The organism is Grimontia sp. AD028, assembly GCF_000973155.1.
GTDB classification, from domain to species: Bacteria; Pseudomonadota; Gammaproteobacteria; order Enterobacterales; family Vibrionaceae; genus Enterovibrio; species Enterovibrio indicus.
Window position 1 is genome coordinate 1 of the sequence record NZ_LASY01000031.1, and the last position, 85,029, is coordinate 85,029.

Genomic DNA, 85,029 nt, shown 5'->3' on the forward strand with positions numbered 1-85,029 from the left:
GGGCTTTGTTTGGATTGGCACGTTAGGTAGATTTCGCGTTATCCAATGTATGGACAGTGACATGGAACTTTTCATTACCTGGCATGCGGCCGCTGGCGATACCTGTTTCAATAAACCCAACAGATTGATAGAAATTTAGCGCAGTAATATTCCCTTTTAACACTTCAATTGAGAAAGTACGTGCAGGTGAGCCAATCACGGCATTGACCAATGCTTTGCCGACACCACGACGATAAGCTGTGGGATCAACGTACAACCACGCGATCTCTTCATCATCATGTGCGATAAACCCGACAACCTGATCATTATCCTCTGCAACCAGTAGGCGATAATCAAAGAGGTCTTCGTTTTTTGCAGCGATTTCCAGTGGTATGAAAGCATCTTCAAGTGATGCCCCTCGAAGCTCATCCAGGCGAGCCAAGTCATGAATCTCGCAAAGGCGAGACCAATCGTTTTCCGAATATTCCCGAACTATCATGTGTTTTATCAAGTTTCCAATTAATGCCGAGGTGCCGCACAAAAACAGTTTTTGTAGTCTTGCCAGCATGGAAGGAAGGGGCTTTATAGCACCGTTTTATCGGTGCTCTGTGAGATGGCGTGCCAAAATGCGACTAAGTGAGTGCTTTCTGTTTAAGACCGTACTATCTGCTTGGGGATAGACGTGGAAGCAAATCTAGCTCCGCGTTTTCGGTTTGAATTGTTTGATGGAGCGCTTGCTGTTGCTGCGACGGTTGGCTTTCTTGTCGCGAGGCGGACGTTTGCGCTCGCTGTTGATGCCTTCTGTTGCAGGTTGGTCAGTCACTGGGAATCCTTCAAGCGAAAGCAGTTCCAATGGTCTTCCTGTTAATTTGCGAATAGCGTTCAGGGCATCAGTTTCGCCATGGCAAACCAAAGAGAGCGCCAGACCATTTTCGCCAGCACGGGCGGTACGGCCAACGCGGTGAACATAGACAGGCGCGTTCGGTGGTAAATCAGCATTGATCACCACAGGCAGCGCGTCGATATGAATGCCGCGGGAAAGCAGGTCAGTAGAAACCAGAACGTTCACTTTCTTGGCTTTAAAAGCGGCCAGAGTTTGTTCGCGTGCCGTTTGATCTTTATCGCCATGAAGCGCCGCCACTGACATTCCAGCTTTGGTGAGTTTCTTCGCCAGAGCATCGGCATTACCGCGTTCACCGACAAACACCAATACCTGCTTCCAGCCATGTTGTTTGATCAGCGAAATCAACGCCTGCGCTTTACTGCCTTTGTTGACGAGATAAAGGCGTTCTTCAATCTCTTCCACCACACTGTTTTTCTGGTGTGCTTCTATTCGCACAGGCTTAAAGAGCATAGACGCGGCGGCAGACTCCAGTGCTTGCGGCATAGTGGCTGAAAACAGGAGAGTTTGTCGCTTCGCTGGCAGCGCAGAAATCAGGCGCTGAACGTCAGGCCAGAAACCCATTTCCAAGAGGCGGTCAGCTTCATCAAGCGCCCAGAGTTTTAAAGCGTGAAGTGATACTTCTTCCTTGTCGATGAAATCGAGTAAACGGCCCGGGGTTGCAACCACCAACTGCGGTTTGTTTGCCAGCTCAGCAAGTTGGATTTCTGGCGCGACGCCGCCACACAGCATCACGGTTCTAATGCCCATTGTCGTGGCAATATCCCCAATCACTTTGGTGACCTGAGCGGCCAGTTCACGGGTTGGAACCAGTACGAGTGCCTGAATGTCTCTCTGGTCTGGGTCGATGCGGTCGAGCATCGGCAGACCGAAGGCCAGTGTTTTTCCGCTGCCTGTTTGTGCAAGGGCAATCACATCGCTGCCTTTCCGTGTAACTGGAATGGCTTTTTCCTGAATCAGGGTTGGGGATGACAGCGCTTCAGGCAGCGCAGCCAGCAAAGTAGGGGAGAGGTTAAAGGATGAAAAAGTCATGGGTGGTCACAATGTGATGGAAAAGGTGGCGAAGTCTACCAGTCAGTCTATGAAAATTGTACGAAAAGCGTTTTGATTTTGCCGCTCAGAAAGTGGGAAAAGAGAAAAGCAGGCATTGGAAAAAGTGAAAATGCCAGCTTTGTGGCAAAGCGCTGTCGGTAAAAATGGACTATTTGCTCTCAGGATTAGACCTCAATAGGACGTCTTTTGCCCCTTTTTCAAAGAGGAATGTATCCAAAACGTGGTAATAACTATCAAGAAATTCCTTGTTCTCCACATGGCTTCACTTAGTTAATGTTTCTCTTAGGTTTTGTAATAATTGAATTTTTTATGATGTATAATTTTCTCCATGTTTGAAACTATCAAGCAAGTGCGATGCTATTGCTCGAGGTAATCGGAATGACGATGGAAGTAGACATCCTTTCCCAGATATCACAACGCTTTGACGCTTTGCGAGATGCTGGCGTTGGTGGACGTGATTTCCATGCAGTTGGCCGTCACCCACAAACGACGTTCGCGTGACAAGCTCAGAAGACTAAAACTTGCGTTAGATTCTTACCGGGGCGGCGGAGACAGGCAACCTTTGGGAGACTAAGGCCAAACACTGAGACCACTATGAGATACGACAGTGTAATTAAGGGTGCGACGATCATTGATGGCCAGAACCAGCCTCCTTATGTGGCTGACGTGGCGATCATTGATGATGAAATTGTGGCGATAGGCCAGCTTGATACTTCCAACGCAGACGTGATCGTCAATGCTCGCGGACTGGTGCTCAGCCCCGGCTTTATTGATGTGCATACGCATGATGACACCAATGTGATCCGTATGCCTGAATGTATCCCCAAGATCTCCCAGGGCGTGACGACAACGATTGTGGGCAACTGTGGGATCAGTGCATCTCCGGCGGTACTGAAAGCAGCACCACCCGATCCGATGAATCTGCTCGGGGAACAAAAAGACTTCAAGTATCCAACGTTTGCCAGCTATGTTGAGGCTGTTAATCACGCTCAACCTGCCGTGAACGTGGCGGCGTTGGTGGGACATACCACGTTGCGGAACAACGTGATGGATGACCTTTACCGTACCGCCACACCTGACGAAATTGACGCGATGAAAAAAGCGCTTAGGCAAGCGCTTGATGATGGAGCGTTGGGGTTAAGCACTGGCCTTGCCTATGCCAGTGCCAAGAGCTGTGAAGAAAGCGAAGTACTGGCGTTAACGCAAGAGCTTTCGCGGGTCAATGCTATCTACACGACTCACCTGCGCACTGAGTTTGAAGGTATTTTGGATGCAATGGATGAAGCCTTTCGTGTTGGCATGGCAGCAAAAGTCCCAGTGGTGATTTCTCATCTTAAATGTGCAGGAGCAGGCAACTGGGGACGCACCGTTGAAGTCCTGAAAAAAATGGATAAGGCTCGCCAAGCACAGGATGTCGGCTGTGACTGTTATCCCTATACGGCAAGCTCCTCCACGCTTGATTTAAAGCAGGTGACTGATGAATATCCCATCTTTATCACCTGGTCTGATCCCCATCCTGAATTGGCAGGGCAGATGCTCTCCCACATTGCTGATGATCTCAATCTCAGCCTGATGGAAACTGCCAAGAAGCTTCAGCCTGCAGGCGCGGTATACCACAACATGGATGCTCAAGATGTGGAACGCGTTCTTCAGTACCCTCTCACCATGATTGGTTCGGATGGGCTGCCAAATGATCCTCACCCTCACCCTCGATTGTGGGGGGCGTTTCCCAGAGTTCTTGGCTATTACTGCCGAGAGCGGAAACTGTTTCCGCTCTCGACGGCCATTCACAAAATGACAGGCTTGTCAGCGCAGCGGTTCAATCTCACCAAACGTGGCGAAATCAAAGTGGGTTACTTTGCTGATTTGGTGTTATTCAACCCGGACGAAATTATTGATACCGCCAATTTTCATCAACCCAAGCAGGTTGCAAAAGGCATTCAGACTGTCTGGGTCAACGGAAAAATCAGTTACCAACTATCAACAGAGGTTCAGGGACGACATGGCCGTTTTCTGCGGCGCAAAATTACCGAACCCGCTAACAACCAAATAATGGAGATGAATTCATGACAATTAAAAGATATGGCGCAGAAGGCGGCACGGGTACTGGTGGGCAACATCTGCCTTTTTCCCGAGCGACTGAAGCGGGTGGTTTTCTTTATGTGTCCGGCCAAACCCCGATGATAGATGGCGAAGTGGTGGAAGGCGGTATTGTTGACCAATCCCGTTTGGCTATTCAGAACTGTGTCGACATCATGGAAGAGGCGGGTTACACACTGGCTGATGTGGTGCACGTGAAAGTGGTACTGACAGACTCGCGCTATTTCCAGTCTTTCAATAAAGTCTTTAGAGAGTTCTTTGGTGAACATCCTCCTGCACGTATCTGTATGGTGTGTGATCTGGTGGTAGATGTGAAAGTCGAAGTCGATGTGACCTGCTACCGAGCAGATCGCGCCTGACCTGATACCGTGCCGAGTCAATGGAAATGAATAAGCAAAGTTATCACGTTGTACTGGTGGGTGAATGTATGGTGGAGCTCAGTGGAGAGCCACTTTCGCGATCCTATGGCGGCGATACCCTCAATACTGCGCTCTACCTAAGCCGCCTGTTGTCAAAGGATCAAGTGACAGTCAGCTACGCCACTGCACTCGGTGAAGACGCCATTAGCGATGAGATGCAGCAAAACTGGCAGAGTGAAGGGATCGCGACCGGACTGGTTTCACGTCTACCCGGAAAAATGCCGGGATTATATCTCGTGGAAACAGACCCTCAGGGTGAGCGTACGTTTCACTATTGGCGCAGTGACAGTGCTGCTAAACGCTATTTTGATGATATTTCTCCGCTTGAGAAAATCATCAAAGGTGAAGGGTTGGATCTGCTGTACTTCAGCGGTATCAGCGTTGCTATTCTACCCATTGAGGGTCGAAATAAACTTCTGTCACTCATCCACGAAGCCCGGCGTCAGGGTACAACCATAGTGTTTGATAACAACTATCGTCCCCGGCTTTGGCAAGGCGGAGACGTTCAGGACTGGTATGGCGAGTGCTTGCGCGTAACCGATCTGGCTCTCATCACTGAAGATGATGACGAAGCGGTTTGGGGGGATCGGGATATAGTAACCCGCTGCCAAGCTTTTGGTTGTCAAGAAGTGGTGATCAAGCGTGGCGCTGAACCGTGCTCAGTCGTGACGGATTTGCAGAGAGCAGCACCCCAGCAATTTTCCATTGCAGGTGAAAGCGTCGAGCGTGTGGTTGATACCTGCGCGGCGGGAGACTCATTTGCTGCTGGCTACCTGGCAGGATATATCAAGCAATGGCCAATCCCGACAAGGGCCGCGCTGGCACACAAATTAGCCTCTACAGTGATTCAGTATCCCGGTGCGGTGATAGAAAAATCCGCCATGCCAGATACATCAGTATTCAAATGAACATAAATAGGACATTTTCAGGAGCCCACCTGTGAGCACAACAATCTTTAATGAACTGGCGAAATATAAAGTCGTACCGGTTATTCAAATTGATGACATCAAACATGCTGAACCTTTAGCAAAAGCGCTGGTAGAAAATGGCCTTCCGGTTGCGGAAGTGACCTTCCGTACTGACGCAGCAGCCGAAGCCATCAAAATCATGCGTGAAAGCCAGCCAGATTTGCTGGTGGGCGCGGGCACTGTGCTTACCGCAAAACAAGCGGATGATGCGCTGGCCGCGGGGGCCTTGTTTGCAGTCGCACCGGGCTTAAACCCGAACACGGTGAAACACTGTCAGGAGATTGGTCTTCCTATGGTGTCTGGGGTCAACAACCCAAGCCAAATCGAACAGGCGCTGGAACTGGGAATGAACTTTGTGAAGTTTTTCCCTGCCGAAGCCTCAGGTGGTGTTGCGATGGTGAAAGCGCTGTTAGCGCCTTACCGTGATATTCAGATGATGCCAACAGGTGGGATCAGCCCCAAAAACGTCAAAGATTACCTAAGTATTGATCGTGTGGTTTGTTGCGGTGGGACCTGGATGGTGCCGGGGTCGTTGATGAAAGAGGGCGATTGGGATGGACTCGGTAGGCTAATCAGTGAAGCTGTTGCTTTGGTTGAGTAAGCTGCTATGTAACGCTCAAAAATGCCAGCTACACTCATCTGTTGACTTGGGTAGCTGGCATTTTCCGTTTGATTTCTCCAACCACTATTTATCTGACCAGACGGCAAACTCATTGCCGCTTGGTTCGGTAAAATGAAAACGCCTGCCACCCGGGAAATCGAAAATCGGCTTCACAATCTTGCCGCCAGTCTGCTTCACATTGATTTCTGTTTGCTCCAAAGACTCACTGTAAAACACCAATAGTGCCCCGCCGTTTGAGGTCTCTGAGCACATCTCCGCGCGGAAGAATCCGCCATCCAAACCTTCGTCAGAAAAGGCGGTGTAATCAGGGCCGTAATCGGTGAAGGTCCAGCCAAAGGCTTCAGAGAAAAAGGATTTGGTGGCTAACAGGTCGCGGGCGGGAAATTCAACGTAGTTCAGTTTACCGTGTTGGTTCATTGGCGCACTCCAAGGTCGTCAGAAACGCGACCATGTCTGGCCGCGCAGCCATTCAAGATGATTGACACCATCCTAAATCAAGGCGGCTAAGTGCTTTGAGATCAAAGGCAACTTCCTGAAAACAAACTGTCTTAAAGCGTAATCAAAATGCCATGCGGTGAAGTGGGTTACATTCGACTTTGAGTTGTTTCCTTTGTTGCACCTGAATCTGAAGGTTCGAAGAATTGACGAAAAGTGAAGGCATATTCTGACTCGCCGTGTTCGCGTAAATGTTCCAGCCTCTCTTTTGCTTCTTCCAGCGAAGGGATATGTCCTTCCGGAATCCACCACATCACAAAGTTGTGTGAGCTTGGCTTTTCAAACCATTCATTGCGGCGCTTCATGATGTCGACATGATGGGTTTTAAACATGAACTGTTTGAGTGCATCGGCTGATTCCCAAACAGAGAGGTTAATCAGGGTATTAGGGTTACCAAACAGGCGGTAGCTGAGCACCTTGCTGTAGGAGTCTTTGAAGCGCCACACATACCCACGAAACGATTCCGCAGTCGCATTGACTGAGGGAATGTTATCGACAAAGTCCTTCAAAAGTGGGTCGTCGATATTGGCTTTTGCAAACGAAATATTTAGCTCGGCTAGGTGCATTCCATTCTCCTGATTGGGTATATCGACCCTCCCACAGATAATTACACGAGAGAAGGGCCAGCTTGGCGATGCGAGGAGTGCGTCTCACTCTCTCAGTTATGTGGAAGTTACCAGACATGGAAATGCGGGTATTGAACAAAATTTCACCTCTATCACCTAACTGCCATGCGAGCGTCATTGAAGTGAAACCTAAAGTCGTAAAGGTAGCGTCCCAGAATTTGGTGATAGGTTTATAAAGGAGTTTCCCCATGCGTAAGCAGCGCAACCTACTCGTTTCTGTGTTGGCACTGTCAGTCAGCGCGGGTTTGCATGCCGCAGAGCAATCTTCATTCCAGCGTATTAGCGCGGTATCGACGGCAAACAACATCCCACCGGGCGTAGAAAAAAGTCACGAAACCTCAGCGGAAATCATTGCTGTCAGTGAAGACGGCAACACATTGGTTTACACCGATAGTCCGTTGAAAGGCGTGGGGATGCTGGATATCACCAACCCGAAAAAACCAACAGGGAAAGGCTTTGTTTCACTGAATGGTGAGCCAACCTCGATTGACGTTTTGGGTGACACCTTTGTCACCGGCGTGAATACCTCAGAAAGTTACACTCAGCCGTCTGGCTATCTTGAACAGCGAAATCTGACCACAGGTGTTCGCATAGAAAAGTGCGAACTTGGTGGCCAGCCGGACTCTGTTGCCGTGGCAAAAGATGGCAGCTTCGTCGCTGTGGCGATTGAAAATGAGCGTGATGAAGACTTGAACGATGGTGTGCTTCCACAATTCCCAGCCGGCCACCTTGCGCTGGTTCCTGTTAGAAACGGCAAGCTTGCTTGTGAGGCTCAGAAAAAAGTCGCGATGACAGGCTTGGCCAACATTGCGCCAGAAGATCCAGAGCCAGAATTTGTGGATATCAACAGCCTTGGTGAAATCGTGGTTACCCTGCAAGAGAACAACCACTTGGTGATTGTGGATGGCAAACAAGGAGAAGTGATAGCACACTTCCCTGCCGGTGCTGTTGACCTGGAAAACGTCGACTTGGATGAAGAACGTGCACTGACCTTTGATGGCACCCAGAAGAACCGTAAGCGTGAACCCGATGCGGTGAAATGGCTGGATGACGAGCGCTTTGTCATTGCCAATGAAGGTGACTACGAAGGCGGTTCGCGCGGCTTTACCATCTTTAACAAGCAAGGCGACGTGCTGTTTGAGTCGGGCCTTGATCTGGAATACCGCATCGCAATGGCGGGTCACTACCCGGAAAAACGCTCTGGTAACAAAGGCGCAGAGCCGGAAGGCTTGGAAGTCGGCACGTATAACGGTCAGCAATACATTTTCGTGTTGTCTGAGCGTGGTTCTGTCGTCGGCGTATACCGCGACACAGGTAAAGCGCCGGAGTTTGTTCAGCTGTTGCCTTCTGGCATTGCACCGGAATCTGCCGTTGCGATTCCACAGCGTGGTCTGCTGGCGACGGCCAACGAGAAAGATCTGATTGAAGATGGCGGCGTGCGTGCTCATGTGATGCTTTATCAGATTGGCAGCGAAGAACCCTCTTACCCACAAATTGAATCTGTGATGGTTGATGGCAAGCCCATTGGTTGGGGGGCGTTGTCAGGTCTGGTAGCGGATCCAAGCAACGAAAACACCCTGTACGCCGTGAACGACAGTTTCTATAAAGCGCAGCCTTCGATTTTTGTGGTCGATGCTTCTTCCATGCCAGCTAAAATCACAACGCGTATTCCTGTGATGAAAGACGGCAAACCAGCGAAGAAACTGGACTTGGAAGGGATTACTACAGATGGCAAAGGTGGTTTCTGGTTAGCGTCTGAAGGGCGCACTGACAAAGAGATCCCACACGCTCTGTATCGTACTGATGCCAATGGCAACATCGTAGAAATGGTCGAATTCCCAGCTGAATTGCTGGCAGTGGAAAAACGCTATGGTTCAGAAGGCATCACCCGTGTAGGCGACAACCTCTGGATTGCGATTCAGCGTAGCTGGAAAGATGACCCTGAAAACACCGTAAAGCTGGTGCAATACAACACCAAAACTGGCGAGTGGAAAGCGGTGCGCTACCCCACAGAGCCAGCGGAAAATGGCTGGGTAGGTTTGTCTGAAATTACTGTCTACGAAGGCGCGCTTTACATCATTGAGCGTGATAACCAAATCGGTGACGCGGCGAAAGTGAAGCAACTGACCCGTGTGTTACTGGCTGATGCCAAACCCGCCGCATTGGGCGGTGAACTGCCATTGGTGAGTAAAGAAGTGGTTTATGACTTCATTCCAGATCTAAAAGCGCAGGGTGGTTTCGTGACGGATAAAATTGAAGGCTTTGCGATCACCAAAGACGGTAAAGCGTTCGCTGTTACCGACAATGATGGTGTCGATGACAGCAGCGGTGAGACCTTCTTCTTCCCGCTATCCAAAGATGGAAAGGCGCTGGATTTTGCGACCTTGCGTCCTTAACTTGATGATATAAATAAAAACGCCGGCTTGATGCCGGCGTTTTTGCTTTAGAGTGCCAACCGATAATTCAACAAATCGAGGTGTTGCCCCTGAATCAAAGCTGCGTTTAGTGCTTTGCTTTGGTAAACAAACCCAGCGCTCTCTAGCACTTTGATGGAGGCTTGGTTACCCGAAGACACTTTTCCCACTACATAGTCCACTTCGAGTAGCTCACTACACACTTCCACTAATGCCAGTAATGCGCGCTTGGCGATGCCTTTGCCCAAATACTCCTCACAGACGCGATAGCCAATCTCAGCATGATCATCGTATATGGTATGGATATTGGCTCTGGCAACGATTTTGTCGCCCTCGTAAATCACATACATAAGATGGGTTTCGGTGCTTTGGTTTTCTACCAGTTCACGAGTGGCATCGGTGAGCCCAGCCAGATTGAAATAGCCCGAGGGCCTTGGCGGAATGAATTGCTCAAACCACGTTTTGTTACGGCACTCGAAATCCAGCAGTGCTTGGCAATCATTTAGGCTGAGAGGTGATAGGGAAACCGTTTCCATCTAGCGGGTAAGTGTCCTTGTTTACATTGTAAATTGTTAGAAAGGCTGCTCAGTGAACCGACTCATGAGCTTCCAGTGTCCGGATGCATATTTGGTGGTCTGTTTAGAGCCTGTGTTCAGCCAGAAATAATGACGGTTAAACATCATTTTCGGGTGGTAACCTGGCTGGGTTGAAGCCAGTGGATACTGTCGGCCAAAACTGCTTTTTTGGGTCGCTTCCAGCACATACTCTTTGCCATTTAAGAACAACACTACCCAGGCATGACCACCACCGTCATAAGTACCGACCGCCACGCGCGCGTCATACCCTGCTTCTATCAACCAGTCTGCCAGCAAGATAGCGTGGTCCTCACAATCCCCGGAAGGATAGTAGTAAGACTGTTTGCTTGACTGCCAGATCTCCATCAAGCCGCCATATTGTTCGTGGTCATACTGATAGGTTTTCTTTCTGGCGATCACCAGCATGGGCATCATAGGGTTATCAATTTTGAATGGCAGATAACCTTCGAGGTAGCTGTGTGCCAGATGAAAGTTGCCTTTGATATCCGGTGCCAGTGCGGTGAAAGGCTGGTTATTGGTGTTGTACGTGTAGAAGCCGTTATTTCCCTTTAAAGATTCGCGCCAACGTGCGATTTCCGTATGGGGAATTCTCTCTTTGGTGTCCAGCAAGGTGATAACACCATTGCTCCCGTCAAAATCAATCTCAGCCGGTGTAAGTGCGCTGGTGGATGTGGTTATCTGCTTTTCAGTGATACTCGGAACATCTGGCAGTTTTGCCTTTTTCTCTTCAAGCAGGCTGGCTATCACCGCCAATACAAACATCAGCGGCGCATAAAACTTCAGGTTCATGGCTTAACTGCGAAAACCGAACGCGACGATAACAGCGACGAAAATGAGGATGGTTGATGCAAAAAGTGAAACCGCCACATTGCCCTTCTTCATTTCCTCTTCTATATCCACATTCTTCAGTAGTTTCTTGTCCACCCACAACAGGGCGTAAACGCCAACCAGTAAAGAAATGATGGTGTAAATGAGGTTGATGGAAAGGTTGAGAATTGAAGCGAAAAAGAACTCGCTGCCCATAGTTGCACTCCTTGCATAGGGTAAGTTTCGGCTTCTGCCGTATATGTTGATAGTACTGTTTTTGTCGCCATGATTCGATGCAAATACTTGGGAAAGCGAGTCTTATCAAACCTTACAAAAATGTATAGTTCGCGAAAAGTTGGCGAAAGCCCCTTTGGTTAGAGTATCCATGTCGACAGGGAAATGTCCTTGTCCACCGATACCAATAACGAGGATGACACCATGAAAAAGACAATGATTTTTAAGCCTGCTGCTATTTCTGCTGTATTGGGTCTGAGCGCCATGATGGCGGTAGGCACTGCAAACGCGGGTGACGCACCAAAGTCACTGAATGAAGATGCAGTCAGCCTGGTTCAGGCGGTTGAGATTGCCAAAAACGCCACTGGCGGCGTGGTGTTAGAAGCTGAACGCGACGTAGAAATGGGCCAAGCGGTATACGAGATTGAGCTGGCAAGTGAAACCGGCGAAGAAATCAAAACCGTGGTGAACGCGACGACAGGAGAAGTGATCCTGACGAAAACCCGTCGCGACCATGACGACCACCACGATGACGATGATGTCGAAGACGCTATCTGGCTGTCAGGCATCAAAGACGGGACTTACCTGTCACTGGAACAAGCGCTGATGCAGGCGGAAACCCAGGTAGGCGGTAAAGCGTGGAGCATTGAGCAAGATGACCACCGCGGCCAGCCTTCTTATGAAGTAGAGCTTCTGGATGCAAATGGCAAACGCGTTGAAACCCGCATCAATGCGATGGCTTCTAAATAAGCCCGCTCCAAAGGTCAACAGACCTTAAAACGTCATTATCGAATTTATCTGTAGGGGCGATGTCGTCCCTGATTGGAGGTACACATGAGCGACGAAAACAAAAACACATCAATGTGGCAACGCGCAAAAGAGATGGTGAAACGTGTTGTTCAAGAGGCACCTATGGCAATTCTGGGTGTTGTGAGTTTCTCACTACTATTTATGCTGGGACTGGTTACACTGGGAATCAGTTTGATGGCAGGGGTTGCCGCCATCATTATGGCAAAATGGCAACAACGCCAGATGTATAACGACATCGCCAACCCGACAGATAAGAGAAACGACGAAGAACCGATTGCGGCTGTGTAAGCCGCAATGTTATCCGAACAGAGAGAGCCCCTATGCGCGTGTTGTTGGTCGAGGACGATACCAGCCTCAGTAGTTTTGTAGAAAAAGGCCTGCGTGAAGCAGGCCATCAGGTTGAAGTCACCGACAATGGTAAGCATGCGCTCACGCTTTGTATGGCAGAAAGCTACGACGTGGCGATTGTCGATCGTATGTTGCCGGGGCTGGATGGCCTCTCTTTGGTCAAAGCGCTGCGCGCGGCTCAGGTCGGCACGCCGATCCTTTTTCTGACCGCCCTAGGCGGTGTAGACGATCGCGTGCAGGGCTTGGAAGCGGGTGGTGATGATTACCTCACCAAGCCTTTCGCGTTTTCTGAGCTGTTGGCTCGCGTCACCGCGCTTTCCCGCCGTTCTGTGTTGAAGTCCACCGAAGCCAGCCCTGAAATCAATTATGGCGACGTGGTGCTGAACCTGTTTGAGCATTCCGCCACCCGTCAGGGGCAGCCACTCGATTTACAGCCGAAAGAGTTCCGTATTCTGGAGCTGTTCCTCCGCCACCCTGGGAGAGTGATCACCCGTACCATGCTGCTTGAACACGTGTGGGATATTCATTTCGACCCGCAAACCAGTGTGGTGGAAACCCACATCAGCCGTCTTCGCAACAAGCTCGAAAAGCCATTTGGCGATACGCTGATCCAGACCGTCCGTGGTGTGGGCTACAAGCTTGAACAAAAAGGCGGTGAGGCGAAATGAAAGCCAGAGTGACGGACTTTTTCCATCGCCACTTTTCCAAGCGCAAACTGTTGTCGGTGTTGCCGTCATGGATGAAAAGCTCTGCTACCCAGCAAGGTTTGATGTTTGGTGGCGTGTCGATTATCAGTCTGGTACTGATGGCAACCGTGACTTTCTTCTATGTCGAGCATGAACTGAAAGATCAAAACCGCGAGATAGTGAAAGAGTCCCAACAGCTAGCTACCGGTCACCATAAAAAAGTAGATGATGACCCGATTGAAGATGACGAGATTCTTGCGGTGCTGGCGTCTGGTTTTGTGCTTGCTGGCGTACTGGTGTCGATTTTCACCGTTGCTTTGGTTATTGCGATGAGCCGTATCAGCCAAAAACGCATCAATCGCATCGAAAGCGTGCTCAATGCGGCGGCTGAGGGCGATCTTTCCGCTCGGACCGACGTGAAATACACACACAACGATTTGGCGCGCATTTCAGTTTCTGTCGATGACATGCTGTCACGGCTGGAAGGCTCGGTGGCGGCAATGAGCGACATCTCTGCCAACATCGCTCACGAGCTAAAAACACCGATTACCCGCTTGCGCCATAACCTGCTGACACTGCGGGAAGACGCCGATCGTGTTGAGCCAAACCTCGATGACGCTTTTATCGAGGAACTCGATAGAGCACTGGAAGATTCGCAGCGTTTGGCCTCTATTTTTGATGCATTGCTGCGGATATCCCAGATTGAGTCCGGTGCACGCCGAAGCCGCTTTATGGCGCTTGACCTGAATAATGTTATCGAGACAGTGGCAGAGATTTATGTCGATGTCGCCGAAGATGCAGAGATGACGCTGACGGTAGAGAAGCCTGACTCACCACTGATGATTCAAGGCGATCGAGAGCTGCTTATCCAGCAGGTAGCTAACTTGATTGAGAACGCGCTGCGTTATTGTCCAGCGGGTAGTCAAATCCAGCTTCGCTGCGGTGAAAATCCGGAAAACGGCAATGTGTGGCTCGAAGTGAGCGATAATGGCCCCGGCATCTCTGATGAAGAAAAAGAGCGCGTGTTCGAGCGTTTATACCGTGTCGACAAAAGCCGCACCGATGGTGGCCTTGGTCTAGGGTTGTCCTTGGCAAAAGCCGTGGCTGGTTTGCATTACGGCCATATTGAGCTGTTTGATGCAGAACCGGGGTTGGGCGTCAGGGTAGCTATCCCGGTTCGCTAGGGTTAATTAAACGCACTATTAGATTGTTTTTATTAATAAAGAAAGTGGGAGGTGTATAGGTTCGGGAATAATAATTCTTAAACTGTCACCTTTCTTTTTATATGAAACAGATTTCATTTTTCTTTTATTTAATCAAAGTAATTCAATTGGATATTTCTTTGGCGATTGTTTAATCCGGGTCTCATTTATTTCTACGACACCTTCAATTCTCACTTGTGAGAATTGAAGGTGTCGATTGTTGATATGTTCTACTCAATGCCAGAATAACGAAATGCTTCTCTGGTTAGGCGGTTTAATTCGCTTTCTTTCATTTGGTTATGAACAACGGTGATGCGTCCGAGGTAAATTAAAGGCACTTCAGAAGCCCTGCCTTCGAGGTGAAATTTAATGGCTTCAGCGGTGGCCACACCCAGATCATCGCTCATCCGCATTGGCGTCGCATCTAACTCACCCGCCCGAATTTTTTCGATCTCTTTTGCGGTGCCACCCCAGCCCGTCACATAAATGTCAGACAATCTGTCTGCTTCACCAAGCGCTTCAACAGCCCCCATGGTCATGGCGGTATTGGCATTGTGTATCATCGATACTTCGGGAAAATTATTGAGTACCAATCGCACACCGTCAGCCCCTCCGAGTTTCTGATATTGGCCAAAGTGTTCGTAGATATTGCGCCAGTTACCTTTCCGCTGTACGCAGTCGATAAACCCTTGAGAACGTTGGGTATCTGTAATGCCAGGAATACCTCGGTTGGCAGCAAATTCCACCTCTTTGCCCACGTGCTTTATCACATGGTCGCAAAGTACATCAGCGCCCATGGCACTCGAAAAGTCGAACCAGGCGTCAGGCTGATGGGTCCATGTGCTGTCTGGGGTATGGAACGCCCAAATGAAGGTTTTGAACTTGTCCGACGCCGAGAGTTTCTGGATGTTGTCCGCCTGTAAGTCCAGCTCGGAAGGGCCGAAAATCACGAAGTCATACGGCGGCTCAGCATTAAGCACTTGATCTGTATATTGCGATTGCAATGAGTGCTCGATTTGCTTTGAGGGGTACTCATGAACCTCATAGGGTAGTTTTAAGTCCAGTAAGCGTTTGGTCATCGCTTTGAAATTTTTCACCCAAAAATCAGAGATGTCTGCACTCGGGTAAATAACTGCAATACGCATAGGTTTGCTTAATTTTTCTATATTCGTCGGTAATGGTGGTTCACTAACGGTTTTCTGAAATGTTTTAAGTTTTTCATTATTCGAATTATTTAGGTTTTCTTTAGATGAAACTGAAAAAGACATCACCCATAAAGCAAAAACCAGGCCTGCCACTATACTTCTTTTCATTTTCCTTCCTTGTGGTTTACCAACTGGAAAAACTCTATTAACATGCTTATTAATGATACATGAGAATTATAAATCGGACTGGTTTCATTCTTTGAGTGCTTATATTTTTTCCCGATTCAAGACTTTTATCATCTTTTTCTTCGCTACAACGTGTTCTGCCGAAACGATCACAGCGTACTACGTTGCTTATGCGCAGGAAAAAGTGAGAAGAGCGATATCTGAGAATGCTGTCTGGCGTGGCCCTACGACCGGCCCAAGTATCGTGAGCGACAAAAACATTATTTTCGTTGCTTCTGACTTGAGAAATGGTGGGGTGTACGGCGTTGGGAAAGGGATGTCTGAAGCCATTTCCAATATCGACTGGCACCTTAGGTTTATTGATGGGTTTGGCTCAGAGGTTCGACAAGGAGCAGCCATCAAGAAAGCCATCAGTTTCAAACCGGATGCGATTGTGCTCGGTGGCATCGACGCCCAGCATCACAAAGACGTTCTTAAGATAGCCAAGAGCCAAGGGATCGTGGTGATTGGTTGGCATGCAACCGAGTTAGCAGGTGGGAACAGCGAACTGGGTCTTTTCATGAACGTCACTACAGATCCGCTCGCTGTTGCGGAGATTGCCGCCATGCTGGCTATCGTCAACTCCAAAGGGCGTGCAAAAACCCTGATATTCACAGACCCCAACTATAAAATTGCCACCATCAAAGCGAACGCCATGGCGGACACCATCCGGCGTTGTGCAAACTGTGAAGTTTTGGAGGTCAACGCGCTGCCGCTGGATAAAATTGCCGAGCAGATGCCAGTAACGTTTGAAGGCCTTTGGAAGAAATATGGCGCAGATATTACGCACATCCTCGCCATCAACGACCTCTATATTGACTACGTTATCCCTTCGCTAGAAACAAACGTTGAACAGCAAATTCATATACCGCAGAACATCTCTGCCGGTGACGGAAGCCGTGCGGCCTATAAGCGCATCAATAATGGCAGCTTCCAGTTAGCAACAGTTCCAGAGCCTCTCTACTTGCATGGTTGGCAGATCACGGATGAACTGAACCGCGCATTCAACCAACTTCCCCCGAGTGGATATTCCGCGCCTGTACACATGGTGACACCAGATAATGTAAGTGAATTGATTGGCAAGCAAGAACGTGGTGTGTACGACCCGAAAAATGGCTACCGCGATGCCTACCTCAAGATATGGAAGCCATGATGAATCTGAACAATACCAGCATTACCCAAAGGCTTATCATCTCAAGCCTCATCTCTCTCCTGATGGTGAGCTTCGCTGTTCTGATCGTCATTCGTTCCCTGTTCTATGTCGAATCCACGCTGAAAACAGAAACTTCCCGTCACGTTTCTGAGCTGATTGTGAACTCCGAAATCAGTCGTCGCGTCTTTGCATTGACCTCACGGGTCAAGCTATTGGAACAAACCTTCCTGTACAGTGAAACTGCGCTCTCTGAAGAAGCGTTTAACATTGATTTCCAACTGCAAAGGCTAAGAGATCTCTCTACGAATCAGGATTTTTCCTATCAAATAGATGCGTTCATCGACAACTTCCACCGCTTTCTCGGCAGCTCTCTGGCGCTGAACCGGATCCTAAAACAGACCAAAACCATTGATGCGACCTTGGCCGATCAACTCGACGCGCTTGAGGTGGCAGTGGCAGCGAGCAAGTTAGAACACCTCGGCGAAGAAGAGGTGACTATCTACAACAACGAGCTCGATATTATCGCCATGCTTCGTGAGTCATTTCTGATGGTTGGCAAAATGTTGGGGGATATTCATAGCCGCATTACGCCCGAAACCGAAAAAGTGCTGCTCATAGAGGCTGAAAAGGAGCTGGATATTCTTCAGCTTCATCTGGAAAACGTGGACATATCCACCATGGCAGTCCGAACGCAGAAAATCGCAATTAAGCGGACCTTAGAGCGATACCATGCGACGCTCAGGAAAATCCGCGCCAACCTGGACCAGCGTTGGATTGTGATGGCGGCACTTGTTCAGGCTCAGGCAGGTTTGCTTGAAATGGTGGAAAGCACGGAATCCCGTGTGCAGGAGCAAACCTTACAGCTCACCACCCAGTTAGAAGATGTGATCACTGAGTCTCGCTTCAACGCTATCATCATTAGTCTGTTGGCATTTTTGTTCTCTGTACTGCTGGTTAATCACGTTGTCAGCAGACATATCCAGAAGCCTTTGGACGATCTTAAAGATGGATTCGATCGCTTGGTTTCCCATGGAACCAAACGGCCCATTGATTTGGGACGTACGGATGAGTGGGGGCATATTGAGAATGCCTACAACAACATGGCAGCGAGATTGTCTGAGGCTTATCAGGCCATTACCGAAGAGAAAAAAAACTTCGACTTTCTTGCCCATCATGACCCGTTGACCCGCCTGGCGAATAGATTACTTGCGACGAAAGAGCTGCGTAACCAAATCGCTGACTCCAAGGAGAATGGCACCAAATTCCTGCTTCTTTATCTGGATATTGATGAATTCAAAACCATTAATGACTCCCTGGGACATGCCGCGGGAGACAATTTGCTGGTTAACGTGGCGGAGAAATTGACCAGATTGATTGGTGATTCCGGCTTTGTCGCCCGCATGGGGGGTGATGAGTTTATGATCCTCATTCCTAACACTCACTTAGAGCAAGGGAAGCTCATCGCGCAGCGAATTAATAAGGCAATTAAGCAGCCTTACTACATTGAAAAAAATACAATTTTTGTATCAACCAGTATCGGTATCTGTGAGTTCCCTGACCACGGACATGATGGTGAAACACTGATCCGGAATGCAGATACAGCGATGTATTACGCGAAACGCAATGGTCGCGACAGTTACCGTATTTATACGGATGAAATGACCACAGAAGTGAACGACATCATCGAAACCAACCGCGGTTTAAACCATGCGGTTCGTCGAGATGAACTGACTGTTTTTTTCCAACCCAAAGTGAACTTAGCATCCGGCAATATTGTTGGTGCAGAAGCTTTGGTGCGGTGGAAGCATCCTAAACTGGGCTTGCTTCCGCCGTCTGCTTTCATGGAAGTCGCAGAGAAATCTGATCTGGTTGTCGACATCGACAAATGGGTGTTTAGCAAGGTAGCCAGATTGGTCACAGAGTGGAAAAACGCGGGTATCGACACGTCAAGTATCCTTATCTCCGTTAACTTCTCCGCAAGAATGTTCTACATGACAGATTTGGCAGAGCAACTGCAAAAAATCCTCGATAAGACAGATTGCGAGCCGAGTCAGCTGATTTTGGAAATCACGGAACGCGACATGATGCGGGACTTTGAAACCTGCGTCAGGACAATCGAAACCCTGCACGCCAAAGGCTACAAAATCGCGATTGATGACTTCGGTACGGGTTACTCCTCGCTCTCTGTGCTTAAAAATCTGTCCGCCGATTACATCAAGCTCGACCGGAGCTTCATCAAAGACGTTCATTCATCATCGTCGGACTATGAAATCACCAAAGCGATTCTCCAACTGGCTAAAGTGCTGGATTTATCCGTGGTGGCAGAAGGGGCAGAAACTCGACCGCATGTCGATACATTGCGTCAGCTTGGGTGTGCTTCGGCTCAAGGCTACTATTTTGCCAAACCGCTGCCCGTTGATGGTTGGCTTGACTACTTGGAGGAAAATAAGCGCAAGACCAGTCAGAGTGACGTTATCAGGCTGAAATCCGTGACATAAAGCCTTGCTATTGGCAGGTATTGAGCGGCCGAATAGTATTACTCCATACATTGTTATGAGGTAGCTTTTTCTCTCGATTCCAACCGATAAACATGATTCATAAAACAGCCCTTCAAGGGCTGTTTCTCGTTGGAGAGGATGAAGATGTATGAGGACTAGCGGACAAATTTCACCAAGTGGGATTTTACCGTGTTAAGGTTTTCAAAGTTCAGCGAGTAACAAGGAGTTTGCGATGATCGCAAGGGAATGGAAAGCGCGGTGTCCAAAGCACCATGAAGAGGGTTTTATCGCTTATCTTTATGAAACCGGAGTGAAAGAAACGTCTGAGACTGAGGGCTTTCAGGGGGCGCAGATCTTCAAGCGCGAGATGGATGGAAATTCAGAAATCACTTTAATCAGCTACTGGAAAGATCTGGAGTGCATTAAGGCCTTTGCGGGTGAAGATATCGGCATTGCCCGTTTGTACCCGGAAGATGAAAAGTACGAACTGAAACCTGACTTTCACGTGTCTCACTATGAAGTAGTTGAAAGTCGTTTAAACCAATAAACAAGATACTCATTAACAATGAAAAAAGCTTCGCCAGAAAAACCGTTGGAAGAGATCTACTTTGCAGGCGGTTGCCTGTGGGGCGTTCAGGAATTTATGCGCCACTTGCCAGGTGTGGTATCCACAGAAGCGGGAAGGGCTAACGGCACCAGCGATTCAACGGCCACACCTTATGATGGTTATACCGAATGTGTGCGAACACAATTCGACCCTTCCACGGTCTCTGTCATGACGCTGATGGAATATTTCTTTGAAATCATCGACCCTTACAGCGTGAACCAGCAAGGCGAAGATGTCGGCGAGAAATACCGCACAGGCATATACAGCAATCATCCTGAGCATTTGACCATTGCCCGTGAATTCATTGCGGCCTGGGAAGATGCGGAAAAAATTGCGGTGGAAGTCTTGCCTCTGAGTAACTATGTGCCGAGTGATGATGAGCATCAAGACAGGCTGACCCGTTTCCCTGATGACTATTGCCATATCCCTCTGGATTTATTACATAAATACAAGAAGAAATAGATTAAAGCCAAGGATGAAGGAATGAACAGAACAATCGCATTAACCCTGACACTTTGTAGCGCCTTGCTGGTGGTGCCTGTGGCTTTGGCAACCGAGCGCGCAGAGTATGGCTGGGAAATGATTGAACAGGGCGCGATGGTGGTGGATGTTCGTACTCCGGGTGAATTCGATGATGGCCACCTGAGTGGCGCGGTGAATTACCCGGTAACAGAGCTGGATAGACACATCCAAAATCTAAATAAAGACACACCGCTGGTGCTGTATTGCCGAAGTGGTGTTCGCTCGGGTGCAGCGTATCAATATCTGCTAAGCAAAGGCTTCACCAATCTGCACAATGCTGGTGGATTCGAAGAGATGAAAAACGCGAAGTAACTGACTTCGCGTTTTTCTGTTAGACAGTCCCTAAAGTACCAGCCTAGATTTTCCCTTCGTTAAAGTCTTTTTGGAAGTAGAGCACCTTCTGCAGATATCGTCTCGCCTCGTCTTTCGGGTGTCGGGTTGTCAGGGCATCATAGACCTGACGCGGAGACTTGCGGTTAAGCTCTACCATCGCCTGTTTGCGATCGTTATGGAAGGTCGCCAGAACACCGCCTGTGCCGCCGTTGTAGGCGGAAATCATGCTGAAGTGCTTGGATGACGCATTCTTTACATCACGCAGATAACGGGTTTTCAGAATGTGCAGATACGCCGTGCCTGTGTCGATGTTATTTGCGGGATCGAACAGGTACTCCTTGGTCGGCATTCCCGGCTTTTTCTTCACCAGATTAAACACATCCGCGCCTGCTGTTTTCGGGATTACCTGCATCAAACCGTACGCGCCCGCATGGCTGACCGCATAAGGGTTGAAGCTGCTTTCGGTTTTGATCACCGCATAAATCAGATCTTCTGGAATGTCGTAACGCTTTGAGGCGTCGCGAACATAGTGTGCGTATTGGTATTCGCGCTGCTCCAAATGGTCTTTCACCATATCAATTTGCACGTAATAAGCTTTGCCGCGTTTGATGGTTTTACTTTGCAGCTTGTTGTCGATGAGGTAATCCGCAAAGCGGTTTGCACGCCATTCCCATTCAATTGATTTGCCTTCCTGATCGACAATCTGACCGAGGAAAAATGGCTTTCCGGTGAGCTCAATATCTTTGTCCGTAAACTGTTCGACGTGCTTCGGATCAGCAGGCATTAATACCGTTTGAACGATGGCTTTTTGCAGCTTCTCCATCGGCTGGCGTTGGGCAACGGTCGAAACGTAGATCTTACCTGCCTCAAAGTCGATGTGCGCACGGGTTTGGTAACCGTCCAGATACTTCACATAGCGGTGTTTGCTGGACTCGACATACTCATCGTCGCCCCAATGCTTTTTCGCTTCTTTAGCAATGTAAGCGAACAGGGCGTTGATTGCCTTTTTGTTGGCATCAGACACGGGTTGACTGGTCACTGGTGGCGGTGTGTTATCGCAGTTGCAGTCCGGGGTTTCGGGCGCTGCCGAGCAGCCAGCAAGCAGAGCCGCTGACAGCAGAAGAATGGCTTTTTTCATAGTGAAGATGGCTGTTCTTTGTTGTTTTTTGTTAGTGAACAAACGGGTGTGAAAACCTGTTTGATACGTCCTACAGGATTTAGGCGACGATGCTATGCCTGAGCTTTAAAAAAGAAAAGAGATTTGTCGGTGTCGATGAAATTAAAGAAAGAAATTTTGCGCTAACACACAAGGTGTTAGCGCGCTTTTTGAGCAGGTTTAGTTGAGTTGTTTGACGATATGTTTCGCGATAGGAAAACAGGATGTCGCTGCTGGTGAGGGGGCGTTGCAAACCACCAAGGCATGCTCGGTCTTGTGGAACAGGAAATCATCAACCAGATCACCATTTTGGTAGACTGCCTGAGCACGAATACCGGAAGGGTAAGAAAGTAAATCCTGATTGGTCAGGGATGGGCAATACTTCTGCACTTCTTTTAAGTATCCCGGTTTCCAGAACCCGTTCCTCAGCTCTTTCATCGCCGATTTGAAGTTGCGGCGAATCACTTTGTAAAAGCCTGCGTATTGCAGCATTTCAACCACGTCAGCCGGAGAGAAAGAAAAACGAGAGTATCCTTCACGGGCAAGACTCAACACCGCATTCGGACCAACGGTGACTGAGCCGTCAATCATCTTAGTCAGGTGGACACCAAGAAATGGCAAGGCAGGATCAGGAATCGGATAAATCAGGCTGCTGATAATGGCATTGTGTTCAGTCGCCAACTGGTAGTAATCGCCCCGAAACGGCACCATTTGGAAATCGGGCGTTTCACCCAGCATACGTACAATGCGGTCTGACATGATGCCTGCGCAGGAAATCAGTTTGCCGGTATGGAAAGTTTGCTCACCTGCCACCACGGTCACGCCATCTTTAGATTCCTGAATATATTCAACGGGATGACCGTAGAACACATCGCCACCTCTCTCCTTGATCATACTTCCGAGTTTTTCGCAGATTTGGCGGTAGCTGACGATGCCTGTTGAAGGGACAAAGATGGCACCAAGCCCACTGATATTTGGCTCTTTTTCCCTAAGCTGTGCGGCGTCCAGCACATCGAATTCCAGTTCGTTGTCAGCCGCCCGGATTTTTAATGCTTCCATGCGCTCAAGTTCAATCTCGCTGGTGGCGACCAGTAGCTTGCCGCACTCTTCGAAAGGGATGTGGTGCTCGGTGCAGAAGGCTTTGATGGCCTGATTCCCTTCTTTGCAAAAGCGGGCTTTCATACTGCCGGGCGTGTAGTAGACACCGGCATGGATAACACCGCTGTTGCGTCCGGTTTGGTGACTGGCGGGTTGGGTTTCTTTTTCGACAACCACGACCCTGGCGTTGGGCTCACGTTGTTGGAGCTCATTGGCCACACTGAGGCCGACGATACCCGCGCCGATGATCAAATAATCACAATTCACCATGTGTCAGTCCCTGCTAATGACGCCTGTGAGAGTGACGATTGAATGATAAATCGACAGCGATGGGAAGATATGTGCTGTGAGTCTGTGACGGGGATAGGGTGTTAACCCGCTGTCTTTCTTTTGCTTAAACCTTCTTTCGCGTGTGTATGCCCCAGCCCCACTTTGGAGGAAGAAATGATCCTGGCGAGGGGAACAGGTTCACCGTATATGTAGCCTTGTGTGTAATCCAGTCCAACTTCCATCACCTGGCGTAGGTCTTCATCAGAATTGACTTTCTGTGCTGCGGTTTTGACTTTGAGCGAGTCGCTGACTTGTTTGATGGATTCAACGATACGCCTGTCGACCTTGCTTGATTTCATCATGGAGATAATGCTGCCATCAATCTTGAGCAAGCTGATATTGAACTTTCGCAGATACCCGAACGACGTCAACTCGGCGCCGAAACTGTCAACGGCGACTTCACAACCCAATTTTCTTAACGAAGAAACAATCTGTTGTGAACGCACGGTATCAATTAATAGGGTGCTCTCTTTTACTTCGATACAAAGTTGTTGGGCGCGTAAGGTACTTTTCTTTATTAGATCTAAGCAATAAATCATGAAGCTGTCGTTGTAGAAGGCACCCGAAGAGATGTTCACCGCGACCGACATGCCGGTTTGTGCCAGTGCAGACGCTTGCGTGACCAGCACCTCATTGAAGACCCAGCGCTCAATGCTGATCAATCGGCCAGTAGGTTCTGCGGCGGCCAGGAATTCCGCGGGTAATAAGAGATCGCCGTCTTCCGTGATCAGCCTGACTAGCAGCTCATGCCAGGTTTGGTCTTCCTGATTGGTAGGAATGATAGGCATGCTTAAAAGACTGAATGAATTCGTAGAGATGGCGGTATCAATACGCTGCAGCAAAAAGTCGCGACGGAAAGAAATGCCGTCGTTAAGTAAGGATGCATCAAAGATTGAAATAGCGTGCTGACTGCCCTCAGAGATCGACTCCAATGCCACCTGCGCTTGATAGATGAGCTGGAACGGTGTGTTGTTTGGGTCGTCTGCTGCGGTCAAACCCATTGAGCATCCTAATGGGTAGGAAAAGTCACCTTGTTGGTACTTCAACGCGCCAATTTTCTCTGCCAGTGTGACCAGAGAATAGCGAGCGTGTTCGACGGATTCATGTTCCAGCAGCATGCCAAATTGGGTATCACTGATTCTGGCAACGCACTGCTTACCCAATGCTTTAATTAAAAGTGCCACCGATTTAATGAGCTGATCACGGATCTGCTCGCCGAAGGCATCTGTCAGAATATCGAGCCCACTGATTTCTATCACCACCAGTGCATGCGGCTCTGTGCCCTTTAAGCTGTCGATGTGGCTTTGTAATCTATGTTCAAACGCGCGTTGGTTTGGCAACTTCGTTAGCGCATCTATCGCTGACTTCTCTTCCAGCCCTGCAATCCTCTCTGCTACCGTCGCTGTTTGATAGTGGAAAGTCAGCACCCAGCCGCTGGGCGCTGCGCCATCAAGGATGACAGGGGTCGCTTCTAAATATACCAACTGTTCCTGATTATGTTCAGTTTGTAGGGTAAAGGTGCCCCTCAAACGGAAGTCTTGGTGGTGGGCCGAGAGTAGGTGTGCAAAGGTGTATTGGTTCTGGCGATCAAAGATATTGAACTGTTCGTCGATGTTAGTACCAACCAGCTCTTCTGAGGAGAAGCCAGTGAAGACAGAAGCATGGCGGTTGATAAAGGTTATCCGAAGCAAAGAATCCAGCGCGACGATGCCATCTGTGACGGACTCCGCTGCCGTGGCTAACAAATGGTTTTCACGTTCGAGTTGTACGTTTTCCCGCTGGATTAAGGTGGTTTCCTGACATAGCCCGACCAAACGGGATCCCGATTCAGAGTGAATGACCCTAGCCAAAATATGATGGTACACCACATGTCCATGCGCGTTTTGTACCTGGATGTTGAAACTGAGTTGATCGTTGTTCATACGGGTGATGTTGAACATAGAATCAAGCTGATGGCGGTCTGAAGGCAGTACTCTTTCCCGCCAAAGAGATGTCGTTATATGCTCGCCATTGTGCAGTTCAAACAAGGCGTACATTTCTTCGTTCCAATAGAGCTGTTCTGTTTGAGGAGTGTATTCCCAAAGGCCAAAATCACACACCTGACCGACCAACTCTGTTTGTTTGGCTGCCATGGTTTCTTGCAGGGACAACGCTCTTTCGTCATCAATGTCGGTAATGGTACCAATCACTTTGGTCGTCATGCCGTGGCTGTCATATTCAATAGGTTGGCAGTTGTCCCTTACCCAGCGATATCGCTCATTATCATCCAACAAGCGGTATTCTATGGCCCCTGAGTGTCCCCCGTTTTGGGTTAACGTATGCTGGTACTCGCGCAGGTCTTCAGGGTGAATACGGGACATCCATTCGTAAAGCCGTTTCACTTCAGTGGCTTTAATGCCAATGGCTTGCTCGGAATTTTCGGAAAGTTGCAGGTATTTAGTGTGGCACTCCATTTCATAGACGGCGGTATGGTTAATGCCGAGGGCGAATTCAAATTTCTTGGACCACATTTTCCGCTCGTCATCAAAGCGCCGGTCTTTATCAATATCCTGCACTTGATAGATGTATTGCTGGGTGTTACCCGTCCATTTGTCCCGGATGATTGAAACGGCAATACGTGTCCAAACGACTTGCTTGTTTTTACGGGTCAGGCGGACTTCTGCTTGGAAGTTACTGATTTTACTTTGAGCAAGGAGTTGGAGCTTTTCATTTGCGGTGTCTTTGTCGCGGTGAAAAACTAACTGGCGGAAGGTTTTGTTTTCCAACTCTTCCCCAGTGTAGCCAATCAGGTCAATGAAGCTTCGATTCGCATTACTCATTTTGCCATCAGGCTGCACCATTACTGTACCGATGACAGAGGACTGCATGGCGTTTGAAAACAACTCTGCGCGCTCATCACTCATTTTTTGAATGTGCAGTAGACGTGCTGATTTCACCGCTAGAATGGCACCCAGTAACATAGCTCCACTGATGGGAAGAAGCAGAGCGGTTGGGTTGGAAGGTTCAACTGAGAGCGATAAATTCTCTCCCGGGTTAACCAAGAGCAAATCCAAGGTAACTGATACGACAAAGGCGGTAAAAAACGCTGAGAGTCTATCTAAGACGGCACCAGCCAATGTTAACGCGATAGCGATAGCAATGAACGGGAAAGCGACATGGGTGAGCAGCCACCCAGAAAGCGCTGCGATAGCGAAGATAGTGAGGACGGTCGTGGGTCGATAAATGCTGGAAGGCAGCTCTTTATCTCGCTGCAGCAAGGTATAGATCAATGGGGTGATGGCGAGAAAACCGATAACATCTCCCAGATACCAAGCCGGAGCAACGACTTCAAAAGGAATGGATAATTCTCGATTGAGTACCCAACCACCGAGCACCGCGCCCGAAATCGGCACTAGGATGACCGTAAATAAAACAAAAAAGCTAAACGCTTTAAGAGAAAGGAAAGGTTCAGCGTATCGACTTATCAGCACCAGAGACAGGCTGCCAAGAATGATGGTCGTGCTGTTTGCGGCTGAGAGTTGAATACTTTGTAGGGGGTCATCACCGAAAATAATATTGGAAAGTAAGATGGCAACAAAAGCAGTGCTAACAAGGGCAAAACGCTGGCTGGGAGGAGCCAGAGCGATCATGGCGATACTGAAACCATTGGTATACCAAATAAACGCGGCGCTGTTGGGTTGGCGTAAAAAATAGATGGCATACAGCGACTCAATCAGACAGCCCAGAAACAACAGCATCACGCGGAGCAAAACCGCATTCTGTGGAAATACGTCCTTAGAAGATGGGGGCGCTGTCGATGGCGTCATTCTGTCATCCGAACCATGAGTCAAAAAAGGAAACTCTCCCTTTCGGCAGGCGCTGACAGCGAAGCCACACCTTAAAGGCAGAGTTGTGTCTCAAAAGTTTAGATGATGTCTCATTGTTGTGCCGAGAAAGGCCGGCTGTTTTACAGCGAGTTATTCGTGATGTTACAGCTCGTTATATTTGACCGCTTTCCCAAAGCACTTCTCGGGTGGGTATTTCTTACGGTTGTGCGCAATCTTTTCATCACAGGCTTTTTCTAAGTCCACGCCACAACGGTCGGCAATACGGATGAGATAAAGTTGAATATCCGCCAGCTCATGCTCAAGCGCCTGACGCTTTTCTGAAGGGAAATTTTCTGCCTGTTCCGGCGTCAGCCACTGAAACAACTCTGCCAGTTCGCCCACTTCGCCGCTCAATGCCATCACCAGATTCTTGGGGTTATGAAATTGCTCCCAATCACGTTCGCGCGCAAATTCGGCCATCTCAGCTTCCAAACGAAGGAATGCACTTTGGGGTTTATCAGTCATTGGGAAACTTCCTTTCAATCAATAGCACTCTAGGGGCAGTAGTGTGTCATGGATTGAAGCACGGGAAAACTGAAGCGTTGGATTGCCTCCGTAGTCACTAAATAACTGGTTTACCTGTCCTATTTTTGTGAAAGCAGGGAATTTATCTGCCCAGTGAAAGCAATGACGCGCTAATCCTGTCTATTCTGTAAGTAGAACCATGGAGCTGGGTACCCACTTTGAATGACATCACCGCCACATTGCTGACGTTTTCCCCTGTGACTCTCTTTTTCGCGGTGATCCTCCTGTCTTATCTACTCGAAGATTTGGCCATTGTGACGGCAAGCGTTGCGGCGTCGCAGGGTGTGATGTCTATCCCTGCCGCACTGGCGGCGATTTTTGTTGGTATCGCGACAGGCGATATCGGCCTGTATGCGCTTGGCTTGTGGGCCCGCCGCTGGAGAAAACTGCGCGGATTTTTACTGACCAAGCCGAGCGTGAGAATGATACGCCGCAAACTGCGTGCCCATGCGTTTGGCAATTTGTTCCTTATTCGTTTTGTGCCGGGTCTAAGGTTTGTGGGTTTTTGCCTCAGCGGTTTTTTCCGCGTGGGGCTGAAGCCATTTTTATCTGCTGTTTTGGTGGCGACCGCGCTCTGGACGGCATTGGTTTTCGCGCTGGTTTACCAGTTGGGCGAAATTGAATGGATTAATAACCACCTCAGTTGGGGGCTTATCCCGGTTGTGGTGCTCTTGCTCATTGCTGTCAACCGCGTTGCAGGGAGCAAGCTGAAGGAGAAAGCCGTTTGCACAGATTAAAGCTGGTGGAAGAGAAAACGTCCCCTGCCTTGCCGGTTAACCATGGCATGCCGCCTCTAGACATGAGCGGCAAGCCGGTGTCGTTTTTTGAATTCTGGCCGGGTTGGGTGTTTTACGCCCCGGTTGCCCTGCAATGGATTTGGAATGGCTTGAAATACCGAAGCTTCGGGTTGCCATTGGTGGCAAACCCCGGGATTGAATTGAGCGGTATGGTGGGTGAGTCCAAGGACGCCATCTTGTCGTTGGCAGGTGAAACCGCCAAACCTTGGATCCTGCCTTACATCATGTGGGAGAAGACGGCAATGCCACCTGAAACACAGGCGCATCAAGCCTTGACGGCTTTGCACCAGGCGGGGCTCGGCTTTCCTGTTGTTGCCAAGCCGGACTTGGGGTGTCGTGGTGCGGGTGTGCGTTTGGTGGAAAACAAAGGTGAGCTGGAAGAATACCTTCGCCTGTTTCCTGACGGTGCCCGTTTAATGCTGCAGGAAAAAGCCCCTTATAACGCCGAAGCCGGTGTGTTTTACGTGCGCTACCCAGGTCAGGAGAAAGGACAGATTTTCTCCATGACGCTCAAATACAACCCGTTTGTGGTGGGTGACGGCGAAAGTAACCTCGCACAGTTAATTGATGAAGATTCGCGCGCCGGAAAACTCTCCCACCTATATCGCTCACGCCACGAAGACAAGCTGGATTTGGTGCTCGCCAAAGGGGAAACCTTCCGCCTTGCGTTTGCCGGTAGTCATTCTCGCGGAGCGATCTTCCGCGATGGACGTGACTATATCAGTGAAGCGCTAGTCGAGCGCTTGGATGAAATTTTTGATGATTTCCCCGGTTATCACTATGGGCGAATTGATTTGAAGTTCCGTGACATCGCGAGCCTGATGCGTGGCGAGGATTTTGTGCTTTTAGAAGTTAATGGTGCCAGCAGTGAAGCCGCCCATATCTGGGATCGTGGTGCGACCATCAAAAGTGCTTTCAGTACCTTGCTGGCGCAGTACCGCATGTTGTTTGAGATAGGCAACCTGCAACGAAAAGCGGGGCATAAAGTGCCTTCGTTGATGGACTTGTATCGAGCGTGGCGCAAGGAAAAAGCGCTGGTGCGTGATTATCCGTCGACCGATTAAAACAAAAAACAATCGAATAAAGCATCGATTTGAGGGGATTCCATGTTAGCAAGAGACTCCAAACCATCACTGAACGCACCTTATGCCGTCGAGGTAGAAGGGGGGCTGGATGTGGCGGCACAGGCGCTTGAGCTTCTTCATCAATTGTCAGATGACCAATACCAGTTCGTTGCTGCGCCTTATTTGCAAAGCTCGATTGGTCAGCATATGCGCCATATTCTGGATGTCTTTCATGCGGCTTCTGCACAGGAAATCGACTATGACGTTCGTCGCCGTGCACATCCTGTCGAAACGGATCGGGAAATAGCGATTTCGGAATGGAGACATCTTTGCGAATGGCTGGAAAGTCTTTCAGAAGCTGATATGGACTCAGCCATCAATGTGCGGCATGAGGTGAGCCTGAACCGTCAGGCAGCGGCCACATCAGCGTCGACGCTGGGTCGCGAACTGGCGTTTGTTTCCAGCCATGCGGTGCACCATTTTGCGCTTATCCGCGTGAGTTTGAGCGTGCAGAAAATCAGTGTGGCAGAAACTTTTGGCCTTGCGCCTGCCACCCTCAGTCATTTTCGTGGAGAACAGTAGATGTGTACTGTCAGTTGGCTGTTGCACGATAACGGTTACGACGTTTTCTTCAACCGTGATGAGCAGAAGGGCCGTGCCATTGCGCGACCACCGGAGCGATTTCGCGAACAAGGCACCGAATTCCTCATGCCTGTAGACCCGGATGGTGGCGGTACTTGGATCGCCACCAACCAACATGGTCTCTCTCTTTGTCTGCTGAATTACTATCAGGGTGATATTCCCGAATTGCCACTTATCAGTCGTGGCTTGTTGGTGAAAATGCTGGCCCCTTCGTCGTCAGTGGCAGATGTCGTCAGCACACTCAATAACCTTCACATGGGCTCTTATGCGCCCTTCACCCTGCTGGTTTTCGCACCGGATTTGAATTCGCACCATGGCCACGTGATTGCTTTCCAGTGGGATGGTCATGTTCTCACGCAGCGACCCAGCGTTGAGCCAATGATTTCCTCTTCCGTGGCATTTCAGGAAGTGATGATTGCAAGGCGTGAAGCTTTCAAAAGCATCATGACTGAACCGCAAACGGTCGAGAAAGCGTGGGCATTTCACCGCAGCCATGTGCCGGAAGCGGGCTACAAATCTGTGTGTATGCACCGGGACGATGCCAACACTGTGAGCTTTACGCACCTCAGCGCCACCCCGGGGGCAACGGAAATGGTGTATGTCGATGGATCACCGTGTGAAAACGTTCCAACGGCGACAGAAACCTTGATTCGAAAAGTGCCAAACATGCGTTTGGTTGCCAGCGAAAAAAGGTGAAATTTTTACCTCCCAGACAGGTTCTTATTTAGCAAGCGAACCTGCCCAAAATAAAAGGAGTGAAAGATGTCTCGCGTACTGTTACTGCTAGCTTTGTTGTTCTCACCACTGACCTTCGCCGCCGATGTTTACACTGGCTTTTTCAGCAGCAAAGCGGTGAGCGGTTATGACACTGTGTCTTTCTTCGATGGCACACCAGTCAAAGGCAAATCAGATTTCAAAACCGAATATCAGGGTGCTGATTGGTTGTTCTCCAGCCAGGAAAACCTCGACAAATTCCTCGCCGACCCAGAGAAGTATGCACCGCAATACGGTGGCTACTGTGCATGGGCAATCGCTGAGAAAGATGATCTAGCGCCGGGTGACCCTGAGTTTTGGACTATCGTCGATAACAAGCTGTACCTGAACTATGACGATTCTGTTCAGAAGGCATGGGAAAAAGACATCCCGGGCTTTATCGATTTGGGTGACAAAAACTGGGCGAAGCGCTAATCCAGCCTGTTAACCGCTAAGAGGAGAGTCATCAATGATCAGTCCCTTTCAGATCCCGAGAAAAACGCCGTTTGGTGTGATTGAAAAAGCGCTGGAGTCCGTGACAGGTCTCCGGGCTTTGGATAAGCACTACCGCCGCCGTCCGGAAGGGATAGATACCGATCATTTTCTCTCCTATACCCTCGATGTGCTCGGCATTGACTACACCGTCTCTGCCGAGGACATGAAGAATATCCCTGCCACTGGCAGCACAGTGGTGGTGGCTAATCACCCGCTCGGTGGTGTCGAAGGGGTGATCCTTGCCAAACTACTACGTCAGGTGCGCCCTGATGTGAAAGTGCTGGCAAACTACTACCTCAAACGTATTCCCGAACTCAGTGACATCTTTATCGGCGTCGATGTGTTTGAAGGGGAGAGTGCGCGTAAGGCGAATTTGAGAGCGTTACGCGAAGCACACCAACATGTCAGCGATGGCGGTTTGCTGCTGATTTTCCCAGCCGGTGAAGTCTCGACCTTTGACGAAGATGGACAGCTCAAAGACAAGGCGTGGAGCCGTTCAGTCGCTGCCTTGGTCAAGAAACACAAAGCGACGGCGTTACCGATTTACATTGGCGGTCAGAACAGCCGCAAATTCTATCGGGCTGGGCGTATTCATCCGCTGCTCCGCACCGCAATGCTGGCGCGAGAACTGCTCAATAAACGGGGCGATGCCATCCCACTTTCCATTGGTGAACCTATCGCGTGGAAAGAGTGTCGTGCATTCGAAAATGACGACGCCCTCGTGAATTATCTGAGGCTCAATACTTATCTGCTTAACCGCGAGCAAGCGGTGACGGCTGTTGAGTTGGAACAGACAGGCGAACCCATCATTGCGCCGCAGTCTGTCGATGCGATAGAACAGGAACTGACAACATTACCAGCGCAAGCAAAACTTCTGTCATCCAATGAGTTTGATGTTTATTGCACGGAAAGTACGCATATTCCGGTGATCCTTCAAGAAATCGGCAGAATGCGTGAGGTGAATTTCCGCGCTGTCGGTGAAGGCACGGGCATGGCTTGTGATATCGACGAATATGATGATTACTACCTGCATCTGTTTATCTGGGATCGGGAAGCGCGGCAAATGGTCGGCGCTTACCGCTTGGGTAAAGTGCAGGAAATTGTGGCTGAGAAAGGGTTGAACGGGCTCTACTCCCGCAGCTTGTTCCAATATGACGAACGTTTTGTAGAAAGCATGGGTAACTCGCTGGAAATGGGCCGTTCGGTGATAGATGAAAAGTACCAGCGAAGCTTGTCAGCCTTACTGCTGCTCTGGAAAGGGATTGCTGCCTATGTGAGCAAACATCCTGATATCACCACCCTGTTTGGCCCGGTCAGCATCAGTAACGATTATCCGCTGACTGCACGTCGTTTGCTGGCAGAGAGCCTGAGCGTGCACCACTACAATGAGGACATTGCGCAGCTGGTGGCACCGACCACACCGCTGGAAACTTCCGCACCTGTACCTTGGCATACTTCAATGCTGGCAGGGCTTGGTGATTTGCAGCTGTTATCGCGAGTGATCAGCCGCATGAGTCAGGGTTTGGGCGTGCCAGTGCTGCTCAGGCAGTACCTTGGTCTGAATGGCAAGCTGGTGTGCTTTAACGTGGATCCTGCATTCAACAATGCGTTGGATGGCCTGATTATGGTGGATTTACGCAATGTGCCTGTGAAGACGCTCGGCAGATATATGGGCAAAGAGCAGGCGCAAATTTATCTCGATTATCATCAGCAATAAAATCGATTTCAAGCCAACAAAAAACGCCGATATCCGGCGCTTTTTGTTTATGGGTATTCGAGAGATTTAGATGCGGACAGCTTTAGAAGCTAAGGCTGGCACCTACGCCAATTGAGCTGGTTTCAGCATTACCTGCATCACGGTAGGTCAGTTCGACTGCAAGACCGGGACCAATGCCAGGGGAAAGATTAATGCCCACAGCACCCAGCAAACCCCAACCATCCTCTTTTTCGGCCATATAGGTGTTGTCGTAGTAGTTGCCGCCGCCGCGTACATAAACATCACCCAAGACGATAGGAATATTCACTTGGAGCGCCAGTGGAATCGACGTAGAGGTGAAGTCCTGATCGACACCGTTTTCATCGGGAATGTCTGCCGTGGTTTCGCCGTAGCCAGTATAGATACTGGTGTAATCATTGATGTGTAGCTTACCGTTAATTGCCCAGAAGTAACCGGTGGCACTGCGACCTTTGTATTTCACATCAGTGATACCCGCATCCGCGCCGACTGAAATAGGCAGGATCAGCGCAGAGGCCGAGGTTGCAAAAAGGGCTGAGCTGAATGCAGCCAGCGTTATCAGTTTCTTGGATTTAGCCATGTGGTCACCCCGTTTAGAAAAGCGCTCACCAGTAGCAAGCTTGCGACAAAGCATATGGAAATCAGTTTAGGAGTGAATCGGTGGTATAGCGGCGGAACTGGGCAGCTTTTGGCAACAAGATCAGATATTTGTGAGCTGTACCCAAACAATCTGCTGCCAGAGTGACAAAAACGGCACCCGGAGGTGCCGCAAACGTGCATTGGTGAGTGTGTGATTAGGCTGCAACCAGTGCTGAAATCACGCCAATCACACCACCGAAAACACCACCCCAGACGACCAGCCAACCCAGGTGCTCGCGGATCATCTTCTGAACGATTTCCTTCACCATTTCCGGTGTCAACTCATCCAGACGTTGCTCGATAACAGACTCGATGTTAGCTGTGATATCGCCCATCATTTCCGGCTGTTCAATTTGGCCTTTCAGCGCTTCACGGAAGTTATCCTGCTGAGTGATGTCGACCACTGAGGTTTTCATTTTCTCTACGAATGGCTGACGCAGTGGTGCCAGTGCTTCCGAACCGCCCATCATGGCAAGCATGCCACCAAATGGACTGTTGTTAATCACTTCTACTAAGCCATCAAACGTTGGATTGAAGTCGATTTGCTCAATCACAGGTTCAAGGTTCAAAGCTGCACCGCCAGACATTTCCTTGTTCAGGAAACGATCAACATTTTCCTGGGTGAAGAACTGATCCATCATCAATGATTTGATGCCAAGCTTGAACGCCTCAAAACGTGCCTGAATAACGCCAGAACCGTAAAGCCCCGGCACCTTTTCAAACAGCATGTGTACAGCCAGCAAGTTGGTCAGTGAACCTGACAGCGCAAATAAACCACCATAAAGTGCCAGTGGCTCTTCAAAGTAGTAACCCGCAGCGAACACGGCTGCTGCGATAAGATTGGTCAAAAAGCTTTTGTTCATTGTTTTTGCTCAATTTGTGTACTTGGAAATGGCGATGATTTTAGTCAAAGCGAGGACAACGAACAATATGGCTTTTCACTCAAAATAGCGGAATGAAGGATTGGCTATCGCGAATCTCGCTAAATACTCGTCTCAGTGCTTCTTGCGAAAAACTGTGCGCGTAGTTCCCCATGCTGACCCGATTGACACCCAGTTGTTGCAGCGCGCCGAACTCTGGCAGAGTCGGTGTACACATCACATTCAGAGGAAGAGCACAGGCATCAACTGCAGCTTTGATGTCTTCCGGCTTCGAGATAAACGGTACAAACAGACCATCAGCGCCTGCATTGGCATAATGCTGCGCCCGCTCAAGCGTTTCTTCCTTCGCGTTATCTAACCCAAGCAAAAACGTATCAGTACGGACATTGATAAACACTTCTCTTCGTTGACTGCCCAACAGCTTGATGACATCCCTAAGTTTCTGTTGGAAATCCACCATGTTTTCGATCTTTCTCTCGCCTGCCAGCACCTTGCTGTCTTCAATGTTGATGCCTTTGACGCCCATCGAGATGAGTGTGCGAATATTCCCGGAAATTTGATCTGTGCTTTCCCCATAGCCAGATTCAATATCCACATTCAGTGGTAGGGTCGAGCATGCAAGAATCCGCCTGACGACGAACAAAAGCTCGTCGAAGGTCATAGTTTCGCCATCTTCATAGCCGAGTGAGTGAGCGATGGCAGCACTGGAGGTGCCAATTGCAGGATATCCTTCCAATTCGGCAGTCTTGGCGCTATTTGCATCCCAGACATTTGCTAATACATAAAGGTGGTCATGAGTGGATAGTTGATAAAAATCCATACGGTACTCCGTTTTTCTGTGTGAAGTTGGGAATACTTTATCGAGTTTATTTCAGGTCTCTGGCTGGAAACGGAACTGAACCCAAATGATTGAAAAATTGGGGTAATCGGTATTGCGAAGTTAGAGACATGGCTCAGAGTTGAAGCTCGAACATTTACCGGATGGATAGGCCGCATCTACACTCATTGCGTTGACTGAATAGATAAAGAACGGACATGCTGCTTCGAACAGGGATTACCTTTTTACTGGCGCTCGCATTGACGGCCTGCAGTGCGGGTAACCGTCCCTTTGAATTTAAAAATCTTGCCAAATCAGACATGGACTTGATCACGGATATTCACATACTAGAAATCCGCGATGCGATACGTGAGCTCACCGTAAAACTCTACAAACGAAACCCAAGAGAGTTGGCTAAGGTGCCAGACATGACGGTTTCTGGACGTCTGGATTCTTTTATGACGGTTCAACGGCCTGAAGGCGGCTATGCAGAGCTGGGTGGATTGGATGGGGTAGATGCGCTTTATCTGGCTTTTTCTGAGGAGTATGAAGGTGATCGGGTATTCGCTTTGATGGTTGGTATCACCGGCATGATCAGCGCCAGTTACAACAATCAGTTGGAGTTCTACCTCCTCGACGATATCGATCAGCAAAAGCTCTATAACAGCGCCCGTAATCTGGAAACGGTAGCTTGGTTGCTCAATACACGAAAAGACATCAATGGTGATTTGATGCTACTGAGCAATGGTATCGCGTTGGATGGGACCCCAAACTACAGCTACGAGCGAGTGTTGGCGAAAATGATCGTGATTCAGGACATGATGGCTAAAATGGTCGCTGACAGTACCAATCGTCATATTAATCAAGTTGTCCATGGTGTGGCATCAATGACATTCTTCCCCATCTGAATTGCCTTCTTTTTGATACAAATATCCCGTAGGGAAACGATTGGTCTCACTCGATTTCAACTGTGAACTGACAATCAGCTTTAACCTTCCCAAACATAAATTGCCCAAAAAGCACCAGTAAAGGTGTAGGCCTTTTACTGCCTCTTTTTAGTGAACGTTTAATATTCTCAATGGTGGCGGCTTGTGATTGGGAGGATGTGCTGCCAGGAAATGGCCGTATTGTTTTTCAGTAGAGGCGTTTCTCTGCCCTTATGTTTTCATTTATCCCCCTTGTTCGTTTACTTCTGGTTCAGGATTGTTCAGTAATCTAACTGCTTATAACCAATTGAATAAGGGAAGAGTAATGATCAATTCATTGAGTGCAGTTGCAGCAGGAGCAGTGTTATTTGCCGGGGGAGCGAGTGAGTGGGTTCACTCCGAAAGTACATCCTCGCTTTCATCTGTAGTGTCATATCAGGCGGTGTCACCGAGCGTTTACCCTTCCAGTCAGGTCAACTTTCAACGAGATATCGAAAGCTGGGTGGGGGTGACTTGTAGGGGTAATGAGCCTCGTGTTTTTTTTGGTCTAACCAAAATGCCCACTCTCGTGATGCATGATGATCCTTTAATTGCCAAAGTGAGATTTGACGATGAAGTTAGACAAATTGTTGTCAGGCAACCAACAAGTGCCCATTACCTGAATCCTGTTGCGAGTGAGCAGGATTACCTTGTTACCAAAATGGCCACGGCCAAGAATGTGTCTTTGGAACTTCAATGGTCAAATGTAGGAAGTGTGGAATATAACTACGTCATGGAAGGCGCTGAGACTTCTATATCAAAGACGATGTCAAACTGTATGGCATGAAGCCACACTATTTAAAGGGACTGGAATGAAGACAAATAGCCCCTAAGGCCTGTTACTCACGCAGTTTCACTTCCCTCTGGCACTCAATATAGAGCGGATGTGTACGATTAGTTCATTAACCCGCAAAGGCTTTAACAAAAAGCCCTGAAGCTGTTGGCTTTCACCAATCTGGTCGGCAAAGTCGTTCAATCCGGTGTAAAGCACCACGGGCAGTTCAGGGCTGTGCTTGCGCGCTTCATTGATAAGCTGTAACCCGGTGAGTTGTGGCATGGCCTGGTCGGTGACCAGAATCTGGTATTTATTAGGCGTTTTCCCTATTTCCCAAAGCGCTTCGCTTGGGTCGCTGAAGGTATCAACCTGCAGACCGAAAATCGGCAGCGTGGCTTTTACCACTTCAAGCATGATTTCTTCATCATCGACGAAGATGACTTTGGGCTGATGAAGATCAGCATCTAGCGGAATGCCAGACGAAACCAGATTCTCGGAATGTATAACGTGGTTTTCTGAGCGTTTGCTGCAGAGCGGAAGGTAGACGGTGAACTCTGTGCCTTCGTTTAGTATGGTTTTAACGCTGATCCCACCTTGGTATCGGCTGATAATTCCATGAACGATGGCCAATCCCATGCCCGTACCTTCACCGTGCGCCCGGGTGGTGAAAAACGGTTCGTAGATATGTTCCAGCACTTTATCAACGATACCTACCCCGTTATCAGTGATAGTGATTTTGGCGAACATGCCCGGTTGTGCCAGCCATTCAGATTCGATGTTTTCTTGAGTCAGTTCAACGGCGGAAACGTCAAATCGGATTTTGCCTTCAAGACCTTGGCAGGCGTGATTTGCGTTGATGAGAAGATTGGTGAGTAACTGATGAATATGGGTGCTGTCGGCATGAATGATCAGGATTTCTTCCGGCAAGGTGAGCGCGAGATTTGAGGTGAAGGCTTTGCTCATTTCCAATGCGCAGGTGACATCCTGACAAAGACGGTTAAGGTCCAGTTCTGTGCGGTCTTCATCCTGTTTCCGACTGAATGTGAGGATCTGCTTTACTAATAATCGCCCACGATCTAATACGTCTTCAAGCTTCTCTAAGTGCTCGCCAACACGCTCGTAAGTTGGGGTGCTTTCCAGTTTAAGCGTGATTAAATCCGCCAGCCCGAAAGCAATCCCCAGCAGGTTATTAAACTCATGGGCAATCCCCCCTGCAAACGCGCCCAGCGCCTCCATTTTTTTGGCTTGCATTAACTGAGCGGCGAGCTGGTGGTTAAGCTCATCACTCTGCTTTTGTCGGGTGATGTCTTTATCAATCCCCACCATGCGCAGCGCCACACCATTTTCATCCCTTTCAACCACTTTGCCGCGATCGAGATTCCAACGGTATTGGCCATTCTTCATCCGAAGCCGGTTTTCATGCTCATGGAGTTCAACTTCACCGTTGATATGAGCCCGCAGTGCTTTCCAGGTAGATTCAACATCATCAGGATGCAGCATAGATTGCCACTGCTCAATGGTGGAGGAGACTTCCTGATTCTCATAACCCAGCGTTTCATACCAGCTGCCAGTCAGGTAGAGCTTGTTCTCTGTGATTTGCCAGTCATAGATACCATCAGATGCAATATCGATGGCGTGTCTGAGTCGTTCGTTCTCGGCTTCAAGTTGAGCGATACGTTTTCGCAGCTCATCGTTTTCAGACATTGTGCGTGTTCACATCACTATAGAAAAAGCTGATGTTGGTGACCTTTTGGTTAACACCCCGGTGAAGGGAAGCAATGGGTTCATCATCGGCCGCTACCACGTCCCAGCAGCGATTGGCCTGATCGTCATCTTCAAAGTACATAGCAACCAGCCCATGTTGCTCTGGAGGTAACAGGTTGTAGCCAGGGTGCGGACGACGGGAGAATGACTGCCAGCCAATGTTGAGTCCCATCTCGTTGAGTTGTTTAGCGTAGGCAACAAATGCCTGTTCAAATTCGCTCTGATCCTGACCGGGTTTGAGCTCATACAATCCGTGCATTGAGACCAAAATAACGTCCTTATTAGTTGTAAATGTGGTGGTTGAAATTTGCATTCCAGCTCATCAGGGTTTTTAACGGCATAGGCTTGGCAATGTAGTAGCCCTGCGCCGAGTCACACCATTCGTGCTGCAAATGTTCATAGATATCGTGGGATTCCACGCCCTCAGCAATGACTTTGAGTTCCATGCGTTTAGCCAAATCAATGCAGGAGCGGACGATGTTGAGAGACTGAGCGTTACTCAACATGGTTTTGGTGAAGGATTTGTCGACCTTCAATTCGGAAAATGGCAGCGTGTGGAATAGAGACAGGGAGGAATACCCCGTGCCGAAATCGTCGAGAGACAGCCCCACGCCTTTAATTCTGAGGTTGACCAAGATATCCAGTACATCCTGACGCCCTTCAAGAAACTCACGCTCAATCAGTTCCAGTGTGATTTGATGGGGCTTTAACTGGGTGCCAGCGATCAGTGAATTAAACCGGAACTGATACTCCGGCGTCACCAACGATGAGGCACTCACGTTGATGGAAATGGATTTGAAATGCGGCAATTGGACAAGTGCTTCGGCATCGCTAGCAACACGGTTAAGTACCCATAAGGAGAGTTTTAGCTTAATTCTGTCTGGCAAATCCGTGTGCAGAAACTGATCGGCACTTAACAGCCCAAGCTCAGGATGATGCCAGCGCAGTAAGCATTCGTAGGAGGTAACAACGCCATCCCTCAGGTTGATTTGTGGCTGATAGAAGACGTCCAGTTGATCATCATCCATAGCTTCTTCTACATCAACCGGATTGACCTTGGCCACTTCCATTTTCTTTTTGTCGGCTTTGCCCTGTTTGGCAAACTCCAGCATGTTCAGCAGTACTCGACGGGTGAAGGGCTTGGAAAGTGAACCGATCACGTTGAAGTCGAGCGATTGGGCAAAGGTAGAGGCGGAATTCAGAATGGATTTGTCGTACCCGCTCAGCAGGATCACGCAGGGCTTGATGCTGAAACTGCTCAGCTCTTTGAGCAAGGCAATGCCGTTTTTATCCGGCATGTGTACATCGAGCAGCAGCACATCATTGGAGGTTGGCGCGGCGAAACGCAGCAGATCCATGCCCCGGTTATAACCTTTAGTGGGATAGCCTGTCTCACACAGCATTTGTGTGATGACATCGGTAAACTCGGTATTATCATCGACGACGTAAACGTTCAAAATCCCATTCCTTGACCCGGGTATGTGGCATCCATCAGTCCAGTAGAGCGCTCTGTTGCCTACCTACTGAAAACCTAACTTTGGAACTAGCTGCAAATATAGAAAATATCGGCGGTGCAGACTGAAAAAGTTGCGCAGGAATCTAAAGAGATTGAATACATTCCACTAATAAATACACAGTCTTTGATGTGAGTCGGTAATTTTAGGCAGTGTTTACAATTTCCTGGGGAAAGTGATACCTATTGATATTTGGTCTGTTTTTGACAAGGCGATAGAGCTTTCTCAGAAATTCTTTATCTTCCTCATCGTTGTCCCAGAAGAAGTGCCCACCTGCCCTGACGGCTCCCCAAATCATGTTGGCGCGCAGGTTATCCACCCCATTTTGGCGCAGCAGTTGGTAGAGGAAATCATCCGCCTGCTCGCGCTCAACCTGATGATTGTAGAACAGCCAGTCATGGACCAATGCTGGCATCATGATGTCTGGGTGAAAGGGCGTAAAAGTAATTTGCCAAGCGACAGCAGGAATGCTGGCGCCGTCGTAACGGAAGTACTTTGGGACAACAATATCGACACCGTCGACTTGTATTTCAAAATCCCAGGTTAGTTCGTATTTGTTCGTCAATGCGCTGGGTTGCAGTCTGGGTTGCTTGAGCATGAGGGGCCTCCAAGTCGCTTCTGGAGGGTATAGGCTAACTAATACACTATTGTGATTGCGTTTAAAGATTGGGAAAAATAGAAAAGAAAAAGGACAGGCAATATGGAGTCAGCTCAAATGAGCATTGCCTGTCCAAAATGCAAATATTTGCATTGAAATAATTTACACCAACTACAAGGAACTTCCATGTCATTTTACTGAGTTACCATCAACGCTGCCTGATGATACCAGTAAAGTAGAGGTGGTAATGTATTGGGTGCATCAATTATTACCAACCTAAAGGCTCGCTACCATAGCCAAAAACGAATTTAAAACTGTTCAATCATTTCGCTGTCATCATGAATAAATCTCTTTGATATTCCGTTTTCCCTAACGAGTAATCCAGATTTATTAACATGATATTTGTGATCAACTTTTTTCCCATTGATCAGTGCACCGATGACTAAAAAGCAGAAATGTGCACCAACCTGACAATCTATTTGATAATTCCCTTTACCTCTATGTTTCAGAGCTTTGGAGACAGTGCCATCCCGATTACTGACTACCGTGACCCGCGATACTGAGGCTACCCTTGCCTCTGTGTCTTCAAAGGTGACTTTCTCGCGTGTCTGTTCTCTTTCTATTCCAAAGTGGGAGTAATAATATCCACCTTGTCGCAATGACGAATTTAAATCCGTCTCTCGAAGATCATTACTATTAACGATACAGGCTGTTAATAATAAGCTCGAAAAAGTTACCGCTAAGCATTTTACTTTTTTCATGGGAAGTCTCCCATTTTGTTAGTGAGTGTAAACACCCTGCTTAATCACATTTTATTATTATTTGGCTCGATAAAAGGAGCCATTCCCCTGATGTTCAATAACCTGCTTGTTGTGCTTATTACAGGTGCAAGTTCAATTTCAGTATTCGTCGAAGACGTGTTTTTGTTTTTCTGATTTAAGCTTTATTCAAGATGCAAAATTTTAAAAGTAAAAATTCACGGAAGGTTGAATAGATGTTAAATAAGTGAAACACAACTGTCGGATTGTTTAATAACTAACGGGCGGGATTCAGTGTTGTCACGCTTTCAGTACGGTGGTTAGCTTAACCTAACTATATGAATACTATAATTAAGTGATGGCTTTTAGTCTGTCAGGCAGTGTGCAAGTAGTGGAGAAGGGAAATCGAAGAAAAAATGATATTTCTGTCTGGGGTTTTTATTATGTAAGGCGGTATTTTTAGACAGAAGAGCTGTGCTTGGCCTGACGACAGGCGACAAATTGGATGAAATCATCAATGACAAGTGGTTTAGCGTAGAAATAGCCTTGCGCATATTCAAAACCTTGATTGAGCAAATAGGTCTCCTGATCCAGCGTTTCGACGCCTTCAGCGATGACATCCATGTTCAGCTTATCTGCAAGGTACTTGACCACATTAAAGATGGCCTTGGCATCGTCATCCCCAGGCAGCACCTGAGTAAACTGGCGGTCAATCTTGATTTGGTCAAAGCCATAGGTGAGCAGGTATTCAAGCGAAGCAAAACCAGTACCGAAATCATCCAGTGAAACCGTCACCCCGGCATTTTTTAGCCAGTTTCGTACCTTGTTGGTAGAATCGGTATTGATCATCTGGGAAGACTCAGTGATTTCGATATCCAGGCTCTGCAGGGGTACATCATTGTCTTCTGAGCAGGAAAGCAGCTCTGCAATAAACCCGTCAGAGGTAAGTTGCTGAGGGGAAACATTGACGCTGAAGCGGAAGTTGTCCGGCAGGTGATCAAGGATCTGGCTGATATCGTAAAAGGCACGTCGCATGATCTCCCGTCCCAGTGCCACAATCAGTCCAGTGCGTTCGGCTTCTTCTACGATATCGACATGGGCGACATTCTGTTGTCTCTCGTTGTGATTCAAACGCAGCAAAGCCTCGCAGCCAATGACCAATCCGGTTTTCATGCTGACTTTGGGTTGGTAATGCAGTGTGAACTCTTTGGTTTCGATAATGCGCTGCAGCGCTTTTCGCACGGCTTCACGGTTGGTTCGTGCCATATCGGCATCTTTATCGTAAAAACGCACACAGCGTCGTCCCGCTTCCTTGGCAATATAAAGGGCGATGTCGGTAGCATGCAGAAGTTGTCTCGGCGTGTGGCCATTTTCAGGGAAAAAGGCGACACCGATAGACGAGGAAATCCACTGGGTGCTGGTGATGTCTTCACGCACAGGTGTATTGAGTAGCGGTGTCAGCAAATCTTCCACGCTCTGCTGGTAACTCTGGGAGGGGATAATACAAACGAATTCATCTCCACCGGTGCGGCTGATGGACGCGTGCGGCAGTTGTTCTCTCAGCGCACGGGCAAATCTTACCAGCAACACATCCCCTTCCTGATGTCCGTTGGCATCGTTATAGCCACCGAAGTCATCAAGGTCGAACGACACCAATGCAAAAGGATGCTCGTGATTACATAGGGTGTTGAGTTCCGAAAGCAAAGCCCGGCGGTTGGAAACATTCGTGAGCGGGTCGATTTCAGACAGGGCTTTGAGTTCGGCTTTGGCACTTTCCAGCTCTCGCATATAGCTGACTGCCTGCTGCACGGAATTGTTGTAGGCATGAACCAGTAAGCCAAATTCGTCGTTTTCGTGGCCGTCTATTTTCAACAGTCTGGCGTTTTTTTGTCGCTCAAGCTTGGCATTCTTATCAATAGAATCAATGATTTTGGAGAGAGGTCGGCCAATCTGATTGTGGAAGAGAATAGTCAGGATGATGGCAATTAGCAGTACTTCTGCCATGGTAGAAAGGCAAATGGTCCACACCAATTCGTAAAATTCGGCCTCAGAGGTGTGGAAGTGCACTGTGCCGACCAGATTCCCTACATGTTGGTCGATAAATTGACTATCGCGGTAGATTTTGAACGTCAGCGGATAGGAGAGAACAACCGTTTCATCGACAGGGAGGACCACACTCAACCACTCAGGAATCAAATCATGATGATGAGGTTGCTCAATGGATGCCACGGCATCGTCATAGTTGTCGAGAATGGCGACAGCCTGAAACAAATGGTCGCCTTCGAAGCCTTTCAGTAGCGAATGCCCTTGCGCAGAATCGAGGTTGAACGCCGCGTAGGCTGCGCCATCGAGGATGTTTTCCAACTGCAGTTTGGCGGCCAGTTCTTTTTCAGTATTGAGGTGGTTGAGCTGAACCGACGCGATAACAACACTGATCACCACACCGCCAATAATGCTCAATAGCATCACTGAAGCGACAAATCGCCTTAGCAGGGGTGCTTTGGTGCCGAACAGCTTTGAGGTCATAAATCCCCGTTATTCTCCGGCGGCTCGACAGCAGCACAAGACAGTGTGAAGGTATGTTCAGGGTCGTCCTTGGAGCAGATTTTATAGAGGGTGCCATCGTTAAGAAGTGTATGGTAAGCCTTGCTCATTCGGTCAATCACGACCTGATCTGACCCTAAGCTGAGAGCGAGATTCAAAATCAGTGGTTTATCTGGATCCCCAAGGTAGAAATACGCTTTCAAATCATCATTGCTGTTTTCGCTGTAGGCATACACAGACCAAAGCCCTGTGGCGTAATCGCACTTACGGTTTTGCAGTAAAGAAAGGTGCTTCGCGGGGCGGGCAATGCCGCCGTTGTCGGTTGGAAGGGCTGATAGCGTTCCCCGCAAGGTGAACAGGTTTTCGTCGGGCTTAAAACCTTTATTTACCAAGTATTGATAGGAGTATGTTTCTAGCTCTGAGCAGACACGGAAATTTTTGGCGTGGTCCAATGAATCCCCTTGCAGTTCAGAGCGGCTTTTTAAGCCTATCAATGAAGAACGTTCGAGTGCGTACAACCGGCCAACCCAGTGGAAGAGATCTTTGCGCTTTTCAGATAAAGCCATGGAGAAGATGGCGACGTTTTTTTCCTTTTGCGCGGTTTTGTAAGCCCGTGCCCAAGGCATGACATCAATGGGTGAATCAAACCCAGCCTCGTCCAAAATGGCTTGAACCATGTCAACCGCACGACCACCAAATTGCCCTTCTTCATCAATGACCTGAAAGGGGGGAAGTGTTTCAGATACCACCCGAAGGGGTTGTTCCGCAAAGGCTACGGCTGCCTGACTAAACAAGCCGAGGGAAACGTAAATTCGTCGCATAATATCCCGTAAATCAATCCATTGGCCGCGAACTAAAATCGCCTCAAACGACCTTTTCAATTTGTGTCAGTGCATCTGGCACACTCGTCTTTACGTGTATATTAAGTAACCTCAAGATGGCTGAGTGTCTTATTTTTGGTACTCGCCAGGACTTTTTTTACGACTCGTTTTAAGTGCGTGTTGCATATGCCTTGTGCGCAAGCCATCCCATACTGAAATTTGGGGAAGAAATGAAATCTATATTGGGGATACCCGTTCTTATTTAGTCCGCCGTTTAGAGGAAGAAATTGATTGAATAAATGGATTTATGCTCTGCTTTCCTGCTATTTAGTTTTCCTGCCTCCTGTCTTAGCGGAGGAGACCATTGGCTTTTCAGATCTGTCCGAATGGCAGGTGAAAGCGTTTAAGAATGAAACCCGATACCGTTTGATTGACGACGCATCGTTTGGTGGAGCTGTACTACACGGGGAAAGTCAGGATGCTGCTTCAGGCTTAATCATGGAAAAGGAAATCGACCTGACGGCAACGCCTTGGATGAGTTGGCAGTGGAAAGTGGATACCTTTCCCACTACGGACAATGAGAAATTGAAAACGCAGGATGACTTCGCCTGGCGGGTTTCGGTGACTGTGGTGCCGGGCATGACGATGATGAGCAGCAGAACCATTGTTTATGTCTGGACACCAAACCAACCGGAAAACAGTTTCTGGCCGAATCCATTTGCGCCAAAACGGTTCAAAATGTTGGCGGCGACCTCGGGTGACAGGAAAAACGAATGGGTCGCGGTTAGCCGGAATGTGCCGGAAGACTTCCAGCGCCTTTTCGGGAAAGACTATAAAACCCTCTCAGTGGTTGCTGTAACATCTGACAGTGACAATTCTCAATCTGAAACCTCCGCCTATATTACGTCGCTGACTTTCTCTGAAACTCCTTAAAAACAGTGTTTTATGGGTGATTTTTAGCACCCGAAAAATCTGTATTTTTTAATGTACACTTTGTAGTTTACTTTTTAAGTTTGCTGAGTATGATATGCGCCTCTTTAGGCTGCTGCGAAAGTATTCTGTGCTTTTCTTCGCCCCTTCCGCATTTGCGCCTCCCATTTTTATCGCTCCTATTCGGGAGCATCTGGAAGCAGAAGTATGTTCTCGTTAAAACGTGTGCTTGCTGGCAGTTTGCTGTTGTGTTCAACCGCGAGCTGGGCGGACTCATTTTCCCTCCCTATCTGGAAAGAAGAGGCCGAAGCATTGGGTTATGTCTTACCAAAACCGTTCGGGTTTGACGTGAGCTATATGAGCCTGGAGCAGGGTATTGCAGTGGATTCAATTGGGTTTGAAGGGTTGGTGGCGAAGGTGCCGGAAATGACAATTCCAACACTGCCTTTTCTTCCTGACATTGTGATTCCGGGTTTCGACGTCCCCATCCCACGCGACATAATCGATATTCAGGCGGCACAGGGAAGACAAAAAAGCGAAGTGCTTTCTGTTCGTGGCGATGTCTGGCTTTTCCCTTTCTTAAATGTATATGGTCTTGTGGGTAAGCTCGAAGGTTATTCAGAAACCAGCGTGACCGTTGGCGTTAAAGGTTTTGATAAGCGCAGCGAGCCCATCGCATTCAGACTTGATTTGGATGGTGATTTGTATGGCGGCGGCATTGTGCTGGCCGGTGGTTACGGGAACTGGTTTGGTCTTGTAGATGCAAGCTACACCAAAACCAACTTGACTGTGATTGACGGTGCGATTGATGCCTATGTGGTGTCACCGCGCGTTGGCTACGACTTTCACTCGAAAGGCGTTCCTATGCGTCTTTGGGCTGGAGCCATGTATCAGGACGTTGAGCAGTCACTGTCAGGCAACCTTTCAAGCCTTGACTTGCCTTCAGGTCTTTCCGGTTTGCTAGGAGCAGTGAATCAAGATGACGAAGGGCGTTTCCATGTCGAACAGCGATTGACGACCCCCTGGAATCCGATCATCGGTATGCAATACCAAATCTCGCCGCATTTATATCTTCTTGGTGAAGCGGGGCTTGGCGATCGCACCAGTGTGTTCTTCTCGATTGATATGCGTTATTGAGGGGAAACATGAAAGCGATGACATCTCTGGCGCTGCTGATGCTGGCATTGCCAACCTTGGCGCAGGCTTCCGAGACTGACCAACAGGATTGGATAGATAAGCTTCTGACAGAACTGGGCTCAAGCGAGAGCATCAATGTCGAAGAGGGCATTGATTGGGGCGTATTGCCGGGGCCATTTGTGAACCCAGAACAAGGCTTTGGTTTCGGTGTGGCCGCTGTGGGTCTGTATGCGCCTTCAGACTGGGTTGAGACCACGCCTTATTCCACTGTGGCGGTGAAATCTTATGTTTCGACCTCAGGCTCCTATGGTCTCGGTGTGGAAAACCGCACCTATTTGAATGGCGATACCCTTCGTTTTTTGGCAGATGGATGGATCAGCCATGCGCCGGGTTATTACTGGGGTATTGGCCGTGATGCGGCGGAGAACAGTGATAACAAAACCAAGCAGCAGGCGCAGATCCTGAAACTGTCTCCGAAGGTGTCTTATCAATTCCTGTCAGAGTCTTACATCACTGTCGGCTGGGATTTTCAGCGCCTGACTCATCAGGAGTCTGATGGGCCGATTTTGTCAGGCTCAGCGCTGGATGACGCCATCAGCAGTGGTGCCGTGATGGCACTGGAGTACGACAGCCGGGATTTCGAACCGAATCCGGAGCGTGGCCGATTGGTCAGCGCCGAGTGGGTGTCTTACCGAGATGCGTTTGGCTCCGATTTCAACTACGACAGATTCACGCTGAACTACCGTGAGTACCAGCGCCTGTCGAAAGACAGCATTCTGGCGTTGGATATATATGGCCAGGGCGTGACAGGTGATGTGCCTTGGTATGCCTATTCCGAGCTTGGCAGCGACAAACGTATGCGCGGCTATTACATCGGTCAGTACCGCGACCGCTATCAGCTTTCCGGGCAGATGGAGTGGCGACACCAATTCAATGCCCGACACGGCATGGTGACTTGGGTGGGTGCGGGCAACATCGCGCCGGATGCGGACGCATTGTTTGATAACAGTTGGTTGCCAACGGCGGGTATTGGTTATCGCTTTGCCTTTAAACCGCGGATTAACGTGCGTTTCGATTTTGGTATCGGCAAAGATAGCAGTGGGTTCTATTTCCACATTAACGAAGCGTTCTAAACAACAATCATGATGGTGAGCTGAGTGAAACCTTTTGGTCGCCGCCTGTTAATGGGTGGTCTTTTTCTGAGTGTCAGCAGTGTGGCATTGGCCAACGCACCTGTGGGTGTTCGCCCTTGCTGCGCCTTCGGTAAAGATTTAAAAGCACAGGTTGGCGGTGTGCCCGTTCCCTTCTTTTCGGTGGGCAACGTGCTGGAAGCAAAAGGTGTTGGCAACCACCAATACAATGATGGTTCGCAAGGGGTTTCCAGCAGTTTGCTGGGGATTGGCGAAGAGCATAATGGGCTTATCTTCACCCAAAAAGGCGGTTTTATTGATACCGCCCATGTGCGTGACACGGCAGATTTCACCTATTACCTGTTCAACGAAATCCGCTATCGCATAGGGACAGACGCAGAGATTCCACTGCCCGCAGAACTTCGCGACCGCGTCATTGTTTTGAAGCGCAACGACGCCCCGTTAAAGGCGCAGGAAAAGCATGAAATCGCGGTGGATATCGCCGGTGTCATGGCATTTCGTCTCGCCCAGTGGCATGAGATTGCGCAGTGGTTCGGCTTGGTTTCAGTGGCGGGTTTCAAAGAGCTCGCATCGGCTTACTCGCCGGAAGATCTCTACTCCAATATGCTGGGCGCCAAGCTTGCAATGTCCATCTTGCGAGAAACACCCGATTTGACGCTGGTGGAATTTGGCGAGGCCATGGATACCGCTTTTGCAGAAAAGCTGTCTGCGCTGGAAGCTGCGCCAGAACGTGAAACTTCTAGGCGTATTGAAGCGCTGGACGGGCAATGGTGGGACAGCACTAAGCGGTTGCCAGACAAATGGGTGCTGCTGCATCGTGACTATCATCTTGCCTTGTCTTTAACACCCAATGGTGTGGAAAACGGGGAGTTGCAATCACTACCTGTTGAGTTGGTGAATGGTGAGTTGCTTTCAAACTGGGCGCAATTTGAAGCAAGGGCGACGAGAAAAGAAAACGCATTTAGTGTGTTGCCGGATAGCCTGAAATCAAAAACAGTGTGGACAGAATCTGACTTTCAATCGTTGGCGAATTTCGCAAAAGCGGTGGATGAAACAACCCGTCCCTAAGGTCAACGAAACCTAGTAATTTCAGGTTCTCTAAAAATACAAAAAGGCGACATTATGTCGCCTTTTTGTATTTCTGCTGCTGAAACTATCAAAACAGCAGAAATGATCCCCAGGTGATCACCACCAAAAGCAGCGCGATAAACACTGCAGCAGAGCCAATATCTTTGGCTCTCCCGCTCAGTTCATGATGCTCTGGGCCGATGCGATCAACAACCGCTTCGATGGCAGAGTTAATCAGCTCTACAATCACCACGATAAACAGCGATGCCACCATCAAAAGTTGTTCGACCTGAGTCACAGGCAGAAAGAACGAAAGGGTGGTCATCACGATCAACAGAACCAATTCCTGTCGAAATGCCGCTTCATTGTTCCATGCAGCGCGAAGTCCCTGAAAGGAGTACCCGGTGGCATGCAAAATGCGCTTCAGGCCAGTCACATTGGGTTTCATCTATGGAAATCTCAGGTTCTCGAACAAAGCGTTATTTTGCGCGTGAATAAGAGAAATATCCATGCTTTTAGCTGATTAACTTTGTGCTGCTTTTTACCGAAATAAGTACCAAATCAACGTGAACCGCACAGCTGCGGTGTGTTTTTTGTCCACTATCACTGATGATTTAAGTCTGACTTCGAAGAAGCCAGTGAAAAGGACAATTTCTCTAAGCACCCACAGGTCAAAAGAGCCTGAATGTCAGGGTGCTGCATTAAAAACCTCATTTAAGGACAAAACCATGTTCCAACAAGCAGTAAAATGGACGCTCTATTTCTTCACGATCTTTGTGGTGGGCTTTGCACAGGCCGCCTCAGACAAATCTCTCAATGCCCTACTCAATGCCGCAGGCGTGGATGAGATGGTGAACCAGTTCCCGGCAACGGTGAAACTGGGCATTCTCGAAGCCCAGCAACAACAGGGTGCGTTATCAGAAAAAGAAGTCAACGCCATGTTGCAGGCTGCAGATGAAACTATCGTGCCGGCTAATATCCTTTCCGGCATTCGTCAGTCCCTTTCTGGCGCTATGGACGACGAACAAATCGCGACGCTGATACGCTGGTATGAATCCCCGCTGGGTAAGGCGTTTACAGAGGCTGAGGCCAGAAGCGGGACGGAAGAGGCATTCGCCGCTATGTCTGCTGAGGCTCCGGCTTTGATGAAAAACCAGCAGCTTATTGCCCAGGTACAGAAAATCGATCAACTGCTCAATGCGACCAATATTACCGTTAACTTTTATGAGCAAGTTCAGTTGGCAATTTTTGCGGGTTTGATGTCAGCACTTCAACCTGATGTCCCCTTGGATATGGACAACATGAAACAAGAGCTGAGTGCGATTCGTCAGCAATCCACTGCTAACGTGCAGCAGATGGTTACGGTTTCTCTGGCTTATGCTTACAAAGACTTTACGGCGGAAGAGTTGGATCAATATATCGCGTTTCTTTCCACGCCTGATGCAAACCGCTTCAACCAAATTGCGGTGAAAAGCATGATCAATGAGCTGGAAGCGAGCTTTATGGCATGGGCGAAAAGAGTGGGAGCAATAACGAAGGAAAAATAACCTTTTCTCGAAACAAAAAACGCCGCGATGAGCGGCGTTTTCTTTTTGCTGAAATCAGCGGTTACTTAGCAAAGTTCTCTTCGAAGTACTCGATGATGTCGTCAGACTCATACATCCACTCGACCGTGCCATCGTCATGCTCGATGCGAAGGCAAGGTACCATTCCGCGACCACCTTCAGTGACCAACTCCTGGTAAGCTTCTCTGTCCGCACCCACATCAACCAGTGCCACATCAAGATTCATCATCTTCAATGCCGCACGGACTTTGAGGCAGAAAGGGCAGTAGTTTTTGTGGTAAAGGTTGTGAGCATTTAATTCAGGCATACTTCTTCCTTTTTTAGTATGAATGGTCTTGCTCGGCATAAGACCCGCGTTTTTGAATATTTTATTCATTGCTAAAGTAATAAGTTTAATCACCACGGAATCTCTTCACCTTGGTAATTTAAGAACCGTCCACTGTCTTTCGCTTCAAGCCCTTCCAACACTGCATAAAGTCCCTGTGCAGATTCTTCCGCGGAAATGAGCGCATTTGGACCGCCCATTTCGGTTTGCACCCAGCCAGGATGCAAGGCAATGGCGATAATGCCCTTTGGTGATAAGTCGTTTGATAAGCTTTTTACCACGGAATTGAGCGCCGCTTTGGACGATCGGTAGATATATCCGCCACCTGAGGTGTTTTCCGCCATGCTGCCCACTTTGGAAGAAACTGCAGCGAAGGTGCCTTTGGTTGCTAAAAGGTGCGGATAAAACGCCTCTGCGATTTTGAGCGGGGCGAGGGTGTTGATTTCCAGCACTTTGCGCCATTCATCCATGTCGGTATTGCCAAACCCATAGCCTTTGGGGCCGTAGTATCCGGCATTGTTGAGGATAAGGCTGTACGGCTTATCGGAGAGCGACTGCGCCAACGCGTCAACCGCGGCGTGGTCTGTGACATCCAGCGCGTGGATACCCAGCGAATCATATTTTGTTACGAGCGAGTTCAGTTCTGCGGCTTCGAATGGCTGACGGCAGCAGGCATCGACGTGCCAGCCAGCGTCGAGATAACGTTGAGTGAGTGCGAGTCCAATACCGCGGTTGGCCCCCGTGATGAGCATGTGTTTGGTAACATTGGCCATCGTCATTCCCTAAGCTTGGGTATCAAAGTGATGGCCATGGTAGCAAATTCTCAGCAAAACAGACTTTGCTGTCAGTCCCTTTTCATCGAGAGCGTAAGCGCGTAGCGGTAATGCGCAGCGTCGAGCAAGAACTCTGGATGCACACTTGGACTCCAGGAGTCATCGCCCCCAACCCCCATGTGGTAGCCATCAATGCGCAGATAGATGTGATCGTCTGGCACTAACGCCTCCTGATGTTTGGCCTCAGTGAGGCTTTCCTGACTGTAGCGGCTGACCGAGAAATGGAACATGCCTTCAATCCGAAGATTGTCGATATCCAACTGGCGAACATCACAACGCAGCCCGTTTTCTGAGGGAAAAATGTAAGGCGTGTGCATGTCGTCGATGCTGGCGAGATAACGGCTCACCATGGCACCGGCTTTACGGTCTGGGTAGTTCTCGAAAGGCCCGCGACCAAACCAAGCCACAGAGTCAGTGAGCGGTAAAGCAAGCTCCAGACCAATCCGTGGAAGTGACGGTAAATCCTGCGCGACATTGACATCGACGGTTAGCGCGATAGTGCCGGAAAGGTCGACTTCATAGCGCCAGAGCGTGCTGATCACCATAGCTCCACCGATGAAATAACCATGGTGGGAGCGGATTTGCACTGTATCAGACAGCACATCGACGGTGTTGAACAGATTCTCATGGCGCAAATCAAACAGGCCGGATTGCTGCCACTTTCCAAGCCAGGCATTGGGGTCAGGACGGTCTGCTTCGCTCGCGCCGATATCATTGTCGATAGGCGGGCGGATAAAGTTATCTTTTGGCGCATCAAGAAGCTGTTCTTCGCCTTCAATCAACCAGCGCACCAAATGGCCGCTTTGCTTGTCGAAGTCGAGTTCGAAGTGATCGCCTTTGACCGTCCAGTGGTCTGGCTCATCAATCACATCAGGCAATCTGTCCGGTGCCAACTCAGGTGATTGCAGTGCGCGGTAAACCGGCAGCACCAATTGCCCCCAACCGATAACGGTGCCTTGCGGCGCCCAAGGCTCATCAGAAGAAAGCACGACCTCAATATTCAGGAAATACTCCTGATTGTGTTTAGGGTACGGCAGGGATTTTGCCAATTCTACCTGTGCCGTTTTCCCCGCCAGCAAATGCAAGGCTTGTTCGCCATTGGTGATTTGCTTGCCATTGCCTTGAATAGACCAGCGCAGCGTCAGATTTTCCGGCGCATGGAATTGGTATTCATTGGCAAGCGAGACAACCAGAGGATACGTCCCTTCCAGTTTGTAACTGAAACGCTGCTGGTGGAATTTGGCTTCGAAAGCGGTAGGGTGCGGTGTTCTGTCAGGGAACATTAAGCCGTTGATGCAGAACTGGCGATCGTTCGGCGTGTCGCCAAAATCACCGCCATAGCACCATTGACTGCCTTGATCATCTTTCCGTACCAGTCCCTGATCAACCCAATCCCAGATAAAGCCACCCTGAAGGCGGGGATAGCGCCGGAAAGCTTCCCAGTACTTATCGAAACTGCCAAGACTGTTGCCCATGGCGTGGGCATATTCGCAAAGGATCAGCGGGCGGTTTTCATTCGGTAGTCCAATCCACTTGGACAGCGCCCACTTTGGCAGGCCGAGGTCTGTCTGATCTTGCTCCACGCGTGCATACATGGGGCAGATGATGTCTGTGGCCGCAGTGTCAGCACCTCCACCTTCATACTGTACGGGGCGGCTGGGGTCGCGTTGTTTCACCCACTGGTACATAGCGTGGTGGTTATTCCCAATGCCGGATTCATTACCGAGAGACCAAATGATGATGCAAGGATGGTTTTTATCGCGCTCCACCATGCGGGTGACACGTTCAGTGTATGCACTCAGCCATTCCGCGTTGTCAGAAAGCTGGCACATCGGCACCATGCCGTGGGTTTCGATATTGGCTTCATCAACCACATACAGCCCAAGTTTGTCGCACAGGTTGTAGAACGCAGGATGATTAGGGTAATGCGAGGTGCGCACGGCATTGAAGTTGAATTGTTTGATGAGCTTAAGATCTTCTTCAATGTCTTCGACGGTTTGCACGTACCCTTTTTCGGGATGGAATTCATGGCGGTTCACGCCGCGGATCAGAGCTGGAAGATCGTTGATTTGCAGCAGGCCGTCGCTGATACCCACTTGTCGAAAACCTACGTTGCAGGCTTCGATATCAATAGGTTCGTCGTTCTCGTCCAGCAGCATGACGACCAAACGGTAGAGGTGCGGGTCTTCATCGCTCCAAAGCCTTGGGCAGGAAACGATGAGTGAATGTTCGCAGCGATCTCCCCATGCGCCACGTTCGTCAATGACGCGTTGACCGGATTCTGCAATGACTAGTCCGCTGAGATCCGTGCCTTCATCAAAAAGCTGAATAGCAACTTTGTTGTACTTGCCTTCAAGCTTGGTGGTGACGTTCAATGTGCCGACATGGTGGGTCGGGTCTAGCACGGTGTTTACGGTGAAATCGGCGATTTGGTGTTTGGGCTTTTTGCGCAGGGTGACATCGCGGAAAATTCCGCTTAGCCACCACATATCCTGATCTTCCAGGTAGCTGCCATCACACCAGCGCAACACCACTGCAGTTATCTGATTCTCGCCCAATGCGACGAAAGGGCTGAGGTCGAATTCGGCAGGCAGGCGACTGTCCTGGCTGTATCCGACGAAATGGCCATTGCAGAACAGGTAAAACGCCGAGCTGACCCCCTCAAAACAAATCAGGGTTTGTGCATCCAGCCAACCATCATGCAACTGGAAGGTGGTGCGGTAAACGCCGGTTGGATTTTGGTCTGGCACCTTAGGAGGATCGACCTCAAAGGGATACTGCACATTGGTGTAGATCGGAATGTCGGAGGTGTCTTCCAATTGCCAGTTTGAAGGCACGGGAATCGTGCGCCAACTTGCATCATCAAACTCTCGGTTTGTGACCTCTGAAGGGACAAGTTCTGGCGAATCAAAGAGAGAAAATTGCCAGTCACCGTTCAGGGAAACGCGGTGTCGTGAGACGGGAATTGCGTTGTATTGATCATCCAGCGCGGCTTCTACGCTCGGATAAGACGCCATGGGGCAATGTGCCGGAAGGCGGTTAAGCTGCGTGACGGCGGGATTTTCCCATTGGCGACGACGGATCAATTCTGCAAATCGGGTCATGTTGTGGTTCTCAAACTCGTCAATTCAATGCGGGGCCATGAAACGATTACGGTTCAACGGTAAAGGACAACAACATGGCACTTTCTGGGTCCATTACTGGCAAGCTTAGTCCAATTTGGCTTAGCTGATCGCCGTTAACGACCGGCATTTTTTCAATCCAGACAGGAAGATGCTTCATCGTCTTGCTAAAAGCCGTGGGGGCATCGACCACCTCGACACGGTAGCGTTTTTCCTTGCAAAGAACGGGTAATCGCAGTCGTTGTCCAAGCGCATGTTCCTGCATGGAGAGTTGCACGACGGCCAACAGGACCACGCTGTCATCCATCACACCGTAGATATGGGTACCGGAATCCACAGATGGCAACACAAAGCTGGTGCCGCTGTGTAGCAGAGGGCGATATTGCTTGTGGAGCGCGATGTATTTGGAAAATGCGCGGAGCTCGCAATCCTCTAGCCCTTGGGGGTCAAGTTCCGCACCCATATGGCCAAACAAGGCGGTAATGCCCCGAAGTGACATGTCATGGCAGCGTCTGGTGGTGTGGCTCAGCCTGGGGCCAATGTGGCTGCCCATCACTTCCGGCGGGAAAAACAGCTGCATGCCGCGTTGGATAGTTTGGCGTTCTAACGCATCGTTGCAGTCGGAAGTCCAGAACCTATGGGTGCGTTTCAGCACTTCATAATCCACGCGACCACCGCCGGATGCGCAGGATTCAATTTCTACATAAGGGTGTTTCTCACGAAGTGCGTCAATCAGACGATAATACGCCAGCGTCTGGCCGTGATACGCTGCATTGCCTTGGTGTGCGGCTTGCACCAGCTCGCGGTTCATGTCCCACTTTAGGTAGCCAATATGATGATCGGTTAGCAGGCTGTCGAGTGATGACAACAGGTAGTTAAACGCGTCGGGGTTCTGTAAATCGAGCACAAACTGATGACGTCCAGCCGGCTGTTGATAACCGAGCTCATCCATACCCAGCATCCATTCTGGATGGGCGCGGAAAAGCGCAGAGTTTTTGCTGACCATTTCCGGTTCCACCCAAAGGCCAAACTCCATCCCTAGCTGGTTAATGTGTTCGATAACCGGCTTTAACCCTTCAGGGTACTTGCGCTTGTCCACCAGCCAGTCACCCAAGGCACGGGTATCATCATCTCGGTTGGTGAACCAGCCGTCATCGAGAATAAAGCGCTCAACACCGAGTCTGGCGACGGCCGTGGCCATTTCCATAATGCGTTGGGGCTCGTGGTCAAAGTAGATCCCTTCCCAGGTATTAAAATGTACAGGGCGCAGTTTTGATTGTGGAAAGCTCAGGATTTGATGGCGTACAAATTGGTGGAAGCGCTGCATCATGCCGTTAAGACCTTCTGCACTGAAGACGGCATACAAGTCGGGGGTGGCGAAGCTTTCTCCGGGGGCAAGGCTGATTTCACCCGCTGCCAACAGTGCCTCGGCTTGCAGGTAGCGCCTGCCATCACTTTTCACCTGCGCCTGAATGCGGTGATTACCGCTCCAGCCCAAGTGCATGCCAATGAGATTGCCACTCAGTTCGTGGGTTTCTTTTTGCAAAGCGACCAATCCCGGGAAAGACTCATGGGATGTACGACCTCGGCGGTTTTCCTGCACAAGGCCTCCGTGTTTGAACGAGAGGCGTTGCTGTTGGAACTCGTGGGACCATCGGCCGTGGAAGCTGATCAGATCGAGAAAATCGTCATCGACTGGCAATGTCAGCGCGAGCCGTTGAATGGAATAATTCGTCGTTCCGGTATTCGTCAGTGTGTGGTTGAGCGTCAGCACGTCGCTGTCTTCATCCAGAACAAGCTTGGTGCAAACCTCAAGCCCAGAACGGGGATCGCTTAGGAGAAGCTGTACGCTGCCCGGAGAGGTGGTAACAGACATCAATTCAAAGACCGGTGCCCAGTCCTTTCCATCACGGTGCCCTTCAATGCCCGGGCTGCCAAAATCGCCGCGGCCTTGTTCTGGGAGTAAGGCCAGTGGCATGGCTTCATCGAGCCTTGCCTGTCCAACCGGAAGGTCAAAAAGCGAATCATTGGGTGACGTATCGGCATCAATTTTCTTGCCCCAGTAAACCATGGCGGGGACAGGCTTCAACGTCAGAATCAGGCTGGTATGCGCTGATTGCAAATGAACGAAGTTTTCAGGCGACGCTTCGCTTCCTTTCGTGGACATATTAGCCATGAATCCATTCCCTTTGTTGGCGTCTTCGCGCCTGATAAACGGCGCTATTCGCTATTCGCTATTCGCTATTCGCTATACTCGGCGACAGAGCTTCTTGTAATCAGTATGGGTGTGTAGCTGCCTTTTTCTTCTGGAACCGGCTGTTGGATTGATAATGCGATAGCCTGCTCTGCAGCTAGGGCGGCCATTTGTTCAATCGGATAGCGCACTGATGTGAGTTTCGGGTGGAGATAGCGGGCGATGAGGCTGTCATCAAAACCCACGACCGAGACATCCTCCGGTACACGATAACCGCGGTCGGTCAGTGCGGTGATGGCACCGGCTGCCATGACATCGTTGTAGCAAAATACGGCGCTGAGGTGTTCGTTATCCGTCATCAGCTTTGCCATAGCGCGCTCGCCACCGGTTTCTTCCGGTGTATCAAAGGCCATCATAACCGGGTGGGTCTCATCGGTGACGCGATAGGTATTCAGCGCGTCCTCATAGCCTTTCTGACGCTGCACCGTATCTTCGATGGAGTGACTGGAACCGATATACGCCACATAGCGGTGACCCTTTTCGATGAGATGTTCGGTGGCCAAATAAGCGCCGCGATAGTTGTCGAGGTAGATGCAGCGATCTTCCAAACCCGGGATTAAACGGTTGATAAAGACGATTGAACCATGCTCTTCCGAAAAGGCACGGAGCGTGTCGTCGTCCAGCGCTTTGCTGTGCACGATTAGCGAGGCGACCTGATTCTGAATCAGTGATTCAATGGCCTGCTTTTCCCTTGCGGCGTCGTGGTAGCCGTTGCCAATCAAAAGGTGATGGCCTTGCCTATGGGCAATGGTATCAACGTGTTTGACCAAGGAGCCAAAGAAGGGGTCAGACACGTCCGCCACAACAACACCAATCGCTCGGCTTCGCTTGCTGACCAAGGTGCGTGCTGCGGCATTCGGACGGTAGCCCAGCTCGCGCATAGTGCGTTTTACCAAATCGGCGGTATCGGATTTGGTGAGCGGCGAACCGTTGATCACACGGGAGACCGTGGCAACTGACACGCCTGCCTTGCGCGCGACGTCTTTAATGGTTGCCATTAAGAAGATCTCCTATCAAATTGCCTGAAAGCGGCATTGTCATTACTCCTGCGCGTTGGCAGTGAGTGGTGCAGGGTCTTCCTCGCCTTCCGGACGAAGGGTTAATGCCTGTTCGTTGCTGTCGAACAGGTGAATGTCGTCCGGAGAACAGTGCAGGGAGACGGTCTGGAAGGCTTTCACGGCGTTGTCACCGGGAATGTGAACCTTGAATCCGTCTTCACCGCAATATTGGCCGAACAGGTAAGTACTGTTGCCAAGGCGTTCCACCACTTCACTATGAAACTGGAAATTAAAGCCCGGGCCTTCGCCAATCTGAATGTGTTCAGGTCGGATGCCGACGGTCACTGCCTCGCCTTCGTTGACCTCACGGGCAACGCTGACAGTCAGGGTTTGGCCGTCAGGCATAGCGACAGCGACCTCATTGCCGTTGATGGCAGAAATGCGGCCGGGGACAAAATTCATTTTCGGTGAACCGATGAAACCTGCCACGAACAGATTGGCGGGATTGTGATATAGCGCCAAAGGTGAGCCAACTTGCTCCACATTTCCGGCTCGCAGCACCACGATTTTGTCGGCAAGTGTCATGGCTTCGACCTGATCGTGGGTCACGTAAATCATGGTGTTACCCAGTTCCTGATGAAGCTTGGCAATCTGCAGACGCATTTCAACGCGAAGCTCAGCATCCAGATTAGAGAGCGGCTCATCGAACAGGAAGACTTTAGGATCCCGCACAATAGCGCGACCAATCGCCACTCGCTGGCGTTGACCGCCAGACAATGCTTTGGGTTTTCTGTCCAGCAGGGCTTCAAGTTGCAGGGTTTTGGCAGCACGGTCGACGTGCTTGTCGATTTCCGCTTTGTCGACGCCGTTCATTTTCAGGCCAAAACCCATGTTTTCCATGACCGTCATGTGCGGGTAAAGCGCATAGGATTGGAACACCATGGCGACACCACGGTCTGCCGGGTCAACATCATTCACCTCTTTGCCGTCGATGGAGATGGTGCCATCAGAAATGGTTTCAAGACCCGCAATCAGGCGCAGCAACGTAGACTTGCCACAACCGGAAGGGCCAACAAACACCACGAACTCTCCCCCGCTGATATCCAGGTCGATACCGTGAATCGTTTCGATTTTACCGAAGCGCTTAATAACTTTTCTCAGTGTGATGTCGGCCATACTGCGGTCCCTATGCAATCAGTTTCTTTTTGGTGATTCGAATTTCGTCGTTTCGGTCACCCTTTTCTAAAAATAGGCGGTTTTTCGACGAATGGAAACGTTTACATTGTCGTTTTTGTGAACTAGTTTTAAACAATGAACTCGCGTTGGTTACATTTTAGTAACAAAAAATGCGTCGGATATCGCGCGTTGTTGGTTCATCAACGTTAGAAAAACAGGACGTAATATGACTGTGCATTCCTCATCAGTATCCAAGCCTTCCGCTGTTCAGCGAAGTCAGTTGGCAATGGCACCTTGGTTCTTCCTTGCCCCTGCCATTGTTGTCTTCGCGATATATGTGCTTTATCCCATTGGTCAAAGTGTCTGGCTCAGCTTCTTTGAGTGGGACGGTCTGGGAGAAAAAACCTGGGTTGGCTGGGAAAACTACATTGAGCTTTTCGATTCAGACGCGTTTTACACCTCTTTGGTGAACAACTTCCTCTGGATGATCCTTTTCATGCTTGCCCCCCCGATTGGCCTTCTGATTGCCCTCTTTCTCAATCAACAGGTGGCAGGTATCCGTCTTATTAAGGCGCTGTTCTTCTTCCCCTTCGTGATCTCGCAAGTGGTGGTGGGCTTGGTCTTTGCCTGGTTCTATGACCCGTCATTTGGTCTGCTGACGCAATTTATCGTCGCGCTGGGGTTTGATCCTATTTCGATTCTGGCTGATGAAGATCTGGTGACGTACGGCATCATCGCAGCCGGGCTTTGGCCTCAGGTGGCCTATTGCATGATTCTCTACCTGACGGGTCTCAATAACCTCGACCCTGAACAGCTGGAAGCGGCGCGCCTTGATGGCGCAAAAGGCTGGCGAATGATGTGGTATGTGGTGGTACCGCAGCTCAAACCCGCCACTTTCATCGCGGTGGTTGTGACGGTGATTGGCGCGCTGAGGTCATTTGACTTAGTGGCGACCATGACGGCAGGTGGTCCGTGGGGCAGCTCAACGGTATTGGCGTACCTGATGTATGAAGAGTCTATTTTCAATTACCGCATGGGTTACGGTGCGGCGGTCGCCGTGGTGCTCTTCCTGATTATGGATATCTATATCGCCTGGTTCCTGTGGCGAATGCTGAAAGGAGAGCGTTGATATGTTTCCAAGACCGATTGAACAGCGCGGCAAATTCGTCAACGCCACGTATCGCATCTCGCTCTACATTGCAGTGTGTCTTTGGCTGATCCCCCTCGCGGCGGTGTTGATGACATCTGTGCGCTCCATCGCCGACATTAACGCGGGGAATTACTGGGGTATGCCGGATGAACTGCAACTGGTCGAAAACTACACGCAGGTGTTCACCGCAACCCCGATGGGACGCTACCTGCTGAACAGCTTGTTGATTTGTATTCCTGCGGTAGCAGGGGCGGTGGTGCTCTCGACCCTCGCGGGTTATGCACTGGCCAAATATAAGTTCCGCGCCAATATCTGGCTGTTTGCTCTGTTTATCGGCGGTAATTTTGTTCCGTTTCAGATTTTGATGATCCCGGTTCGCGACCTCACCATCAGCTTCGGTCTATATGACACCCACTGGGCGCTGATTTTCTTCCATGTCGCCTTCCAAGCCGGTTTCTGCACCTTATTCATGCGTAACTTTATGATTGGCATTCCCGATGCTCTGATTGAGGCAGCGCGTGTGGAAGGGGTCAGTGAGTGGCGCATTTTCTGGTATGTGGTTCTCCCTTTGGTGAGACCCGCACTGGCAGCATTGTCTGTTTTGGTCTTTACCTTTATTTGGAATGACTTTTTCTGGGCTCTGGTGCTGGTTCAAAGCGATGAAGTTCGTCCTGTGACTGCAGGCCTGAACGCATTGCAAGGACAATGGCTTGCATCCTGGCAGTACATGTCGGCAGGCGCAGTCATCGCTGCACTTCCGCCTGTGGCACTGTTTTTCACGATGCAACGCCACTTTATTGCTGGATTAACCTTGGGCGCAACCAAAGGCTGATCCCGGTTTAACGAAAGTAAGGATGAAGGATATGAGAACGCTTGCTAAGAAAAGCATGGGCATGATCAGCGCTCTGATGCTGGCGCTCAGTGGTTCAGTAACCGCAGGGACGCTGGTGATTAACTCTGATGCCTCAGACCCAGCGCCAAAGAAAGCTTGGGCAGAGGTGATTGAAAAGTTCGAACAGGCGAACCCGGATATCACGGTAAAATACAACCTGTATGACCACGAAGCTTACAAGACCACGATTCGTAACTGGCTGGTGACTTCTCCACCGGATGTGGTGTTCTGGTATGCGGGTAATCGAATGAAAACCTTCGTCGACCGTGGTTTGTTTGAAGACGTGAGCGACATGTGGCAAGCCAATGGCATGGACAAAGATTTTGCCAGCGCTATGCCAGCGATGAGCGTCAACGGCAAGCAATACGGGGTGCCTTATACCTATTACCAATGGGGTATCTACTACCGAAAAGACCTGTTCGATAAATACGGCATTGCGGTGCCTAAAACATGGGGTGACTTGGTTGCCGCCTCTAAAACCCTAAAAGACAACGGCGTGACGCCATTTACGATCGGTACTAAGTATCTTTGGACGGCAGCGGGTTGGTTCGATTATCTGAACATGCGCGTGAATGGTCTCGATTTCCACATCGATCTGATGGATGGCAAAGTGCCTTACACCGACCCACGCGTGAAAGCCGTATTCGAAAAATGGAATGATCTGGTTGAGCCGGGCTACTATCTCGACAACCATGCATCTTACTCTTGGCAGGAAGCCCAACCCTTCCTGTACAACGGTGAAGCAGCGATGTACCTGATGGGTAACTTCCTTGCAGCAAACTTTACCGATGAAGTGCGTCCAAACATGGGCTTTTTCCAGTTCCCTGTGATTGATGCCAGTGTGCCAATGGCGGAAGACGCGCCGATGGATACTCTGCATATTCCTTCCAAAGCAAAGAACAAAGAAGATGCGCGTAGGTTCTTGGCGTTTGTGGCGCAGCCTGAAATCCAGACCATGATTAACGAAGCGCTACTGCAAATCCCGACCAATAACAAAGCGACGCCTAAAGACGATGAATATTTGAATGCAGGTGTGGTGATGTTAGGTGATGCGGCGGGTACTGCGCAGTTTTACGACCGTGATACCGATCCTGCGATGGCGAAAGAAGGCATGAAGGGTTTCCAACAATATATGGTTCACCCAGACCGTATCGACAAGATTCTTGAGAAGCTGGAAAAAACGCGTAAGCGTACTTTCAAGCAATAGCGTTTTAAGCTAACTAAGAAGCTTGGTTGATAAAATGAGAGCCACTAATGTGGCTCTTTTTTGATGCGATGCGTTTTTAGCGTTCAAGATCTGGGCGAAACATCAATCATAAAAACATAGAAACGTTTTTTCTCATCTAGATTGGCGCGATCAATACTTGACAGGGTATTGAAGCCAATAGTTTGATGCCTCATGAAATCTAAAACTGCTTGCGCAGGCGCTAGTGAGGTTAGCGGACCACTTAATCTTAACTCACAAGAAATAGATTTACATTCGACGCCGTCGAGCATTATCTCTTTCTCATTTACATAGATGGCAAAGAAATCTTGTATTGCCTGTTGTGATTGAAACTGCCACTCCGGATTAACTGTCTCTTCCTGAAAAGTGCTGTGTTTTCTATAAAAATCTTTGTAAAACTCAACATCTTTTGATTTTTCAAGGAAAGTGTCATAGGGAGAGCCTTCCTTTGAAACTGACTCGGACAAATCCGTGGCGTCATTCACAACACCTGAGTAATTTTCATCACTCCTTGGCCCAACCCCTACTTCTATGTTCGGAATTGATTCTTGAACGCTATGCGCGCTTTTAACGCTGTTACTATCAGAAAACGCCTTTGTTGTGATTGATTCTACATTATCATCTGAACTGGGCATTAGAATTGGACTTGCGCCAGCTTCACTCTCTTCAACCTTGTTTTGAGTCAAAACTGAAGGTGCATTGACAGAATTTGTATTTAACGAATTGTGAGCCACCCAGGCTCCTGAAGGTGCACCGATTAAAATACCCAAAAGTATGAAAAAAAGGGGCCTCATTACTTAACAACCTGCATGATGCTATCTCTCGATATGTCATCGAAAATCGGATAGATAATCTCATCGATTGGATTTAATACTCCGGGGCAAATGCCTCCACCAGAACCTCCTAGAGCAAAATCGTCTTCTAAGGCAGGTCGAAACTTACATACCAACCAGCAATTTGGCAAGCAGCCAGTGTCATCACAAATATCAGGGCCACATTCAATTCGGCAAGGCTCATCTTCACCTGAGTTTGTGATGTCTGTACCAATCTGAGGAACCAATTCTATACCAGAAATCGGAGTACCTTCATCGAGGCAAGTTGTAGCAAACGCTGTTAAAGGCAATATCAGCAGAGTGATAGTGAAAAGGAACAATCTGAACATAGGAATACCTTCATAATCAAAAAAAGAGGTGGCAGACAATAACCATAATAAGGCAGTCGGCTATTGGTAATATTGATAAAGGAGAGGAAAGTCTAATATCGAAAATGAAACCTATCGCGGGAAGAGCTTATTTGCGAGTAAGTCCCAATAGTTACACATCGGCAAATGAATTTCTTGCAAATTAGCTTAAATCGAAGTGGGTAAAATCTATGCCGTACTCTAACATTCTGTACTAATTTTAAGATCCCAATGTGTAAAATGAATTGCTGACAGGAAAGGGCAATGCCAAATCTGATCAACGCCAGCTACTCGAACAACATGTACCTCAGCGCGCGTCAGCGTGAGAAAGATGAGGCGCAGTATGGCGCGCGTAATGAAGGCGTGAAAACTGATCAGTCGTTGACTCCCGCAGAACGAGCGGAAATGCTCCGAAAAGAGCGCGAAGAGAAAATGCAGGCGGATAAAGCACAGGAAGATTCGCCACAGCGCGGTGATTACCGCGGCTTGATAGACCGCGTGGCGGAGCAGGAAGCCAAAATGGCAAAATTCTCAGCTTACACTCAAGGTCAGCAGCAACTCTTAAAACAGGTCGAAAAAACCATCGCGCCTAACGAAGGCGAGACGAGTTACAACTTCAAGGTTTAGTTTCCGCAACTCTTTCATTGACTGGCGATACCAATCGAATATCTATCACTTCCAAGTCGTGCCTTAGCGTGTCATATATCCCAACACAAGCTTTGTTGGCTGGTAGGTAAAGAGGCTCGTAACCAGGTTTGATTATCTGACTACCACCCAAAGGTTTACCCTCAGTAAAATTCAATGCATGTGGCCAATTGCATTGGATGAGTGTTGCGTTTGTTGCTTCCGATAACGCCTTAGGTGCTTTTGCGTCCGCGGCTTGATCGTACTCGCTGTTGGAGAGCGAGCGAGGTGTTGCCTCCATGTACCCCGGCCACACGATGATATCTGGCATATTGGGAGAGATTTCAGTCAGAAACCAGTCAAGGTCATCAATTTCTCTGCAAATCACCACCCCAATGTCTAAGCCGTTGAGAGAGTAATTATTTCGACCTGACCCCTCTGAGAATATGCGTCTTTCACTTTGTGTTAAGCCGACTTTGTGCCACTGAGACTTCAAAGTTCCACATCGGCCAAGTAAAAGATAGCTATTGTATATCGCATCATCGGAGTAGGTAGGCGTCCCGACCATGATGTTTACCCTTGCTTGGTATGCCGAACTAGCGAGAAAATCAATAGCTCGTCGCGTGGTCTCTTCATTAGAATGATTGAGCACTTCTCGATGGAAACCGGTTGTAGCAAGCTCGGGAAAAATAAGCAGATCTAGGCGATTGAAGCGGGCGCATAGCCGTGATATTTCGGCGACGTTTTCATCTAAGCTCCACGCCATAGGCATTTGGATAATCCCGACGTTCAAAATACCTCCTCTGATGTTCCCCAATGCTTGGTAGCAATCTCTTTGTGGGAAGCTAATCTGCCACAAAGTAGTATTGGAAAAATCAGTGGTAAAGACATACGCGAGGTATGTCGTGAGAATTGCTGAAAAGCATGTTCAAGAGAATAAGCGAAATCGAAACTCTAGAGCACTGGGGTTGAGATGAAGTCTAAATCCACTCCTGTGCATCTGCTGACACTGTGACATCAGTTTCCAGCGCGCCTGTGTGCTGGGTGGACGCTGGTTCAATCATCATGAAGTGGGTATCTTCCTTTGCCATCGGACAATGTTCCACACCTTTTGGCACCACAAACAATTCCCCCGGATTGATCACAATGTCTCCGTCGCGAAGCTTTAAGGTCAGCTGACCCTTCAGCACCAGAAACAGTTCATCCTCATTCTCATGGCTATGCCAGACCAACTCGCCGCTGCCTTTAGCAATCTTGACCAACTGTCCGTTAGATTCGGCGATGATTTTGGGCGTCCAGATTTCATCAAACAGAGAAAACTTATCGGTCAGGGCAATTTTGTCCATCACAATGCTCCTGTGGTCTGTGCACGTTACTGCCATATTTTGGTCACGATTGTTCGTCATAATGCCATTTCTTAACGCCTGTATTGCCCGCTTTGTTCGCTTTAATCACCCAATCAAACAAGAGAGGGCAAGACGATGAAAAAGCAACCAAACAAACACTCATTTACGCTCGGCATCCCATCCTGGCTTTGGCCTGTTTTGATCAGCATGGTTTGGGTGATTCAGCTGGCGGCAGAATAAAAAATAGAGTGTTTAGCGGTGGGCGTGGTACCAGCGTTTTACAGGCTCTGGTAAGCCAAACACTCTCAGGTTTCCACCAACCACCAGCATCACGCCGAGCACCGATTGCCATGTCCATTCATAGCCTTCAAAAATGGTCGACAAAGACAAGGCAACAAGCGGGAAGAGGACGGTGCAGTAAGCCGCTTTCGCCGCGCCAATGCGCCCAACCAACGCAAGGTAAGTATTGAAACCGATCACAGAGCCGATGATGGCGAGATAGACCAACGCGGATACATACAGCGGCGTGGTGGTGAAGGCGAGTGAATGACCCATGAACAAGGCGATGGCGAACAGATACAGCGCACCATAACCCATGGCCCAGCCCGTGGTTGGCAGTAGTGGCATGCCTTTTTGTTGAGCGCGGGCAGAAACCAGATTACCCATGGAAAAGAAGTAAGTGCCAACAAAGGTGACCCCAAGGCCGAGCAAAATGGTGAGATCCATGGCGGAGTGAATGAACTGGGCGCCAAACAGCATCAAGATGCCAGAAAAACCCATGAGTGCCCCTTGGATGAAAGATGCGTCGGGACGTTTTTTCTCAAGCCACCAGAGGTTGAGCGCATTCAGGATCGGGGCGAGGGAAAAGACGACCGCGTTGAGCCCACTAGGGATGTACTGGGTGGCGAAATAGAAACAGAGAAAGTTATTGGAGAACAGGCAAAGCGCCAGCAGCACCGCCATTTTGTGGTTTTCTTTGGAAAGTCGGGGCAGCTTGCCGCGCAGGGCAAGCCAAGCCAGAAGCGCAGCGGACGCGATAGCAAATCGCCATCCCACTGAAACAACAACCGGGGTGTCTCCAATCTGGAAGGCAATCGCCAACCAGGTGGTTCCCCAGATTAATACCGTGATGATATACAGCGTTACGTTCATAACTTCCCTTATCCTTACTTCAGCCAACTATCGTTGTTTTTTCGCCAATCTATCTCCGAGACATGTATTAGGCTTTCAGCATCCTGCGGTTTTTATAGATTCTTGCGCTTTTTTCCTTCCAAGCATGTTCAACCAGAGGAAGTGCCGATATATTGGGTCGAGAAAGGAGTGGTATATCAATGGACAAGGATTCGTCTCAAACCCTCAAAAGGCAGCGAGTTTACAACGTGTTGAAGGACAACACGGCGCGGCTGCACAATGAAATCTGGCAGGACAATGGCCTGGGGGCTGCTGTGTGGAGTAACAGCCACGGCAGTGCCAGCTATGAAAAGCCGGGTCATCACACGTTGAGTTTCTATCTTAGCGGTGGACAGAATACCAAACGCTGCCTGTCCGGTGGTGACATGTTTGGCGGTGAAGACAAGCTGTGTCTGATGCCAACCGATCATCGCTCGCAATGGTCTTTTGCCGATCCTTTCAGCTTCTTCCATTTCTACTTCGAACAGAAGCATCTACAGAACTTTGCTGAACAGGTGTTCGATAAAGAAGGCCGGCATATTGAGCTGAAAGAGTGCACCTTTGTTGATGATCCTTTCGTCAACCAATTGGTGCGCCAGACCATGCTGCAACTGGATTGGGAAAGCGATACTGATAAGCTGATGATGTCTCATGCCCAGCAAATGCTGTTGCTTCACTTGGTGCGCCGTTATTGTCAGTTGCCACTGCAATTGCCGCAATCACAAGGTGGCTTGTCTCCCCAAAACCAGCGGCTGGTGATAGATTTCATTGAAAGCCACCTGATGCAGTCTTTTTCCTTAAGCGATTTGGCAACACTGACGCAGCTCAGTGAGTTCCACTTTGCGCGTATGTTTAAAGTCAGTTTCGACTGCACGCCACACCAGTATGTGTTGTCACGCCGCATTGCCCGCGCCAAAGATCTGCTTCAAGAAAATATTCTGCCGCTTGCGGAGATTGCCGACGCCTGTGGCTTCTCTTCTCAACAACACCTTTCCCAGCAGTTCAAGCAACGTGTCGGCAGCACACCCGCTGCTTTTCGTAAGGCGCAAAACCGACGTTAAGGCCAGTTTGAAAGCGCTTCTGCACGATCCTCACTTTTAATACACGCCTTTGCTCTCATGGCGCATAGATTGAGAAGTTGGGAAAACTCATTTCCCGCTGACTGGTCAATTATTGCGATGCATAGGAGAGCCTGCATGACGACCGAGAACACCACGCCTTTAGAGCATTTCGTGCACGCTTCCCGAGAAACGGGCGCGATATGGGGTTTACACTGTAAAGATGGTTGGGTGATTTGTGATTCAGCTATCTACGAAGATACGGATGTGATGCCGTTTTGGTCATCCCGTGAAGCGGCGGAAATTCACTGTATTGATGAGTGGGCTGACTTTGCACCTGTTGCTATTTCTGTTGAGGAGTTCGTGGAGGAATGGCTGGTGGATCTCGCTAATGATGCGGTGATGCTGGGGCCAGATTGGGGCGATGATCTGTGTGGTGAAGAAGTAGAACCTGTCGAACTTGCACAAAAATTCCTTATTCAATAAGAGGTTGTGATTCACTGTCAATCTCCATGTACAAAATCCTCTTTACACCGTGCTCACCTGTAGCACGCGCGCTTGCGTTGCCTTCTGCCGTTACCGACTGCTATTCCTATTTAGGTGAATTAACAAGGTCGTAACAACTTTTGAGTGTTGCGACCCATTGCAAGGGATCGCTTGGTAGGAGGATTAACGATGGCAACGACAACAATCAACCCAATGGGGACTGACGGCTTCGAATTTGTGGAATATACCGCGCCGAATGCCAAAGGCATTGCTGATCTGAAAAACCTGTTTTCACTGATGGGGTTCGCGGAAATCGCCAAGCACAAGCACAAAGATGTGTGGCTATACCGTCAGGGAGATATCAATTTCATCGTTAATGGTGAGATTGATTCTCAGGCAGAGGGTTTCGCCAAAGCGCATGGTGCCAGTGTGAACGCCATGGCGTTCAGGGTGAAAGATGCACGACATGCCGTCGACTACGCTATGAAGCAAGGCGCAACGGCGTGCGATGCACGTGTGGGGCCGATGGAACTGAATATCCCTGCTATCCACGGCATTGGTGATTCTTATCTCTACCTTGTTGACCGTTATGGCGACAAGGAAATCTATGACATCGATTTTGACTACTACCCGGACTGGCGTGAACGTCTTGCTGCCTCTGATGCGGGATTGCAGGTGATTGATCACCTGACCCACAACGTTGAGACAGGCAATATGGATGTGTGGGCCGATTTCTACGACCGTATTGCGAACTTCAAGGAAATCCGTTTCTTCGATATTGAAGGCAAGCTGACGGGGCTAAAATCCCGCGCCCTTACTGCACCCTGTGGAAAAATCCGCATCCCAATTAACGAGTCCAGCGATGATAAATCCCAAATCGCGGAATACCTCAAAGAGTACAACGGCGAAGGTATTCAACATATTGCCCTCAGCACTGAGGACATCTACAAAACTGTCGAGTCGCTGAGAAGCCGGGGCATGCGCTTTATGGACACGCCAGACACTTACTATGAGAAAGTGAATGACCGTGTGGAAGGCCATGAAGAGAGTGTTGATCAGCTAAGAGAACTGCGCGTGCTGATTGATGGCAATGTGGAAACAGGCATTCTGCTTCAGATTTTTACCGACACTGTGATTGGACCCGTTTTCTTTGAGATCATCCAGCGTAAAGGTAATCAAGGCTTCGGTGAAGGTAACTTCCAGGCGCTGTTTGAGTCGATTGAACTCGATCAAATCCGCCGAGGCGTGTTGGACGCGGGTTAAACTGCCCTTAAAACTTGGAACAGGCCAATCGGCCTGTTCTTCGTTAAACGTCCAGCGATCGGTCGTTCGCCCGCATGTCGAATAGCAACTGGTAGAAAAACTCTTTACGCAGTGTAGAGCTGCTCTCATCAAAACGAATGCCCGCGGTTGGCGGTTCTTTGTCATTGTTCACGGTGACGACTTTTCCGGTGATGACACCTCTTAGATCGCTGCCATATTCAATCTGAATTTTTAAGGTTTCATCTTCGAAGAAAAGGTGTTCGTCGCCCGAGGCTGAAAGACAACAGCCAGAAACAGAGTAATCTATTAACTGTGCTTTGAATGGGCCTTCGTCCGCGTCAGCACGTAGGGTAAGGTTGGTATCTATACGGGGTTCCTGCCGGATTTGTCGGTGGGCAATACTTTCCGGCAATGACACAATCAACAGGCGGATGGGTTTTTGAATCACGCCCATGACCAATGAGCGGAATGCAATTACGTCTCGGAATTCGCTGTCTGTAATAGCTCGGATAATCAGCTCGTTGTTGGGAATAAAAAAGCGTTCGATGATGGGATCCTGACCGTTTGGGCAGTCAATCAGCAAAAACTGATCTTTGCGATAGCCAACAATGCGGGAGGTGACCTGCGTTTTTTTGGGATCGTCAGAAAGCTCAATGTTGAGCCGAGCTCCTACAGACAAGAGTCGGTAAAAACTGTCTGCCGAATCTTTCTTCACTGCTTGCATATCGCTACGTTCCCCTGATGGCCGCAGTTACAGATAGTCGCTGATGATGCTTGCCAGCTGACCGTTATTGCGCATCTCTTGTAATCGCTTGTCCATGAATTGTTGCAGTTCTGGGTCAATGCCCGGTGAATAGGCCAGGTGGATGTTGTATTTTGGGATCAGGTTGTTAACCTCAAACAGGGTGTAATCGTTTTGAGTGAAGCCAAGGCGCTTGAGGTGGTATTTCAGCCTTAGATCCATTTCAACGAAGCCGCCAACACTTTTGAGACGATCAACCACACGGAAAGCCGAATCGTAGTTCTTGACCCTTACTTCACTGACTGCCCCTTTTTCTATTTGCTCTTCAAGGCCGGGATAGTCGAAACCGAACAGGAGCACCGCGATTTTTCCGTTTAAATCTTCCGGGGTTTGGTAAGCAAAATCTGAATCTGCTCGGCTGAGGATGCTGTGCTCAACTTCCAAAACCGGGTACGCGGAAAGATTGGCGGCCTGCATATCGCCCCAAGCGGGGCTGCCATAGGTGACCCAGTTTTTGTCTTTGTGTTTATTGAGTTCAGCAAGGTAGCGGTTAAACGGGTAGGTGTGGATGACCAATTGGTGCTCAGTGCCTTCGAAAGCCTGTTTTAGCACATCAGTGACAATGCCACGATGGTTCTCACCTTTGGTTTGTATCTGCAGTGGCTCGGCCTGATCTTGTATCACAAAGTATTCCAACACTGTTGCTGAAGCGGTGGCCGAGAGCAGAGCAAAGATCACCGGCACGCCGATGACACGAAAAAGGACGCTGGGAATGGATTTCTTTTCGGACATAGTTTTGACCATCCAAGTTTACAAATCGTGGCTATTCTTAAAGGTAGGTGCTTTAAATTTAAGACATTAATAAGCCTAGACTATGTTGAATCAAAAAGAGAATCTTCCTCAGCCTTCCAGCATGGCAGCACGTTTAGTGGGCCGTGTTCTTCTCGTTTGTAGTCTTCTTGCATTCTTGGTAGCGACGTTTGCCTTGTATTTGGATTATCAGGCACGCACTGAACAGATGCGTCAAAATGCGTTGCTGATTCAAAAGACCGATCTGGCCAGTATTACCAACAGTGTCTGGCAGGAAGACACCACCCAATTACAAGTCACCGCACAAGGGATTTTCCGCGATCCTGACATTAGTTATATCCGTGTTTTTCATGATGAGCGGACGCTGGCGGAATTCGGTGAAATGCCGCTTGAACCCAAGTTTTCTTACCAGTGGCCATTGGTTCATCAGCAATTTGGCAAGACCTATCAACTGGGTTATCTGCAAGTTGAAGTTGGCCTTGAAGGTATTTACAGCGCACTGATCGAACGTTTTGTCATGTTGCTGCTTTTCCTGGGCGGCGCAACGCTGGTGCTTGGTGGTCTGGTGTTCTTTATCGTTTATGTTGATGTTGTCCGGCCACTGGTCTGGATGTCTCATGGTGTGACCAAGTTTGGGACTGATAACTTGCCGCAGCCGATTGAGCGTCCGAACAAAAAAATGGGCGAAGAACTGGTGACGCTGTACACCCAGTACAACGACACGATCGAGAAAATGCGCGAATACAGCTCAGAGCTGAAAAACGCCAAGATACAGGCGGAAATGGCCAACCAGAAAAAGAGTGAATTTCTGGCCAACATGAGCCATGAAATTCGCACGCCAATGAACGGCATCATTGGGATGGCATCATTGCTGAAAGGCACCCGTTTGGATGAGGAACAGCGCGAGTTTATCGAAATGCTGGAAACGTCATCATTGTCGCTGCTCGATATCATCAACGATATTCTCGACTTCTCGAAAATCGAAGCGGGTAAGCTGGAACTGGACTTTGTTGAGCTCAACCTGTTTGAGCTTTGCAAAGACATCGAGCATTTGTTCCGGCTTCGCACCAAGGAAAAGGGGCTGGAGTTCGAATGTCGCCTCGATCAGGATCTGTCACCACTACTGATGGGTGATGCGCCGCGCCTTCGACAGGTGATGATTAATCTGGTCGGGAACGCCGTGAAGTTCACCCAAAGTGGTAGCGTACGTGTTGATATCCAGCAGGTTGATGAAGCAGGGGATCACATCACAGTGCGCTTTGATGTTAAGGACACGGGGATTGGTATCCCCGCCGACAAACTCGACACCATTTTTGAAAAGTTTGAACAGGCCGATGGCAGCATGAGCCGCAACTTTGGCGGAACAGGATTGGGCCTTGCGATTTCGAGTCAGATCGTCGAACTCATGGGTGGTCACATTGAAGTGGAAAGTCAGGAGGGAGAAGGAAGCCGTTTTTTCTTCACCGTAACTTTCGAGCGCGCACAAATGCCGGAAGCAACTCCGGTTGATGCCTTGCTTTTCTCTGACGCTGCCATGCTACTGGTGGATGACAGCCGTTTGAACATGAGGATCACCAGTGCACAATTGGGTAACTTGGGCTGTCAGGTGACATGTTGTGTGCACCCTGAAGATGCGGAAGATATGATTGCAGAGCGCATCGACACGGCCAAGCCGTTCAAGATCGTGATTCTGGATAAATTGATGCCGAATTCAGATGGCTTTTCGATCGCTTCTAAATTACGCAAGCGTTTTGGCAAGCGCTGTCCAAGCCTGATGATGATCACCGCCGCGCCGGAAGTACATGACAATGTGAAGCTGGAGAGTTTCAACATCGAAGGGTACCTTTCCAGACCGTATAAGTTTAACGATCTTCGCAATCACCTCACGAGCATCCTCCGTGGACAACAGGCGAAACTCGGCGTGATTTCAATGTCGGCTCACAAAGAAGTGCAAGCGTCGAAAGAGACTGGTTTGGCTGAACCTTCGACCTACTCGGGTCGTGTGTTGGTGGTGGAAGACACTTTAGTGAACCAGCGGGTTACACAGGCCATGCTTGGGAAACTCGGGGTGGAAGTGGTGATCGCTGAAAACGGACAGGTGGCGATCGATTATTGCAAAGAAGGCATGTTCGATCTGATCTTTATGGACTGCCAAATGCCCATCATGGATGGTTATCAGGCTTCCCGACTCCTTCGTGAGCATGAATATGCGCCTCATACACCGATTGTTGCCTTGACCGCTAACGCGACGGCGCAGGACAGGGATGAATGCCTGAGATGCGGCATGGATGATTACATTGCCAAGCCGGTTAGCAAAGCGGAACTGGAGCGGATGATCAAAACGCACATGCCGGGTTCTGAGCGGGGAAAGGCTAAATCGATCTGAGGGGCGGGGTGACAAACCTTCGCAAATAAAAACGCCTGCTCTCGCAGGCGTTTTGCTTACTTGGACTCGTTACATTACATCTTCAACAAGATAAAACATCTCGTCGTCGTTGCTCTTTACTTCAATATTTACATTGCTGACTTCCATTGCTGGAGCAGTTCATCGTAGTTGATGGTCTGGCCTTGCGGCTTCTCGTTGCTCAGCTTGGCTTTCGGTGCGCCCGGCAGATTCAGCCAGTACTCTGCATCACGTGGCTTGTTCAGCTTAGGACCACAGTCGCCTTGTACTTTTGCACGCTCAAGACGCTGAAGTACGCGGTCTTGCGCTTTCGCCAAACCGTCCAGTGCTTCCTGAGGTGTTTTCTCGCCGTTTGCTGCTTCCGCAATAAATTGCCACCACAGTTGCGCCAGTTTTGGATAGTCAGGCACGTTGGTACCGGTTGGTGTCCACTGGACGCGCGCAGGGCTGCGATAGAATTCCACCAAGCCACCCAGCTTCGGTGCCACATCTGTCATTGCCTGAGAGTTGATATCAGACTCACGGATAGGCGTCAGACCCACCAGCGTTTTCTTAAGAGACACGGATTTCGCGACAGTGAACTGCGCGTATAGCCATGCCGCCATACGGCGTTTTGGATCGGTCGATTTCATCAGAGTCCATGAACCGGCATCCTGATAACCGAGTTTCATGCCATCTTCCCAGTAAGGACCGCGAGGTGAAGGTGCCATGCGCCATTTTGGCGTGCCATCTTCGTTCACTACAGCGAGACCCGGTTTGGTCATGTCAGCAGTAAAGGCGGTGTACCAGAAAATTTGCTGAGCGATTGAACCCTGTGCTGGAACCGGGCCTGCTTCCGAGAAGGTCATGCCCTGTGCTTCCGGTGGCGCGTAATCACTTAACCAATCAACGTATTTGGTGGTGGCATAAACCGCCGCAGGGCCGTTAGTGGCGCCGCCACGCTCAACGCTGGAGCCTACAGGTGAACAGCCTTCAACGCGGATACCCCACTCATCAACGGGTGTACCGTTTGGAATACCTTTGTCACCGGCACCTGCCATTGAGAACCATGCGTCAGTGAAGCGCCAACCCAGAGAAGGGTCTTTCTTCCCGTAATCCATGTGGCCGTATACGCGTTCGCCATCGATCTCTTTCACGTGAACAGAGAAGAATTCGGCGATGTCTTCATAGGCAGACCAGTTAACCGGTACACCGAGTTCATAGCCGTAAATGTCTTTGAACTTGGCTTTCAGGTCATCACGGGCAAACCAGTCGGCGCGGAACCAATAGAGGTTAGCGAACTGTTGATCAGGCAGTTGGTAGATTTTGCCGTCCGGGCCGGTGGTGAAACTGATGCCAATGAAATCGTCCAAATCCAGAGTAGGCAGGGTCACGTCTTTCCCTTCGCCCACCATGTAATCGCTGATTGGGAACACTTTGCCGTAGCGGAAGTGGGTACCAATCAAATCAGAGTCATTGATATAGGCATCGTAGATACTGCGGTTAGACTGCATCTCCGTTTGCAGTTTTTCCACCACGTCGCCTTCCTGAATCAGGTCATGAGTGACCTTGATGCCGGTGATTTCCTCGAAGGCTTTCGCCAGCACTTTGGACTCATACTCATGGGTGGTAATGGTTTCTGAGACAACCTTGATTTCCATGCCACGGAAAGGTTTGGCAGCGTCTGTAAACCAGGCCATTTCCTTGAGCTGTTCCTCTTGGCTTAGCGTGGAAGGGGTAAACTCATCGCCAACCCACTTCTTTGCTGCGTCGCTGTACTGATCGGCGAGGGCCGCCGGCGCCAGTAGCAAGCTGATCATGAACCCAAGCGGTGTCCATTTGTTTACAGCAGGCAATTGCTTCATAGTTTCGCTCCTTTGTCGTTTTGTCCTAACCCCAACGTAAAACCGAGATAAGCCACACGATGGCGATCCCGAAGGGATACCAGATAGGCAGATCCGTCATTCCGATGAAGAAAAGGTGGATATAGGCACTGCCGAGCAGTCCTATAAAGAGTCGATCACCCCGGGTTGTGCGGATAGGCAAAAATCCTTTCCTTTCCACACAAGGACGGAGTACTTCGAATACGGTCATTGCCACCAACATGCAGGCAATGGTGATAAAAAACAGGGCGCTCGGGAGTGTCCAGGCCATCCAATTCATGTCATTTCTCCTTATACACGTCCGAGTGCAAAGCCTTTGGCTACGTGGTTACGCACAAACCAGATAACCAACAGGCCGGGAACAATGGTCAACACACCCGCTGCGGCGAGCACACCCCAGTCGATGCCAGAGGCACTGACGGTTCGGGTCATGGTCGCCACAATAGGTTTTGCGTTAACAGAGGTGAGTGTTCGCGCCAGCAGTAGCTCAACCCAGCTGAACATAAAGCAGAAGAACGCGGTGACACCGATCCCTGAGCGGATCATCGGAATAAAGATCCGCCCAAAGAAGCGCGGGAAGCTGTATCCGTCGATGTAGGCGGTTTCATCAATCTCCTTTGGCACGCCGCTCATAAAGCCTTCCAGAATCCATACCGCGAGCGGTACGTTGAAAAGGCAGTGGGCGAGTGCCACAGCGATATGGGTATCGAACAAACCCACGGAGCTGTAGAGCTGGAAGAAGGGCAACAGGAATACTGCAGGTGGTGCCATTCTGTTGGTCAGCAGCCAGAAAAAGAGGTGCTTGTCGCCGATAAACTTATAGCGCGAGAACGCATAAGCGGCAGGCAACGCAACCGCCAGTGATAGCAGGGTGTTGATACTCACGTAGGTGAGTGAGTTCAGATACCCCGAATACCAACTTGGGTCGGAGAAGATGACCGCATAGTTCTCCAACGTGAAGCTCTGTGGCCAGAAGGTGAGGCCACCTAAAATCTCTTCGTTGGTTTTAAATGACATCATCAGCAGCCAGTAAATCGGCGTCATCAGAAACACAATGTAGGCGAGCAGGCCAAAGGTTTTTCTGTTCATGGCTTAGCTCCTTTTGTCCATGTTGGTCATTGCGGTATAGAACACCCAACACACCAGTAAGATGATGAGGAAGTAGATGATCGAGAAGGCGGCGGCAGGGCCGATATCAAACTGACCGACGGCCATTTTGGTTAACGCCTGTGAAAGGAAAGTGGTGGCGTTACCCGGACCACCGCCTGTCAACACGAAGGGCTCGGTATAGATCATGAAGCTGTCCATAAACCGCAGCAGGACACCGAGGAGCAGCACACTCTTCAGTTTGGGCAGCTGGATGTAGCGGAACACAGCCCAGTTCGATGCGCGGTCGATTTTCGCCGCTTGATAGTAAACATCCGGAATGGCACGAAGGCCTGAGTAACAAAGCAGGGCAACCAGAGATGTCCAGTGCCAGACATCCATGACCAGCACGGTAATCCACGCATCGACGGGATCGGAGGCATAGTTGTATTCCACCCCAATGTTGTTGAGGAACCAGCCGAGTAAGCCGATATCTGCTCGCCCGAATATCTGCCAGATGGTGCCGACAACGTTCCAGGGGATAAGAAGTGGAATGGCAAGAACGATCAATACTAGCGAGGCTTTAAACCCGCGTGCAGGCATGCACAGCGCCACCGCGATACCCAGCGGGATTTCAATCGCCAGTACGCAGAAAGAGTAGATAAACTGACGAACCAGAGAGTCGTGTAAACGTGGGTCGTTCAGGATTTCCTTGTACCATTCTGTACCCACGAAGTAGCGGGTATTCTGATCGAAAATATCCTGAATCGAGTAGTTCACCACCGTCATCAACGGGATGATGGCGGAGAAGGCGACCAGCAGGAATACTGGGAGTACCAGTAGCCAGGCGCGGTTATTTTCCGTCTTAGTTTGCATCCTGACCTCCTGTCGCGCTTGCGCTTTCTTCCGGCTCTCCGGCCAGATACTCATCGATGTAGAGCTTCAGCCACTGAGCTGGGAAGCTGATGTGGGCGCGCCCTTGGGGAATCGGCGCTTCTTCAGCGATGCGTAGTTTGATGGGTTGGGTACCAAACATCGCCGTGACGATTTTGTAGGTGCCCAAATCCTCTACGTGCTGTATAGGCACTTCCCAAGAATCCTCTCGTTTTTCCTGCCACACATGCACGAATTCAGGACGAATGCCGACCTTAATATTCTTGCTGCTGGTGTTTTCCAGCATCTGGCGCTGAGCGTCCGTTAGGGTGATGGGCATGTCTTCAAAAGACACATTGCCATCAGCGGAGCGCTGAACAGGCAAGAGGTTCATGCCTGGGCTGCCGATGAAAAAACCCACGAAAGTGTGGTTGGGACGCTCGAAAAGTTCGCGTGGAGAGCCAAACTGTACGATTGTCCCGTCAAACATCACGGCGATCTCTTCTGCGAAGGTAGCGGCTTCGAGTTGATCGTGGGTCACGTAAATCATGGTGATGTTGAACTGTTCATGGATCTGACGAAGCTTGCGGCGCAGTTTCCATTTAAGATGCGGGTCAATAACCGTCAGTGGTTCATCGAACAGAATGGCGGAGACATCTTCACGCACCAGACCGCGACCCATGGAGACTTTCTGTTTTTCATCCGCGTTAAGGTTGCTGGCGCGTTTATCCAGCACGCTGTTGAGTTCCAAGAGCTCAGCCACTTCACTGACACGTGAACGTACCTTGGCTTCCGGTGTTTTCATGTTGCGAAGTGGAAAAGCGAGGTTGTCGTATACCGTCATGGTGTCGTACACCACAGGAAACTGGAAAACCTGCGCGATGTTGCGCTCTTGTGGCGCAAGTTGGCTGACATCCTGCTTGTCAAACATCACTTCCCCTTCTGACGGCGTCAGCAGGCCGGAGATAATGTTCAGCATGGTACTTTTGCCGCAACCGGAAGGGCCCAACAAGGCGTAGGCACCGCCATTGCGCCAGGTGTGGGTCATTTTCCGGATGGCATAATCCTCGCGGCTTTGAGGTGAAGGCTTGTAGGAATGCGCCAAGGAATTAAGAATGATTTCTGCCATATTGTTACCCCCCTATGCCCGGCGTTGGCTGGACGCGACGCGCAGACTGAATGAGCTTTTGTGACTCATCGAAGACATAAAGTTTGTGGGTAGGCACATAAATACTGATCTTCTGATCAACGTCGTAGTCGTGAACCCCCGGTAAGTGGAGCACCATATTGATGTCGCGGTTTCTGACGTGCAGGAAAGTTTCACTGCCACTGATCTCCGCCAGTTCGACATCAACGGTCAGTTCTAAATCGTCATCATTGTTCGGCACCAAACTGAGGTGGTTAGGGCGGATGCCAAACTGATATTCCCCGTCGGTTAATTCACCAAGGTCCGTGTTGAGTGGAAAGTGAATGTGTTCGTCGAAAGAAACGTTTCCGCCGCCGACACGGCCACGGATCAAATTAATGGGCGGTTCACCAAAGAGTTCAGCACTGGTGACTGAAGATGGGTGGTGGTATACCTCTGCGGTTGGCCCGGATTGGATCACCTTGCCTTCGTGCATCAGAACCACATTGCCGCCAAGAGCGAGGGCTTCGTTAGGCTCTGTGGTGGCGTAAACTGCAATGGTGTTGCGCTCGGCAAACAGTTCCCGCATTTCCTGACGAAGCTCTTCACGCAGTTTGTAGTCGAGGTTGACCAAAGGCTCATCAAACAGAATTAAGTCAGCGTTTTTCACCAGTGCCCTTGCCATGGCAGTGCGTTGTTGCTGACCGCCTGATAGTTCGAGAGGCAGTCGATCGAGAAACTGTTCAATGTGAAGCATCTCTGCCGTTTCCTGCACTTTCTGCTTGATGAGTGCTTCAGGCTGTTTTTCCAATCGCAGCGGTGAGGCGATGTTTTCGAAGACGGTTAGGTTGGGGTAATTGATGAATTGCTGATAGACCATGGAGACATTGCGTTCCCGCACGGGTACGCCAGTAACATCCTGTCCATTAAAGAGCACGCGGCCGCTGGTGGGTTTATCCAGCCCTGCCATCAGGCGCATCAAGCTCGTTTTCCCCGCCAGTGTTCTGCCGAGCAAAACGTTAAAAGAACCGGGTTCTATCCTCAGGTTAATGTCGTCCAACCACGTTTCATGGTTGCTGATCCTTGTGACGTTCTCCAATTCGAGTGACATGTAAACTCCCTGTTTAAATAACGACGTGCTGTACTGGCGACATCGTCAATTGCGCGAACGCGCATTAATTTTCGAATCCGAATGTCATACGCTAGATTCGTGCCAGAAGTTAAATTAATGTTAATTAACTGAATTTAAAGGGATAAAAATAAGTGTGAACAGCGTCACTGTGTAAGAAATGTGAACATATTTGTTGACTGTTAACAAAATGTGAACAATGCTTGACAGTCTTGTTGTTGTTCGAACGCGCACGGATTGGTGGTCAAATGAGCGATCTGGCTCACTCTCACGATGAGGTTATACAGGCGTCTTGGAAACGGTGCCGCTCATTTGGGCTTAACCCAAAGAGCGCGCCAGCAATCATTCGTTTGAACAAAGGGGATTGGGAGGATGCACAAGGCAAATCCAAAGACCTAATAGTGACAACACAAGAACAGGTGCTGCCTTACTATGAAAATATTCTGGTAAACAGCAACAGCTTGGTATTACTGGCTGACAGCAGCGGAAACCTGCTTAGCCGTTGGGGGCGTCCAGGCTTTATTAACCAAATGGAAGGACACCTCTTCGAGCAGGGGACGAGTTGGCTTGAGAGGTTTAATGGTACCAATGCTGTGGGCACGGCATTGCAGACAGGCGAATCCGTTGTCGTCGGCCGGGATGAGCACTATCTGATCGCGAATCGCTATATGACCGCTTCTGCTGCACCCATCTTTAACAGTGAGCGTGAGCTTGTTGGGGTATTGAATATCTCATCCGATGCTTATCTACCTACTTCCCATGTGAATGGCATGGTGAAAGTGATGACGCAGTCGGTTGAAAACCAGCTCATCATGGCTACTTATCGCCAGCACTATTACACCTTGGTGTTCAATAACAGCGAGGATAACCACACCAGCCAGTGGGCGGGATTGCTGGTTTTCAATGATGCAGGTGAGATAGTGGCCGCCAACCGACGGGCAGATTTGTTAGTCGGTCATGTGCTGAAGGGGTTGAACATCGAAATGGTGACTGGGATCACCACGCTAAAATTATCAGCGCACCCAGAAAACCAAACGCTTTCATTCCTCGGTATTTCGAACTATCGCTTGTTTGGTACGCTCAAACGCCCCCTCACCAATATGATCCGCACGCCGCCATCGCCACTGGCTACCGTCAAATTAAAGAATGAATCAAAGCCTGTTGAAGCCGTATCTGGTGAACGTCGACTGTCAGACCTGGATCTTGGCGATCTGAAAATGCAGAAAGCGATCAAGCAGGCTGCCAGTGTGGTCAACAGCGACATTCCATTGGTCATTCAGGGAGAAACAGGCGCTGGCAAGGAAGTATTTGCTAAAGCGGTGCATGCATCTTCCGACCGCGCGGATAAGAAGTTTGTGGCGGTGAACTGCGCCGCCATTCCCACTGAGCTGGTGGAGTCAGAGCTTTTTGGTTATGTGAAAGGGGCGTTTACCGGTGCCAATAACAAAGGCAGCATGGGTTATATCAGGCAAGCTGATGGCGGCACCTTGCTATTGGATGAAATCGGGGATATGCCGCTTCATGTACAGGCAAGACTGTTGCGTGTACTGCAGGAAAAAGCGGTGACGCCATTAGGAAGCACGGACAGCTACCCTGTTGATTTTCGTGTTATCAGCGCGACCCACCAGCCCTTGCGTGAAGCCGTATCCAAAAAACAGTTTCGCGATGACTTGTACTACCGGATAAATGGGCTGACGTTGTTTCTCCCTTCTCTGGCCGAAAGAAATGATGTCAAAGCCTTGGTTGAACGCTTGTTGATCGAACTGACAGAGGACAATCAACCCCCCGTTAGCAATGAGGTATTAAACCTATTCGAACAGCACCCTTGGCCGGGTAACATTCGGCAGTTGTTTAACACCCTGCGTGTCGCACTGGCGTTGTCCGACGGTAATATGATCCATACCCACCATCTTCCCGATGACTTTTTCTTTGATCTGAAAGCGCAGCCAACATCTCAGGAAGCGTCCAATACTTATCAAAATGAAGCGCCTCTTCTCCAAACGCTTGGCTGGAGAGACACCCTACCAGAACTTTATTCCGCAACAGATGGGAATATTACCCGCATCGCTGAGCTTTCCGGCGTGAGCCGAAACACTATCTATAAACGTCTTCGAGCATTAGGGCTGAAGTAGCCTTTACCACTAATAAAGCATTCAAAGTATCAATTAATCGGGCTTGTGATATTTGCCATGTCAACATCAAAGGCGGCGTGTTGCGCGCAACTTTCGTCATGGCGCGAAGAAACAGGATGAAACGACTAATGATAATTTGCTCATATCGGGAAGTGTGTCGCAAATCACATTTTTGTTTTCTGGGTGGATATTGATTAATTATTGAGCGGTTAATGGATTGTTATTACTGGGGTTTTGTTGAATCAAAGATGAATGATTAACCTCACTAAATGTGGTTTTGTTTCACTTTTGTGACTGTGTATTCAAATAAGGAGGTATTTTATGAAGAATAAATAACTGAGTGATTTTTGGTCAATGTGACTGTCAATAGCTTATTTTGTTAATTTTTGTAGCGTTGAACTCTGTGTTTTCAGAATGTTAATTTTTATCTCGCAGCATTTTTGCAAATGGAATTTATAAGAAATACAGGAACGTATTCTATGAAAAAGACACTTTTAGCAGTAGCAATCCCGGCAGTACTAGCAGCAGGCAACGTAAACGCATTTGAAGCATTCAGCAGTGACGAGGGTGCTGTAGAAGTCTACGGTCAGCTTCGTACTACGCTGGCGAAAGAACCAAACAAAGACCTTGAGCTTAAAGATGGCAGCTCTCGTGCAGGTATTAACGCAAATTATTCGATTGCAGAGGGTGTTGAAGCGCTTGCAACTCTTGAATACAGCATCAGCTTCGACGCAGATGCTCTGAAAAACCGTTTAGGTTACTTCGGCTTCACTGGTGACTTCGGTACTGTTTACCTTGGCAAACAATACAACACGGCAAGTGATCTTTGGGGACCAAGCGAAGGTTACTTCTTTGGTGGAAGTGCGATTCCACAAGGTGCTCTGTCCGGTGGTAAGCACGATAGCTCAATTCGTTACATCTACAACGCAGACTCATTCTTTGTTGATGTCTCTTACGGTCTGCCAGAAGATGATAAGAACCCAGAAATCGTAGATGTGTTTGGTGGCTTCAGTGTATCAGGCTTTGACGTGACACTGGGTGTGGCGAAAGAAGAACACAATGCTTGGGGTGAAGGTAAGCTAAAAGTTGAGGATCTGTTCCGCACCGCTTGGGTCTACAAAAGCGTAGGTGATTTCACGTTTGGTGCAGGTTATGCAGCAAGCACAACTGAAAGTAAAACTGGCAATCGTGAAGTAGAACGCTCAGGTATCACTACCTCTGTTCAATACAATGTAGCAGATCACATTCTGGTTTACGGTGGCGCAGAATTCTCTGAATACGAAGCTAACTTTGTTCCTGAAACAATCGATCAAAAAGGCGACGCGACTAACTTCTACTTGGGCGGTCATTACAAGTTCAACCAGTACTTCCGCGTATACAGCGAAGTCGCGTTTGTTGATGGCACCACTCTTGGTTTTGAAAACAAAGAGTCTGACATGAAAGTTAAAGCAGGTAGCTCAGCTGACAGCGATGTACGTTACGCAATCGGTGCACGCGTATACTGGTAATCAATCAGTAAAACACGCTTAAACTTCACACTGTCTTTAAAGCCCAGCAGGATGCTGGGCTTTGTTGTATCTGCTTGTTGTGTTGAGAACAAATCCAAAAACTGCCGTTGGCGCACGTGCAAAAGTTAACCGAATATTTTACAAAGAGATTTGGCACATGTTCTGGCTCAGTTTCGGAGAGATTCCATGCTCGATAAAATGGCGTTCTTTATCTATGTGATCCGCACTGGGTCGATTTCCTCTGCAGCGCGCCAGTTTAACGTTTCAGTGTCGGCAGGCAGTCGCTGGCTTCAGGAGCTAGAGCAGCATTTCGGCACGACACTTTGCCATCGTTCCAACCGCCTTTTAGAAGCCACCCCGGCCGGTCAGACGCTGTATGAAGAGTTCTCGCCCATTGTCGACCGAGCCGAGCGCATCAGCCGTAAGCTGGAAGGCTTTCAGGATCATGAAAAAGGCCACATCAACATCGCCTGTACGCCAGTTTACGCCAATCATTACTTGATGGGTAAAATAACCGAGTATTCCAGACTCAACCCGAAAGTGACCTTCAATATTAATGTCACGCCTTGGGCGCTCGATCACGCCAGCACCAGCGATTTGATGATCAGTGCTAACGCGCGGTTTCAGGGTTATAGAGAAAAGGACCTTATGTTGGTGAAGCGGGAACTGTTGGCCTCTCCCTTTGTGGTCGTCGCTTCTCCTAACTACACAGAAAAGCAAGGCTTACCGACGCAGCCGGAAGATTTGCAGGATCATGCCTGTCTGGTGGCGACCACACTCACGGGCAGTAACGAATGGATTTTCCAAAAAGGCGTGGAAACCATCGTCATGAAAGTACCGAAAACCATTGAAGTGAACGACAGCGACCTATTGCTCCGTGGCGTGACTCAAGGGGCCGGCGTGGCTTATCTGCCGCAGTTTGTGACTGAGCCTGCGATTGAAAATGGCGCGCTTGTCCCGTTGATGCAAGACTTTGAAACCAGTACCTGGAGTCTTAATCTCTATTATCACCCTTCTGGGGTTGCCTCTCCCGTTGCCAGCAAGTTCAAGGACTTTCTGCTGGAAAAACCTTGCTGAAATTATACCCAAACGACCTGAAGCTGCGCGCATTCAGAGGTCATCAA

At 49.3% G+C, this 85,029-nt stretch carries 80 protein-coding genes and 1 pseudogene; 39 read left to right on the plus strand and 42 right to left on the minus strand.

From position 1 onward, the window contains the following. Positions 1–22: 22 nt before the first annotated feature. Both RN22_RS07550 and RN22_RS07555 read right to left on the minus strand, forming a co-directional pair. Positions 23–478 carry a GNAT family N-acetyltransferase gene (locus RN22_RS07550; RefSeq protein WP_039849623.1) on the minus strand — a complete coding sequence of 152 codons (456 nt, stop codon included), beginning with the start codon at positions 476–478 and terminating at the stop codon, positions 23–25. A gap of 195 nt (positions 479–673) precedes the next feature. Continuing rightward, positions 674–1,912, minus strand: a complete 1,239-nt coding sequence (locus tag RN22_RS07555; protein WP_046303770.1) for a DEAD/DEAH box helicase — start codon at positions 1,910–1,912, stop codon at positions 674–676. Between the two features lie 457 nt (positions 1,913–2,369). Between RN22_RS07555 and RN22_RS24660 the strand changes: the two are divergent. The 5 genes and pseudogenes from RN22_RS24660 to RN22_RS07575 form a co-directional block, all read left to right on the plus strand. Beyond that, positions 2,370–2,507 (plus strand): annotated as a pseudogene (locus tag RN22_RS24660) (transcriptional regulator); the annotation flags it as partial. A gap of 20 nt (positions 2,508–2,527) precedes the next feature. Further along, positions 2,528–4,003 carry an amidohydrolase family protein gene (locus RN22_RS07560; protein WP_046303771.1) on the plus strand — a complete coding sequence of 492 codons (1,476 nt, stop codon included), beginning with the start codon at positions 2,528–2,530 and terminating at the stop codon, positions 4,001–4,003. Next, positions 4,000–4,392: a RidA family protein gene (locus tag RN22_RS07565; RefSeq protein ID WP_002536588.1), complete on the plus strand. Its 393-nt coding sequence runs from the start codon at positions 4,000–4,002 to the stop codon at positions 4,390–4,392. The genes RN22_RS07560 and RN22_RS07565 overlap by 4 nt, the downstream gene beginning before the upstream one ends. Positions 4,393–4,412: 20 nt before the next feature. Then, the gene (locus RN22_RS07570) at positions 4,413–5,360 is read left to right on the plus strand and encodes a sugar kinase (RefSeq protein ID WP_082111382.1); all 948 of its coding nucleotides are present in this window, start codon (positions 4,413–4,415) and stop codon (positions 5,358–5,360) included. A 31-nt stretch (positions 5,361–5,391) separates the two neighbouring features. Beyond that, on the plus strand, positions 5,392–6,021 hold the full coding sequence (locus RN22_RS07575; RefSeq protein ID WP_046303773.1) for a bifunctional 4-hydroxy-2-oxoglutarate aldolase/2-dehydro-3-deoxy-phosphogluconate aldolase: 630 nt from the start codon (positions 5,392–5,394) through the stop codon (positions 6,019–6,021). Positions 6,022–6,105: 84 nt separating this feature from the next. Here RN22_RS07575 and RN22_RS07580 read toward each other — a convergent pair whose 3' ends face one another. Both RN22_RS07580 and RN22_RS07585 read right to left on the minus strand, forming a co-directional pair. Further along, entirely contained in the window at positions 6,106–6,459 is a 354-nt protein-coding gene (locus RN22_RS07580) for a VOC family protein (RefSeq protein WP_046303774.1), read from the minus strand. Positions 6,460–6,626: 167 nt separating this feature from the next. Continuing rightward, positions 6,627–7,103 carry a DUF3291 domain-containing protein gene (locus tag RN22_RS07585; protein ID WP_046303775.1) on the minus strand — a complete coding sequence of 159 codons (477 nt, stop codon included), beginning with the start codon at positions 7,101–7,103 and terminating at the stop codon, positions 6,627–6,629. A 248-nt stretch (positions 7,104–7,351) separates the two neighbouring features. On the opposite strand from RN22_RS07585, the gene RN22_RS07590 reads away from it, so the two are divergent. Further along, the gene (locus RN22_RS07590) at positions 7,352–9,559 is read left to right on the plus strand and encodes an esterase-like activity of phytase family protein (RefSeq protein ID WP_046303776.1); all 2,208 of its coding nucleotides are present in this window, start codon (positions 7,352–7,354) and stop codon (positions 9,557–9,559) included. A gap of 47 nt (positions 9,560–9,606) precedes the next feature. Here the strand turns inward: RN22_RS07590 and RN22_RS07595 are convergent, their stop codons facing one another. The 3 genes from RN22_RS07595 to RN22_RS07605 are packed head-to-tail and all read right to left on the minus strand — an operon-like array spanning position 9,607 to position 11,196. After that, complete coding sequence (locus RN22_RS07595; RefSeq protein WP_046303777.1) at positions 9,607–10,113, minus strand: GNAT family N-acetyltransferase; 507 nt, start codon at positions 10,111–10,113, stop codon at positions 9,607–9,609. Positions 10,114–10,149: 36 nt separating this feature from the next. Further along, positions 10,150–10,962 (minus strand): transglutaminase domain-containing protein, encoded by an 813-nt coding sequence (locus RN22_RS07600; protein ID WP_046303778.1) that lies wholly within the window; start codon positions 10,960–10,962, stop codon positions 10,150–10,152. A gap of 3 nt (positions 10,963–10,965) precedes the next feature. Then, a complete protein-coding gene (locus tag RN22_RS07605; protein ID WP_002536650.1) occupies positions 10,966–11,196 on the minus strand; it encodes a hypothetical protein in 231 nt (76 codons plus the stop codon). Between the two features lie 222 nt (positions 11,197–11,418). Here RN22_RS07605 and RN22_RS07610 point away from each other — a divergent pair, with 222 nt between their 5' ends. The 4 genes from RN22_RS07610 (at position 11,419) to RN22_RS07625 (ending at position 14,242) form a co-directional block, all read left to right on the plus strand. Beyond that, positions 11,419–11,964, plus strand: coding sequence for a PepSY domain-containing protein (locus RN22_RS07610; RefSeq protein WP_002536652.1), 546 nt, complete (start codon positions 11,419–11,421; stop codon positions 11,962–11,964). An 84-nt stretch (positions 11,965–12,048) separates the two neighbouring features. After that, the gene (locus RN22_RS07615) at positions 12,049–12,312 is read left to right on the plus strand and encodes a hypothetical protein (RefSeq protein ID WP_046303779.1); all 264 of its coding nucleotides are present in this window, start codon (positions 12,049–12,051) and stop codon (positions 12,310–12,312) included. Positions 12,313–12,344: 32 nt separating this feature from the next. Beyond that, on the plus strand, positions 12,345–13,040 hold the full coding sequence (locus RN22_RS07620) for a response regulator transcription factor (protein ID WP_046303780.1): 696 nt from the start codon (positions 12,345–12,347) through the stop codon (positions 13,038–13,040). Further along, positions 13,037–14,242 (plus strand): cell wall metabolism sensor histidine kinase WalK, encoded by a 1,206-nt coding sequence (locus RN22_RS07625; protein WP_046303781.1) that lies wholly within the window; start codon positions 13,037–13,039, stop codon positions 14,240–14,242. The genes RN22_RS07620 and RN22_RS07625 overlap by 4 nt, the downstream gene beginning before the upstream one ends. 248 nt (positions 14,243–14,490) lie before the next feature. On the opposite strand, the gene RN22_RS07630 is transcribed toward RN22_RS07625, so the two are convergent. Beyond that, a complete protein-coding gene (locus RN22_RS07630) occupies positions 14,491–15,528 on the minus strand; it encodes a substrate-binding domain-containing protein (protein WP_046303829.1) in 1,038 nt (345 codons plus the stop codon). A gap of 211 nt (positions 15,529–15,739) precedes the next feature. On the opposite strand from RN22_RS07630, the gene RN22_RS07635 reads away from it, so the two are divergent. The 5 genes from RN22_RS07635 to RN22_RS07655 all read left to right on the plus strand — a co-directional run bounded on the left by RN22_RS07635 (position 15,740) and on the right by RN22_RS07655 (position 20,722). Next, entirely contained in the window at positions 15,740–16,783 is a 1,044-nt protein-coding gene (locus RN22_RS07635) for a substrate-binding domain-containing protein (RefSeq protein ID WP_002536660.1), read from the plus strand. Then, on the plus strand, positions 16,783–19,281 hold the full coding sequence (locus tag RN22_RS07640) for a bifunctional diguanylate cyclase/phosphodiesterase (RefSeq protein ID WP_046303782.1): 2,499 nt from the start codon (positions 16,783–16,785) through the stop codon (positions 19,279–19,281). The genes RN22_RS07635 and RN22_RS07640 overlap by 1 nt, the downstream gene beginning before the upstream one ends. 232 nt (positions 19,282–19,513) lie before the next feature. Beyond that, the gene (locus RN22_RS07645; RefSeq protein WP_002536663.1) at positions 19,514–19,828 is read left to right on the plus strand and encodes an antibiotic biosynthesis monooxygenase; all 315 of its coding nucleotides are present in this window, start codon (positions 19,514–19,516) and stop codon (positions 19,826–19,828) included. Positions 19,829–19,873: 45 nt separating this feature from the next. Next, a complete protein-coding gene (locus RN22_RS07650; protein ID WP_046303831.1) occupies positions 19,874–20,350 on the plus strand; it encodes a peptide-methionine (S)-S-oxide reductase in 477 nt (158 codons plus the stop codon). A gap of 21 nt (positions 20,351–20,371) precedes the next feature. Then, positions 20,372–20,722, plus strand: a complete 351-nt coding sequence (locus RN22_RS07655; protein ID WP_046303783.1) for a rhodanese-like domain-containing protein — start codon at positions 20,372–20,374, stop codon at positions 20,720–20,722. Positions 20,723–20,765: 43 nt separating this feature from the next. Here the strand turns inward: RN22_RS07655 and mltC are convergent, their stop codons facing one another. The 4 genes from mltC to RN22_RS07675 form a co-directional block, all read right to left on the minus strand. After that, a complete protein-coding gene (gene mltC / locus RN22_RS07660) occupies positions 20,766–21,881 on the minus strand; it encodes a membrane-bound lytic murein transglycosylase MltC (protein ID WP_046303784.1) in 1,116 nt (371 codons plus the stop codon). A 198-nt stretch (positions 21,882–22,079) separates the two neighbouring features. Continuing rightward, positions 22,080–23,267, minus strand: coding sequence for an L-2-hydroxyglutarate oxidase (gene lhgO / locus RN22_RS07665; protein WP_046303785.1), 1,188 nt, complete (start codon positions 23,265–23,267; stop codon positions 22,080–22,082). Positions 23,268–23,368: 101 nt separating this feature from the next. Next, the gene (locus RN22_RS07670; RefSeq protein ID WP_046303786.1) at positions 23,369–27,133 is read right to left on the minus strand and encodes an EAL domain-containing protein; all 3,765 of its coding nucleotides are present in this window, start codon (positions 27,131–27,133) and stop codon (positions 23,369–23,371) included. Positions 27,134–27,295: 162 nt separating this feature from the next. Then, positions 27,296–27,658, minus strand: coding sequence for a nucleotide pyrophosphohydrolase (locus RN22_RS07675; RefSeq protein ID WP_002536672.1), 363 nt, complete (start codon positions 27,656–27,658; stop codon positions 27,296–27,298). 218 nt (positions 27,659–27,876) lie between these two features. Here RN22_RS07675 and RN22_RS07680 point away from each other — a divergent pair, with 218 nt between their 5' ends. The 6 genes from RN22_RS07680 (at position 27,877) to RN22_RS07705 (ending at position 33,186) form a co-directional block, all read left to right on the plus strand. Further along, positions 27,877–28,455, plus strand: a complete 579-nt coding sequence (locus RN22_RS07680; protein ID WP_002536673.1) for a DedA family protein — start codon at positions 27,877–27,879, stop codon at positions 28,453–28,455. A gap of 47 nt (positions 28,456–28,502) precedes the next feature. Then, the gene (locus RN22_RS07685; RefSeq protein WP_192815494.1) at positions 28,503–29,579 is read left to right on the plus strand and encodes a D-alanine--D-alanine ligase; all 1,077 of its coding nucleotides are present in this window, start codon (positions 28,503–28,505) and stop codon (positions 29,577–29,579) included. A 42-nt stretch (positions 29,580–29,621) separates the two neighbouring features. Next, entirely contained in the window at positions 29,622–30,161 is a 540-nt protein-coding gene (locus tag RN22_RS07690) for a DinB family protein (protein ID WP_046303787.1), read from the plus strand. Beyond that, positions 30,162–30,917, plus strand: a complete 756-nt coding sequence (locus RN22_RS07695; RefSeq protein WP_046303788.1) for an NRDE family protein — start codon at positions 30,162–30,164, stop codon at positions 30,915–30,917. 66 nt (positions 30,918–30,983) lie between these two features. After that, positions 30,984–31,409: a YHS domain-containing (seleno)protein gene (locus RN22_RS07700; RefSeq protein WP_046303789.1), complete on the plus strand. Its 426-nt coding sequence runs from the start codon at positions 30,984–30,986 to the stop codon at positions 31,407–31,409. A gap of 34 nt (positions 31,410–31,443) precedes the next feature. Continuing rightward, the gene (locus RN22_RS07705; protein WP_046303790.1) at positions 31,444–33,186 is read left to right on the plus strand and encodes a lysophospholipid acyltransferase family protein; all 1,743 of its coding nucleotides are present in this window, start codon (positions 31,444–31,446) and stop codon (positions 33,184–33,186) included. A gap of 82 nt (positions 33,187–33,268) precedes the next feature. Here RN22_RS07705 and RN22_RS07710 read toward each other — a convergent pair whose 3' ends face one another. From RN22_RS07710 to RN22_RS07720, 3 genes are all read right to left on the minus strand, one after another. After that, positions 33,269–33,784: a hypothetical protein gene (locus tag RN22_RS07710; protein WP_046303832.1), complete on the minus strand. Its 516-nt coding sequence runs from the start codon at positions 33,782–33,784 to the stop codon at positions 33,269–33,271. A gap of 214 nt (positions 33,785–33,998) precedes the next feature. Then, the gene (locus tag RN22_RS07715) at positions 33,999–34,706 is read right to left on the minus strand and encodes a hypothetical protein (protein WP_046303791.1); all 708 of its coding nucleotides are present in this window, start codon (positions 34,704–34,706) and stop codon (positions 33,999–34,001) included. A gap of 79 nt (positions 34,707–34,785) precedes the next feature. Continuing rightward, positions 34,786–35,544 carry an isocitrate lyase/phosphoenolpyruvate mutase family protein gene (locus RN22_RS07720; RefSeq protein ID WP_046303792.1) on the minus strand — a complete coding sequence of 253 codons (759 nt, stop codon included), beginning with the start codon at positions 35,542–35,544 and terminating at the stop codon, positions 34,786–34,788. 215 nt (positions 35,545–35,759) lie between these two features. On the opposite strand from RN22_RS07720, the gene RN22_RS07725 reads away from it, so the two are divergent. Continuing rightward, positions 35,760–36,449 (plus strand): hypothetical protein, encoded by a 690-nt coding sequence (locus tag RN22_RS07725; protein WP_046303793.1) that lies wholly within the window; start codon positions 35,760–35,762, stop codon positions 36,447–36,449. A gap of 343 nt (positions 36,450–36,792) precedes the next feature. Further along, positions 36,793–37,293, plus strand: a complete 501-nt coding sequence (locus RN22_RS07730) for a hypothetical protein (RefSeq protein WP_046303794.1) — start codon at positions 36,793–36,795, stop codon at positions 37,291–37,293. A 66-nt stretch (positions 37,294–37,359) separates the two neighbouring features. Here the strand turns inward: RN22_RS07730 and RN22_RS07735 are convergent, their stop codons facing one another. The 7 genes from RN22_RS07735 to RN22_RS07765 all read right to left on the minus strand — a co-directional run bounded on the left by RN22_RS07735 (position 37,360) and on the right by RN22_RS07765 (position 45,280). After that, entirely contained in the window at positions 37,360–38,985 is a 1,626-nt protein-coding gene (locus RN22_RS07735; protein ID WP_046303795.1) for a PAS domain-containing protein, read from the minus strand. Further along, positions 38,978–39,358, minus strand: coding sequence for a DUF6614 family protein (locus RN22_RS07740; RefSeq protein WP_156168185.1), 381 nt, complete (start codon positions 39,356–39,358; stop codon positions 38,978–38,980). Before RN22_RS07740 ends, RN22_RS07735 begins: the two co-directional genes overlap by 8 nt. Beyond that, positions 39,327–40,502 (minus strand): EAL domain-containing protein, encoded by a 1,176-nt coding sequence (locus RN22_RS07745; protein WP_002536689.1) that lies wholly within the window; start codon positions 40,500–40,502, stop codon positions 39,327–39,329. The genes RN22_RS07740 and RN22_RS07745 overlap by 32 nt, the downstream gene beginning before the upstream one ends. Positions 40,503–40,704: 202 nt before the next feature. Continuing rightward, a complete protein-coding gene (locus RN22_RS07750) occupies positions 40,705–41,157 on the minus strand; it encodes a DUF1353 domain-containing protein (protein WP_046303797.1) in 453 nt (150 codons plus the stop codon). Positions 41,158–41,465: 308 nt separating this feature from the next. After that, a complete protein-coding gene (locus RN22_RS07755; protein WP_039849633.1) occupies positions 41,466–41,918 on the minus strand; it encodes a hypothetical protein in 453 nt (150 codons plus the stop codon). A gap of 456 nt (positions 41,919–42,374) precedes the next feature. Continuing rightward, positions 42,375–44,441 carry a bifunctional diguanylate cyclase/phosphodiesterase gene (locus tag RN22_RS07760; RefSeq protein WP_046303798.1) on the minus strand — a complete coding sequence of 689 codons (2,067 nt, stop codon included), beginning with the start codon at positions 44,439–44,441 and terminating at the stop codon, positions 42,375–42,377. Continuing rightward, positions 44,438–45,280, minus strand: coding sequence for an ABC transporter substrate-binding protein (locus tag RN22_RS07765; protein WP_046303799.1), 843 nt, complete (start codon positions 45,278–45,280; stop codon positions 44,438–44,440). The genes RN22_RS07760 and RN22_RS07765 overlap by 4 nt, the downstream gene beginning before the upstream one ends. 291 nt (positions 45,281–45,571) lie before the next feature. Between RN22_RS07765 and RN22_RS07770 the strand changes: the two genes are divergently transcribed. From RN22_RS07770 to RN22_RS07785, 4 genes are all read left to right on the plus strand, one after another. Further along, the gene (locus tag RN22_RS07770) at positions 45,572–46,213 is read left to right on the plus strand and encodes a DUF3047 domain-containing protein (RefSeq protein ID WP_046303800.1); all 642 of its coding nucleotides are present in this window, start codon (positions 45,572–45,574) and stop codon (positions 46,211–46,213) included. Between the two features lie 204 nt (positions 46,214–46,417). Next, positions 46,418–47,347: a hypothetical protein gene (locus RN22_RS07775; protein ID WP_046303801.1), complete on the plus strand. Its 930-nt coding sequence runs from the start codon at positions 46,418–46,420 to the stop codon at positions 47,345–47,347. Positions 47,348–47,355: 8 nt separating this feature from the next. Further along, positions 47,356–48,480 carry a BamA/TamA family outer membrane protein gene (locus RN22_RS07780; protein WP_046303802.1) on the plus strand — a complete coding sequence of 375 codons (1,125 nt, stop codon included), beginning with the start codon at positions 47,356–47,358 and terminating at the stop codon, positions 48,478–48,480. Between the two features lie 51 nt (positions 48,481–48,531). Continuing rightward, on the plus strand, positions 48,532–49,566 hold the full coding sequence (locus tag RN22_RS07785) for a DUF4056 domain-containing protein (RefSeq protein WP_046303833.1): 1,035 nt from the start codon (positions 48,532–48,534) through the stop codon (positions 49,564–49,566). A gap of 88 nt (positions 49,567–49,654) precedes the next feature. Here the strand turns inward: RN22_RS07785 and RN22_RS07790 are convergent, their stop codons facing one another. After that, complete coding sequence (locus RN22_RS07790) at positions 49,655–50,014, minus strand: diacylglycerol kinase (RefSeq protein ID WP_002536704.1); 360 nt, start codon at positions 50,012–50,014, stop codon at positions 49,655–49,657. Between the two features lie 280 nt (positions 50,015–50,294). On the opposite strand from RN22_RS07790, the gene RN22_RS07795 reads away from it, so the two are divergent. Next, entirely contained in the window at positions 50,295–51,113 is an 819-nt protein-coding gene (locus RN22_RS07795; RefSeq protein WP_046303803.1) for a DUF2059 domain-containing protein, read from the plus strand. A 61-nt stretch (positions 51,114–51,174) separates the two neighbouring features. Here RN22_RS07795 and RN22_RS07800 read toward each other — a convergent pair whose 3' ends face one another. The 6 genes from RN22_RS07800 to RN22_RS07825 all read right to left on the minus strand — a co-directional run bounded on the left by RN22_RS07800 (position 51,175) and on the right by RN22_RS07825 (position 59,839). After that, positions 51,175–51,438, minus strand: coding sequence for a glutathione S-transferase N-terminal domain-containing protein (locus tag RN22_RS07800; protein WP_052737507.1), 264 nt, complete (start codon positions 51,436–51,438; stop codon positions 51,175–51,177). An 89-nt stretch (positions 51,439–51,527) separates the two neighbouring features. Further along, complete coding sequence (locus RN22_RS07805) at positions 51,528–52,229, minus strand: SDR family oxidoreductase (RefSeq protein WP_156168186.1); 702 nt, start codon at positions 52,227–52,229, stop codon at positions 51,528–51,530. Between the two features lie 71 nt (positions 52,230–52,300). After that, complete coding sequence (locus tag RN22_RS07810; protein ID WP_046303805.1) at positions 52,301–55,393, minus strand: beta-galactosidase; 3,093 nt, start codon at positions 55,391–55,393, stop codon at positions 52,301–52,303. Between the two features lie 46 nt (positions 55,394–55,439). Beyond that, positions 55,440–57,587, minus strand: coding sequence for an alpha-galactosidase (locus RN22_RS07815; RefSeq protein WP_046303806.1), 2,148 nt, complete (start codon positions 57,585–57,587; stop codon positions 55,440–55,442). A 65-nt stretch (positions 57,588–57,652) separates the two neighbouring features. Then, a complete protein-coding gene (locus RN22_RS07820) occupies positions 57,653–58,663 on the minus strand; it encodes a substrate-binding domain-containing protein (RefSeq protein WP_046303807.1) in 1,011 nt (336 codons plus the stop codon). Positions 58,664–58,705: 42 nt separating this feature from the next. Next, the gene (locus RN22_RS07825) at positions 58,706–59,839 is read right to left on the minus strand and encodes an ABC transporter ATP-binding protein (RefSeq protein ID WP_046303808.1); all 1,134 of its coding nucleotides are present in this window, start codon (positions 59,837–59,839) and stop codon (positions 58,706–58,708) included. Between the two features lie 286 nt (positions 59,840–60,125). Between RN22_RS07825 and RN22_RS07830 the strand changes: the two genes are divergently transcribed. The 3 genes from RN22_RS07830 to RN22_RS07840 are packed head-to-tail and all read left to right on the plus strand — an operon-like array spanning position 60,126 to position 63,088. Then, positions 60,126–60,968 carry a carbohydrate ABC transporter permease gene (locus tag RN22_RS07830; RefSeq protein WP_369700095.1) on the plus strand — a complete coding sequence of 281 codons (843 nt, stop codon included), beginning with the start codon at positions 60,126–60,128 and terminating at the stop codon, positions 60,966–60,968. Position 60,969: 1 nt separating this feature from the next. Beyond that, positions 60,970–61,821 carry a carbohydrate ABC transporter permease gene (locus RN22_RS07835; RefSeq protein WP_002536722.1) on the plus strand — a complete coding sequence of 284 codons (852 nt, stop codon included), beginning with the start codon at positions 60,970–60,972 and terminating at the stop codon, positions 61,819–61,821. Between the two features lie 55 nt (positions 61,822–61,876). Next, entirely contained in the window at positions 61,877–63,088 is a 1,212-nt protein-coding gene (locus RN22_RS07840; RefSeq protein WP_369700096.1) for an ABC transporter substrate-binding protein, read from the plus strand. An 83-nt stretch (positions 63,089–63,171) separates the two neighbouring features. Here the strand turns inward: RN22_RS07840 and RN22_RS07845 are convergent, their stop codons facing one another. Together RN22_RS07845 and RN22_RS07850 are read right to left on the minus strand one after the other, a co-directional pair. Further along, on the minus strand, positions 63,172–63,840 hold the full coding sequence (locus tag RN22_RS07845) for a hypothetical protein (protein WP_156168187.1): 669 nt from the start codon (positions 63,838–63,840) through the stop codon (positions 63,172–63,174). A gap of 59 nt (positions 63,841–63,899) precedes the next feature. Continuing rightward, positions 63,900–64,268, minus strand: a complete 369-nt coding sequence (locus RN22_RS07850) for a hypothetical protein (RefSeq protein WP_046303812.1) — start codon at positions 64,266–64,268, stop codon at positions 63,900–63,902. Between the two features lie 282 nt (positions 64,269–64,550). Between RN22_RS07850 and RN22_RS07855 the strand changes: the two genes are divergently transcribed. Beyond that, positions 64,551–64,913 (plus strand): hypothetical protein, encoded by a 363-nt coding sequence (locus tag RN22_RS07855; protein ID WP_046303813.1) that lies wholly within the window; start codon positions 64,551–64,553, stop codon positions 64,911–64,913. Here the strand turns inward: RN22_RS07855 and RN22_RS07860 are convergent. From RN22_RS07860 to RN22_RS07870, 3 genes are all read right to left on the minus strand, one after another. Beyond that, a complete protein-coding gene (locus RN22_RS07860; protein WP_046303814.1) occupies positions 64,903–65,703 on the minus strand; it encodes a carbon-nitrogen hydrolase family protein in 801 nt (266 codons plus the stop codon). The genes RN22_RS07855 and RN22_RS07860 overlap by 11 nt on opposite strands. Positions 65,704–65,890: 187 nt before the next feature. Further along, on the minus strand, positions 65,891–66,256 hold the full coding sequence (locus RN22_RS07865) for a cupin domain-containing protein (RefSeq protein ID WP_046303815.1): 366 nt from the start codon (positions 66,254–66,256) through the stop codon (positions 65,891–65,893). 252 nt (positions 66,257–66,508) lie between these two features. Then, a complete protein-coding gene (locus tag RN22_RS07870) occupies positions 66,509–67,408 on the minus strand; it encodes a DMT family transporter (protein WP_046303816.1) in 900 nt (299 codons plus the stop codon). 179 nt (positions 67,409–67,587) lie between these two features. Between RN22_RS07870 and RN22_RS07875 the strand changes: the two genes are divergently transcribed. From RN22_RS07875 to hppD, 3 genes are all read left to right on the plus strand, one after another. Beyond that, on the plus strand, positions 67,588–68,487 hold the full coding sequence (locus RN22_RS07875; protein ID WP_046303817.1) for a helix-turn-helix domain-containing protein: 900 nt from the start codon (positions 67,588–67,590) through the stop codon (positions 68,485–68,487). A 135-nt stretch (positions 68,488–68,622) separates the two neighbouring features. Further along, positions 68,623–68,970 carry a DUF2750 domain-containing protein gene (locus RN22_RS07880; RefSeq protein ID WP_002536736.1) on the plus strand — a complete coding sequence of 116 codons (348 nt, stop codon included), beginning with the start codon at positions 68,623–68,625 and terminating at the stop codon, positions 68,968–68,970. A 189-nt stretch (positions 68,971–69,159) separates the two neighbouring features. Continuing rightward, a complete protein-coding gene (gene hppD / locus RN22_RS07885; RefSeq protein ID WP_046303818.1) occupies positions 69,160–70,233 on the plus strand; it encodes a 4-hydroxyphenylpyruvate dioxygenase in 1,074 nt (357 codons plus the stop codon). Positions 70,234–70,276: 43 nt separating this feature from the next. Here hppD and RN22_RS07890 read toward each other — a convergent pair whose 3' ends face one another. Together RN22_RS07890 and RN22_RS07895 are read right to left on the minus strand one after the other, a co-directional pair. Continuing rightward, entirely contained in the window at positions 70,277–70,957 is a 681-nt protein-coding gene (locus tag RN22_RS07890) for a flagellar brake protein (protein WP_046303819.1), read from the minus strand. Between the two features lie 27 nt (positions 70,958–70,984). Continuing rightward, positions 70,985–71,767 carry an ABC transporter substrate-binding protein gene (locus tag RN22_RS07895; RefSeq protein ID WP_046303820.1) on the minus strand — a complete coding sequence of 261 codons (783 nt, stop codon included), beginning with the start codon at positions 71,765–71,767 and terminating at the stop codon, positions 70,985–70,987. 82 nt (positions 71,768–71,849) lie between these two features. Between RN22_RS07895 and RN22_RS07900 the strand changes: the two genes are divergently transcribed. Continuing rightward, positions 71,850–74,171 carry a response regulator gene (locus tag RN22_RS07900; protein ID WP_046303821.1) on the plus strand — a complete coding sequence of 774 codons (2,322 nt, stop codon included), beginning with the start codon at positions 71,850–71,852 and terminating at the stop codon, positions 74,169–74,171. Positions 74,172–74,299: 128 nt separating this feature from the next. Here the strand turns inward: RN22_RS07900 and RN22_RS07905 are convergent, their stop codons facing one another. Genes RN22_RS07905 through RN22_RS07930 form a run of 6 tightly spaced genes read right to left on the minus strand, consistent with a single transcriptional unit; the run spans position 74,300 to position 80,247 of the window. Then, entirely contained in the window at positions 74,300–76,033 is a 1,734-nt protein-coding gene (locus RN22_RS07905; RefSeq protein ID WP_046303822.1) for an ABC transporter substrate-binding protein, read from the minus strand. A 25-nt stretch (positions 76,034–76,058) separates the two neighbouring features. Then, positions 76,059–76,331: a DUF2160 domain-containing protein gene (locus RN22_RS07910; protein WP_002536746.1), complete on the minus strand. Its 273-nt coding sequence runs from the start codon at positions 76,329–76,331 to the stop codon at positions 76,059–76,061. Positions 76,332–76,342: 11 nt separating this feature from the next. Further along, entirely contained in the window at positions 76,343–77,140 is a 798-nt protein-coding gene (locus RN22_RS07915; protein ID WP_002536748.1) for a carbohydrate ABC transporter permease, read from the minus strand. 3 nt (positions 77,141–77,143) lie between these two features. Next, positions 77,144–78,013 (minus strand): carbohydrate ABC transporter permease, encoded by an 870-nt coding sequence (locus RN22_RS07920; protein WP_046303823.1) that lies wholly within the window; start codon positions 78,011–78,013, stop codon positions 77,144–77,146. Further along, a complete protein-coding gene (locus tag RN22_RS07925; protein ID WP_046303824.1) occupies positions 78,003–79,139 on the minus strand; it encodes an ABC transporter ATP-binding protein in 1,137 nt (378 codons plus the stop codon). The genes RN22_RS07920 and RN22_RS07925 overlap by 11 nt, the downstream gene beginning before the upstream one ends. A gap of 4 nt (positions 79,140–79,143) precedes the next feature. Next, a complete protein-coding gene (locus tag RN22_RS07930) occupies positions 79,144–80,247 on the minus strand; it encodes an ABC transporter ATP-binding protein (protein ID WP_046303825.1) in 1,104 nt (367 codons plus the stop codon). A gap of 266 nt (positions 80,248–80,513) precedes the next feature. Here RN22_RS07930 and RN22_RS07935 point away from each other — a divergent pair, with 266 nt between their 5' ends. The 3 genes from RN22_RS07935 (at position 80,514) to RN22_RS07945 (ending at position 84,982) form a co-directional block, all read left to right on the plus strand. Beyond that, positions 80,514–82,397, plus strand: coding sequence for a sigma-54-dependent Fis family transcriptional regulator (locus RN22_RS07935; RefSeq protein ID WP_046303826.1), 1,884 nt, complete (start codon positions 80,514–80,516; stop codon positions 82,395–82,397). 479 nt (positions 82,398–82,876) lie between these two features. After that, positions 82,877–83,905, plus strand: a complete 1,029-nt coding sequence (locus RN22_RS07940) for a porin (protein ID WP_046303827.1) — start codon at positions 82,877–82,879, stop codon at positions 83,903–83,905. A gap of 186 nt (positions 83,906–84,091) precedes the next feature. Next, a complete protein-coding gene (locus RN22_RS07945; protein ID WP_046303828.1) occupies positions 84,092–84,982 on the plus strand; it encodes a LysR family transcriptional regulator in 891 nt (296 codons plus the stop codon). Positions 84,983–85,029: the final 47 nt, after the last annotated feature.

Excerpts from the sequence above, each read along its gene's own strand:
- RN22_RS07550 (WP_039849623.1), bottom strand. The coding sequence starts at position 478 with ATGATAGTTCGGGAATATTCGGAAAACGATTGGTCTCGCCTTTGCGAG.
- RN22_RS07555 (WP_046303770.1), bottom strand. The coding sequence starts at position 1,912 with ATGACTTTTTCATCCTTTAACCTCTCCCCTACTTTGCTGGCTGCGCTG.
- RN22_RS07560 (WP_046303771.1), top strand. The coding sequence starts at position 2,528 with ATGAGATACGACAGTGTAATTAAGGGTGCGACGATCATTGATGGCCAG.
- RN22_RS07565 (WP_002536588.1), top strand. The coding sequence starts at position 4,000 with ATGACAATTAAAAGATATGGCGCAGAAGGCGGCACGGGTACTGGTGGG.
- RN22_RS07570 (WP_082111382.1), top strand. The coding sequence starts at position 4,413 with ATGGAAATGAATAAGCAAAGTTATCACGTTGTACTGGTGGGTGAATGT.
- RN22_RS07580 (WP_046303774.1), bottom strand. The coding sequence starts at position 6,459 with ATGAACCAACACGGTAAACTGAACTACGTTGAATTTCCCGCCCGCGAC.
- RN22_RS07585 (WP_046303775.1), bottom strand. The coding sequence starts at position 7,103 with ATGCACCTAGCCGAGCTAAATATTTCGTTTGCAAAAGCCAATATCGAC.
- RN22_RS07590 (WP_046303776.1), top strand. The coding sequence starts at position 7,352 with ATGCGTAAGCAGCGCAACCTACTCGTTTCTGTGTTGGCACTGTCAGTC.
- RN22_RS07595 (WP_046303777.1), bottom strand. The coding sequence starts at position 10,113 with ATGGAAACGGTTTCCCTATCACCTCTCAGCCTAAATGATTGCCAAGCA.
- RN22_RS07600 (WP_046303778.1), bottom strand. The coding sequence starts at position 10,962 with ATGAACCTGAAGTTTTATGCGCCGCTGATGTTTGTATTGGCGGTGATA.
- RN22_RS07605 (WP_002536650.1), bottom strand. The coding sequence starts at position 11,196 with ATGGGCAGCGAGTTCTTTTTCGCTTCAATTCTCAACCTTTCCATCAAC.
- RN22_RS07610 (WP_002536652.1), top strand. The coding sequence starts at position 11,419 with ATGAAAAAGACAATGATTTTTAAGCCTGCTGCTATTTCTGCTGTATTG.
- RN22_RS07615 (WP_046303779.1), top strand. The coding sequence starts at position 12,049 with ATGAGCGACGAAAACAAAAACACATCAATGTGGCAACGCGCAAAAGAG.
- RN22_RS07620 (WP_046303780.1), top strand. The coding sequence starts at position 12,345 with ATGCGCGTGTTGTTGGTCGAGGACGATACCAGCCTCAGTAGTTTTGTA.
- RN22_RS07625 (WP_046303781.1), top strand. The coding sequence starts at position 13,037 with ATGAAAGCCAGAGTGACGGACTTTTTCCATCGCCACTTTTCCAAGCGC.
- RN22_RS07630 (WP_046303829.1), bottom strand. The coding sequence starts at position 15,528 with ATGTCTTTTTCAGTTTCATCTAAAGAAAACCTAAATAATTCGAATAAT.
- RN22_RS07640 (WP_046303782.1), top strand. The coding sequence starts at position 16,783 with ATGAATCTGAACAATACCAGCATTACCCAAAGGCTTATCATCTCAAGC.
- RN22_RS07645 (WP_002536663.1), top strand. The coding sequence starts at position 19,514 with ATGATCGCAAGGGAATGGAAAGCGCGGTGTCCAAAGCACCATGAAGAG.
- RN22_RS07655 (WP_046303783.1), top strand. The coding sequence starts at position 20,372 with ATGAACAGAACAATCGCATTAACCCTGACACTTTGTAGCGCCTTGCTG.
- mltC (WP_046303784.1), bottom strand. The coding sequence starts at position 21,881 with ATGAAAAAAGCCATTCTTCTGCTGTCAGCGGCTCTGCTTGCTGGCTGC.
- lhgO (WP_046303785.1), bottom strand. The coding sequence starts at position 23,267 with ATGGTGAATTGTGATTATTTGATCATCGGCGCGGGTATCGTCGGCCTC.
- RN22_RS07670 (WP_046303786.1), bottom strand. The coding sequence starts at position 27,133 with ATGACGCCATCGACAGCGCCCCCATCTTCTAAGGACGTATTTCCACAG.
- RN22_RS07675 (WP_002536672.1), bottom strand. The coding sequence starts at position 27,658 with ATGACTGATAAACCCCAAAGTGCATTCCTTCGTTTGGAAGCTGAGATG.
- RN22_RS07685 (WP_192815494.1), top strand. The coding sequence starts at position 28,503 with ATGCCGCCTCTAGACATGAGCGGCAAGCCGGTGTCGTTTTTTGAATTC.
- RN22_RS07690 (WP_046303787.1), top strand. The coding sequence starts at position 29,622 with ATGTTAGCAAGAGACTCCAAACCATCACTGAACGCACCTTATGCCGTC.
- RN22_RS07695 (WP_046303788.1), top strand. The coding sequence starts at position 30,162 with ATGTGTACTGTCAGTTGGCTGTTGCACGATAACGGTTACGACGTTTTC.
- RN22_RS07700 (WP_046303789.1), top strand. The coding sequence starts at position 30,984 with ATGTCTCGCGTACTGTTACTGCTAGCTTTGTTGTTCTCACCACTGACC.
- RN22_RS07705 (WP_046303790.1), top strand. The coding sequence starts at position 31,444 with ATGATCAGTCCCTTTCAGATCCCGAGAAAAACGCCGTTTGGTGTGATT.
- RN22_RS07710 (WP_046303832.1), bottom strand. The coding sequence starts at position 33,784 with ATGGCTAAATCCAAGAAACTGATAACGCTGGCTGCATTCAGCTCAGCC.
- RN22_RS07715 (WP_046303791.1), bottom strand. The coding sequence starts at position 34,706 with ATGAACAAAAGCTTTTTGACCAATCTTATCGCAGCAGCCGTGTTCGCT.
- RN22_RS07720 (WP_046303792.1), bottom strand. The coding sequence starts at position 35,544 with ATGGATTTTTATCAACTATCCACTCATGACCACCTTTATGTATTAGCA.
- RN22_RS07725 (WP_046303793.1), top strand. The coding sequence starts at position 35,760 with ATGCTGCTTCGAACAGGGATTACCTTTTTACTGGCGCTCGCATTGACG.
- RN22_RS07730 (WP_046303794.1), top strand. The coding sequence starts at position 36,793 with ATGATCAATTCATTGAGTGCAGTTGCAGCAGGAGCAGTGTTATTTGCC.
- RN22_RS07735 (WP_046303795.1), bottom strand. The coding sequence starts at position 38,985 with ATGTCTGAAAACGATGAGCTGCGAAAACGTATCGCTCAACTTGAAGCC.
- RN22_RS07740 (WP_156168185.1), bottom strand. The coding sequence starts at position 39,358 with ATGCAAATTTCAACCACCACATTTACAACTAATAAGGACGTTATTTTG.
- RN22_RS07750 (WP_046303797.1), bottom strand. The coding sequence starts at position 41,157 with ATGCTCAAGCAACCCAGACTGCAACCCAGCGCATTGACGAACAAATAC.
- RN22_RS07755 (WP_039849633.1), bottom strand. The coding sequence starts at position 41,918 with ATGAAAAAAGTAAAATGCTTAGCGGTAACTTTTTCGAGCTTATTATTA.
- RN22_RS07760 (WP_046303798.1), bottom strand. The coding sequence starts at position 44,441 with ATGACCTCAAAGCTGTTCGGCACCAAAGCACCCCTGCTAAGGCGATTT.
- RN22_RS07765 (WP_046303799.1), bottom strand. The coding sequence starts at position 45,280 with ATGCGACGAATTTACGTTTCCCTCGGCTTGTTTAGTCAGGCAGCCGTA.
- RN22_RS07775 (WP_046303801.1), top strand. The coding sequence starts at position 46,418 with ATGTTCTCGTTAAAACGTGTGCTTGCTGGCAGTTTGCTGTTGTGTTCA.
- RN22_RS07780 (WP_046303802.1), top strand. The coding sequence starts at position 47,356 with ATGAAAGCGATGACATCTCTGGCGCTGCTGATGCTGGCATTGCCAACC.
- RN22_RS07785 (WP_046303833.1), top strand. The coding sequence starts at position 48,532 with ATGGGTGGTCTTTTTCTGAGTGTCAGCAGTGTGGCATTGGCCAACGCA.
- RN22_RS07790 (WP_002536704.1), bottom strand. The coding sequence starts at position 50,014 with ATGAAACCCAATGTGACTGGCCTGAAGCGCATTTTGCATGCCACCGGG.
- RN22_RS07795 (WP_046303803.1), top strand. The coding sequence starts at position 50,295 with ATGTTCCAACAAGCAGTAAAATGGACGCTCTATTTCTTCACGATCTTT.
- RN22_RS07800 (WP_052737507.1), bottom strand. The coding sequence starts at position 51,438 with ATGCCTGAATTAAATGCTCACAACCTTTACCACAAAAACTACTGCCCT.
- RN22_RS07805 (WP_156168186.1), bottom strand. The coding sequence starts at position 52,229 with ATGGCCAATGTTACCAAACACATGCTCATCACGGGGGCCAACCGCGGT.
- RN22_RS07810 (WP_046303805.1), bottom strand. The coding sequence starts at position 55,393 with ATGACCCGATTTGCAGAATTGATCCGTCGTCGCCAATGGGAAAATCCC.
- RN22_RS07815 (WP_046303806.1), bottom strand. The coding sequence starts at position 57,587 with ATGGCTAATATGTCCACGAAAGGAAGCGAAGCGTCGCCTGAAAACTTC.
- RN22_RS07820 (WP_046303807.1), bottom strand. The coding sequence starts at position 58,663 with ATGGCAACCATTAAAGACGTCGCGCGCAAGGCAGGCGTGTCAGTTGCC.
- RN22_RS07825 (WP_046303808.1), bottom strand. The coding sequence starts at position 59,839 with ATGGCCGACATCACACTGAGAAAAGTTATTAAGCGCTTCGGTAAAATC.
- RN22_RS07830 (WP_369700095.1), top strand. The coding sequence starts at position 60,126 with ATGGCACCTTGGTTCTTCCTTGCCCCTGCCATTGTTGTCTTCGCGATA.
- RN22_RS07835 (WP_002536722.1), top strand. The coding sequence starts at position 60,970 with ATGTTTCCAAGACCGATTGAACAGCGCGGCAAATTCGTCAACGCCACG.
- RN22_RS07840 (WP_369700096.1), top strand. The coding sequence starts at position 61,877 with ATGGGCATGATCAGCGCTCTGATGCTGGCGCTCAGTGGTTCAGTAACC.
- RN22_RS07850 (WP_046303812.1), bottom strand. The coding sequence starts at position 64,268 with ATGTTCAGATTGTTCCTTTTCACTATCACTCTGCTGATATTGCCTTTA.
- RN22_RS07855 (WP_046303813.1), top strand. The coding sequence starts at position 64,551 with ATGCCAAATCTGATCAACGCCAGCTACTCGAACAACATGTACCTCAGC.
- RN22_RS07865 (WP_046303815.1), bottom strand. The coding sequence starts at position 66,256 with ATGGACAAAATTGCCCTGACCGATAAGTTTTCTCTGTTTGATGAAATC.
- RN22_RS07870 (WP_046303816.1), bottom strand. The coding sequence starts at position 67,408 with ATGAACGTAACGCTGTATATCATCACGGTATTAATCTGGGGAACCACC.
- RN22_RS07875 (WP_046303817.1), top strand. The coding sequence starts at position 67,588 with ATGGACAAGGATTCGTCTCAAACCCTCAAAAGGCAGCGAGTTTACAAC.
- RN22_RS07880 (WP_002536736.1), top strand. The coding sequence starts at position 68,623 with ATGACGACCGAGAACACCACGCCTTTAGAGCATTTCGTGCACGCTTCC.
- hppD (WP_046303818.1), top strand. The coding sequence starts at position 69,160 with ATGGCAACGACAACAATCAACCCAATGGGGACTGACGGCTTCGAATTT.
- RN22_RS07890 (WP_046303819.1), bottom strand. The coding sequence starts at position 70,957 with ATGCAAGCAGTGAAGAAAGATTCGGCAGACAGTTTTTACCGACTCTTG.
- RN22_RS07895 (WP_046303820.1), bottom strand. The coding sequence starts at position 71,767 with ATGTCCGAAAAGAAATCCATTCCCAGCGTCCTTTTTCGTGTCATCGGC.
- RN22_RS07900 (WP_046303821.1), top strand. The coding sequence starts at position 71,850 with ATGTTGAATCAAAAAGAGAATCTTCCTCAGCCTTCCAGCATGGCAGCA.
- RN22_RS07905 (WP_046303822.1), bottom strand. The coding sequence starts at position 76,033 with ATGAAGCAATTGCCTGCTGTAAACAAATGGACACCGCTTGGGTTCATG.
- RN22_RS07910 (WP_002536746.1), bottom strand. The coding sequence starts at position 76,331 with ATGAATTGGATGGCCTGGACACTCCCGAGCGCCCTGTTTTTTATCACC.
- RN22_RS07915 (WP_002536748.1), bottom strand. The coding sequence starts at position 77,140 with ATGAACAGAAAAACCTTTGGCCTGCTCGCCTACATTGTGTTTCTGATG.
- RN22_RS07920 (WP_046303823.1), bottom strand. The coding sequence starts at position 78,013 with ATGCAAACTAAGACGGAAAATAACCGCGCCTGGCTACTGGTACTCCCA.
- RN22_RS07925 (WP_046303824.1), bottom strand. The coding sequence starts at position 79,139 with ATGGCAGAAATCATTCTTAATTCCTTGGCGCATTCCTACAAGCCTTCA.
- RN22_RS07930 (WP_046303825.1), bottom strand. The coding sequence starts at position 80,247 with ATGTCACTCGAATTGGAGAACGTCACAAGGATCAGCAACCATGAAACG.
- RN22_RS07935 (WP_046303826.1), top strand. The coding sequence starts at position 80,514 with ATGAGCGATCTGGCTCACTCTCACGATGAGGTTATACAGGCGTCTTGG.
- RN22_RS07940 (WP_046303827.1), top strand. The coding sequence starts at position 82,877 with ATGAAAAAGACACTTTTAGCAGTAGCAATCCCGGCAGTACTAGCAGCA.
- RN22_RS07945 (WP_046303828.1), top strand. The coding sequence starts at position 84,092 with ATGCTCGATAAAATGGCGTTCTTTATCTATGTGATCCGCACTGGGTCG.